General features: G+C 28.2%; 115 protein-coding genes, 1 tRNA gene and 2 pseudogenes (1 of these 118 running past the window's edge). 69 read left to right on the top strand and 49 right to left on the bottom strand.

All coding sequences use genetic code 11. From position 1 onward, the window contains the following. Window positions 1-272: 272 nt before the first annotated feature. From R3342_RS11370 to R3342_RS11400, 7 genes are all read right to left on the bottom strand, one after another. Window positions 273-740 (bottom strand): hypothetical protein, encoded by a 468-nt coding sequence (locus R3342_RS11370; protein ID WP_318940316.1) that lies wholly within the window; start codon window positions 738-740, stop codon window positions 273-275. A gap of 307 nt (window positions 741-1,047) precedes the next feature. Further along, the gene (locus tag R3342_RS11375) at window positions 1,048-1,488 is read right to left on the bottom strand and encodes a hypothetical protein (protein ID WP_318940318.1); all 441 of its coding nucleotides are present in this window, start codon (window positions 1,486-1,488) and stop codon (window positions 1,048-1,050) included. A 248-nt stretch (window positions 1,489-1,736) separates the two neighbouring features. Next, complete coding sequence (locus R3342_RS11380) at window positions 1,737-2,372, bottom strand: tetratricopeptide repeat protein (protein ID WP_318940319.1); 636 nt, start codon at window positions 2,370-2,372, stop codon at window positions 1,737-1,739. 154 nt (window positions 2,373-2,526) lie between these two features. Then, window positions 2,527-3,252 carry a hypothetical protein gene (locus tag R3342_RS11385; protein WP_318940321.1) on the bottom strand — a complete coding sequence of 242 codons (726 nt, stop codon included), beginning with the start codon at window positions 3,250-3,252 and terminating at the stop codon, window positions 2,527-2,529. A 142-nt stretch (window positions 3,253-3,394) separates the two neighbouring features. Further along, window positions 3,395-4,234 (bottom strand): hypothetical protein, encoded by an 840-nt coding sequence (locus R3342_RS11390; RefSeq protein ID WP_318940322.1) that lies wholly within the window; start codon window positions 4,232-4,234, stop codon window positions 3,395-3,397. A 174-nt stretch (window positions 4,235-4,408) separates the two neighbouring features. Continuing rightward, the gene (locus R3342_RS11395; RefSeq protein WP_318940323.1) at window positions 4,409-5,530 is read right to left on the bottom strand and encodes a protein kinase family protein; all 1,122 of its coding nucleotides are present in this window, start codon (window positions 5,528-5,530) and stop codon (window positions 4,409-4,411) included. Between the two features lie 185 nt (window positions 5,531-5,715). Beyond that, on the bottom strand, window positions 5,716-6,366 hold the full coding sequence (locus R3342_RS11400; RefSeq protein WP_318940325.1) for a hypothetical protein: 651 nt from the start codon (window positions 6,364-6,366) through the stop codon (window positions 5,716-5,718). A gap of 596 nt (window positions 6,367-6,962) precedes the next feature. Here R3342_RS11400 and R3342_RS11405 point away from each other — a divergent pair. Beyond that, window positions 6,963-7,364, top strand: coding sequence for an HU family DNA-binding protein (locus R3342_RS11405; RefSeq protein ID WP_318940327.1), 402 nt, complete (start codon window positions 6,963-6,965; stop codon window positions 7,362-7,364). A 319-nt stretch (window positions 7,365-7,683) separates the two neighbouring features. On the opposite strand, the gene R3342_RS11410 is transcribed toward R3342_RS11405, so the two are convergent. Next, window positions 7,684-8,871: a tyrosine-type recombinase/integrase gene (locus R3342_RS11410; protein WP_318940329.1), complete on the bottom strand. Its 1,188-nt coding sequence runs from the start codon at window positions 8,869-8,871 to the stop codon at window positions 7,684-7,686. Window positions 8,872-9,039: 168 nt separating this feature from the next. On the opposite strand from R3342_RS11410, the gene R3342_RS11415 reads away from it, so the two are divergent. The 3 genes and pseudogenes from R3342_RS11415 (at window position 9,040) to R3342_RS11425 (ending at window position 11,608) form a co-directional block, all read left to right on the top strand. Beyond that, window positions 9,040-9,441, top strand: a complete 402-nt coding sequence (locus R3342_RS11415) for a hypothetical protein (RefSeq protein WP_318940331.1) — start codon at window positions 9,040-9,042, stop codon at window positions 9,439-9,441. Window positions 9,442-9,588: 147 nt separating this feature from the next. Continuing rightward, window positions 9,589-10,896: pseudogene (gene clcA / locus R3342_RS11420) on the top strand (H(+)/Cl(-) exchange transporter ClcA); the annotation flags it as partial. A gap of 7 nt (window positions 10,897-10,903) precedes the next feature. Continuing rightward, complete coding sequence (locus R3342_RS11425; protein WP_318940332.1) at window positions 10,904-11,608, top strand: DUF1003 domain-containing protein; 705 nt, start codon at window positions 10,904-10,906, stop codon at window positions 11,606-11,608. A 19-nt stretch (window positions 11,609-11,627) separates the two neighbouring features. On the opposite strand, the gene R3342_RS11430 is transcribed toward R3342_RS11425, so the two are convergent. After that, entirely contained in the window at window positions 11,628-13,676 is a 2,049-nt protein-coding gene (locus tag R3342_RS11430) for a tetratricopeptide repeat-containing sensor histidine kinase (protein ID WP_318940333.1), read from the bottom strand. Window positions 13,677-13,795: 119 nt separating this feature from the next. Beyond that, window positions 13,796-14,521, bottom strand: a complete 726-nt coding sequence (locus tag R3342_RS11435) for a M15 family metallopeptidase (RefSeq protein WP_318940335.1) — start codon at window positions 14,519-14,521, stop codon at window positions 13,796-13,798. Window positions 14,522-14,740: 219 nt separating this feature from the next. Here R3342_RS11435 and R3342_RS11440 point away from each other — a divergent pair. Continuing rightward, window positions 14,741-14,813 (top strand) — tRNA-Gly (locus R3342_RS11440). A 33-nt stretch (window positions 14,814-14,846) separates the two neighbouring features. Here R3342_RS11440 and R3342_RS11445 read toward each other — a convergent pair. After that, a complete protein-coding gene (locus tag R3342_RS11445) occupies window positions 14,847-15,491 on the bottom strand; it encodes a rhomboid family intramembrane serine protease (protein WP_318940337.1) in 645 nt (214 codons plus the stop codon). A 104-nt stretch (window positions 15,492-15,595) separates the two neighbouring features. On the opposite strand from R3342_RS11445, the gene R3342_RS11450 reads away from it, so the two are divergent. After that, window positions 15,596-16,480, top strand: a complete 885-nt coding sequence (locus R3342_RS11450; RefSeq protein WP_318940339.1) for a lysophospholipid acyltransferase family protein — start codon at window positions 15,596-15,598, stop codon at window positions 16,478-16,480. A gap of 7 nt (window positions 16,481-16,487) precedes the next feature. Here the strand turns inward: R3342_RS11450 and R3342_RS11455 are convergent, their stop codons facing one another. From R3342_RS11455 to R3342_RS11495, 9 genes and pseudogenes are all read right to left on the bottom strand, one after another. Beyond that, window positions 16,488-17,336 (bottom strand): hypothetical protein, encoded by an 849-nt coding sequence (locus R3342_RS11455; RefSeq protein ID WP_318940340.1) that lies wholly within the window; start codon window positions 17,334-17,336, stop codon window positions 16,488-16,490. A gap of 1 nt (window position 17,337) precedes the next feature. Next, window positions 17,338-18,726, bottom strand: a complete 1,389-nt coding sequence (gene glmM / locus R3342_RS11460) for a phosphoglucosamine mutase (protein WP_318940342.1) — start codon at window positions 18,724-18,726, stop codon at window positions 17,338-17,340. Between the two features lie 95 nt (window positions 18,727-18,821). Then, a complete protein-coding gene (gene rpsA / locus R3342_RS11465; protein WP_318940536.1) occupies window positions 18,822-20,570 on the bottom strand; it encodes a 30S ribosomal protein S1 in 1,749 nt (582 codons plus the stop codon). A gap of 162 nt (window positions 20,571-20,732) precedes the next feature. Beyond that, a pseudogene (locus R3342_RS11470) lies at window positions 20,733-21,044 on the bottom strand (DUF2853 family protein); the annotation flags it as partial. 251 nt (window positions 21,045-21,295) lie between these two features. Further along, window positions 21,296-22,048 carry a LytTR family DNA-binding domain-containing protein gene (locus R3342_RS11475; protein ID WP_318940344.1) on the bottom strand — a complete coding sequence of 251 codons (753 nt, stop codon included), beginning with the start codon at window positions 22,046-22,048 and terminating at the stop codon, window positions 21,296-21,298. Between the two features lie 49 nt (window positions 22,049-22,097). Beyond that, complete coding sequence (locus tag R3342_RS11480) at window positions 22,098-22,412, bottom strand: 2TM domain-containing protein (RefSeq protein WP_318940345.1); 315 nt, start codon at window positions 22,410-22,412, stop codon at window positions 22,098-22,100. A gap of 26 nt (window positions 22,413-22,438) precedes the next feature. After that, window positions 22,439-22,615, bottom strand: a complete 177-nt coding sequence (locus tag R3342_RS11485; protein WP_318940347.1) for a hypothetical protein — start codon at window positions 22,613-22,615, stop codon at window positions 22,439-22,441. Window positions 22,616-22,668: 53 nt separating this feature from the next. Then, the gene (locus R3342_RS11490) at window positions 22,669-24,015 is read right to left on the bottom strand and encodes a histidine kinase (RefSeq protein ID WP_318940349.1); all 1,347 of its coding nucleotides are present in this window, start codon (window positions 24,013-24,015) and stop codon (window positions 22,669-22,671) included. Window positions 24,016-24,075: 60 nt separating this feature from the next. Further along, window positions 24,076-24,723, bottom strand: coding sequence for an isoprenylcysteine carboxylmethyltransferase family protein (locus R3342_RS11495; RefSeq protein ID WP_318940351.1), 648 nt, complete (start codon window positions 24,721-24,723; stop codon window positions 24,076-24,078). A 233-nt stretch (window positions 24,724-24,956) separates the two neighbouring features. Here R3342_RS11495 and R3342_RS11500 point away from each other — a divergent pair, with 233 nt between their 5' ends. The 6 genes from R3342_RS11500 (at window position 24,957) to lipA (ending at window position 31,386) form a co-directional block, all read left to right on the top strand. Continuing rightward, on the top strand, window positions 24,957-27,065 hold the full coding sequence (locus R3342_RS11500) for an elongation factor G (protein ID WP_318940353.1): 2,109 nt from the start codon (window positions 24,957-24,959) through the stop codon (window positions 27,063-27,065). A 333-nt stretch (window positions 27,066-27,398) separates the two neighbouring features. After that, on the top strand, window positions 27,399-27,587 hold the full coding sequence (locus R3342_RS11505) for a membrane or secreted protein (RefSeq protein ID WP_318940354.1): 189 nt from the start codon (window positions 27,399-27,401) through the stop codon (window positions 27,585-27,587). 3 nt (window positions 27,588-27,590) lie between these two features. Next, on the top strand, window positions 27,591-28,700 hold the full coding sequence (locus tag R3342_RS11510) for a glycosyltransferase (protein WP_318940356.1): 1,110 nt from the start codon (window positions 27,591-27,593) through the stop codon (window positions 28,698-28,700). Further along, window positions 28,694-29,260: an RNA polymerase sigma factor gene (locus R3342_RS11515; protein ID WP_413468713.1), complete on the top strand. Its 567-nt coding sequence runs from the start codon at window positions 28,694-28,696 to the stop codon at window positions 29,258-29,260. Before R3342_RS11510 ends, R3342_RS11515 begins: the two co-directional genes overlap by 7 nt. Window positions 29,261-29,262: 2 nt before the next feature. Then, window positions 29,263-30,483, top strand: coding sequence for an Nramp family divalent metal transporter (locus R3342_RS11520; protein ID WP_318940359.1), 1,221 nt, complete (start codon window positions 29,263-29,265; stop codon window positions 30,481-30,483). 33 nt (window positions 30,484-30,516) lie between these two features. Beyond that, window positions 30,517-31,386, top strand: coding sequence for a lipoyl synthase (gene lipA / locus R3342_RS11525; protein WP_318940361.1), 870 nt, complete (start codon window positions 30,517-30,519; stop codon window positions 31,384-31,386). A gap of 154 nt (window positions 31,387-31,540) precedes the next feature. Here lipA and R3342_RS11530 read toward each other — a convergent pair whose 3' ends face one another. Beyond that, complete coding sequence (locus tag R3342_RS11530; RefSeq protein WP_318940364.1) at window positions 31,541-32,266, bottom strand: hypothetical protein; 726 nt, start codon at window positions 32,264-32,266, stop codon at window positions 31,541-31,543. A gap of 67 nt (window positions 32,267-32,333) precedes the next feature. Continuing rightward, entirely contained in the window at window positions 32,334-32,999 is a 666-nt protein-coding gene (locus R3342_RS11535) for a uracil-DNA glycosylase (RefSeq protein ID WP_318940366.1), read from the bottom strand. Window positions 33,000-33,058: 59 nt separating this feature from the next. Here R3342_RS11535 and R3342_RS11540 point away from each other — a divergent pair, with 59 nt between their 5' ends. From R3342_RS11540 to R3342_RS11550, 3 genes are all read left to right on the top strand, one after another. Further along, window positions 33,059-35,263 (top strand): endonuclease MutS2, encoded by a 2,205-nt coding sequence (locus R3342_RS11540; RefSeq protein ID WP_318940368.1) that lies wholly within the window; start codon window positions 33,059-33,061, stop codon window positions 35,261-35,263. 82 nt (window positions 35,264-35,345) lie between these two features. Next, window positions 35,346-36,218, top strand: coding sequence for an OmpA family protein (locus tag R3342_RS11545; protein ID WP_318940370.1), 873 nt, complete (start codon window positions 35,346-35,348; stop codon window positions 36,216-36,218). A 5-nt stretch (window positions 36,219-36,223) separates the two neighbouring features. Then, window positions 36,224-36,739: a hypothetical protein gene (locus R3342_RS11550; RefSeq protein WP_318940372.1), complete on the top strand. Its 516-nt coding sequence runs from the start codon at window positions 36,224-36,226 to the stop codon at window positions 36,737-36,739. A gap of 1 nt (window position 36,740) precedes the next feature. Here R3342_RS11550 and R3342_RS11555 read toward each other — a convergent pair whose 3' ends face one another. After that, the gene (locus R3342_RS11555; RefSeq protein WP_318940374.1) at window positions 36,741-36,971 is read right to left on the bottom strand and encodes a hypothetical protein; all 231 of its coding nucleotides are present in this window, start codon (window positions 36,969-36,971) and stop codon (window positions 36,741-36,743) included. Further along, on the bottom strand, window positions 36,958-38,316 hold the full coding sequence (locus R3342_RS11560) for an MATE family efflux transporter (RefSeq protein WP_318940376.1): 1,359 nt from the start codon (window positions 38,314-38,316) through the stop codon (window positions 36,958-36,960). Before R3342_RS11560 ends, R3342_RS11555 begins: the two co-directional genes overlap by 14 nt. A gap of 184 nt (window positions 38,317-38,500) precedes the next feature. Here R3342_RS11560 and R3342_RS11565 point away from each other — a divergent pair, with 184 nt between their 5' ends. The 8 genes from R3342_RS11565 to R3342_RS11600 all read left to right on the top strand — a co-directional run bounded on the left by R3342_RS11565 (window position 38,501) and on the right by R3342_RS11600 (window position 46,480). Continuing rightward, window positions 38,501-39,133: a peroxiredoxin gene (locus tag R3342_RS11565; protein WP_318940378.1), complete on the top strand. Its 633-nt coding sequence runs from the start codon at window positions 38,501-38,503 to the stop codon at window positions 39,131-39,133. A 93-nt stretch (window positions 39,134-39,226) separates the two neighbouring features. Beyond that, a complete protein-coding gene (gene tpx, locus R3342_RS11570) occupies window positions 39,227-39,724 on the top strand; it encodes a thiol peroxidase (RefSeq protein WP_318940379.1) in 498 nt (165 codons plus the stop codon). Continuing rightward, on the top strand, window positions 39,725-40,093 hold the full coding sequence (locus R3342_RS11575) for a diacylglycerol kinase family protein (protein WP_318940381.1): 369 nt from the start codon (window positions 39,725-39,727) through the stop codon (window positions 40,091-40,093). 52 nt (window positions 40,094-40,145) lie between these two features. Beyond that, window positions 40,146-42,488, top strand: a complete 2,343-nt coding sequence (locus R3342_RS11580) for an FtsK/SpoIIIE family DNA translocase (RefSeq protein ID WP_318940383.1) — start codon at window positions 40,146-40,148, stop codon at window positions 42,486-42,488. A 19-nt stretch (window positions 42,489-42,507) separates the two neighbouring features. Further along, a complete protein-coding gene (locus R3342_RS11585) occupies window positions 42,508-43,164 on the top strand; it encodes an outer membrane lipoprotein carrier protein LolA (RefSeq protein ID WP_318940384.1) in 657 nt (218 codons plus the stop codon). A gap of 5 nt (window positions 43,165-43,169) precedes the next feature. Beyond that, the gene (locus R3342_RS11590; RefSeq protein ID WP_318940385.1) at window positions 43,170-44,603 is read left to right on the top strand and encodes an LptF/LptG family permease; all 1,434 of its coding nucleotides are present in this window, start codon (window positions 43,170-43,172) and stop codon (window positions 44,601-44,603) included. A 10-nt stretch (window positions 44,604-44,613) separates the two neighbouring features. Continuing rightward, window positions 44,614-45,756, top strand: a complete 1,143-nt coding sequence (gene ribB / locus R3342_RS11595; protein ID WP_318940387.1) for a 3,4-dihydroxy-2-butanone-4-phosphate synthase — start codon at window positions 44,614-44,616, stop codon at window positions 45,754-45,756. Between the two features lie 16 nt (window positions 45,757-45,772). Then, on the top strand, window positions 45,773-46,480 hold the full coding sequence (locus tag R3342_RS11600) for a DUF4369 domain-containing protein (protein WP_318940389.1): 708 nt from the start codon (window positions 45,773-45,775) through the stop codon (window positions 46,478-46,480). Here the strand turns inward: R3342_RS11600 and pepE are convergent. Further along, window positions 46,466-47,179, bottom strand: a complete 714-nt coding sequence (pepE, locus tag R3342_RS11605) for a dipeptidase PepE (protein ID WP_318940391.1) — start codon at window positions 47,177-47,179, stop codon at window positions 46,466-46,468. The two genes, R3342_RS11600 and pepE, sit on opposite strands and share 15 nt — an antisense overlap. A 115-nt stretch (window positions 47,180-47,294) precedes the next feature. Between pepE and R3342_RS11610 the strand changes: the two genes are divergently transcribed. The 3 genes from R3342_RS11610 to R3342_RS11620 all read left to right on the top strand — a co-directional run bounded on the left by R3342_RS11610 (window position 47,295) and on the right by R3342_RS11620 (window position 50,992). Continuing rightward, window positions 47,295-48,083 carry a hypothetical protein gene (locus R3342_RS11610; protein ID WP_318940394.1) on the top strand — a complete coding sequence of 263 codons (789 nt, stop codon included), beginning with the start codon at window positions 47,295-47,297 and terminating at the stop codon, window positions 48,081-48,083. Between the two features lie 60 nt (window positions 48,084-48,143). Then, window positions 48,144-48,644 (top strand): DUF6702 family protein, encoded by a 501-nt coding sequence (locus R3342_RS11615; RefSeq protein ID WP_318940396.1) that lies wholly within the window; start codon window positions 48,144-48,146, stop codon window positions 48,642-48,644. 77 nt (window positions 48,645-48,721) lie between these two features. Continuing rightward, the gene (locus R3342_RS11620; protein ID WP_318940399.1) at window positions 48,722-50,992 is read left to right on the top strand and encodes a M1 family metallopeptidase; all 2,271 of its coding nucleotides are present in this window, start codon (window positions 48,722-48,724) and stop codon (window positions 50,990-50,992) included. A gap of 49 nt (window positions 50,993-51,041) precedes the next feature. On the opposite strand, the gene R3342_RS11625 is transcribed toward R3342_RS11620, so the two are convergent. Genes R3342_RS11625 through cysS form a run of 4 tightly spaced genes read right to left on the bottom strand, consistent with a single transcriptional unit; the run spans window position 51,042 to window position 54,209 of the window. Further along, entirely contained in the window at window positions 51,042-51,617 is a 576-nt protein-coding gene (locus R3342_RS11625; protein ID WP_318940401.1) for a pentapeptide repeat-containing protein, read from the bottom strand. Window positions 51,618-51,626: 9 nt separating this feature from the next. After that, window positions 51,627-52,442 carry a prolipoprotein diacylglyceryl transferase gene (lgt, locus tag R3342_RS11630; protein ID WP_318940404.1) on the bottom strand — a complete coding sequence of 272 codons (816 nt, stop codon included), beginning with the start codon at window positions 52,440-52,442 and terminating at the stop codon, window positions 51,627-51,629. Between the two features lie 11 nt (window positions 52,443-52,453). After that, the gene (yidD, locus tag R3342_RS11635; protein ID WP_318940407.1) at window positions 52,454-52,729 is read right to left on the bottom strand and encodes a membrane protein insertion efficiency factor YidD; all 276 of its coding nucleotides are present in this window, start codon (window positions 52,727-52,729) and stop codon (window positions 52,454-52,456) included. Window position 52,730: 1 nt separating this feature from the next. Beyond that, on the bottom strand, window positions 52,731-54,209 hold the full coding sequence (gene cysS, locus R3342_RS11640) for a cysteine--tRNA ligase (RefSeq protein ID WP_318940409.1): 1,479 nt from the start codon (window positions 54,207-54,209) through the stop codon (window positions 52,731-52,733). Window positions 54,210-54,438: 229 nt separating this feature from the next. Between cysS and R3342_RS11645 the strand changes: the two genes are divergently transcribed. The 6 genes from R3342_RS11645 to R3342_RS11670 all read left to right on the top strand — a co-directional run bounded on the left by R3342_RS11645 (window position 54,439) and on the right by R3342_RS11670 (window position 60,403). After that, window positions 54,439-55,191, top strand: coding sequence for a glycosyltransferase (locus R3342_RS11645; protein ID WP_318940411.1), 753 nt, complete (start codon window positions 54,439-54,441; stop codon window positions 55,189-55,191). Window positions 55,192-55,202: 11 nt separating this feature from the next. Beyond that, window positions 55,203-56,624 carry a glycosyltransferase family 39 protein gene (locus R3342_RS11650; protein WP_318940412.1) on the top strand — a complete coding sequence of 474 codons (1,422 nt, stop codon included), beginning with the start codon at window positions 55,203-55,205 and terminating at the stop codon, window positions 56,622-56,624. 117 nt (window positions 56,625-56,741) lie between these two features. After that, complete coding sequence (locus R3342_RS11655; protein ID WP_318940414.1) at window positions 56,742-57,455, top strand: glycosyltransferase family 2 protein; 714 nt, start codon at window positions 56,742-56,744, stop codon at window positions 57,453-57,455. Next, window positions 57,455-58,075: a lipid-A-disaccharide synthase N-terminal domain-containing protein gene (locus tag R3342_RS11660; protein WP_318940416.1), complete on the top strand. Its 621-nt coding sequence runs from the start codon at window positions 57,455-57,457 to the stop codon at window positions 58,073-58,075. The genes R3342_RS11655 and R3342_RS11660 overlap by 1 nt, the downstream gene beginning before the upstream one ends. Window positions 58,076-58,084: 9 nt before the next feature. Next, complete coding sequence (locus tag R3342_RS11665) at window positions 58,085-59,710, top strand: phospholipid carrier-dependent glycosyltransferase (RefSeq protein ID WP_318940417.1); 1,626 nt, start codon at window positions 58,085-58,087, stop codon at window positions 59,708-59,710. Between the two features lie 12 nt (window positions 59,711-59,722). Then, complete coding sequence (locus tag R3342_RS11670; RefSeq protein ID WP_318940419.1) at window positions 59,723-60,403, top strand: hypothetical protein; 681 nt, start codon at window positions 59,723-59,725, stop codon at window positions 60,401-60,403. On the opposite strand, the gene R3342_RS11675 is transcribed toward R3342_RS11670, so the two are convergent. From R3342_RS11675 to R3342_RS11695, 5 genes are read right to left on the bottom strand one after another with little or no spacing between them, the layout of a single operon-like run. Next, a complete protein-coding gene (locus tag R3342_RS11675; RefSeq protein WP_318940421.1) occupies window positions 60,393-60,962 on the bottom strand; it encodes a phosphatase PAP2 family protein in 570 nt (189 codons plus the stop codon). The two genes, R3342_RS11670 and R3342_RS11675, sit on opposite strands and share 11 nt — an antisense overlap. 7 nt (window positions 60,963-60,969) lie before the next feature. Continuing rightward, window positions 60,970-62,091 (bottom strand): peptidylprolyl isomerase, encoded by a 1,122-nt coding sequence (locus R3342_RS11680; RefSeq protein WP_318940423.1) that lies wholly within the window; start codon window positions 62,089-62,091, stop codon window positions 60,970-60,972. Window positions 62,092-62,109: 18 nt separating this feature from the next. Next, window positions 62,110-62,844 carry an FKBP-type peptidyl-prolyl cis-trans isomerase gene (locus R3342_RS11685; protein ID WP_318940425.1) on the bottom strand — a complete coding sequence of 245 codons (735 nt, stop codon included), beginning with the start codon at window positions 62,842-62,844 and terminating at the stop codon, window positions 62,110-62,112. Continuing rightward, the gene (gene gldI / locus R3342_RS11690; RefSeq protein WP_318940427.1) at window positions 62,831-63,364 is read right to left on the bottom strand and encodes a gliding motility-associated peptidyl-prolyl isomerase GldI; all 534 of its coding nucleotides are present in this window, start codon (window positions 63,362-63,364) and stop codon (window positions 62,831-62,833) included. The genes R3342_RS11685 and gldI overlap by 14 nt, the downstream gene beginning before the upstream one ends. Further along, a complete protein-coding gene (locus tag R3342_RS11695; protein WP_318940428.1) occupies window positions 63,354-64,385 on the bottom strand; it encodes a bifunctional oligoribonuclease/PAP phosphatase NrnA in 1,032 nt (343 codons plus the stop codon). Before R3342_RS11695 ends, gldI begins: the two co-directional genes overlap by 11 nt. 82 nt (window positions 64,386-64,467) lie before the next feature. Between R3342_RS11695 and R3342_RS11700 the strand changes: the two genes are divergently transcribed. Both R3342_RS11700 and R3342_RS11705 read left to right on the top strand, forming a co-directional pair. Next, entirely contained in the window at window positions 64,468-65,502 is a 1,035-nt protein-coding gene (locus R3342_RS11700; protein WP_318940431.1) for an alkaline phosphatase D family protein, read from the top strand. A gap of 64 nt (window positions 65,503-65,566) precedes the next feature. Then, the gene (locus R3342_RS11705; protein WP_318940432.1) at window positions 65,567-65,986 is read left to right on the top strand and encodes a nucleoside-diphosphate kinase; all 420 of its coding nucleotides are present in this window, start codon (window positions 65,567-65,569) and stop codon (window positions 65,984-65,986) included. Between the two features lie 47 nt (window positions 65,987-66,033). On the opposite strand, the gene R3342_RS11710 is transcribed toward R3342_RS11705, so the two are convergent. Beyond that, window positions 66,034-66,330 (bottom strand): DUF721 domain-containing protein, encoded by a 297-nt coding sequence (locus tag R3342_RS11710; protein WP_318940433.1) that lies wholly within the window; start codon window positions 66,328-66,330, stop codon window positions 66,034-66,036. Continuing rightward, entirely contained in the window at window positions 66,330-67,409 is a 1,080-nt protein-coding gene (gene recF / locus R3342_RS11715) for a DNA replication/repair protein RecF (protein WP_318940435.1), read from the bottom strand. The genes R3342_RS11710 and recF overlap by 1 nt, the downstream gene beginning before the upstream one ends. 114 nt (window positions 67,410-67,523) lie before the next feature. Here recF and R3342_RS11720 point away from each other — a divergent pair, with 114 nt between their 5' ends. The 8 genes from R3342_RS11720 to R3342_RS11755 all read left to right on the top strand — a co-directional run bounded on the left by R3342_RS11720 (window position 67,524) and on the right by R3342_RS11755 (window position 75,769). After that, the gene (locus R3342_RS11720; RefSeq protein WP_318940437.1) at window positions 67,524-68,288 is read left to right on the top strand and encodes a tetratricopeptide repeat protein; all 765 of its coding nucleotides are present in this window, start codon (window positions 67,524-67,526) and stop codon (window positions 68,286-68,288) included. A gap of 6 nt (window positions 68,289-68,294) precedes the next feature. Next, window positions 68,295-68,768 carry a 6,7-dimethyl-8-ribityllumazine synthase gene (gene ribH, locus R3342_RS11725; RefSeq protein WP_318940439.1) on the top strand — a complete coding sequence of 158 codons (474 nt, stop codon included), beginning with the start codon at window positions 68,295-68,297 and terminating at the stop codon, window positions 68,766-68,768. An 83-nt stretch (window positions 68,769-68,851) separates the two neighbouring features. Then, the gene (locus R3342_RS11730; protein ID WP_318940441.1) at window positions 68,852-69,142 is read left to right on the top strand and encodes a hypothetical protein; all 291 of its coding nucleotides are present in this window, start codon (window positions 68,852-68,854) and stop codon (window positions 69,140-69,142) included. Beyond that, a complete protein-coding gene (mutL, locus tag R3342_RS11735) occupies window positions 69,142-70,959 on the top strand; it encodes a DNA mismatch repair endonuclease MutL (protein ID WP_318940443.1) in 1,818 nt (605 codons plus the stop codon). Before R3342_RS11730 ends, mutL begins: the two co-directional genes overlap by 1 nt. Before the next feature lie 13 nt (window positions 70,960-70,972). Next, on the top strand, window positions 70,973-71,719 hold the full coding sequence (locus tag R3342_RS11740) for a rhomboid family intramembrane serine protease (RefSeq protein WP_318940445.1): 747 nt from the start codon (window positions 70,973-70,975) through the stop codon (window positions 71,717-71,719). 2 nt (window positions 71,720-71,721) lie between these two features. Beyond that, window positions 71,722-72,555 (top strand): rhomboid family intramembrane serine protease, encoded by an 834-nt coding sequence (locus R3342_RS11745; protein ID WP_318940447.1) that lies wholly within the window; start codon window positions 71,722-71,724, stop codon window positions 72,553-72,555. 2 nt (window positions 72,556-72,557) lie between these two features. Then, window positions 72,558-73,577, top strand: coding sequence for an endonuclease/exonuclease/phosphatase family protein (locus R3342_RS11750; protein ID WP_318940449.1), 1,020 nt, complete (start codon window positions 72,558-72,560; stop codon window positions 73,575-73,577). Window positions 73,578-73,642: 65 nt separating this feature from the next. Then, window positions 73,643-75,769, top strand: coding sequence for a S9 family peptidase (locus R3342_RS11755; protein ID WP_318940450.1), 2,127 nt, complete (start codon window positions 73,643-73,645; stop codon window positions 75,767-75,769). A 69-nt stretch (window positions 75,770-75,838) separates the two neighbouring features. Here the strand turns inward: R3342_RS11755 and R3342_RS11760 are convergent, their stop codons facing one another. Both R3342_RS11760 and R3342_RS11765 read right to left on the bottom strand, forming a co-directional pair. Then, window positions 75,839-77,437: an ABC transporter substrate-binding protein gene (locus R3342_RS11760; RefSeq protein WP_318940452.1), complete on the bottom strand. Its 1,599-nt coding sequence runs from the start codon at window positions 77,435-77,437 to the stop codon at window positions 75,839-75,841. Next, window positions 77,421-77,738, bottom strand: a complete 318-nt coding sequence (locus R3342_RS11765) for an antibiotic biosynthesis monooxygenase (RefSeq protein ID WP_318940454.1) — start codon at window positions 77,736-77,738, stop codon at window positions 77,421-77,423. The genes R3342_RS11760 and R3342_RS11765 overlap by 17 nt, the downstream gene beginning before the upstream one ends. 48 nt (window positions 77,739-77,786) lie before the next feature. Here R3342_RS11765 and mtaB point away from each other — a divergent pair, with 48 nt between their 5' ends. The 7 genes from mtaB (at window position 77,787) to R3342_RS11800 (ending at window position 83,160) form a co-directional block, all read left to right on the top strand. After that, window positions 77,787-79,121: a tRNA (N(6)-L-threonylcarbamoyladenosine(37)-C(2))-methylthiotransferase MtaB gene (mtaB, locus tag R3342_RS11770; RefSeq protein WP_318940456.1), complete on the top strand. Its 1,335-nt coding sequence runs from the start codon at window positions 77,787-77,789 to the stop codon at window positions 79,119-79,121. Window positions 79,122-79,142: 21 nt separating this feature from the next. Continuing rightward, the gene (locus tag R3342_RS11775) at window positions 79,143-79,784 is read left to right on the top strand and encodes an NAAT family transporter (protein WP_318940458.1); all 642 of its coding nucleotides are present in this window, start codon (window positions 79,143-79,145) and stop codon (window positions 79,782-79,784) included. Continuing rightward, window positions 79,784-80,443 (top strand): alpha/beta hydrolase, encoded by a 660-nt coding sequence (locus R3342_RS11780; protein ID WP_318940460.1) that lies wholly within the window; start codon window positions 79,784-79,786, stop codon window positions 80,441-80,443. Before R3342_RS11775 ends, R3342_RS11780 begins: the two co-directional genes overlap by 1 nt. 73 nt (window positions 80,444-80,516) lie before the next feature. Beyond that, window positions 80,517-81,431, top strand: coding sequence for a lytic transglycosylase domain-containing protein (locus R3342_RS11785; protein WP_318940461.1), 915 nt, complete (start codon window positions 80,517-80,519; stop codon window positions 81,429-81,431). A 2-nt stretch (window positions 81,432-81,433) separates the two neighbouring features. Beyond that, entirely contained in the window at window positions 81,434-81,808 is a 375-nt protein-coding gene (locus R3342_RS11790; protein ID WP_318940463.1) for a sulfite exporter TauE/SafE family protein, read from the top strand. A 92-nt stretch (window positions 81,809-81,900) separates the two neighbouring features. Then, complete coding sequence (locus tag R3342_RS11795; protein ID WP_318940464.1) at window positions 81,901-82,815, top strand: sterol desaturase family protein; 915 nt, start codon at window positions 81,901-81,903, stop codon at window positions 82,813-82,815. A 90-nt stretch (window positions 82,816-82,905) separates the two neighbouring features. Beyond that, window positions 82,906-83,160 (top strand): DUF1456 family protein, encoded by a 255-nt coding sequence (locus tag R3342_RS11800; RefSeq protein ID WP_318940466.1) that lies wholly within the window; start codon window positions 82,906-82,908, stop codon window positions 83,158-83,160. 3 nt (window positions 83,161-83,163) lie between these two features. Here R3342_RS11800 and R3342_RS11805 read toward each other — a convergent pair whose 3' ends face one another. From R3342_RS11805 to R3342_RS11835, 7 genes are all read right to left on the bottom strand, one after another. Further along, complete coding sequence (locus tag R3342_RS11805; protein ID WP_318940467.1) at window positions 83,164-84,111, bottom strand: NAD(P)H-dependent flavin oxidoreductase; 948 nt, start codon at window positions 84,109-84,111, stop codon at window positions 83,164-83,166. After that, on the bottom strand, window positions 84,111-85,739 hold the full coding sequence (locus R3342_RS11810; RefSeq protein ID WP_318940469.1) for a S8 family serine peptidase: 1,629 nt from the start codon (window positions 85,737-85,739) through the stop codon (window positions 84,111-84,113). The genes R3342_RS11805 and R3342_RS11810 overlap by 1 nt, the downstream gene beginning before the upstream one ends. Window positions 85,740-85,811: 72 nt before the next feature. Beyond that, complete coding sequence (gene mnmA / locus R3342_RS11815) at window positions 85,812-86,999, bottom strand: tRNA 2-thiouridine(34) synthase MnmA (RefSeq protein WP_318940471.1); 1,188 nt, start codon at window positions 86,997-86,999, stop codon at window positions 85,812-85,814. Window positions 87,000-87,088: 89 nt separating this feature from the next. After that, window positions 87,089-87,604 carry a GNAT family N-acetyltransferase gene (locus R3342_RS11820; RefSeq protein ID WP_318940472.1) on the bottom strand — a complete coding sequence of 172 codons (516 nt, stop codon included), beginning with the start codon at window positions 87,602-87,604 and terminating at the stop codon, window positions 87,089-87,091. Then, window positions 87,604-88,284, bottom strand: a complete 681-nt coding sequence (locus R3342_RS11825; RefSeq protein ID WP_318940473.1) for a toxin-antitoxin system YwqK family antitoxin — start codon at window positions 88,282-88,284, stop codon at window positions 87,604-87,606. The genes R3342_RS11820 and R3342_RS11825 overlap by 1 nt, the downstream gene beginning before the upstream one ends. Window positions 88,285-88,302: 18 nt before the next feature. Further along, complete coding sequence (locus tag R3342_RS11830) at window positions 88,303-88,743, bottom strand: heme-binding domain-containing protein (RefSeq protein WP_318940475.1); 441 nt, start codon at window positions 88,741-88,743, stop codon at window positions 88,303-88,305. Window positions 88,744-88,745: 2 nt separating this feature from the next. Then, window positions 88,746-89,732, bottom strand: coding sequence for a DUF1028 domain-containing protein (locus R3342_RS11835; protein ID WP_318940477.1), 987 nt, complete (start codon window positions 89,730-89,732; stop codon window positions 88,746-88,748). Between the two features lie 66 nt (window positions 89,733-89,798). Between R3342_RS11835 and R3342_RS11840 the strand changes: the two genes are divergently transcribed. The 17 genes from R3342_RS11840 to R3342_RS11920 all read left to right on the top strand — a co-directional run bounded on the left by R3342_RS11840 (window position 89,799) and on the right by R3342_RS11920 (window position 108,855). After that, on the top strand, window positions 89,799-89,924 hold the full coding sequence (locus R3342_RS11840) for a hypothetical protein (protein ID WP_318940480.1): 126 nt from the start codon (window positions 89,799-89,801) through the stop codon (window positions 89,922-89,924). Beyond that, the gene (locus R3342_RS11845) at window positions 89,917-90,498 is read left to right on the top strand and encodes an adenylosuccinate lyase (RefSeq protein WP_318940482.1); all 582 of its coding nucleotides are present in this window, start codon (window positions 89,917-89,919) and stop codon (window positions 90,496-90,498) included. The genes R3342_RS11840 and R3342_RS11845 overlap by 8 nt, the downstream gene beginning before the upstream one ends. 38 nt (window positions 90,499-90,536) lie before the next feature. Continuing rightward, window positions 90,537-91,880, top strand: coding sequence for an adenylosuccinate lyase (gene purB / locus R3342_RS11850; protein ID WP_318940484.1), 1,344 nt, complete (start codon window positions 90,537-90,539; stop codon window positions 91,878-91,880). Next, window positions 91,880-92,248 (top strand): hypothetical protein, encoded by a 369-nt coding sequence (locus R3342_RS11855; protein WP_318940485.1) that lies wholly within the window; start codon window positions 91,880-91,882, stop codon window positions 92,246-92,248. Before purB ends, R3342_RS11855 begins: the two co-directional genes overlap by 1 nt. Window positions 92,249-92,251: 3 nt before the next feature. Then, window positions 92,252-93,064 carry a TerC family protein gene (locus R3342_RS11860; RefSeq protein ID WP_318940487.1) on the top strand — a complete coding sequence of 271 codons (813 nt, stop codon included), beginning with the start codon at window positions 92,252-92,254 and terminating at the stop codon, window positions 93,062-93,064. A gap of 129 nt (window positions 93,065-93,193) precedes the next feature. Further along, the gene (locus tag R3342_RS11865) at window positions 93,194-94,504 is read left to right on the top strand and encodes a TolC family protein (protein WP_318940489.1); all 1,311 of its coding nucleotides are present in this window, start codon (window positions 93,194-93,196) and stop codon (window positions 94,502-94,504) included. Between the two features lie 12 nt (window positions 94,505-94,516). Beyond that, window positions 94,517-95,590, top strand: a complete 1,074-nt coding sequence (locus R3342_RS11870; RefSeq protein WP_318940491.1) for an efflux RND transporter periplasmic adaptor subunit — start codon at window positions 94,517-94,519, stop codon at window positions 95,588-95,590. Between the two features lie 47 nt (window positions 95,591-95,637). Continuing rightward, window positions 95,638-98,826: an efflux RND transporter permease subunit gene (locus tag R3342_RS11875; RefSeq protein ID WP_318940493.1), complete on the top strand. Its 3,189-nt coding sequence runs from the start codon at window positions 95,638-95,640 to the stop codon at window positions 98,824-98,826. Between the two features lie 34 nt (window positions 98,827-98,860). Next, complete coding sequence (locus R3342_RS11880; protein ID WP_318940495.1) at window positions 98,861-99,175, top strand: hypothetical protein; 315 nt, start codon at window positions 98,861-98,863, stop codon at window positions 99,173-99,175. Window positions 99,176-99,177: 2 nt separating this feature from the next. Next, window positions 99,178-99,363: a DUF2892 domain-containing protein gene (locus tag R3342_RS11885; protein WP_318940498.1), complete on the top strand. Its 186-nt coding sequence runs from the start codon at window positions 99,178-99,180 to the stop codon at window positions 99,361-99,363. A gap of 74 nt (window positions 99,364-99,437) precedes the next feature. Next, complete coding sequence (locus R3342_RS11890) at window positions 99,438-99,719, top strand: hypothetical protein (RefSeq protein ID WP_318940500.1); 282 nt, start codon at window positions 99,438-99,440, stop codon at window positions 99,717-99,719. A gap of 41 nt (window positions 99,720-99,760) precedes the next feature. Next, window positions 99,761-101,977: a TonB-dependent receptor gene (locus R3342_RS11895; protein ID WP_318940501.1), complete on the top strand. Its 2,217-nt coding sequence runs from the start codon at window positions 99,761-99,763 to the stop codon at window positions 101,975-101,977. A 268-nt stretch (window positions 101,978-102,245) separates the two neighbouring features. Further along, on the top strand, window positions 102,246-103,970 hold the full coding sequence (locus tag R3342_RS11900; protein ID WP_318940502.1) for an NAD(P)H-dependent oxidoreductase subunit E: 1,725 nt from the start codon (window positions 102,246-102,248) through the stop codon (window positions 103,968-103,970). Between the two features lie 16 nt (window positions 103,971-103,986). Then, entirely contained in the window at window positions 103,987-105,249 is a 1,263-nt protein-coding gene (locus tag R3342_RS11905) for a 2Fe-2S iron-sulfur cluster-binding protein (protein WP_318940503.1), read from the top strand. Between the two features lie 17 nt (window positions 105,250-105,266). Next, entirely contained in the window at window positions 105,267-106,718 is a 1,452-nt protein-coding gene (locus R3342_RS11910; RefSeq protein WP_318940504.1) for a Ni/Fe hydrogenase subunit alpha, read from the top strand. Then, the gene (locus R3342_RS11915; RefSeq protein ID WP_318940506.1) at window positions 106,687-107,145 is read left to right on the top strand and encodes a hydrogenase maturation protease; all 459 of its coding nucleotides are present in this window, start codon (window positions 106,687-106,689) and stop codon (window positions 107,143-107,145) included. The genes R3342_RS11910 and R3342_RS11915 overlap by 32 nt, the downstream gene beginning before the upstream one ends. 78 nt (window positions 107,146-107,223) lie before the next feature. Further along, window positions 107,224-108,855 (top strand): M1 family metallopeptidase, encoded by a 1,632-nt coding sequence (locus R3342_RS11920; RefSeq protein WP_318940508.1) that lies wholly within the window; start codon window positions 107,224-107,226, stop codon window positions 108,853-108,855. Here R3342_RS11920 and R3342_RS11925 read toward each other — a convergent pair. The 4 genes from R3342_RS11925 to R3342_RS11940 all read right to left on the bottom strand — a co-directional run bounded on the left by R3342_RS11925 (window position 108,852) and on the right by R3342_RS11940 (window position 112,677). Next, complete coding sequence (locus tag R3342_RS11925) at window positions 108,852-109,274, bottom strand: secondary thiamine-phosphate synthase enzyme YjbQ (protein WP_318940509.1); 423 nt, start codon at window positions 109,272-109,274, stop codon at window positions 108,852-108,854. The genes R3342_RS11920 and R3342_RS11925 overlap by 4 nt on opposite strands. Window positions 109,275-109,276: 2 nt before the next feature. Then, entirely contained in the window at window positions 109,277-110,482 is a 1,206-nt protein-coding gene (lhgO, locus tag R3342_RS11930; protein ID WP_318940510.1) for an L-2-hydroxyglutarate oxidase, read from the bottom strand. Then, a complete protein-coding gene (locus tag R3342_RS11935; protein WP_318940511.1) occupies window positions 110,472-111,782 on the bottom strand; it encodes an MFS transporter in 1,311 nt (436 codons plus the stop codon). The genes lhgO and R3342_RS11935 overlap by 11 nt, the downstream gene beginning before the upstream one ends. Window positions 111,783-111,855: 73 nt before the next feature. Further along, on the bottom strand, window positions 111,856-112,677 hold the full coding sequence (locus R3342_RS11940) for a M48 family metallopeptidase (protein ID WP_318940512.1): 822 nt from the start codon (window positions 112,675-112,677) through the stop codon (window positions 111,856-111,858). 67 nt (window positions 112,678-112,744) lie between these two features. Between R3342_RS11940 and R3342_RS11945 the strand changes: the two genes are divergently transcribed. From R3342_RS11945 to ffh, 3 genes are all read left to right on the top strand, one after another. Continuing rightward, complete coding sequence (locus tag R3342_RS11945) at window positions 112,745-113,641, top strand: alpha/beta hydrolase (protein ID WP_318940513.1); 897 nt, start codon at window positions 112,745-112,747, stop codon at window positions 113,639-113,641. A gap of 67 nt (window positions 113,642-113,708) precedes the next feature. Then, window positions 113,709-114,107, top strand: coding sequence for a peptide-methionine (R)-S-oxide reductase MsrB (msrB, locus tag R3342_RS11950; RefSeq protein WP_318940515.1), 399 nt, complete (start codon window positions 113,709-113,711; stop codon window positions 114,105-114,107). 178 nt (window positions 114,108-114,285) lie between these two features. Beyond that, a protein-coding gene (gene ffh, locus R3342_RS11955; RefSeq protein ID WP_318940516.1) for a signal recognition particle protein crosses the window boundary here: on the top strand, window positions 114,286-115,343 show its 5' portion. It continues 274 nt past the right edge of the window; 1,058 of the gene's 1,332 nt are visible here — the first part of the coding sequence; the start codon lies at window positions 114,286-114,288; its stop codon lies beyond the right edge, outside the window.

Consider the following 115,343-nt stretch of genomic DNA (forward strand, 5'->3'; position numbering starts at 1 on the left):
ATTATTATTGAAATCATAAGTTTAATACCTGTAACTCCTCCAATAATTTCAAGAATCCCAACTGCTTTTAATATATTTTTTTTTGATTTAATCTTTTTATCAAAATCTTTCATAGTTGTTTTTTTCTGCTTGTTGCCAACGGTTGGTATATGGAAAGTTGCGTGTTTGTGTGCGAGGATTTTCCGAAGGAAAATCAGAAGCTAGCAAACGGGCAACTGACATTGGTTTAGCTAAAACTAGCAATTTTTTATATACTGTGTTGTGCGTAGTATTTATTTCATTATTATTTTCACTTTTTTCGGTTCAAGTTTTTTATCCGCTAAATATTTGTCAATACTATCATTATTTTCTAATCTTAAAAGTGATTGAGATATTTTAAAGTCAGAAATTGAATCGTTTGTTATTTTACATTCTGCATAAACATAATGTTCTCCAATTCCGCCTTGAACATATGTAATTCTCCAAAGACTGTTTTTTCTTGATAATAATCGAAGTTGTCTCCTAGGAGCTGAATCGTTAATTATAACGTCGGTTCGATTAAATTCCTCATTTGGATTTGCTATTTTAAAGTCATCATTCAGAACTTTTTTTAAAGTCAGAGTGAGTAATTCAGGAATTGAGTCTTTAGTGCTGAAATCAGTCCAATTTTTATCTAATTCAGTCGCAGTTTTTTTCGGTTCAGATTTTTTGTCCGAACAACTGATTAGTAGAATTAATATGGGAATCAGGATTTTTTTCATATTACGCACAACGGAATGTATATGAAAAGTGCAACTTTATAGAAGTAATTTTCATATCAATTTTAAGTAAAAATAGGAATAATAAATTAAATATTAACAAGAGAGAAAGCATTTTTTATATGCTAATAGTTGCCTAACGTTTTAGGAGGAATAATTTATAGTTAATAAAATAAGCGACTACATTTTTATTTTTTTTGAGCGTTGGCAAATTGCGAAAGCAAAAGAAAGCCTATAAAGTTGGCGTTTAAAAAATAGTAGCGTCGTTCTCTCACAAAAGAATTAGAAACGATGGAAAATAATAAAACAATTAAATATTTTGAATCAAAGAATAAGCAGAAACACTTATTAAAGAAACAAAAAACATTAGTAAAGATAAATTTCTTAAATAATAATAATATTTTGGAGCGTCTAAAACTTTTATTACGTCCTTTTCTACCTCGTCCATTAATTTGTGTATGTATTCCTTCTTACTCTTCAGATGAATTTTTAAAATCACAATTTCGCTATATAGATAAATTACGCCAAAAAGGATTCCGAGTGCGAGAGTACATATTGTAATTATAAAAAGTATTTTCTGATATTCAGTATCGTTTAAATTACTTTTTAAAGATACTAGAATACCAAACAAACCAACAGCAATAGTTAAAATGTTTCTAAACCAATTTATTTCTTTATCTAGTTTAGAGTTTAGCAATTCAGCGTATTCTTTTAGTATTTTTAATATTTTGTTTTTACGTTCTGTAATCATAATGTTAATTTTAATTACGTTTTTTAATACGTGTAGATTGCTAAGAAAAAAAATAAAAAGGAACATTACATATTATCGTTACGACAAAAGGCTCCGCCTAATATGTTTTGCAACGGTTTTTTATAAGATTATGCGTTTGGAAAATCGGAGATTTTTCGGACGTAGCAAATCGTTAGTTGAATGTTTGTCGGTTCGTTATTTTGTTTAAATGTAAGCATAAATTTTATGAGTTGTTGTACACTGTTTTTTTAATCGTAATAATGATTAATTCTTGTTTCTAAATCATTTAACTCAATTTCAAAATCTTGATAGTTCTTTAAAATAGACTTTGCATTCGAAAAACTCAATTTAGCTTTTTTAACTTCTCCATAGTCTAAATGTTTTCTAGTTAATTCGAAATAACAAATTCCTTTTAAGAAATCAATATTTGTCTTTGCAATTATAGCTTTAAAAAGTAACTCGCTTTTTTCCTTTTCTCCAATTAAAGAATAAGTTTTTCCTAAATTAATTCCAGCAGAAATGTATAAAGAATCAGATGAAATCAAGGATTTTTCAAAATATTCAATTGCTTTTTCAAATTTTTTCTCTTGGTATTCAATATTTCCTAGATTATTCAAGATAACTGGGTCATTAGGTTCAAGCGATAAAGATTGAATAAATTTTTCTCGGGCTTTATCAAACTTTTTTTTACGAGCAAAATCTATTCCTTGATTATTAAGTTCATTTCCTTTTCCAATGCTGAAATCGGAAATGTAAATTGAAATATTATATCCTTCTTTTGAATATTCTATATATGGATTATTAATAATCTTAATAAATTTCTTCTGTTTATTACAAGAAATCAGTAAAATTGATATTATAATTATTATTCTAGCAATTTTCATCTTAAATAGTGTACAACGGTCTCGTATAACCGTCAGTTACGGGTTAATATGCGTTAATTTTCGGTTTAGCACTGACTTTAGCAATTCCGAGTGGATTCGGACGAAGTCGAATCCGCCGTAATTGCGGTTATACATTGTTGTACATAGTGCTTTTTTAATAGTATTCAATTTTGTATTCAAACTGTTCTTGATTTTGGAATATATAATCCAATGATTTTTTGTCCGCTAACTTTTGTAATTTACTGTAATCAAAAGTTAGTATTGTATCGCGATAAGTTCCTTTCGTTTGATATGTATATGTTTTTTTCGAGTAATCATAAAGTTCAATTACTGGTTTTTTCTCACGACTGTTGTAACTCACACGCTTTATTTTACGATTCTTTTTGTCATAGAAAATTGTGTCTGTTAAAACCAAAGCCTTTTCATAATTCGGTTTTTCAACTGGCATAAATTCCCAAGAGTGGGTTTTCGATGTTTTTACTCGTTTTTGCTTTTTCGTTTGTTTTATAAAACGAATTAATGAGTCAGACTCATATTTTGTCTGCTTTTCAATTCCGCTGTTTTGGTCAAATTCAAATGTCGAGAACGAACGAAGCACACAAGTATCTTTGGCAACAAAATCTTCACAAAAGTATTCGGAAAACCTTTGTCCATTTTTATATTCAAAAGTTCGTATTTTGTTTCTAAACGTTTTTAATCTCGAATCATATCTGCCATAATTCACTTCTCTGATTAAGTTTCCAGATTTGTCAAATTCAGTCAGTCTGTTTTTGGTCAAGCTATCTCCAACTCTTCTAAATTCGGTTATAGACTTAATGTTTTGAGAATAACTCAAAATTGAAGTTAGAAATATCGATATGAAAATGGCGTTTTTCAGCATTATGTACAACGGTAAATTGTATGAGTAGTGGCAGATTGCGGGCTTCTTTCCTGTCATACCACTACGCTGTTTAAGCGGGCTACAAACCTTAATATTTAGCACTTTGCCTGCCATTACTTATACAAAATGTTGGCGGTAGTTTTTATTTGTTTAATGCTGTTTTCATTTGTTTTGCATATTGAGTCATTGCCGAATTATTTACTTTATATTTTTCAAATTTTTTAAACCAAATATCAAAATTGTCTTTATCATTCTTTGTATAATAGTATTGCATAATATTAAAACAATTTTCAGCATTGTATGTTTTATCTTTTACTGTTTTCAAGGATTTGTTATATTGAGTAATTGCTTTATCAATATTGTCCGTTTTTGAATAAGAGTAAATATATTCTTTATTTACATAAGCATCTGCCGGATTTTTTGTAATCTCTTCTTCAAGAATTTTTCCCGCATTTTCAAATTGATGTAAACAATTATATGAATACGCTATTTCAACGCTTAATCCCTTATAATTAGGGTCAATTGTTTTTGCTTTTTCTAAATAAGTGAGTGCTTTTGCACATTCATTCCAACCATTATACATATAACCCCATTTATATAATCTTTCAACGGAATTGATGTCTGTCTTATAGTATTTTAGCCATTCAGGTGTGGCTTTAATATCAAGTTCTTCAAATTTATTTTCAGGGATTAAAGCAACTAAAACATTATTAGGTTCTAATCTAACTTTCATACTGGTACTATCTAATTTCTGAGGAATAAATTCTCCTGATGCTAAAATTTTAAAAGTCCCTTCATAATTTAAGGTTAGTCCAGCTTGCTCATCAATATAGATAAACCCAAATGTGTATTGGTTGCCTTCATTTGGTGTAAATGCAACCCATTTATCTTCACACTGAACAAATCGTTTGTCAAATTGTAAATCATTTTGTGCACTTAAAGTTAATGTAAACAAACTGAAAATAATAAATAAGTATTTCATAATTGTATAAATTTGTTTGTTTCGTTAAATTACCGCCAACGTTCAGTATAAGAATAGTAGCCGATTGTGTGGCACTTTCCTGTCAAGTTACATAAAAATTGAAGCGGGCTACAACCCTTGATTTCACTACAAACTCGGCTATTATTTTTATACATTGTTGGGTGCAGTTTTTGTTTAAAATGGTAAATCAGCTTCTTCACTTGGGTCGTATCTATCTATTTTGTCAAGCCTTTGCCATAAATTATTTAAAATCACTTTTTGTCTTTCTTTTGATGAAGAACTTAAGAATTTAGAAAAATCGTAAACCGTATCAACTTTTATTTCTCTATTTTTCCAATACCGAAAATTTCCTTTGATAAAACATCTTGCAAGTCGGTTTTGATTTTGAATGTTGTCTTCTAAAATTGAATTCCTATGAACTTCTTCAATTTCTCTTATTATATTCGAAATATCTGTAATGTATTCAGCATCAATATCAATGTTACTAAAAATACTTTCTAAACCATCAGCGAAATTTTGGTATGTTGATTTCTCATCTTTTGAAAATGAGATTTCACTTGTCAATTCGGAAATCATTTTTCTGTTTAGGTCAAAAAATGATGAAATTCGATTGTCATAATCCATTACGACCATACTTTTCAAAAGGTCTTTATATCTAAAGTTTTGAAAATCATTTTCAATGATTACTTCTTCGAAGAGTTTTCCGATAAAATATAATTCCGTTTTAAAGTCATATTTTTTTTCTTCAAAGTCATTTGGTGGTGTGTATCTCCAATTTAAGGATATACTCTTGTCAAAGTCCGATTCAAAATCTATTTTTTTGCTAAAGCCAAAATCTATTATTTTAACTATTCCATCTTTAGAAATCAAAATGTTATCAGGTCGTATGTCTCTGTGCAGAATATTTGAGTATTCTAAATGAACAAAACCATTTATTGTTTGTCTAAAAATGTCATTTAGTTTGTCAGGATTTTCTTTTAAAAAGTCAGTTATGTTCTTCCCTTTTATGAATTCCATTAAAATATACCCTGTATATTCTTCTGGATATAAATAGTAATTGAAAACTCTAACAATATTTTTATGATTTAAAAGATGTAGTAATTTGATTTCATCTTTAAAGTTGTTGAAAAATATCTTTTTATGCTCTTCGTAATATGGTGAGTACTTTTTACAAACAAATCGTTCATTAATTATTTCATCCTCTAGAAGTACGGTTCTTCCAGTTCCGCCTTGACCTATTTCTTCTATGAATTTAAAGTCTTTACTTCTTATAAATTGAATAATCTTTCCTTTCATCGATTTTGTTTAAATTGCACCCAACGGATTTTTATAAGATTTGTGCGTTTGGAAAATCGGAGATTTTTCGGACGTAGCAAATCGGTTTGTTAGAATTATTGTCGTTTAGTACTAAATCAAATTTAAGCATAAATTTTATGAGGTGTTGTAATTAGTGGTTTTAGATTTGAAATTACTTATTATTCTTAATTATCCAAAATTGCTCCATGTCCATAACATTTGAAACAAATTCCATTTTCATAATAATGAAATTCTGGTAAAAATCCAGAACCATTACATTTATCACAAATTTTAGCATTGTATAGAAATCCTCCTAAACTGTCATAAACAGGAATAGTTTTATCTTCATGTTCTTTTTGGTGACATTTTTCACATAAAGTAATTAATGAGTCATTATCATATTCCCACGCTTTTTTCCCAATTATATAATATTTATGGTGAATGTTTAAATCTGTAAATCTGTCTTTTTCTGATATGTTTTCTGTAAAACAGATTAATTGATATTTGTTATTTTCATTGAAATTATCTTCTCTTTGTAATGCGAACTTTAAATTTTCTAAAATTATTAGTTCATTTTCACCAATAAAATTAGCGGAATTTACAAAGCCTGAATCACAGTCAAAATATATTACTTCCTTTTTGATATTATTTATTTCAAATGAAACACAACTATTTTTACTTAAATATTCATAAGTTTTTATCCCAAATTTATTTGATAATCTTAAGAATTTACTTCTTTTACATTTACAGTTTGTACAAGAAAAGTTATCTCTTTCTAGAATTTCTAGTCTTTTATTTTTCCATTCTGTAGTTTGAAGTTGTTCTTGATAATTCATTTTATAGTTTTAGAAAATAATTTAGAGATTTCTCCATTAATTACAACTTGTTATATCATTTAAAAACATACTGTTTATCAGTTTCAGTTTCCGGATAAACGTATGTTTTTGTTATTTTTATCGGAACAAAATGATTAATATCACAGTACAGCAAATGGATAAATTGCTCAATCATTTCTTCTAAATAGGTGTACGGTGTATTTCGCAATTTTTAATCTTTTTTCAAATTTAAAAAAAAATTTACTGAAAAAGAAAATTAAAATAGTATTTAATCTTTTAAAAATGGTAAATAGTAAAAGTAATTTTAAAACTATACTATAAATGTTGGTAAACTAACCGTATAAATTTTATCAAACAACCGTATAAATCTTGTCAAAGAAAAGGAAAGTTTTTGTAAAAATACTAGTATTTATTATATAATAATACTAGTATATATTTAAAAAAATACTACAATAATTTTTGAAAAATACTACAATTATTTGTAAGTTTGAGGTAAGTACAGTAACACTGCTTAGATGGTGTAAACATACAAAAAAAATTGCAAAAAAGCAGGATACTTATTAAAAAACAACCTTTAATTATTTAAATAGAAAACTATGCCTATACGTTATAGAATTACCAAAAGAAGCAATACAATTGCCAACAACAAAAAACCACAATACATTATGCAAGCCGTTAATACAGGTGTTGTAAATGTAAAACAGCTAAGTAAACAAATTAGTAATGAATGTTCTTTAAGCGAAATAGATGTTAAATTTGTACTCGAGGCTTTAGGTCAAAAATTAAAATTTTATTTAGAAGACGGTAAAATTGTAGATTTAGAAAACATAGGGAAATTTAGAATAGGTTTTAAATGCAAGGCAAATCCAGATCCAACCCAATTAACACCTAAAAGAAATATTGAAAAATACCATTTAAATTTTCAACCCGACGTAACCATAAAACGTTGGTTAAAAAATGGAATAAAAACGTATAAAGAAGGCAGTAGAAGTAAATAATTATTTTCCTACATCCTGAACTCGTTCTCGTCATGCTGAACTTGTTTCAGCATCTCACCCATCCAGTTCCTTTCATCCTTTCCGTCATTGCGAACGTAGCGTGGCAATCTCATGTTTAGTTGAAGATTACTTCGTCATTTTACTCCTCGTAATGACGTATCCTGTTTCCGTCATGCTGAACTCGTTACAGCATCTCACCCATCCAGTTCCTTTCATTCTTTCCGTCATTGCGAGCACAGCGTGGCAATCTCATGTTTAATTGAAGATTACTTCGTCCTTTTACTCCTCGTAATGACGTATTCTGTTCCCTCTTCATAAATCAATTATCCGAAAGCCTCAATGTATTCCGATTTTTATCAGATTCAACAAGCGATTTTAACGCCAAATCAAGCGGACTCTCAATTTTTAATAAGTCTTTTTTGCTTACATGCGTATAAATCATAGTAGTTTCGGGTTTGGCATGACCCAATAATTCCTGAATATAACGCAGGTCAATACCATTTTCCAATAAATGCGTGGCGTAACTGTGGCGCAACGTATGCGGCGTAACCCGCTTTTTAATATTTGCTTTTTTGGTAGCTTTATGTAAAAAAGCACGAATACTTTCAGCACTATAAGGTTGCGTAGGTTTTCCTTCTACAAAATAAACTTGCGGCTGATAGCTGGTTAGGTAATTATGCATAAGCGGAATAAAACTTTCGGCTAAAATAATATTACGGTCTTTGCGTCCTTTGCTGTTTTTTACTATAATTTGTCGGCGGTCAATATCAATATGTTTTAATTGCAAATGAAGCAATTCACTAATACGTAATCCGGCTGAATAAATCATTGCCAAAATAGCACGATGCTTTAAATTCCGAGTAAAACGCAACAAATCAATTATTTCTTCTTTCGACAAAACCGTTGGTAATAACTTGCTTTTTGCAGGTCGTTTTAATTGCAAATTTTCAATCTTACATTCCGGATAAAAATCTTTAAATAGTTTAATGGCACTAATAAGTTGCCGGTGAGTGCTAATGCTATAATTACGTGGTACAAAAACATCTTCAATAAACAGTTCAACGGTTCGGTTATTAATATCTTCAAGTGGAGTGTTTTGTATATAATCAAAAAAATCAGCTATAAAAGTAAAATACGTTTTAACAGTACTTTCGCTATATCTTTTTCCTTTTAAATATTTTACATAAGAACGAATAATTACTTTATTTTCTTCGGAAATTACTCTTGGTGGTCGCTTAAGTTTAACTTTTATGTTTTTATTATACATAGAAGCATCTAACTTAAAAACCACTTCATTTTTAAACGTTTCTTTAAGTAATTGAATGTTTTTTGTATTAAAATCGGTATACCAAGCTTTTAGGGTTTTACTCCAATTATAAGTATTCAGTTTTTTTATTTTAGAAATTAAATTTTGATTAAACTTAAATTTTAATAACAATCTAACTTGCTTTCTATGTATTACTTTTTTTAAAGTAATGGTTGGTATTTGTTCAGGAAGTTTTTTCATAGCAATACAAAAATACGTTTTTTTATCTAAAATTAAATAGAACGTTAAATTACTTCTACCCTATTTTAATTTAGCTATAAATACTATTGCTGTTAAAAAATATAAATTTAAAACTAGTCATCTACAAAATTATTTCCGAATTTAGCTTAAAATTAAAGTTTAATATACGTGAACCAAAAAGAAGAAAATAAAAGAAAGTTTGTATTTGATACTTCGGTTTTTGAAGATGCTAATAAAAAGGAATTTTCTCAATTAATATTAAAAAACAGAAACAAAGCAAGTAAAGCTTTAAATGAATTTTTAATTGGTTTAAAAAATGAAGCTACCGATTCAAAAGAAACTTCTCGAATTATTTACAAATTTGTATTAGAACAAAAAATTACTAAACATGAAGAAATACAGCTGAAAACTAAAATGGCCGATATGTTTAAAATTATTGGGGTTGGTGTTCCTTTTATGATTATTCCTGGTGCATCTATACTTATTCCATTTTTACTAAAAATTGCCGAAAAAAATGGTATAGATTTATATCCTTCAAATTTTAACGGAAAAAATAATTCTAAAAGTTAAGTTAAGATTAATGCTTTAATTAACTATTTGAAAAAGAATATTGTACTTTTGAGTTACTAAAAAAAAGCTTTGTTTATCTATAACCTTAAAACAGTTTCAAAAAAACGCTACAGTAATTGAACTGTTTTTAATTACAAAAAATCATACAAATTGAATAATAGATTAATTGAATTTGATACTAAAAATTTTAAGCTAATATATTTAGCCGTTATTGTAGGACTTGTAGTTGGTATTGTAAGTTCTATTTTTAGAATAATACTTAATTATATAGAAGTTTTTAGAACAAATTTATACGCAAATGCTGGAAATTCAGGAATTATGAGCTGGGTTTGGCCTATTTTATTTGCAGTTATTGGTATAAGTGTTTCCTTATATTTAGTTAAAAAATATGCTCCTGAAGCTTCAGGAAGCGGGGTTCAAGAAATTGAAGGAACTTTAGATGGCATCCGTCCAATACGATGGAAACGTGTTTTACCCATAAAATTTTTGGCTTCCTTATTATCGCTAGGAAGTGGGTTATTATTAGGTCGTGAAGGTCCTACTATTCAACTTGGTGGTAATATTGGTAAAATGATAAAAGATGTTTTTAAAGAGCCTGACAATGAAAATAATTCTTTAATTTCATCTGGAGCAGCAGCAGGTCTTGCAAGTGCTTTTAATGCGCCATTTGCAGGAATTGTTTTTGTTATTGAAGAAATGCATGAGCATTTTAAATTTAATTTTTATTCTGTTTCTGCAATTATAATTGCATCTGGTACGGCTGATTTTGTAGTTAAAGCCTTGGTAAATGATAATCCTGTAATACAAATGACTATTTTTCCAAGTCCAAAATTATCTAGCTTATGGATGTTTATTATTTTGGGCTTATTATTTAGCCTTATCGGTTATTTATATAACAAACTATTAATTATTTCCTTAGATGTTTTTAAAAAGCTATCTAAAACCCCAATAATAATATTAGGAAGTGCAATTGGGTTAATTATAGTTTTTATTGGAATTTTTTATCCAGATATGATAAGTGGAGGTTACAATACGTTTACTCAAGTACTTAATCAATCCTTTACCTTTTACGCTTTAATAATTTTATTTGTTATTAGAATGCTATTATCTGCTTTTAGCTATGGCACTGGAAGTCCTGGTGGTATTTTTGCTCCAATGCTTGTTTTAGGAATAATTTTAGGCATGTTATTTGGTAGCGCAATGCAACATTATTTTCCAACACTAGTTTTACATCCAGGTATTTTTGCAGTTGCAGGAATGGCTGGTATATTTGCTGCTACAGTTAGAGCTCCACTTACTGGTTTAATGCTTGCTGTTGAAATGACTTCCAATTTTGAGTTAATTTTACCTTTAATTATTACCACAGTTACCGCATCGGTTTTTACAGCATTACTTGGCAATCAGCCAATTTATACTACTTTATTAAAACGAACGTTAGCTAATCAAAATAAATGATATAGACATGAATGCAAAAACAGAAAAATGCTACATAGATAAAAAAGATTATCCTTTAGAAAACCTTGTAAAAGGGAGTTTTATTAGGACACAATTAGTAAAGCTTATTAAAAAAGATTATCCAGAATTTTCTACAGATAGTTACATTTCTATAGCTAATTTGAACGTTTACCGAAAAAAATATTTAAAAAAATTAATAAAAAAGGAATCTAAAGATTTAGGCGTTTTAGAAAATGAAATAATTGAAAAGGTCAATGGAAATAAAATTCTTAGTGAAAATATTGAACCTGAAATTGAGGATACACTAACTATTGGGCAAAAAATTGCCGATAAAGTTGCTGCTTTTGGCGGAAGCTGGGCTTTTATTATTTCTTTCTTTTTGTTTTTAATGTTATGGATGGGCATAAATATTTGGGTTTTATCTAGCAAACCTTTTGACCCTTATCCTTTTATTTTATTAAACCTAATTCTATCATCATTAGCTGCTATTCAAGCCCCTATTATTATGATGAGTCAAAACAGGCAAGAGCAAAAAGATAGAATTAGAGGAGAACACGATTTTAAAGTTAATTTAAAATCGGAGTTAGAAATTCAATTACTTCATGAAAAAATAGATCATTTAATAGCACATCAAAATAAACGGTTATTGGAAATACAAGAATTACAATTAGATTATTTGGTAGATATTACAAGTAAAATGGTTAAAAAATAAATTATTTTTCAAGTCTGTATTACAATTTAGGTAGCGTAAATTTAAAAATACTTCCTTTATTTATTTCGCTTGTAACTGTTAACTCTCCTTTATTCTTTTTAATAAACTCATTACATAACAATAATCCTAAACCTGTGCCCTGCTCATTTGCAGTTCCTACATGGGTTTGCTTAGAATCTAAACTAAATAGATTTTCTAATTCTTCTTTTGAAATACCTACTCCATTATCTTTAACTTCTACAGATATTTCATGCTCATTTTCTTTACTTGTAACTTCAATTAGTCCATTTTTATTAGTGAATTTAATTGCATTTGAAATTAAATTTCTTAATACGGTATTAATCATGTTTTTATCCGCAAAAACAAAAATATCTGATCCTAAGTTTGTTTTTATTTCTACTTCTTTACTTAAAGCTTGTGCGCCTAAAAAGGTGCATACATTTACTATTTGTTTATTTAAATCTAATTTCTCTGGATTAAACTGAATTTTACCCGATTGTGAATTAGCCCAAATTAATAAGTTATTTAATAATTCTGAAGCCTTAGTAGTAGAACTTGCAATAATTTTAAGAAACTTTTTCTTTCTTTCTTCGGTATAAGAATCGCCATTTTCGAGTAATAATTCCGTAAATCCTTTAATAGAATTAAATGGATTTTTTAAATCGTGCGCAATAATAGAGAAAAATTTATCTTTAGTATTATTTAGATTTTCTAAATAATTTTTTTGTTTTTCAATTTCATCATGCATTTCATTTATTTTAAAATTTTGATATTCTAATAAATTATATGCTTCTTGTTTTTTGGAATACTGCCCATTTATTAAAATAAGTAAAAATGCGAAAACTGCCATTGCTATAATTAAACCATAAATAAATTTCTTTTCATTTTTATTTTTGGCTTTTACACGAGTATTTTCTAGCGCTAATTTGTCAACTTTTAAATTTGTTTTTTCTAATTCACTTAAAGATTTAAATAATAACGCTGTTTTGTGTCTATCAAATTTATCAAGACTATCATTTAAGCTACTATATTTTTCATTATAATAGAAAGCTTTTTTTAAGTTTCCTATTGCTTTATATGCTTTGGATAATGTTTTATAATCTTCAACTAAAAATTTTAATGCTTTAATTTCATTAGCATACTTAATACTTATAAGTGCGTATTTTATAGCTAATTTTTTATGGTTTAAAATATTTTCAATAGCTGCTTTGTTTAAATATACAACAGACAATAATCGTTTATCCTTTTCTTTTTCAGCTAATGTTAAGGCTTTGCTTAAAAATGAATTAGCTTTTTTATAATCTTTCAATTCTTTATACGAATCGGAAATATTATTATAGTTTATTCCTAAACCAATATTATCATTTAATTTTTTTAATATTTCAATAGACTTTTCATAATATTCTAATCCTTTTTTAAGATTACCTGCTTCAGATAATGCATTGCCCAAATCAATATAATTGTTAGCTATCTTGGAAGAATCTTTTAATTCCAAATTAATAGCTAAAGCATCTTTAAAATACTTACTGGCGAATTCATAATTTTCTTGATCATAAAATAAGGTACCAATAGCTCTAAAATTATCTGCAATTCTACTTTTATTAGAAATGGCTTTTGATATACTTAATGATTTAATAAAATTTTCAAATGAATTATTTTCATCATATAAATACATATAACAATACCCCAAATAGTAATAAATTCTTGCTTCATTATCTTTATTGATATGCTTTTCACAAATCTTTAAAGATTCTTTAAAATGCGTAATTGAATTAACATACAATCTAGAATGAAATTCAAACAAACCTAAATTAATTAAGGCATCACATTCTAAATCTTTATTATTTTTTTCTATGGAAAAATTAAGTGCTTTTTGGAAATAAAACCTAGCAGAATCCTTATTTGTTTTTTCAAACAACTTTGCAATTTTAGTAGTAATTACAAATTTAGATGAATCTGAAATTTCAGAGTCATATATTTTTTTTAAAGTGGTAACAGCATCTTTTTTTTGGGAAAAGATTACTAAGGAATAACTTATACAAAGTATAAGAAATATTGTTTTTTTCATGTCTTTTTTTCTATGGAATAATAATGATTAATTCAAAATAATCATTTTATTGCTAGTTTTAAACCATTTATCACTTCAAAACTACCATTTATTTATTTAATAAAAAACTTTTTACTAAATTATTTTAATAAAAAATTGATTCCATTTACATTTTTATCAACATAATTATTAACAAAGTCAGAGGTTAAAAAAACATTACCTTTTAAACTATTATTACTAACGGCTTGTAATATACTTAATTTCATAAACTGATGTAGCATGGGCTTTGACAACTTTTTATAACTGTAATGCCAAGGTTCATATTTAAAACCTTTTCTATTATTACTATTAGTATAAACAAGGTAGAAACCAAATTTTTTGGCATTATTTTTCATCCAGTTATTTAATTTAGAATAAACTCCATTTCTAGAATAATTTTTTTCTACCAATAATTTAGATGGCATTTTAACTTTTGCATCAATCACATCTATTTCCGTTCCCCAATGATGTCTAGATGTTCCTGGAATTGTAGAATATTCAATAATTTTATGTACAGCTTCTTTAGGAGAAAAACCTTCTAAAATATATTTTTTATATTTTTTATTCCATATTTTCAACTGCCTTTGGTAACTTCTGTAACCCGATACTATTTGAATTTTAATACCACTTTTTAATGCAGCTTTTTGCATTTTTTTAAACTGCTTAAAAACTTCTGGTTGTAATTTAGTAGCATAACCAGCCAATTTTAAACCTCCCTTACCAGTTAATGCTTCCTTAGAATATTGCTGTTGCGCATTAATACTGTTATTATTTAAAATTATTAGTAATACCAAAATTTTAATTAAATATCTACCTTTTAAACTCATTGTAATTTTCTATAACATTTTAACTACTTTTCACTAAGAAATCTTCACATTATTATTAAAATAAATATTAAAAATACAATAATAATAAATAATGTTGTGGTTAAGTTTCTATCAAAGAATAACTTATAGTTCTAGGCTTTTATTATTTAAAAAAAAATCAATTTTCTTAAAAAAATACTTGCCAAAATATAAAAGGATTGTATATTTGCCAAACCAATTGCGAGAGTAGCTCAGTTGGTAGAGCTTCAGCCTTCCAAGCTGACTGTCGCCGGTTCGAGCCCGGTCTCTCGCTCAAAAAAAAAGCCAAACTAATGTTTGGCTTTTTTTATTTTAATTTATTTCCAAAAATTAGTAATAACACAATTGGAATTCCCAACAAAATAACCGTTATTTTACTTTGCTCAAATATTTGAGGATACACCAATAACATTAATCCATACCCGCCAATAGCGCCTCCTAAATGCGCTGCATGACCAACATTACCCAATTGTTTTTTCATCCCATACATGGAATATAATAAATAACCTATTCCAAAAATATAACCGGGAATTGGAATTGGTAATGGGAACATAAATAAACTCATATTGGGACTTAATAATATTGCAGCATAAATAATCCCTGCAACTGCTCCTGAAGCACCAACAGCACTATAATAATCTTCATTTTTATGATAGCTCATTGATAAAATACTCCCTGCAAATAAGCTTCCCAAGTATAAAATTATAAATTTAACCTCTCCTAAAGTACCTAATATCATTGGTGCAAATATGTATAACACATACATATTTAAAAGTAAATGTATATAATCCACATGTAAAAAAGCGGAGGAAAACATACGTATTTTTTCACCACGTTTTATAGGTCCAATTTGAAATTTATATTTTTCAAAAAAAGAACGATCACTAAATCCTTTAATTGAAGCTATTACATTTGCTAAAATGATAACTATTAGCACAATATTCATATCCATAACGTGTGTTTTTAAACCAAAAACGAAAGTATGAAAAATTGATCATAATAAAATCATAATTTAAAAGATGCTTTAAAAAAAATTAAATACGATATTTGCATCCTATGATAAATTTATTAGTCTACATTTTAGTATATCCATTTATTTGGTTTTTATCGATATTACCTTTTCGAATTTTATATACAATATCCGATGGGGTTTACTTTTTACTTTACTATATTATTGGTTACAGAAAAAAAGTGGTTTATGACAATCTTAAACTAGCATTACCTGAAAAATCGGAAGCAGAATTATTAGCGATTAGAAAGCAGTTCTACCATCATTTTGTAGATATATTTATTGAAATGATAAAATCATTCACTATTTCAGAAAAAGAAGTTAATAAGCGCTATACCTATACTAATATAGAATTACTATCCGATTTATATAAAGATGGAAAAAGTTTAATTCTTCTTGCATCACATTATGCAAATTGGGAATGGATGGTTTCTTTAAGTTCTAAAATAAATTATAAAAGTTATGCAGCATTTACAAAAATTAGCAATTCCTATTTTAATAATAAAATTAAAAAAACGCGAGCTCGTTTTGGATTGGAATTAAAAGAAACTTGGAAAGTAATTTTAGAAGTTAACAACAATCATGAAAATAATATTCAATCCATTTATGGTTTGTTAAGTGACCAATCTCCACAAGTTCAGAAAACGCATTATTGGAATAATTTTTTAGGAGTAAAGGTTCCTATTCATACAGGAACAGAAATGTTGGCTAAAAAATACGATTTAAATGTAGCCTACATTGCTACAAAAAAAATAAAACGTGGCTATTATGAAAGTACATTTAATTTAATAACCACAGAACCAAAAAAATATGCCGATTATGAAATAACCGACATGTATTTAAGGCAATTAGAAGCCCAAATTTATGAAGAACCTGCTTATTACTTTTGGACTCATAAGCGATTTAAACATAAAGACAAAGCTCCTAAATAAAAAATTGTTACTTAGTTAAGCTAAACCTAGCTCCAAAAACATACATATTTTCAATAAACGTAAAGTGTTGCGATGCGGAATCTGCTTTATCTTTTGTAGTTCTAATATTTTGCATATTTATGTAACCCGCTTTAAAATTAGACTGGATAAAAAAGTGTTTGAAAAAAGTAATGTTTAAACCCACATGAGCAGAAAGTCCATATCCTGAAACGTGAAATTCATCGTAACGTTCTTTTCCTAATAAAGTAGTATTTGTTCTTGGATACAACATGCCTACTCCAACTCCTTCTGTTAAATTAATATCTATGTTTTTTACGGAAAACTTCAACCAATTATCTAAATTATCAAATCTACTAACCTCAACATTTACATAGTTTAAACCATCGGTATGTTCAAATAATAAGAAATCGCTAGTTAAAACAATATCATTATTATTATAAACGCCATCAAAAGCTCCTCCAGTATTTATATTTCCATTAATTTTTACAGTTTGATCATTACGCATTACATATTTCATATGATCAAGACCTAAAGAAATGGTATAATTTTCTTTGAAAAAATAACCTACTCTAAAATTAGTTTGTGGAATTGTTAACTCATCTAGCTTTAAAAAATAAATTCCAAATGGTTTTGGTTTATCATCTGCTTTAACATTGTTTAATGTAAAATCATAATTAGATCCTTTAAACCTAATATCTGAAGTTGAATAATGGTCTCTGTTCCACCCCCAGTACACAAATATTTTTCCTTTATTTGGTCCTGCATCGTTATAATTTAGATCTTGAGATTTTACTACTTTTTGTGAAAAAGCTATAGTAGTGCTTAAAAAAAGTACGGTTAATATTAAATTTTTCATTTTAATTAATAATTATAGATTTTATTTCTTTTATAAATCGTTCTGCTAATTCATCCGCGTTATTTTGCGAAGTGCTTTCGGTGTAAATTCTAATTATAGGCTCAGTATTAGATTTACGTAAATGCACCCATTCTTTTTCAAAATTAATTTTAACTCCATCTATGGTAATAACGTCTTCATTTTTATATTTTAAAGTCATTTTTGCTAAAACGTCATCCACATTTACATCTGGTGTTAACTGAATTTTATTTTTACTCATAAAATAATCAGGATACGTGTTTCGCAATGCTTTACAAGAAATTTTAGATTGTGCCAAATGCGATAAAAATAAAGCAACTCCAACTAAAGAATCTCTTCCATAGTGGGATTCTGGATAAATTATTCCTCCATTACCCTCTCCTCCTATTACAGCTTTGGTTGCTTTCATTTGTTCTACCACATTAACTTCTCCAACAGCACTTGCCATGTAATTTCCTCCATGTTTTTCTGTAACATCTTTTAAAGCTCTAGAAGAAGACAAATTTGAAACTGTATTTCCTTTTGTTTTTCCCAACACATAATCAGCACAAGCAACTAAGGTATATTCTTCTCCAAACATAGTTCCGTCTTCACAAATTAAAGCCAATCTATCCACATCAGGATCTACCACAATACCTAAATCTGCCTTTTCTTTAACTACCAACTCAGAAATATCTGTTAAATGTTCTTTTAAAGGTTCTGGATTATGAGGAAACTCTCCATTTGGTTCACAATATAACTCTACACATTCTACTCCTAATTTTTCTAATAACGCAGGAATTGCAATTCCTCCTGTAGAATTAACTGCATCAACTACTACTTTAAATTTAGCACTTTTTATTGCTTCTACATCTACTAAATTTAATTTAAGAACTTCGGAAATATGCCTGTTTATATAATGTTGTTTTTTTCTAAAAACGCCTAAATCATCTACTTCTACAAATTCAAAAGATTCGTTTTCTGCAATTTTTAATACTTCTTCCCCGGCAGCTGCATTTAAAAATTCACCTTTATTATTTAACAACTTTAAAGCATTCCATTGTTTTGGATTATGACTTGCTGTGATAATTATTCCACCATCTGCTTCATCTAACTGAACTGCTACTTCAACAGTTGGAGTTGTTGACAAACCTATATCTATTACTTTTATTCCTAAACTTATTAATGTGTTTCCTACTAAACCACTCACTAATTTGCCAGATATTCTTGCATCTCTACCTAAAATAACAGAAACATCTTTTTTAGAGGTGTTATTTTTTAGCCACATACCATAAGCTGCAGCAAATTTTACTGCATCTAATGGTGTTAAGTTTTCGCCAACTTTCCCCCCTATAGTACCTCGTATTCCTGAGATTGATTTTATTAAAGTCATATTATTTTTTTATACAAAAGTATTGTTATTCCTTATAAAAAAGAAAAAAGCTGTATTAAAAAATACAGCTTTTAAATATATTATGTTAAAGGATTTTATTTTCCTTCCATTTTTTTCTTAAGAGCAGCTAAATCTCCACCTAAATCTCCAAGAGTTGTTTTTTCAGCAGTTTCAGATTTTTTCTGAGCAGCTTTAATATTTTTCTCTTCTTGAGCTTTATAAATGGATGAATGTGAAGCTACAATTCTTCTAAATTCTTTATTAAATTCAATAACTTTAAATTTATCTACATCTCCTTTAGATAATTTAGTTCCGTCTTCTTTTGTTGTAAATCTACTTGGAACAAATGCTTCAACACCATCTTCTAAAGTTACTAAAAGTCCTTTATCGTTAGATTCTTTTACTGTTCCTTCGTGTACTGAATTTATGGTAAATTTAGCTTCGTGAGCATCCCAAGGGTTTTCTGTAGTTTGTTTATGACCTAAATTTAATTTACGTCCTTCCACATCTAATTCTAATACTTGAACATCTAACTTATCTCCTACCGCAACAAAATCTGATGGGTGTTTGATTTTTTTAGTCCAAGATAAATCAGAAATATAAACTAATCCGTCAATTCCTTCTTCTAATTCTACAAAAACACCAAAGTTTGTATAGTTACGAACAGTACCTACGTGAGTAGAACCAACTGGGTATTTTTTAGCAATATTAGCCCAAGGATCTGGATATAATTGTTTAATACCTAATGACATTTTACGGTCCTCTCTATCTAAAGTTAAAATTTGAGCTTCCACTTCGTCTCCAACTTTTACAAAATCTTGTGCTGAACGTAAATGTGTTGACCAAGACATTTCAGAAACGTGAATTAAACCTTCAACTCCTTGCGCTACTTCAATAAACGCACCGTAATCTGCAATAACAACAACTTTACCTTTTACTTTATCTCCAACTTTTAAGTTTTCATCTAAAGCTTCCCAAGGATGTGCATTTAATTGTTTTAATCCTAATTGGATTCTTGTTTTTTCATCATCAAAATCAAGGATTACCACATTTAAAGTTTGATCTAATTCAACAACTTCACTTGGGTGATTAATTCTTGACCAAGATAAATCAGTAATATGAATTAATCCATCAACACCACCTAAATCTACAAATACTCCGTATGAAGTAATGTTTTTAACTACACCTTCTAAAACTTGACCTTTTTCTAATCGACCAATAATTTCTTTCTTTTGAATTTCAATATCAGCTTCAATAAGTGCTTTATGAGAAACTACTACGTTTTTGAATTCGTGGTTAACTTTTACTACTTTGAATTCCATAGTTTTTTCAACATATTGATCGTAATCTCTAATTGGTTTTACATCAATTTGAGAACCTGGTAAGAATGCTTCAATTCCAAAAACATCAACAATCATACCTCCACGAGTTCTACATTTTACAAAACCATTAACTACTTCTCCTGTTTCATGTGCATTATTAATACGATCCCAAGCTTTAATTACACGAGCTTTTTTATGTGACAATACTAATTGACCTGTACTATCTTCTCTTTTATCAACTAAAACTTCAACAATATCACCTACTGCTAAATTTGGATTGTAACGGAATTCATTTAGTGAAATTACACCTTCAGATTTTGAATTGATATCAATAATTGCTTCACGATCTGTTTTTCTAACAACAGTTCCTTCAATTACTTCACGTTCATTTACTAATCCTAAAGTACCTTCTAATGCTGCTTCAAAAGCTTTTATGTTTTCTTCATCCACTGCTTCAATACCTTCTTCGTATTTATGCCAGTCAAAATTTGCTAAAAACTCTTCTGGATTTACTTTTTCCACTTTTGGTGTTTCAGCAACTACTTCTTCTTTAACCTCTTCTACCACTTCTTTTTTAACTTTTTTAGTTGCTTTTTCTTTTTTAACAACTTCTTCTTTAACTTCTTCTTTTACCTCTTTTTCTTCTTCTGCAGGTGCTTCTGCATAAAAAGATTGCGCACCTAATTCTTCTACTAAAATGGTATAAAAAATAGCACGGTATTTGTTACGATTAGATTTTCCTATTTTTTCAATAGCAGCTTCAATAGCTTCATCTAACTTTTCGCTGTCTTCTAAACCTAATTTTTTAATTAAAAAGTTTTTCTTAACAGTTTCTAATTCTTTTTTATCAGAACTTGAAACCTTTTCAGCGTCTTCTTTGTAGATTGAAGGTCCTAATCCTTTAGTTACAGCTGCTAATAATTCAGCATTTAAACCTAAACCTAACTTTTCAGCTTCACTAGTGTAAAGCTCTATTTTTTCTTGTAATTTTGACATATTGTCAATTTTATTTTTTGTATCTTATTGTTAATCAGATTTTTAAACGATACCAACACTAAGAGATTGTTTATTTTATTTTATACTAAAATCCTTTTAAAATCCGTTCTCGTAAAAAGGAGTGCAAATTTAGTGAAAAGTATTTAAAATAACAACGGTAATTAACTGAAAATTTGATTGTTGAAGTTTTTAGAAGCTTATTTTGTTTCGTTATGCTGAATTTATTTCAGCATATTTTGCTTTTAAGCAAATTAACCTATCCAATTTTTAAAATCTTTAACTCGTTCTCGGCTAACAATTATTTCGGATTCACAGTAATTATTAAGCGTAATTTTTAAACGGCTATTGGTGTAAGAAATAATATCTTTTATTGCATTAATATTTACAAAATATTTTCGACTAACTCTAAAAAACAACTCGGGCGAAAGTTTAGTTTCTAATTCTTCTAAAGTATCATCTATCATATAATTTCTATTGGCATTTGTACAAAAATATGTTGCTTTATTTTCACTAAAAAAACACTCAATACTTGTAGTTGGAATTAATTTTAGATGTTGCCCAATTTTTACGGTAAAACGCTTTTTATACTTGTTGGTATTTGGAAAAATAATTTCTTTTAATTGTTGGTTGGTAATGGTATTTAGTTTTTTAGTAGTGTGTATTTCTTTAAATTTTTCTATTGCTGTTTGTAATTCATCACTATCAATAGGTTTTAACAAATAATCTACACTATTTAATTTAAATGCTTTAAGCGCATATTCATCATAAGCTGTGGTAAAAATTATTGCACTTTTAACATCTATTTCCTCAAAAATTTCAAACGATAGTCCATCCGATAATTGAATGTCTAAAAAAAGTAGATCGGGATGTTCATTATTATAAAACCAGTTTACCGATTCTTCTACAGAATGAAGCATTGCAATTGGTTCTATTTCTAAATCATTTAACATTCTGCTCAGCCTTCTCGCTGCAGGTTTTTCATCTTCAATTATTACTACATTCATGTAATTAGTATTTTACTGTTTTTAATTTTAGTGTCTTTTAAATTATTTACTATTCCCAAAATTCAGTTTTATCTTTATCCATGAATTCTTTTATTTTTCTATTTTCCCAATCTTTCCCTAAAAGAAAATCTATTCCAAAAACACCAAATGCATGAAAAGCCAAACCTATTCCCCAAAATATTGCTGTATAATACGATTGCCATTCCCAAAAAGCTTGCCATCCGCCATGAGATAACGCGTTTGACAATATAAGAAATAGATTTACCAATAAATAAACCATTAAATGCACGTAAAACCCTTTAACAGATTTAACCTTTTTTTTGGCTCTTAAATATTTTTGTTCCTCTGTATAATTTGTTTTCATTATTTAACTATTATAAATTATTAAACCTATTTATTTCTTGAAGACAATATAGAAGTTACCATTAGTCCTACTCCTAATCCTAGCATAATTGAACCTACAAAAAATAAAGCTGAAGTTTGTAAAAAGAAGAAACCCGCTCCAATACCTATAAGTACTCCACCTCCTATTGCCCAAGTGCTTTTATCATTATTATTATTTTCCATTTTGTTTTATTTTAAATTAATATATATGTTTCTTTATTTGAATTATTGAAATTTTATTCCCAATACTGTTTTTCATCCTCATTCATTATTTCCTGAATTTTTCTATCTTCCCAACCTTTTCCAAATATTAAATTATGATTAAAAGCTCTAAACCCTTGTATAACTAATCCTATTCCCCATCCCAAAGCTGGAAACCAAAACCATTGCATAGTATAAGGTGTGTATTTAAAATATATAAACACTAAAAAAGGAATTACAATAAAATAAGCTACTAAACTTGCATAAAATCCTTTTATTTCCTCTACACGCTCAACTGCTCTTAAATATTTATTATCTTGTTGTATATCAGATGTTTTCATAATTTTAATTTTTTGAATTAATAAAGGTAACTTTATAATAAAGTGTTGATTAGTTTTTTCTATAAAGACCTTTTTAAGAGTTATTAATTGATATCGATCTATAATATTTTTCAACCCTAATTTTGTACTTTTTTCTACAGTAGTTTTTGGGTTAAAATTATTTACAACTTTTAAATAGCCATTTTCTTCTGTTATAATTACATTTAATGGTTGTTCTTCAGAAACGACATTATGTTTAATTGTATTTTCGAGCAACAGTTGAAGCGATAATGGAATTATTTTTAAATCAGGGTTACTTGCTTTTTCAGGAATTTCAAAATTAACGGCATTTTCAAAACGCATTTTCAACAACTCCATATATGCTTTCGCAAATTGTAATTCTTCATCTAATTCAATTAAATCTTTATTTTTTTGTTCTAAAACATATCTGTATACTTTAGATAGTTTTGTTGTAAATTTTTCCGCTTGTTTTGGATTTTCACCAATTAATGATGTTAAAACGTTTAAACTATTAAATAAAAAATGTGGGTCTATCTGACTTTTTAGCGATTCAAATTTTGCTGTTTCCGTTTTTGCAACTATTTGCTGTTCTTCAACCTTTTTCTCATTTAATGCTTTGTAAAAAAAGATGGCATGAAAAATTAAACTTACAATAAAAGTTATTACTAATCCAAAAGCGTAATAGGTATAAGCATTTTTATCATTTATAAATTGCTCTACAGATTTTCCTAATATAACAACAAGGCTAACAAATCGTAAAACCACTAAACCTATCATAGTTATAATTATAGAACCTACTGCGCCATAAATTAAACGTTTTATAGAATATCCATTCCAATCTATCTTTTCACCCAAATAATAAAAAAAGTAAGCATTAATTAAGGTAAGCACAAATGCATACATAAAGTGAATAGAAAATACTTTAAGCAAATCGTAAAGTGGTATATTAAATCCGTTATTAAAAACTATTCGCTCAATAATAAAAACAAAAACTGCAATAATTATAGATACTTTAAAAATGTAGGATAACTTAAATTTCATATAGCTTAAGCATAAATTTATTACTAATATACTTTGTTTAATTATTATATTTTATGGAATTTAATAAATAAAAGGAATTATTTTTTTAGTGCTCTTTCTATAATTCAAATAATCTACTCCAAAATAATTGACTAAAACTTTTTCTTCGGTTTTAATTCTAATTAAAAATGCTGTCAAAATTATTATGAATATTATTAGTAATGAAAACCAATTATTAAGTGAAATTCCAAAACCTATAAATGACAATAATGATGCTGTATAAGATGGATGCCTTAAATACTTATAAAATCCATTAGTTTTAAGTCGGTGATCCTCTTTAATAGTAACATTTACTGTAAAAAACTTCCCTAAAGATAAGATAATAGTTAATCTTAAAATAACTCCAATACAAATAATTAAAAGTCCTAAATAACTAATAAATTCACCTTCAGCTATTCTAAAATTATAATTTGTTAAATAGATTGCTAAAAAATTTGCAATAAAAATTAACACCCAAATTAAATTTAAAGTGCCTTTATCTTTACTCTTTGAATCTTCTTTTTTGGATATAAAAATTCTGTTTAATACCACTTCAGACAAAAACCAAAAAACATAAACTCCAACAAATAAATAACTAGTATCTAGCAAATTAAAACTTAATTTATTAGCTAATTTTAAAATTGGTGATGAAGAAAATAAGATTACAATGGCTATTATTATATGTTGCATTTTTATGGTTCTTAAAATTAATTTAACACCACAAAACTCAATAAACTATAGTAATTAATAAATTTTTATTCTCTCAATTGTAAAAAAAACCTCCTGAATTGTAATTATTAAATTAATCCCCTTAAAACCGTTGTCACCAGATAATAAAAAAAGCTAAAAAAAGCCTAACATTAGTCATATAATTATATTAAAAAGTTTGTAACTTTAGAAAACTTTTACAAAATTTTTTGATTATGAAAATATACGATGATAAACACATTAAAAATGTTGCTTTTGTTGGAGCCAATAAAAGTGGTAAAACCACATTAGCAGAAACAATGCTTTTTGAAGCTGGACTCCTCAAACGTCGTGGTACTGTTGAAAACAAAAATACCGTTTCTGACTATCACGAAATTGAACAAGAAAGAGAAACTTCTATTTATTCAACGCCATTACATACCGAATGGCGCAACTACAAAATAAACATTATTGATACTCCAGGCTTAGACGATTTTATTGGTGAAATAGCTTCTACCATGAGAGTTGCCGATTCTGTAGTTATGGTTGTAAATGCACAACAAGGAGCCGAAGTTGGTACTGAAATTATATGGAATTATATCGATCGTTTTTCATTACCTACACTTTTTGCTATCAATCAAATTGATAGCCCAAATGCAGATTTTGATGAAAGCTTTAAAAGTATTGTAGAATTAGTTGGTAAAAATGCCATAAAAATTCAATACCCATTAATAGTTGATGGCGCACAATGCATTATTGATGTTTTAAAAATGAAGATGTATAAATTTGGTCCAAATGGTGGAAAACCTGAAAAACTTGAAATTCCTGAAGACCAAAAAGAATTAGCAAATCAATTACAAAACGAATTGGTAGAAAAAGCCGCTGAAAATGATGAAGATTTAATGGAAATGTATTTTGATAAAGGCACATTAAATGAAGACGAAATGCGTGAAGGAATAAAAAAAGGAATGCTAAATCATGAATTATTCCCTGTATTTTGCTTATCCGCTTTAAATGATATGGGAAGTGGTAGAATGATGGGCTTTATTGATAATGTTACTCCTTCTTCTGCAGATTTAAAACCAGAACAAACTGTTGAAGGAAATGAATTAGAATGCAAAGCAGATGCTCCTACATCCTTATTTATCTTTAAAACATTATATGAACCAAACTTAGGCCAAATTAGTTTTTTCAAAGTAAAATCAGGAGAAATTAAACAAAATGACAAGTTAGAAAATTCAAGAAATGAAGAAATTGAAGCCATCAATCAATTATTTATAATGGATGGCAAAAACCGTGAACCTGTTGAAAAATTAACTGCAGGTGATATAGGTGCAACGCTAAAATTAAAATATACCGAGACTAATGATACTTTAAGAACCAAAGGTTCAAATATCACCATTAAACCTATTAATTTTCCTTTACCAAGAATTCACAAATCTGTAAGTGCTCAAGATAAAAATGAGGAGGAAAAATTAAATGAAGCTTTAAAAAAGATAAAAAGTCAAGATCCAACCGTTCAAGTTAAATATTCTACAGAACTAAAACAATTAATACTTTCATGCCAAGGCGAACTTCATTTAGCAACTATTGATTGGATTTTAAAAAATGAATATGGTATAAAAGCTAATTTTGAACAACCAAGAATTGCTTATCGAGAAACTATTCAACGTTCTGCTACTACAAGTTACAAACACAAAAAACAATCTGGTGGATCAGGTCAGTTTGGAGAAGTTCACATAAAAATTGAACCTTATTTTGAAGGAATGCCAGAACCTGAAGGTTTTAATATTAGAGGAAAAGAAGAAATTAGTTTAGATTGGGGCGGAAAACTAGTATTTTATAATTGTATAGTTGGTGGTGTTATTGATGCTCGATATTTACCAGCCGTTTTAAAAGGGATTTTGGAAGTAATGGAAGAAGGTCCTTTAACTGGTTCTTATGCCCGCGATATTAGAGTAATGTTATTTGATGGTAAAATGCACTCGGTAGATTCTAATGATATATCCTTTAAAATTGCTGGTGCTCATGCGTTTAAAGATGCATTTTTAAATGCAAAACCTAAATTATTAGAGCCAATTCATGAATTAACAGTTAAGGTTCCTGAAGAAATGTTAGGTAATGTTATGACAGATTTACAAGGAAGAAGATCTATAATTTTAGGAATGGATAGCGATGGAAAATACCAAACTATAAAAGCAAAAACTCCATTAGCTGAAATGTATAAATATTCTACAACCTTACGTTCTATAACACAAGGTAGAGGAAGTTTTACCACTAAGTTTTCTAATTTTGAACTAGTTCCAAACAATGTTCAAGAAGAATTAACTAAAGCTTTAGCTTAAAAAGTAAATTAACATCTAAAATAAAGACTCGCTTGTTTAAACAAGCGAGTCTTTTTAGTTAGTAGCATAGGCTAATATTTATTAATTCCATGTTTTTTATAACAAACAAAGTTTTAGTATGGTTTAAAATTATAAAAGCACAAATATTAACCGATTGCCAATATATTAACTTTTATGTTAAATTAAAAAGAAACTTATTAACATTCAACCACTTAATAGATATATTATCATTTTTATAACATTTTTATTGCAAAATACCTATTTAAACAAAAAACTAAAAATTAAATATTATTTTGTAAGAAATAATTACCTTTGTAGTCTAATTTTAAGTATATGAAACTCGCATTAATTACTATAGGATTTTTAGCAATAGGCATTGCTGGTTTATCCATAAAATTATGGGCTAAAAAAAATGGAAGATTTGCAGGAACTTGTGCAAGTCAAAACCCTCATTTAAATAAAACTGGAGAAGCTTGTGGATATTGCGGAAAAATTCCTGATCACGAATGCACAAGAAAATAATAAATGACTGAGTACTTATTTATTACTTTTATAGTAATTATTGGTATTCAATTAATTTATTATCTGGTTATATTTGGCGCTTTTGCTTTTCCAAAAAACAACAAACCTAAAAACAACTTTAATCCGCCAATTTCTATTTTAATTTGCGCTAAAAATGAATCTCAAAATTTAGCGGAAAACATTCCTAGTATATTAAGTCAAAATTATCCAAATTTTGAAATTGTTTTAATTAATGACTCTTCTACAGATACTACTTTAGAAGTAATGAAAAATTTTAAAAAAGAATATCCTGATAAAATAAACTTGGTTAATGTTTTACCTAACGAACAATTTTGGGGAAGTAAAAAATATGCACTAACTTTAGGTATAAAAGCAGCTAAATACAACTATTTATTATTAACCGATGCAGACTGCAAACCAGTTTCTAAAAACTGGATAACTCTAATCGCTACTCATTTTTCGAATAATAAACAATTAATTTTAGGTTACGGAGCGTATAAAAAAATTAAAAAATCATTTTTAAATAAATTAATCCGATTTGAAACTTTACTCACTGCTATTCAATATTTTTCTTATCAAAAAATTGGTTTACCATATATGGGAGTTGGTAGAAATTTAGGGTATACCAAAGACTTGTTTTTTAGTGCAAATGGGTTCACCAATCACATAAAAGTTAAATCTGGTGATGATGATTTATTTGTAAACCAAGTTGCAACCAAACAAAACTCTACATACTGTATTGATCCAGAGAGTTTTACAGAATCCAACCCAAAAACTAGTTTCAAAGAATGGATACATCAAAAAAGAAGACATGTTTCTACTGCAAGACATTACAAACCTTTACATAAATTATTATTAGGATTATTTTATAGTTCCCAAATATTATTTTGGCTACTTGCAATTATATTAATCCTCCTAAATTTTGATTGGAAAATAATAGTTGGGTTTATAGTTTTTAGACTACTAATTCAATATATAATTATTGGCTTTTCAGCAAAAAAATTAAAGGAAACCGATTTAATTTTACTATTTCCTTTTATGGAAATATTTTTAATTACCACACAAATGTTTATCTTTATCAAAAATCTTATTGCAAAACCCACGCATTGGTGAAAAAAAACATTGATATCCCTGATTTAGTTAATAAAGCAAAAGAAAAAGATCAAAAAGCTTTTAATACTTTATTAAATACTTATTGGAGTGATGTTTATCGATTTCAACTTTCTAAAACTGAAAATGAAGATGAAGCTGAAGATATAACCATAAAAACATTTTCTAAAGCTTTTGATAAAATTCATTTATATAACGATCGGTACAACTTTAAAACATGGTTAATTTCTATTTCTAAAAATATTTTTTTAGATCATTTAAGAAAACAAACTACAGAAACTATTTCTATAAATAAAAAAGAATCAGAAGCTTATAAATTATTTGATGAAACCCCAACAGCAGAAGATCAGTTAATTATTGAACAAAATTTAGCACAACTTTTAAACTACATAAAAGAATTAAAGCCACATTATCAAGAAATTATAAATTTGCGATATTTTCAAGAAATGAGCTATAAAGAAATGTCTAAAGAACTTGGTGAGCCATTAAGCAATATAAAAGTAAAATTACTTCGTGCTAAAAATTTACTGGCTGAAACTATTAAAAAATCTCCAAAAAATTAAAAATGAATTCTAATTGGCTTAAAAAATTAGGTCCTGGTTTATTATTTGCTGGAGCTGCAATTGGAGTTTCTCATTTAGTTCAATCTACTCGTGCTGGTGCTGATTTTGGCTTTGGATTAATTTGGGCTTTAGTTGTAATTCATTTTGTAAAATACCCTTTTTTTCAATTTGGACCGAGATATGCAACTGCAACTGGAGAGAGTTTATTAGATGGTTATAAAAAACTCGGAAAACCTGTTTTAATTGCTTATTTTGTAGTAACCTTTGCTACAATGTTTACCATTCAGGCGGCTGTAACTATAGTAACTGCAGGTTTAGCAGCTAATTTATTTGGCATCACTACAAATCCAGTAATATGGAGTATTATTATTACGTTAATTTGCTTTTTATTGTTAATTATTGGTAAGTACAAACTATTAGATAACTTAATGAAATTAATCATAATTACACTCACATTAAGTACTATAATTGCAGTTTTAGTTGCTGTTTTTAAAAACCAAAATCCAATAAGTTTTGCTCAAATAATTCCAAAAGGAACGGTTAAAGTAGGATTTTTAATTGCTTTTTTAGGATGGATGCCAGCACCATTAGATGTTTCTATTTGGCAATCGCTTTGGGCAATAGAAAAGCAAAAAGAAACAGGAGCAAGTTTTAACACTAAACAATCTATTTTTGATTTTAATATTGGTTTTTTTACCACGCTATTTTTAGGTCTCTGTTTTGTAGCATTAGGAGCTTTAGTAATGTTTAATTCTGGAGAAACTTTTAGTGGAAGCGCAGTAGCTTTTTCGCAACAATTAATCAGCTTATACACAAATAATTTAGGTGAAAATATGTATATATTTATTGGTGTTGCAGCTTTTACAACTATGTTTAGCACTACTATTACCACTTTAGATGCATCGCCAAGAGCAATGACAAAAACAGTGGATTTACTTACCAAAAAGTCGTATAAAAAAACGTATTGGCTTTGGCTTAGTTTTTTAGCTATTGGAACTATCTTAATTTTATTGTTTTTTATGTCAGAAATGGGAACATTAATAAAAATTGCAACTATATTATCCTTTTTAACAGCTCCTTTTTTTGCAATTTTAAACTTCATTCTAATATCTAGCAAACACACTCCAAAAAAGTGGCGACCTTCTTTAGGCTTAAAGATTTTAAGTTGGGTTAGCATTTTATTTTTAATCGGATTTAGCATTTGGTATCTTTCCGTTTTATAAATTCTTTGTATTTTTGCAATCAATTTTAGAAAAATGTCAGAAGAAACTATAACATCCAACAAAGTAGCTAAACCAAAATGGTTACGAGTTAAATTACCTGTTGGTAAAAAATATACAGAATTAAGAGGCGTTGTAGACAAGTATAAACTTAATACTATTTGTACTAGTGGAAGCTGTCCTAATATGGGAGAATGCTGGACTGAAGGAACTGCTACATTTATGATTTTAGGAAATATTTGTACACGTTCTTGTGGATTTTGCGGTGTAAAAACTGGAAGACCTGAAACAGTTGATTGGGAAGAACCTGAAAAAGTAGCAAGGTCAATAAGCCTTATGAAAATTAAACATGCCGTTATTACTTCAGTAGATAGAGATGATTTAAAAGATGGCGGCTCTATTATTTGGGCAGAAACTGTTAACGCAATTAGAAGAGCAAATCCTACAACCACTTTAGAAACTTTAATTCCTGATTTTCAAGCAAATAAAACAAATATTGACAGAATATTAGCTGTTGCTCCTGAAGTAATTTCTCATAATTTAGAAACTGTTAGACGATTAACTCGTGAAGTTAGAATTCAAGCTAAATACGACAGAAGTTTAGAGGTTTTAAAATATATGAAAGATAAAGGGCAACGTAGAACAAAATCTGGAATTATGCTTGGTTTAGGAGAAACAGAAGCTGAAGTAATAGAAACTATGCAGGATTTAGCTAATGCCAAAGTTGATATTATTACTATTGGTCAATATCTACAACCAAGTAAAAAACATTTACCTGTTCAAGAATTTATAACTCCAGAACAATTTGCAAAATATAAAGAAATTGGTTTAAAAATGGGTTTTAGGCATGTAGAAAGTAATGCTTTAGTCCGTTCATCTTATAAAGCTCAAAAACATTTAGAATAATAACCAATACTATTGCTTTAACTTTTAATTAACAGCACTTTATATTAATTGGCATAAGTATTGCAAACATTAAAATAACAAAGAAGTTGTTAAACTTTGTTTTTAAAAAATAGATTTTGAGTTAGTTAAATAAAAAGCACTTTTTAAGTGCTTTTTATTTAATTAATGTTGCCTTCTCCATTAAAATAGGATAAATATATCCATAGCCAAAATCCTTATTTAATGCAATTTTCCCCTTAAAAGTAACAACATCTCCAACTTTAACAGTATCTAATGTCGTTATTCCTAAATCTATAATATCTTTAAACCCTGTTCCGTCAGCAATATGAACCCAATTTCTATCCATAATTGCATTATTTACCTTTAAAACTTTACCTTTAATTAGTATAGTTTTTCCAGCAAAGCTTTCTTTATTCGATAATAATTGTTCTAATGAAGTTCCTCCAACAGGTTGTTCTATCTTAGCAATTTTAATTTTATCTTTCTTTTTTGGTGAATTAGCATGAGGGCTTTCAACATTTTTAATTTGAGGCTCCATTGTAGTTCTTATTTTATCTAGAAAGATTATAGATTCAAATGTTTTATTTAAAGATTTACTTTTAAAATTTTTCATAACCATTCCATCATCATAATAATAAGTTTCTCCTTTTTTTACAGGCATCTTTGTTATTGCCATCCAATAAGTTTTCCCTTTTTCAGTAACTTTAATATAGGTATAGTCGTTAGCATCTATAAAATCATCAAGTACTATTTTATGGGTATTAGACACCTTTTGAACTTTAGATTTTTTTACTTTACTATACTTTTCTTTAGAATTATTACAGCTTAGTAAGGTAAAAACGCTTATAAACAGTACTAACAATTTAGTTATATTTTTCATTGTATCAGTTTTACTTTTTTTATTTCACAAATGTAACTATTGTAACATAATTTTTATATGATTTTAATCACCAATTTATTTCTTTTAACTTATTTTCTTTTAAATAATTATTAGCTTTACTAAAATGTTTATTTCCAAACCAATAACCTCTGTTTGCGCTTAAAGGTGAAGGATGTCCACTAGTTAAAATACAATGTTTTTTGCTGTCAATTAAAACAGACTTCTTTTTAGCAAACCCTCCCCAAAGTAAAAAAACTACATTTTCTTTATTTTTAGAAATAATAGAAATTACTTCATCTGTAAATTGTTCCCAACCTTTTCCTTGATGAGAACCTGCATTATGAGCTTTAACTGTTAACGTTGCATTTAAAAGTAAAACACCTTGTTTTGCCCATCGTTCTAAATTCCCGCTTTTGGGATAATCAATATGTAAATCCGATTCTATTTCTTTAAAAATATTAATTAAGGATGGAGGATGTGCTACTCCTTCAGGAACTGAAAAACATAATCCGTGTGCTTGACCTTCTCCGTGATATGGATCCTGTCCAATTATTACTACTTTTAAATGGTTAAAAGGGCATAAATTAAAGGCATTAAAAATCTGACTTCCTTTAGGATAACAAGTATTAGTTGTATACTCATTTTTAACAAAATTTGTTAAACTTTCAAAATAAGGCTTATTAAATTCTTTCTCAAGTAAAGGTTTCCAACTTTCAGCTATTTTAACATTCATTAGTGGTTAATTAAGTTAAATGTATATTTTTGTATAACTGTTCAAAAGTAGTATTTTTTATGAGTATCATTTCAGAAAAAACTTTAAATGATTTAGAATTTTATACCATTTTAACGCAAGTCAGTGAATTTTGTATTTCTGAACTTGGGAAATCTGCTACGCTTCAAATTAAGCCTTTTACTAGTGTTGACACTTTAAATATTGAACTACAACGCGTTAATGAATATCTTTCTAGTTTTGAAAATGATAATAGAATACCAAATCACTATTTTGAGGATATAAAAAAAGAAATACATTTATTAAAAATTGAAAATAGTTTTTTAGATGCTACTTCTTTTTTAAAAATATTAAATAATACAAATACCATTTACGAATTACTTCTTTTTTTTAAAAAGTTTAAAGTTTATTATCCTCAACTTTTTAATTTTTCTACTACCATTGAATATCAGCCTTTTATTTCTGAAGCTATAAAAAAAATAATAACTCCTTTTGGAGAAATAAATGCAAATGCATCTACACAATTAAAAAGTATTAGAGCAGATATTAATGTGGTTAGAGGCAAAATTGGAGTAAGTTTTAACAAAGCTCTTCATAAATACGCAAGTCTTGGTTATTTAGACGATATTAAAGAATCTGTTATTGACAACCAAAGGGTTTTAGCTGTACAAGCTATGTATCGTAAAAAAATAAAAGGTACTATTTTAGGAAGTTCAAAAACAGGAAGTATTGTTTATATAGCTCCGGAAGCAACGTTGCAATATAGTAATGAATTGCAGCATTTAATTTTTGAAGAAAAACAAGAAATAATAAAAATATTAAAAGAATTAACTAACGCTTTAAGAATTTATATTCCTGATTTAATTAGTTATCAAAAAATATTAATTGCCTTAGATGTTATTGGAGCAAAAGCAAAATATGCAAAAACAATAAATGCGTGTTTGCCCAAAATTACAAAGACCAAAAAAGTTTTCTTTAAAAACGCCTTCCACCCTATTTTACTTGAAAAGAATACTATACAAAATATTAAAACCGTTCCACAAACACTAGAACTTCATGAAAATCAGCAAATAATAGTAATTTCAGGTCCAAACGCTGGAGGGAAAAGCATTACTTTAAAAACCATTGGTTTACTACAAGTTATGCTTCAAAGTGGTTTTTTAATTCCTGTTCACGAACGTTCAAGCACCTATTTTTTCGAAAAAATACTTACAGATATTGGAGATAACCAATCTATTGAAAATCAATTAAGTACTTACAGTTATCGCTTAAAAAATATGCGTAAATTTTTACAAAAATGTAACGGTAATACGCTGTTTTTAATTGATGAATTTGGAACAGGAAGTGATCCAGAACTTGGTGGTGCTTTAGCGGAAATATTTTTAGAAGAATTTTATAATAAAAAAGCGTTTGGAGTTATTACCACTCACTATTCTAATTTAAAAGTTTTAGCCAATGAAATAGAGCATATTACAAATGCAAATATGCAATTTGATGAGAAAACATTAGAACCATTATTTAAACTTTTTGTTGGTCAGGCAGGTAGTTCTTTTACGTTTGAAGTTGCACAAAAAAACGGAATTCCTTTTAGCTTAATTAATAAAGCTAAAAAACGAGTAGAAAAAGGAAAAGTGCGTTTAGATAAAACCATTTCAAGTCTTCAAAAAGAACGTAATAAACTACAAAAAACTTCTGAAAATTTAGAACAAGTTAAATCTGAAGCACTTTTACACGCCGATAATTTGAGTCTAAAACACACTAAAGTTCAAGAAAAACTAGAAAATTTTTACGAATTATACACAAACAACCAAAAAATGTTAGTGTACGGAAGAAAAATAAATGAGTTAATTAATACCTATTTTCAAACAAATAATAAAAAACAATTCAATGCTAATTTTGCAAAATGGGTAGCAATGGAAAAAACAAAATATTTAAAAAAGAACCCTGTAAAACCTGTTACAAAAGCTGAAAAAAAGAAAATAAAAATTACAGCAAAAAAAACAGAAGAAAAATTAAAAATTGTTGAAAAAGAAGTACTTACTGAGGTTCAAAAAGTAAAAGAACAAAAAATAGTAACTGCAAAAAAAGTTGAAAAACAACGAACTAATTACGAATTTAAAATAAATGATAAAGTAAGAATTATAGATAGTACTGCTTGTGGTACAATTGATAAAATTGAGAAAAAACATGCTTTTATCAACTATGGAATTTTTACAACAAAAACTACTTTAGCTAAATTAGAACTAGTGGAAGCCTTTAAAAAATAATTTTTAAGCTTTTCATTTATAACCTTTTAGATTTGCAACCAATATAAATATTACTTAAATTTAGCTGGCTAAAAATAAAATCATGCTAAATTATTTAAAGGCATTTCTCGTATTCTTAATTTGGGCAATTATTGCATTAACCACACATTATTTTATTACTTCTAATTTTTCGGCAAATACAAATTCCAAAGAAAAGGTTTCAATAGCAAAAAATGTAACCAATAATTATGTTGTAACAAATTTTAATAAGGATCCTATTTTTAGTTACAATAAACCATTTATAATTCAAAAAAACACTCCTGAAATTATAAATATAAACGATTTTACTACTTTTTTTGATACTATAAAATCCTATCTAAAAAATCATTATAAAGACGAATTATTAATTAAAGGTTTATATTCTAAAGGAGAAAAAGATTCATCAAATTTCAAAAATTTAGGAATTTTAAGAGCTGATGCAATAAAAGTTTATTTGAAAAAATTGAACATTAACAACTATCAACTTAAGACTTTAAGTGAAATTAAAAATAATTTATTCGAAAAAAACGAAAATACTTCAGGTGTAATTTTAAAAATCAACAAGATTGAAAATAAAATAACAGATAGCATTGAGCAAGCAATTAGTAATAAACGAATTTATGTTGATTTTAAAGATAATATGCTAATTACTAATAAATCTATTGAGAGTTATACTGCATTATTAAAACAATATATTAAAGAATATCCAAACAAAACTATTTACATTACTGGGCATACAGATAATGATGGTTATTATCAAAAAAACTTAATTATTGGATTAAACAGAGCTAATTTGGTTAAAAACTACTTTAAACTAAATGGATTAGAAAATGCTAAAATGATAACATCATCTAAAGGAGAATCGGAACCTATTGCAGATAAAAATACTTTAAAAGGAAAAGCAGCAAACCGAAGAATAGAAATAAAAATTAACTAACAATTATGGAACTATCTATTTTTTTTAATACAACTTTTTGGCAATTATTGGAGCTTTTTATTTGGTTGCTAGGTGCATTTTTAATAGGTTTTTATTTTGGTAATATAAATTCCATAAAAAAGGAAGAACCAAAACCAAAAAATCAGCACATTCCTGAAGATGATCTAAAATTAACGGATACTACACCTAAAATTAGAGCAACAAAAACTTTTGAACGAGGTGGAAAGCAGTTAGTAAAAACAGTTCCAACAAAAGATCAGGATAAAGGTTTGAATTTTGACCGAATTGGAATTGCAGAAGAAAAAAACAAAAACAATTTAAAAAAAATTAAGGGGATTGGTTCTGCTATCGAATCTAAATTAAATGGTTTAGGAATTTACACTTACGAACAGATTAGTAATTTTAATAGTGCTGATATTAAAAAAGTTACAAAAATATTAAAGTTTTTCCCTGGCAGAATTGAAAGAGATGACTGGGTTGGGCAAGCTTTTCACCTAATAAACAACATAGATAAAAGGTAAATTAATTACCCTCGTATCGTTCCATTTCTCTATCATAAAACTTACTTGCTAATTCAATTAAAGTAGCTACTTCGCTAGAAAGTTCTTCTTCATCTGCATTATTAAATTCTTCAAGCCATTCAATTTCATCATCTTTTAAATTGATAATAAATCGAGGAAATTCAGTATGAATAATAAATATATCTTCCGTAAAATCTGTGTTATCTCCCAATAAAAATTTAGGTAAGTCCATGTTTTGTGCGTATTAATTTATTCGACAAATAATTAAATCTAAAAAACAACATTAATGCTGATGAAGTTAATGCAGATAATAATCCAATCCAGATTCCAAAAGTACCTAAATTTAATTCGGTTCCCAAAAAATAGCAAATAGGGAATCCAATTACCCAATAAGCAATAAATGTAATTAACGATGGAATATTAACATCTTGTAAACCTCGTAATCCTCCTAAAATTACCGCTTGTAATCCATCGGAAAGTTGAAAAAATCCTGCTACAACTATTAAACCAGAAGCAATTTTTATTACTTCTAAATCTTCTGTAAAAATCCAAGGTAATTCATCTTTTAACAATATAAAACTAACAGAAAAACCAAACATTATAAAAACTACTAATAAAAAATTGGAAAAAGCTATTCGTTTTAATTCCCTAAAATTTTGTAATCCTTTTTGGTTTCCAACTCTAATTGTTGATGCAACTCCTAATCCAACCGCTACCATAAAAGTTGTTGAAGATAATTTTAATGCTATTTGATTAGCTGCTTGTGGTAAAGCGCCAAATGTACCTGCCAATAATACAGATGAAGTAAACAAACCAACTTCAAACAACATTTGCAATGCTGTTGGAAAACCTAAACTTATAATTTTATTAAATACTTTACGTTTAATTTCGTTTAGTTTTAAAATATGCATATAAGGAGCAAATTTTGGTTTATATTTTAATACTAAATAAAGAAATATTACCATTACTATTCGCGAAACTAAAGTTCCTATGGCTGCTCCAACAAGTTCTAATCTTGGAAAAATCCAAAAGCCATAAATTAAAGCAAAATTCAAACTAATATTAACTATATTGGTTATAATAGTTGCATACATAGAGTATTTAGTTTGGGATAATCCATCTGCAAATTGTTTTAATCCTTGAAAAATCATTAATGGAATCATCGAAACAGCAACAATTTCAAAATATGGAACCGCCAAAACAACTACTTCTTCAGGTTGATCTAAATGATATAAAATGGGTTTAATTAGTAATAATAATAAAAACATCACTATTCCAATTATAGTCATTAAAATAATTCCATGCTGAAAAATACTTCGTCCTTTTTCTGTGTTCTTTTCGCCGTCTGATTCTGCAATTAAAGGAGTAATTGCAAACGAAAAACCAATTCCGATAGATAATGCAATAAAAACCAAACTATTACCTAACGATGTTGCTGCTAATTGTACTGGCCCTAACCTACCAACCATAATATCATCCATTAAACCAACTAATAAATGGCCTAAAGAACCCATCATTATTGGAGTGGCTAATTTCAGGTTATTTTTAAATTCAGATGTGTAATTTCTAAGCTTCAATAATTGTGTATTTTTCTGTTTGCGAATATACAAGATTAAATATTGATTTTTTCACTAAAAAAACACGTCATAAAAAATATTTATAATTACATAAAATTAATGAATAAGAGAACTTTAATAAAAGAGTGATAATTGATTACTTTTGTGTATCAAAAAATTAGTAATCAATTAAAATATATAAAAAATGGCAGTATTAGTAGGTAAAAAAGCTCCTAAATTTAATGCTCAAGCAGTAGTTAATGGAAATGAATTTGTTGAAAATTATTCATTAGATCAATTTGAAGGTAAAAAATATGTTGTTCTTTTCTTTTATCCAAAAGATTTCACATTTGTTTGTCCAACTGAATTATTTGCTTTTCAAGAAAAATTAGCAGAATTCGAAAAAAGAAATGTACAAATAGTTGCTGCATCAACAGATACTGAGCAATCGCACTGGGGATGGTTACAAATGCCAAAAAATCAAGGTGGTATTCAAGGAGTTACTTATCCAATTATTGCAGATACCAACAAAACAATTTCTAAAAATTATGATGTATTAGCTGGAGATTATTATTACGATGATAATGATCAATTACAAGCTGAAGGTGAATTAATTGCTTATCGTGGTTTATTTTTAATAGATAAAGATGGTATTGTTCGTCATCAAATTGTAAACGACTTACCTTTAGGAAGAAATGTAGACGAAGCTATTAGAATGGTAGATGCATTACAATTTACTGAAGAACATGGCGAAGCTTGTCCTGCAAACTGGAACTCTGAAAAAGAAGGTTTAAAAGCAACTCACGAAGGTGTTGCAGACTATTTAGCAAAACACTAATTAAATCAAAAATAAAAACAATAAAAACTCTCGAATTTATTCGGGAGTTTTTACTTTTTAAACTAACTTTGATTTTTAATTAAAAAAACTATTATGGCTAAAATAACCTTAAAAGGAAATCCAATTGAAACTATTGGAAAATTACCAAAAGTAGGAAGTAAAGCTCCTAAATTCAGTTTAATAAAAGCTGATTTATCTAAAGCAAAATTAAAAGATTTTAGAGGATCTAAATTAATATTAAATATTTTTCCAAGTCTAGATACTGGCACATGTGCAGCATCTGTTAGACGTTTTAATAAAGAAGCAGGAGAATTAGAAAACACAAAAGTTTTATGTATTTCTAGAGATTTACCATTTGCTCAAGCTCGTTTTTGTGGTGCTGAAGGATTAGATAATGTTATCACTCTATCTGATTTTGCTAAAGGAAAATTTGGAAAATCATATGGTGCTACTATCAAAACAGGACCACTTGCTAACCTACTTTCTCGCGCTATCGTAATTGTTGATGAAGAAGGTAAAGTTACCTATACACAACAAGTTCCTGAAATTGTAGATGAGCCAAATTATGAAGAAGCTTTAAAAGCGCTTTAAATGATTAAAGTGCGTAATTTTATAATTAACCGATTAAAAGCATTTAAATATGCTGCTAAGGGTTTCTGGATTTTAATTACCACTGAAAATAGCATTATAGCTCAAATAATTATTGCATTAATTATGACAATTATTGGGTTTATAATGCATCTTTCTGCTACCGAATGGATGTTCCAAACATTAGCTATTGGACTTATTTTGGTAGCAGAATCCTTAAATACCGGAATCGAAAAAATGGCTGATTTTGTTCATCCAGATTATCATGAAAAAATTGGTTTTATTAAAGATATTTCTGCAGGAGCAGCTTTTTTTGCTGCAATAATTGCCATAATTATTGGTTTATTTATATACATTCCTAAATTTATATAGTAATTTAATTATTATCTCTTTTATTTTATATTTTTGTGTGATACTTATATAAATGGCAAAAAAGAAAAAAACAGTTAAAAAAACTCCATCAAAACCACGATTCCAAAAAACAAAGAAATTTTTTGGGAGTAGACAAACCCATACTGTATTTGGGTTATTTGTCGTAATTTTTGCTGTGTTTTTATTTTTTTCCATAATTTCCTACTTTTTTAATTGGCAGCAAGATCAAAGTCAACTTGCCTTTTTTACCGACAAAAACATTACAGTTAAAAACCTATTAGGAAAAATTGGAGCTACTTTAAGTCATTTATTAATATATAAAGGGTTTGGAATTTCAGCTATATATATACCTATTCTACTTTTATTAACAGGTATTACTATTTTAATAAAAGGAAATTTTAAAAAAATAGCAAATCTCTGGGGTTGGGGAATTTTAGGAATAATATGGATTTCTATTTCCTTTGGATTTTTAGCAAATAAAAATGCTTTGTTTGCAGGAGTTATAGGTTATCAAACAAACAGTTATTTACAACAGTTCTTAGGAAAAACAGGCTTAATCTTATCTCTTATATTTTTATTTTTAACATATTTAGTTATTCGTTTTAAAATTACACCCGAAAAACTAAAAAGAAAACACATTGTTTTAAATGAAAATTCTATTGATGAAGAAAAAATTAGTTCACCAACAGATGAAATAGAACCAATTTTAGATAATAGTGGTGAGATTCCATCAACTATAACAGAAGAAGTCGAATTTTCCTTAGAAAAAAACACCAATAAGCCTCTTGAAAACATTGAATCTAAAGAGGGTGTTGAAATTGATGTAGATAAAATTGTTGATGAAGATCATGTTGCAGAAAATTTATCGGATAAATTAGTAAAAGACTTTGGTGAGTTTGATCCAACTTTAGAACTAAGCGATTACAAATTTCCAACTTTAAATCTGTTAAGGTCATACAACGAAAGTATTTCTGTTAATCAGGAAGAATTAGAAATCAATAAAAATAAAATTGTTGAAACATTAAACAATTATAAAATTGGTATTGATAGAATTAAAGCAACCGTTGGGCCAACAGTAACTTTATATGAAATTGTTCCAGAAGCTGGTATTAGAATTTCAAAAATTAAAAATTTAGAGGATGATATTGCATTATCCTTATCTGCATTAGGAATACGAATTATCGCTCCAATTCCAGGTAAAGGAACTATTGGTATTGAGGTTCCTAATAAAAAACCAACTATGGTTTCTATGAAATCGGTAATATCCTCTACAAAATTTCAAAATTCTGAAATGGAGTTGCCAATTGCGTTAGGAAAAACCATTTCTAATGAAACCTTTGTAGTTGATTTAGCTAAAATGCCACATTTATTAATGGCAGGTGCTACCGGACAAGGAAAATCTGTTGGATTAAATGCTGTTTTAACTTCATTATTGTATAAAAAACATCCTGCTGAAGTTAAATTTGTTTTAGTAGATCCTAAAAAAGTTGAATTAACTTTGTTCAATAAAATTGAACGTCATTATTTGGCTAAATTACCAGATACAGATGAAGCTATTATTACTGATACTACTAAAGTAATTAATACGTTAAATTCACTTTGTATTGAAATGGATAATCGTTACGATTTACTTAAAACAGCTATGGTTCGTAACATAAAAGAATACAATGTTAAGTTTAAATCTCGCAAATTAAATCCTGAAAATGGACATCGATTTTTACCATATATTGTCTTAATAATTGATGAGTTTGCCGATTTAATTATGACAGCTGGAAAAGAAATTGAAACTCCAATTGCACGTTTAGCACAATTAGCCAGAGCTATTGGAATCCATTTAATTGTGGCAACTCAACGTCCTTCGGTAAATGTTATTACAGGTATTATTAAAGCAAATTTCCCTTCTAGAGCAGCATTTAGAGTAACCTCAAAAATTGATTCAAGAACAATTTTGGATTCGCAAGGTGCAGACCAATTAATAGGAAAAGGAGATTTATTATACGCTGGTAGCAACGATTTAATTCGTTTACAATGTGCTTTTGTAGATACTCCTGAAATTGATAAAATAACAGACTTTATTGGTTCGCAAAGAGCTTATGCAAATGCTTATTTATTACCTGAATACAGTGGCGAAGAAACTGGCACAAGTCTTGATATTGATATCAGCGAACGAGATAAATTATTTAGAGATGCAGCTCTAGTTATTGTGCATGCACAACAAGGTTCAGCATCCTTATTACAACGTAAATTAAAACTAGGTTACAATAGAGCTGGTAGAATTATTGACCAGCTAGAAGCAGCAGGAATTGTTGGGCCATTTGAAGGAAGTAAAGCACGCCAAGTGTTGGTACCTGATGAAATGGCTTTAAATAAATTATTAGATTATGGTGAAAAATAAAAACAACAACTTTATTAAAATGAAAAAATTACTAACTATAGTTATTATTAGTATCCTTAGTATCACTACAGGATTTAGCCAAAATTCAAATCCGGCTAAAACTTTATTAGATGAAGTAGCAAAAAAAGTAGAAAGCTATAAAAACATTGAAATTGAATTTACACATAATTTAGATAATACTGAAGCTGATGTACATCAGGAAACAAGAGGAAAAGTTACCGTAAAAGGTGATTTATACCATTTAAATTACATGGGAACAGAACAAATTTTTGATGGAAAAAAGATTTATTTAATTATTCATGAAGATGAAGAAGTTGTTATTCAAAAACCTGATGAAAATGACGAAAAACAGCTAACTCCATCAAAAATGTTTACATTTTATAAAAGTGGTTACACCTACAGTATGGGTGATTTGAAAACCATAGACGGAATAAAAATACAATACGTAAACCTTACTCCTATTGATACAAACTCTGATATAAAAAATATCTTAATTGGTGTAGATGTAAAAACAAAACACATTTTTAATATAATTGAAATTGGTAAAAACAAGACTACAACTACTTTAGCTATTAGGTCCTTTAAAACTAATCAAACTTTACCAGATAGCCTTTTCAAATTTGATATAAAAAAATATAGAGATCAAAAGAATTATACTATTTCTGAGCCAAAATAAAAGCATTGAAAGTACTTGACAAATACATTTTAAAAAGTTTTTTACAACCTTTTTTAGCAACATTTTTTGTAGTACTATTTGTTTTAGTAATGCAAGCGCTTTGGTTAGCTTTTGATCAAATTGCAGGCAAAGGAATAGACCTTTTTTTTATTCTTAAATTCTTAGGATATTTAGGATTAATCCTTACTCCAACAGCATTACCCATAGGAATTCTTTTATCTTCTATAATGGCTCTTGGAAATTTATCTGAGAACTACGAAATGGCAGCTATAAAATCAGCTGGTGTATCTTTAAAAAGAGTAATAAAGCCTCTTATATTTTTAACATTAATGTTAAGTGCTTTAAACTTTGTTTTTCTTAATAATATTTATCCTTGGGCTACTCTAAAACAAAAAAATTTATACTTAAACATGAAAAAGAAGAAACCAGCATTAGCTCTTGTTGCTGGATCTTTTAATACTGAAATTCCTGGGTATAGTATAAAATTTGATGAAAAATATGGGGAAGAAAAAAATCTTCTTAAAAATGTCCAAATTGCAGATTTAACTAAAGGAAGAGGAAAAATTAAGGTAATTACAGCTAAAAAAGGTATCATTTCAACTGAGCCTGGCAGCAAATACTTGACGCTAACTCTTGAAAATGGTAAATACTATGAAGATGATATAAAAAGAGCTGCAACACCTAAAGATAGAGCAAAAATGCCTTTTTCTAACGCTAGTTTTGATAAATATACTATTAATATTGATATATCTTCTTTTAATGATACTAGCTTAAATGATGAAAAAGTAAAACAACATCATGGTATGCTAAGCATTAAGCAATTAGATTCTATTTCAAAACAACAAAAAAAGGCTTATGATATATATATTGAAAATAGAACTAACATTTTTAATAAAACTATAGAAACAAAAAAATTACATAAATACCCTGATTCACTTATAAACAACAAAATTATTTCGCCAGTACTTGATAATTTTGTTGTAAAAAACAAAAGTATTGTTTTAGATGAAGCTATTAGAAAAGTAAATAGAGTTATAGAAAGAAATAACGTTAGAAAAAAAAGTTTTAAAGACAAAAGAAAAATGTTAAACTTGTACGATTACGAGTTTGGATATAGAATTTCATTTTCTCTTGCCTGTTTAGTCCTCTTTTTTATTGGAGCTCCTTTAGGTTCTATTATAAGAAAAGGCGGTTTTGGTGTACCAATGTTATTTGCAATTATTATATTCGTTACGTATTTTTTTATAACACAATTAGGTAAAAATTTAGCAGAAGAAAGCGCAATTTCAGCTCAAATAGGTAGTTGGTTGGCTACTTTTATAATGCTTCCTTTAGGTATTTTATTAACTAGGAGAGCAACCAAAGGAATGGGTATATTTAATATAGATGCAGTGTTTGATAAAATTAAAACGCTATTTAAAAAAATCAAAAGAACTTAAAATAAGTGTCATGAATACGGTAGAAAACAGCTTCAAATTAAATACAATTAAAGAAGCAATTGAAGATATTAAAAGTGGAAAAATTGTAATTGTTGTTGATGATGAAAATAGAGAAAATGAAGGTGATTTTATTGCTGCTGCTGAGTTAGTTACTCCAGAAATGATAAACTTTATGGCTACACACGGAAGAGGATTAATTTGTGCGCCAATTACAGAAAGTCGTTCAAAAGAACTTCAATTAGATTTAATGGTTGGCTTAAATACAGATCCTTTGGGTACCGCTTTTACAGTTTCTATTGATTATCATGGTAAAGGTGTTACCACTGGTATTTCTGCTAAAGACAGAGCCACTACTGTAAAATCGTTAACCGACCCAAATACAAAACCTCACGATTTGAGCCGTCCTGGTCATATATTTCCACTAAAATCTAGAGATGGTGGTGTTTTAAGAAGAACAGGACATACTGAGGCTGCAACTGATTTAGCAAAATTAGCGGGTTTACACCCTGCAGGAGTAATTGTTGAAATAATGAATGTGGATGGCACCATGGCTCGATTACCTCAACTCATAAAAATTGCTAAAGAATTTGATCTTAAAATTGTTTCTATTGAAGATTTGGTAGAATACAGAATGCAAAACGATTCATTAATAGAACTTTGTGAAGATTTTGATTTGAATACTCGTTTTGGTGAGTACCGATTAAGAGCATATAAACAAACTACAAATAATCAAGTTCATTTAGTTTTAAGCAAAGGAAATATTAATAAAGGAGAAGAAATTTTAGTTAAAGTAAACTCTGCTTTAGTTAATAATGATATTTTAGGAACCCTTACTAAAAACCCAGATCATAAATTAAGACGCGTTTTTGAAGCAATAAATAAAGAAGGAAAAGGTGCTGTTGTGTTTATCAATCAAGAAAATCAATCTTATGATTTATTGAATAGATTAAAAATAGTTAAACAAAGTCAGAAAGATAATACACCTTATACTCCAAATATTAAAATGGATGAAAAAGATTTTGGTATTGGCGCTCAAATATTAAGAGATATTAATATTACAAAATTACGTGTTTTATCTAACGCAAAAACTTTTAGAAAAAGAGTTGGAATGACAGGTTACGGACTTGAAATTTTAGAATATGTAACCTATTAATTTTATAAATATTTTTATGAAAAAATGGTTGCTTCTTTTTGTTTCATTAAGCATAATTAGTTGTAATAACTATACTCCTAAAAAAGCCAGTAACAAAAATCATATTTCAACAACAAATTACACCTTAAATGGCACTATAGATTTTGATTCTAAAACTGCTTATTTGAACAAAATAAGAAATGACTCTCTTTTTAGAATAGATTCAACATCTATATTTAACCATACTTTTATTTTTAAAGGAAATATTATAACTCCCGAACGTTTTGCGCTTACTTTTAATGACCTTTCTGCTGTAGTAATTGTAATTTTAGAGCCTAAAGATTTTTCTGTTTCTATAAAAAACCACTTTTTTAACGACCCAAAAATAACAGGTTCTCCTTTAAATAGCCTTTTATTAAGTTATAAAAACACATCAAAAAGTATTTTTAAAAAAATAAATTATTTATATCCTCAATTTCAAAAAGCGAGGTTAGAAAATGATGCACAAAAACTTCAAGAAATTAAACAAAAAATGGAAACTATAGAAAATGAATTTACTGACTATAGTTATCACTTTATTGAAAATCATAAAAATTCGTATATAGCAGCAATGCTTTTATCTGATCATTTAAAATCAACTAAAAAAGATCCTCTAAAAATTAGAAAATCTTTTAATTTACTGCCATTAAAAATTCAGAATTCAATAGATGGTAAAATTGTGGCTAAATGGTTACAAACCCATTAAAAAACTTAAATTAGTTTCTGGAGGAGTTTCTTGTGGAGATTTATTTACTTGAAATAATCTGGCATGTAAATCCCCTTTTAAAACTACTTGATTTCCTTCAACTTGCAACCAGCTTCCTTCTCTTAAACCAAGAACTGGAATAGTATTAAAGTTATGAAATTCATTTATACGAGTTTCTCTAGTTTCCCCCATATGTTTTGAATCTGGATCAGGATCTAAATAATGTGGATTAAGGTTAAAATTTAAGAATCCAAATGCCTGAAAAGTTGGTGGATAAACTATTGGCATATCATTAGTATTTTGAATTGTAAGCCCTGTAACATTACTTCCCGCACTTGTTCCAAAATATGGAACTCCATTTTCAACTACATTTTTAATTGCTGGCATTATTTTTTTCTCATACATAGTTTTCAGCAATAAAAAAGTATTTCCACCACCTATAAAAATTCCTTTTGCATTAATAACTGCATCCACAGCGTTTGTATACTCATGAATTCCAACTACATTAATATTAATTTTTTGGAAAGCAATTTTTGCTTTTTCAGTGTATTCATCAAAAGTTAATCCGCTAGGACGAGCATACGGAATAAATAAAATTTCCTTAACTCCTTTAAAGTGATTGGATAATACTGGTAAAATATATTCCAAATAATCCTTTCCATGAACAGTTGATGTACTTGCAATAATTAATTTTTTCATGTGTTACTAATATTTTTATAAATGTACAATTTAACCTTCTTTAACAAAAATTTATAGGCTTATTAATACAATTTTAAGATTTCAATGTTTTTATTTGTTATAAAAATATTGCGAAATGAAAGTAAAACTTACCGAAAAATTAAAAACTAATAAATATTTATATATAATATCTATTTTATTTTTTGTGATTAATATTACAAATGCACAAACACAACTAATTAAACTTAATGGGACTGTAAAAAATGATTCTATTAAATTACAAGATATAAACATAAAAAATATAACCTCTAATTTAGGAACTACTAGCGATAAAAATGGTCACTTTACTATTTATGCAAAAAAAGGAGATTCCATTCTATTCTCCTCTATTGTTTATGAAAACAGAATCATAAAAATTTCAGACACACACATAAATTCCAAAACCATAATTGTTTACTTAGAACCAGATTTTTATCAACTTGATGAAGTGATGTTAGATAATTCCTTTAAGCTAGATGTTACAAATGTACCTGTCACCCGAGGAACCATTTTTAATAACGACGAAGTTTCTCACAGAAAGCCTCCAAATGCACGCAAGTTATCCGATCCTAATGCAAATGCAGGTGGCTTAAATCCTATTGCATTATTTATGGCTATCACCAAAAAATCACGTTTAAGAAGAAAGGCTAAAAAATTAAAAGAACAGAAAATTAAATTATTAAAACAAGAATTTCCAACCACTATCCGAAATCAGTATGGAGATGAGTTTTATACAAAATGGCTTTCTATACCCAAAGATAAAATAAATTTATTTTTAGATTATTGCCAAGCAAATGGTTTAGATAATTTCTATTTCAGTAATGAATTTGTTATTAAAGATTTTCTAATTAAACAAGCTGTAAAATTTAATTCCCTAAAAAATTAATTTTTTAAAATCTTTATTATTAAATTTTCTTTTTGTTTATTAGCAACCAAAACACATTAAATGAAACAATCAAAATACGTATTCTTATTTTTCTTAATAATTCCACTATTTGCATTTACGCTTCATAAATATTATGTTAGTTTAACAGAAATTGAATATGTAGAAAAACAAAAATCTGTACAAATAATCACAAGTATTTTTATAGACGATTTAGAAGTTGATATGCGCAAACAATCTAATAAAGTTTTTAATATAGATACCAAGCAAGAAATAGATAGTATAGATTATTATTTTAAAAATTACTTACACCAGCACTTTCAAATAACAATTAACGACAGCATAAACAAATACAATTATATAGGTAAAGAATACGAGGATAATATTGTTCATTTCTACTTAGAAGTACCTAATATAGAACGCCTTAACAGTATTCAGATTATAAACACATCTTTATTTGAAAGTTTTGAAAATCAACAAAATATTGTGAAAATTAATGTGAAAGATTTTAATAAAACCTTCTACTTAACTAAGAATAATGATAAAGGTTTGTTAAATTTTTAATAAATATTTAACATTTAATACAAAAATAATTACTTTCGGATTTTATTACTTTTTTATCACCCAAACTATAATCAAATATGTTAAAAAAAACTTTATCTTTCATTGTTGTTTCTCTAATTTCAACAATGATATTTGCTCAAAATTCTGAGCAACAAAATCCTGTTCAAAAAGGACATTACAACATCAGCAAGTTCAGACAATTAAAACAAGAACTTCCCACCCCAAACAATCAGCATACTGCTTCTGGAGCTCCAGGTTTTGAATACACTCAACAAAAAGTGGATTATAAAATGAATATTATTTTAGATGATGACAATCAAAAAATATTTGGGGAAGAAACCATTACATATCATAATAATTCAAAAGATAATCTTGAATATTTATGGGTGCAATTAGACCAAAATATGCGTGCGCCAAATTCTAAAACTCCAGATATTAATGGCAGTGGACCAGGTGTATTATATTCTCCTTCAAAATTTACAAAATCCTTCATGGGTAAACCTTTCCAAGGTGGTTTTAACATAGAATCTATTACAAATATGGAAAATAAACCATTAGATTATATGATTAACCAAACCATGATGCGAATTGACTTATCCGAACCTTTAGCATCAGGAGCTACTTATAACTTTAAAATTAAGTGGTGGTATAATATTAACGATTATATAGCTTTACAAGGTAGATCAGGTTATGAACCTTTTCCTGATGGAAACAAAATTTATATAATTGCACAGTTTTTTCCTCGTTTAGCAGTATATAATAATGTAGAAGGTTGGCAAAATATGCAATTTTTTGGAAGAAGTGAATTTGCACTTGAATTTGGAGATTATGATGTATCTATTACTACTCCAAAAGACCATATTTTAAATGGTACAGGAGTTCTTCAAAATCCAAAAGAAGTTTTTACAAAGAAGCAATATAAAAGATATGAAGAAGCTAAAAAATCTTTTGACAAACCACTAGTAATTGTTACTCAAGATGAAGCGATAGAAGCTGAAAAAGGACATGCAACAAAAACAAAAACTTGGAAATTTAAAGCAAAGAATGTTCGTGATTTTGCTTTTGCTTCTTCTCGTAAATTTATTTGGGATGGTATGGCTGTGGACATGCATGGTAGAACCGTAATGGCATACTCATTATATCCAAAGGAAGGAAATCCGCTTTGGGGAGAACACTCAACTAAAGTTGTTGCCAATACACTTAAAGTTTATTCTGAACATACTATTGATTACCCGTATCCACAAGCTACATCCGTAAATGCTAAACGTCAAGGAATGGAATATCCTATGATTTGTTGGAACTATGGAAGACCAAATCCTGACGGAACTTATACAGATAGAACAAAATATGGAATGATTGGTGTTGTTACTCACGAAGTAGGTCATAACTTTTTTCCTATGATTATTAATTCAGATGAACGTCAATGGACTTGGATGGATGAAGGCATTAATTCGTTTGTACAAATTTTAGCAGAAAGAAATTACGATAAAGATTTTCCTATTTCCCGAGGAATTCCTAAAGGAATTACAGGATATATGAAAGGAGATCAATCTAGAATAGCTCCAATTATGTCACAAGGAGATAATGTTTTTAATTTTGGCGCTAACGGCTATTCAAAACCTGCTGCTGGATTATATATGTTACGACAAACCATTATGGGACCAAAATTATTTGATAAAGCTTTTAAAACTTATGCTAAACGTTGGGCTTTTAAACATCCTACACCTGCAGACTTTTTTAGAACTATGGAAGATGCTTCCGCTATGGATTTAGATTGGTTTTGGAGAGGATGGTTTTACACTACTGGAAGTAATGATATAGGTATTAAATCGGTTAAAAAATATTACATTACTGACAAGCCAACTAAAAGAGCTCAAAATATGGCTAAAAGATATGGTATAACTGTTGATCAGTTACCACCATCCTTATATTTAGTATCTGAAGATAGTGATGAATTCACTAACGATATGAAAAATAAAAAGCCTACAGATTTTCCTAATTTAAAAAACTATATTGATAAAAACTTTTCTGCACAAGAACAAAAAACATTAAAAACTCCAAAGTATTTTTATGAATTAACTTTTGAAAAACCTGGAGATTTGGTAATGCCAATTATTGTTGAGCTTCAATATGAAGATGGCACCAAAGAACGCAAACAATATCCAGCTCAAATATGGAGACTTAATGATAAAGAAGTAACTAAAGTTTTTCCATCTACTAAGGCAATTAAAAAGATTGTTATTGATCCTGATCAAGAAACAGCAGATGTTAATTTAAAAAATAATAGCTGGCCTAAAAATACCGAATCTAAATTCGATAAATTTAAAAAGCAGCATATTAAGAGTTAACAACTAATAAAAAATAGGAAAAAGGTCATTTTAATAGAATGACCTTTTTTTATGGGATTATTTCTATATTATAATCTTGTAGAAGCCCTGAAAGTCCTTGTTGAGAAAATTTAGCTCCTTTAATATTATTCAATTCAGGATTAATTTTAAAATTAACTGCAGTACTAAAGTCGGCTAAGGACAAATTAGTTGAATTAAAAATAGTTCCAGATAAATCTCCATTTTCAAAAACAGCTCCTGTCAAATTAGCTTCCGTAAAATCAGCTTCAATTAACTTACAATCTTTAAATAAAATTTGTTTAAGGTTTAATTTATAAAAAGAAGTTATGTTTATATAACAACCTATAAATTTTAGAGAAAGTAAAAAAGTATTACATTCATTAAATAGTATACCTACTAATTTACAACCATTAAAAATAGCGTTTTTAAAAGAAGTATTTTTTAAGTTAGTATTACTAAAATTGCATGAAATAAATTCACATTCTATAAAGGAGCTATTTGACAAATCGATAGCTACAAAAGAACAGTTTATAAAAGTACAAGTATCGTATTCCGCTTTTTCAAATTTTTGAACAGAAAAATCTACTTTTTCATAGGTTATCTCGTCAAAAAATAAACTCTGCATTTTAAAAATTTATACTTTCGGTTTTTTATACATTAAATAAAAGCCAACAATTATTAAAGGAATACTAAGAATTTGACCTGTGTTTAAAAACCATTGTGCTCTATCATCAACTTGTGCTTCTTTGAAGAATTCAACAAAAAATCTAACCGTCCAAAGTAATACAAAAAACAGTCCAAAAATATAACCTAGTTTCTCTTTCTTATCTGTTTTCCAGTATACAAACCATAAAATTAAAAAGATAATTAAGTAACTTACCGATTCATAAATTTGCGTAGGATGTCTTGGAAAATCTTCTCCTAATTTTCTAAAAATAAATCCATAATTAGAATGTGTTGGTTTTCCAATAATTTCAGAATTCATCAAATTTCCTATTCTAACAAAAATTGCACCTGCTGCAACTGGAATTGAAATTCTATCTAAAATATATAAAATAGGTTTTTTAAGTACTTTTTTACTATATAAATACATAGCAATTATTAGCCCTATTGCAGCTCCATGACTTGCCAATCCTGCATAACCTGTAAATTCAAATTTTGGACTGAACTTAAAAGGTAAAATTACTTCTAACGGATGGTGAATTAAAAACTGAGGATCATAAAACAAAAAATGTCCTAACCTTGCTCCTGCCAATGTTGCAATAACTGCATACATAAATAAGGAATCCAATTTTTCTAACGGAATTTTATCATTAATAAAAATCTTTTTCATTAAATATAAACCTAGCATAAATGCTATAACAAACATTAAACTGTAATAACGAATAGCAAGTGGGCCTATTTTAAATAATATTGGTGACGGATCCCAGTTAATGGATAATAAAATCATATTTTAAATATTTATTTTTTATGTTTATGATGTTTTTGTTGTAGTAATTCTTCTTTTGAAGGAACTGGATCGTAACCACTTCCCCCCCAAGGATGACAACTTCCTATTCTTTTTATAGCTAACCAACCACCAGTAAAAATACCATGTTTTTTTAAAGCTTCAATAGTATAATGAGAACAAGTTGGAGAATATCGACAACTCGATGGTGTATATGGCGAAATTGCAGCTTGATAAAACCTAACCAAGCCAATAAAAGGTAACGCTAATATTTTTGTAAAACCTTTCAATTTAATTTACAGTAAATGATGTGCCATCTTTACCATCTTTTAATTGAATTCCTAAAGCTAAAAGTTCATCTCTAATTTTATCGGATAAAGCCCAATCCTTATTAGCGCGAGCTTCATTACGCATAGAAATGAGTAATTCTACTACTCCTGATATTTTAGAAGAACTATCCTTACTAACCTCATTTTGCAATCCTAAAATATCAAACACAAATACATTTATTAGTGCTTTAAATTCTTCTAAATCAGCCTTACTTAATGTTTCTTTTCCTAATTGAAGTAAATTAATATACTTAACCGCTTCAAAAAGTTGAGCAATTAAAACAGGGCTGTTAAAATCATCATTCATAGCATCGTAGCATTTTTGTTTCCAGCTATTTATATCTATGCTTGATGTTTTATTTTCTTTTATATTTTCTATTTGATCTACTGCTTCCATTAATTTTAAAAATCCTTTTTCAGAAGCTTCTAAAGCATCATTTGAAAAATCTAAAATACTTCTATAATGCGCTTGCATCATAAAAAATCGAAGTGCACTTGGCGAAAATGCTTTTTTTAGTAATTTATTTTCACCTGTAAATATTTCATTAGGTAAAATATAATTTCCTGTTGATTTTGCCATTTTTTGACCGTTTAAAATCAACATATTAGCATGCATCCAATAATGAACTGGATTAACATTATTACTTGCTTTAGATTGTGCAATTTCACATTCGTGATGCGGAAATTTTAAATCCATTCCGCCTCCGTGAATATCAAAAGTTTTACCTAAATATTTAGTACTCATTGCGCTACATTCTAAATGCCAACCCGGAAAACCATCGCTCCAAGGTGAAGGCCAACGCATAATATGTCGTTCATCTGCTTTTTTCCAAAGAGCAAAATCCTGTGGATTTTTCTTTTCAGTTTGGCCGTCTAATTCTCTGGTATTATGAATTGAATCTTCTATTTTTCTTCCTGATAAAATTCCATAATCTTCTGTTTCATTATATTTTAATACATCAAAATAAACCGATCCATTAACAATATATGCCAATCCTTTATCTAAAATAGTTTTAATTATTTCTATTTGATCTACAATATGACCAGTAGCTGTTGGTTCAATACTTGGTGGAATATTATTTACTTTTTGCAATATATTATGAAAATCTATAGAATAGCGTTGTACCACTTCCATTGGTTCAATTTCCTCTAAACGTGCTTTTTTAGATATCCTGTCTTCCCCTTCATCTGCATCATTTTCTAAATGACCTGCATCTGTAATATTACGCACATATCTAACCTTATAACCTAAATGTTTTAAATAACGAAACACCAAATCAAAACTCATAAAAGTTCTAACATTTCCTAAATGAACATTACTATAAACCGTAGGTCCACAAACGTACATACCTACATGACCTTCTAAAATTGGTTTAAAGATTTCTTTGGTTTTGCTTAATGAATTGTATATTTTTAATTGGTTGGTTTTGTATAATTCCATTAAAATTAAATTGAAATTTAGGCTGTAAAGATACTAAAATTATGGTACGTTAAATATGGATTGATTTACTAAATATATGTTAACAAAAATAAAATTTACTTACTAAATAATTGCTGTGTTTTATTATTAAAACATTATTTTAGAAGTAATCCATAAAATTGAAATAAAAAATTAATTTTACAAAAAATAATAATCGTAAATTCATTGCTTTTATTTATAGATATTTTAAATGCAAAAAACCGTAAAAGCCAAAACAAATACTTGTATTATAATTCCTTGTTATAATGAAGAAAAAGGATTGCCATTAACAGAATACGAAAACTTTTTACATGAAAATTTTGATGTAATTTTAAATTTTGTAAATGATGGTTCTTCCGACAATACATTATTAGTGCTTGAAAATTTAAAAAACAAGTACCCAAATAATGTAAATGTAATTAGCTATGAAAAAAATAAAGGAAAAGCAGAAGCTGTTAGGTTTGGCATGCAATATTCTTTAGAACATTTCGACTTTAATTATATTGCCTATTTAGATGCTGATTTAGCTACTTCATTAGAAGAATGTAATGAAATGACTCAAAATTTCAAGAATGGAATTACCTTTGTTTTTGGTTCTAGAATTAAAAGAGTTGGCGCAAATATTGAAAGAAAACGATCTCGCTTTTTAATTGGAAGAGTTATTGCGACTGCTATTTCAACCATTTTAAAATTACCTGTTTATGATACACAATGCGGTTGTAAAGTTTTTACTAAAGAGTTAGCAAAAGAAGTATTTACTAAACCTTTTATTTCAAAATGGCTATTTGATGTAGAAATATTTCAAAGAATTATGGAAATATATGGAAGAGAAAAATCTTTGGAAAAAATGATTGAAATTCCATTAAAATCTTGGATTGAAAAAGGGGATTCTAAAGTAAAAGCTACTTACTTTTTTAAACTATGGATAGATTTATTTAGAATTAGCCAACTATCAAAAGTATAATAACATTTAATATGTCATCAAAGAACATTAAAAACACTCGCTTATATTTAATAATTTCTGTAATCACAATTATTGTATTCAAATTTATATTAACAGCCGCAATTCCGCTACTTGACAAAACAGAATCTAGATATGCTGAAATTGCACGGATTATGGCAGAAACTAAAGAATGGGTAGTCCTTCAAATTGATTATGGAGTTCCTTTTTGGGCTAAGCCACCTTTATCTACTTGGCTTTCTGCGATAAGTTTTGATATTTTTGGAGTAAATGAGCTAACCGCAAGGCTTCCTTCTTTTTTAATTAGTTTACTTATTATTTATATTGTTGGTAAAAGCATAAAAAAAACAAATATCACTTTTTATCTGATTGCTTTCATTTTATTAACTATGCCTGAATTTTTAATTCATACTGGTGTAGTTTCTACCGACACAGCTTTAAACTTTTGTGTAGTTATTATAATGCTTTCCTTTTGGAAATCTATGGAAAATGAAAATAAATTCTTTTGGAATTATTTATTTTTTATAGGTATTGGTTTAGGATTTTTAGCCAAAGGTCCGCTAATTTTGGTATTAACTGGACCTCCAATTTTAGCATGGATATTGGTTCAAAAAATAAAATTAAAAACTGTTTTTACAAAATTACCTTGGGTTTTAGGTATTTTATTAGTGTTAGTGATTGCAGTTCCTTGGTATATTTTAACAGAAGAAAGATCACCAGGATTTTTAGATTATTTTATTGTTGGAGAACATTTTAAACGCTTTTTAGTTCCAGGTTGGAAAGGAGATTTATATGGTAGTGGGCACTCTCAACCTAAAGGTATGATTTGGGTGTTCTTATTTATTTTTACTTTTCCTTGGTTGCAAATAGTGCTTATTAAATTATGGAAAAATCGTAAATCTATTTTAAAGAGTAAGTGGGTTTCGTACTTGGTGTTTTGGCTAGCGTGGACTCCTTTATTTTTTACCATGTCTACTAATATTTTACATACTTATATTCTACCAGTAACTGTTCCTATTGCTTTATTGACAGTTTATTATTGGGATAATTATACTAATAAAAAAGTAATTTTAGGCTTAGGTTCTATATTTCCAATATTGGCAATTATAGCTTTTATTGGAATTTCATTTACAAGTAAGACAGAAAATTATATGAATTCAGATAAGTATTTATTACAACATCAATTTGTTAATAGCACAAATAAATCTATTCCAATATTTTATTGGAAACAGAAATCATATTCTGGTCAGTTTTATTCAAAAGGTAAAGCTAAAGTGGTGAAAAATGAAAAAGAGTTAGATTCTGTTGTTAATACCTATCCTAAAGTATATTTTTTAGTAACTAATAAACTTAAGAAAGATATTTCAAAAGAAACTTTATCAAAAATGACTTTATTAGAATCTAATTACAAAACATCTATTTATAAAACAGAATAATAATATTTATACTTAATAAATAGAAATTTTATGAAGTATTAATAATACAAATAAATAGGTTAAATTTGCCAAAATTCTAATTAAAAAAGAGTTTAATATTTAAATTATTAAATAATAATGCATTACGAGTTCACTATAATAGTTCCTGTTTTTAACGAAGAAGACAATTTAAAACGTGTTGAAACAGAACTTTCTAAATATCTTAAAATAGCTACCAAAAAAACAAAAGTGTTATTTGTTAACGATGGAAGTAAAGATAAAAGTCAACTATTAATTGAAGAAATTTGTAATTCAAATCCCGATTTTTCTTTTATTGAATTCAAAGAAAACAGGGGGTTAAGCGCTGCAATTACTGCTGGATTTAAAAATGTGGATACTGAATTAGTTGGATATATTGATTCTGATTTGCAAACTACTCCTGAAGATTTCAATTTATTATTAAATGAAATTGTAAACTACGATTTAGTTACTGGAGTTAGAGCAAATCGAAAGGACTCATTTGTTAAAAATATGTCGTCTACTATTGCTAACGGAATTAGACGTTCTTTTACGCATGACGGCATGGATGATACAGGTTGTCCTTTAAAAGTTATAAAAACGGAATACGCAAAAAAAATTCCAATGTTTAAAGGATTACACCGTTTTTTACCTGCAATGATTTTATTACAAGATGGCAAAATAAAACAAATACCTGTACAACATTTTCCAAGAATTGCTGGAGAAGCAAAATATGGTTTGTGGAACAGATTATTAGGCCCGCTTATGGATTGTTTTGCCTACCTATGGATGAAGAAAAAATACATTAATTACGAAATTGCTAAAAAAGGTTAATGAGCAACTGGTTAATTTATAGCATAGGTTTTTTTGCTCAAATTCTATTTTCTGGTAGGCTAATTTTACAATGGATTTTATCTGAAAAAAGCAAAAAAGTTTTAACTCCTTCTATATTTTGGAAACTAAGTTTATTTGCATCCTTTTTATTATTTGTTTATGGTTATTTACGTAATGATTTCGCCATAATGCTTGGTCAGGCACTTACCTATTTTATATATATTAGAAATTTACAATTACAAGGAGAATGGCAAAAAGCGCCTAAATTTTTAAGAATATTTTTATGGATTTTCCCTTTATTAATTGTTATTTATTCATTTAATAACAACACTTACGATTTAGTTAAACTATTTAAAAACAAAGATATACCTTTTGCACTTTTACTTTGGGGAAGCATTGCTCAAGTAATTTTTACATTGCGTTTTGTATATCAATGGATTTATTCAGAAAAAAATAAAGAATCTTCTTTACCTTTCGGGTTTTGGCTATTAAGTTTAATTGGATCGTTAATGATATTAGTTTATGCTATTTTACGTAAAGATCCAGTATTATTTGTTGGTCATATAATGGGTTCTATTATTTATTCGAGAAATATAATATTATCAAAAAGACATTCTTAATTTTATATTATGATTAAAGTTTTTGAAAAATATCCTATTGCAAGTTTATCTATCTTAGTTTTACTAATGTTGCTTGTGCATTTAAACGTTCCAAATGTTACAATTATGGAAGCCAGAAACTTTATTTCTGCACGAGAAATGATTCAAGATAATCATTGGATTTTAACAACAATGAATGGTGAACCTCGTTATCAGAAGCCTCCATTACCTACTTGGCTAACAGCAATATCTGGGTTAATTTTTGGAGTAAATAGTTTATTTGCTTTACGATTACCAGCAGCTTTAATGGTTTTATTTTTAGGAATTTTTGTTTACTTATTATCTATAAAATTATTCCTTCCTAAACTTCAAAGTTTTAACAATAGTTTAATTGTAGTAACTTCTTTTTATGTTATCGGAATTTTAAATGAAGCGCCTTGGGATATATTTGCTCACGGTTTTATGACTGCTGGAATTTATTTTTTGTTTCAGTTTTTTCAAAACTCAAATAAACTATGGGTTAATGCCTTGTTAGCTTCCTTTTTTGTTGGATTATCTTTTTTAAGTAAAGGACCTGTTTCATTATATGCATTGTTTTTACCTTTTATTATTTCTTACGGAATAGTTTATAAATTCAAAAATTTTAAAAGCAAAACCATTTCTTTTATAAGTTTTATAGCATTGTTTATAATTATTGGTGGATGGTGGTTTGTTTATGTTAGAGTGGCAGATGCAGATGCATTTCTAAAAATTGCTACTAAAGAAACTGGTAATTGGAATAGCTACAATGTAAAACCTTTTTATTATTATTGGAGCTTTTTTACACAATCTGGTATTTGGACTATCCCAGCTTTTATAAGCTTATTATATCCTTATTTAAAAAAACGAGTACAAAACAAAAAAGCTTATCAATTTACGTTTTGGTGGACAATAATTGCAGTAATTTTATTATCCTTAATTCCAGAAAAAAAACCTCGCTACTTAATGCCAGTTTTAATTCCATTAGCATTAAACACTGGATTTTATATACAATATTTAACACGAAATTTTGCTAAACTAAAAAGTAAAAAAGAAACTATTCCTGTCTATTTTAATTTTGGATTGATAGCAACAATTGGTTTATTATTCCCTATTATTATTTATTTTTTGTTAAAAAATGAAATTCCTAATTTTCTAGTAAGTTATATTTTAACTACTATAAGTTTGGTTTTAATAGGTTTTTATATCATCAAAAATATATTAAAAAAGAATATTCAAAATGTATTTTATTTAACTGTTCTTTTTATTGCTGCTGTACTTATTTTTGGTTTACCAATTTCAACTAGTTTAAATAAAAACAATGCTTTTAATGAAATTAATTCACTACATCAAATTGAAAAAACTAATAACATTACTACCTATTCAATAGGAGAAGTAACCCCAGAATTATTGTGGAATTACAATGGAAAAATAAAAGATATTTATAAAAACAACGAATTAAAATTGCCTAAAGAAAATAACTTCGGACTTCTTTTATTAAATGAAGATGTTTCTAATATAACAAAAAAATTATCTAAAAATTACCAATTAAATTTAAAAGAAACTTTCAATTTAAATAAAGGCTCAAAAAATAAAGAAAGATTAATTAGACAGCTTTATTTAGTTTCAAAAAAATAGTACTTTTGATATATGAAAACTAAAACACTTACAAAAACAGACATCCTTGGCTATGTATTTTTAATAATATCTTTTGCTTTTGGACTTTATTATGCAAACACAGATTTAAATTATTTTGATACTGTTTATGCAGTTGAAGATGGCTTTGTTGAAAATAGTCAGTTTGTACTACTTTTATGCTCTAGCATATTATTATTTTTCTATTTTTTTAAATTCTTTAAACATAAAAATGTCTATTGGAAAATAGGTGTTTTGGTTATGGCTATCGCATTCTTTTTCGCTTCTGGCGAAGAAATTTCATGGGGACAACGTATATTCCATATTCAGTCTTCTGAATACTTTATAGAAAACAATGCCCAACACGAAACCAATTTACACAATATGGTTGTTGATGGAGAAAAAATTAATAAACTTATTTTCAGTCAATTGTTAACTGTAATGTTAGTTATTTATCTATTAATACTTCCTGTTGTATACAGAAAAGTAGCTTCTATAAAAAAATTAGCAGATTTATTTGCTGTGCCAATCGTAAAATGGCATCATACTATAGCATTTTTAATTGCTACAGGATTAATTGTTTTTGTTCATTCGGAAAGGAAATGGGAACTATATGAATTAGCATTTGCAGTTATTTTCTTTTTAATCTTTTTAAATCCGTTTAATAAAAAAGAAATTTTTACGGCTAAATCTTAATTTTTGCTAAAAAATAGATTAGTAATTTATTAAATAGTGTTCCGTATAAAACACCAAATAGCATCCCTGTAATTACGTCTAAAGGATAATGAACACCCACATATATTCTACTATATGCAATTACTAATGCCCAAAAAATTAGAATAGAAAATAAATATTTATAGCTATTTTTTAATAACAAACCAAAAAATACAGCTATTCCCATAGAATTAATAGCGTGTCCTGAAAAATAACCATATAAACCTCCACAACCTTCTTTAACGATTCTTATTATAGAAGAAATATCATTATTATGGCAAGGTCTTAATCGCTTAAAACTATATTTAAATAAATTACTAGTTTGATCAGAAGCTAGAACTAATAGTACTCCAAACAATAGTACAATAAGCGTTTTTTTTAAACCAAGTTTTTTATAAGTAAAATATAAAAGGATAGCATACAATGGGATAGAACTGAATTTATTGGTTACAAATAACCAAAATCCATCCCATTGTGTACTACCTAAATTATTAAGGTAGATAAATAATTCAATATCTTTATGAATTAAAAAATCTAACACTTAGTATCTAATTTTTATCTGAATTATTGGCTAAACCTACTAATTCCAATTCAAAAACTAGGTCGGTATTTGGAGGTATAACTGTTCCTGCTCCTTGTTCGCCATATCCTAAATAAGATGGAATAAAAAGCATAGCCTTATCTCCTATCCGCATATGTTGCAAACCTTCTTTAAAACCTGCAATTAAACGAGCATCTGGACCATAAACTGTTGTAAATGGAGCATAACCATGCTGCTTATCTTTTGCCTCATTATATACCTGATAAGCTTTCGCAACGTTTTTGAAACTTGTATCAAATAATTTTCCGTTGGTAAAGTAACCTGCGTAATTTACTTTAACTTTTACGCCTTTTTTTGGAAAATCACCATTTTTAGTTTCTGTAATGGCTATTTTTAATCCAGAAGGTAATAATTCAGCTTTTCCTAAATTTTGATTTATTTTAGCTACAGTATTATCCATTGCTTGCTGAATTTTTTCTTGCTTTATTTTTAACTCTTCAGCATATTTTTTATAAAAATCAGAAAATTGTTTTTTTGCTTTAAATTTCTTAGCCGCAGATCCAATCTTTATAATCTCTACAGATTTTATTGTATCGTTTTTAGCGATAGAATCTACTACATTTTGTCCTTTAACAACATATCCAAAAACAGAGTGTTTGCCATCTAACCAAGGTGTTGCTTTATGTGTAATAAAAAACTGACTTCCGTTAGTATTAGGTCCGGCATTTGCCATAGATAAAGTACCTGCTTTATCATGCTTTAAAAGTAGATTTCCATTTGCATCTTTTGGAAATTCATCTTTAAAACTATAACCTGGGCCACCCTCACCTGTTCCAGTTGGATCTCCTCCTTGAATCATAAAATCTTTAATAACTCTATGAAATAACAATCCATTATAAAATGGTTTTCCTTTTAAAGAATCTATAACTTCTTGATTTGTACCTTTTGCTAAAGAAACAAAATTTGCGACGGTTATAGGTGTTTTATCGTAAGTTAATTTTAGTAAAATTGCTCCTTTATTAGTTTTCATATTTGCATATAAACCATCATCTAAATTTGCATATTTTGTTGGCTTACAAGAAATAATTGTTAAAACGGATAGAATTATTAAAAATTTTATGTTTTTCATTTCAATATTTTTTTAAATTTATTTTTTAGGAATAGCTACTAATTCCACGTCAAAAATTAATGTTGAGAATGGTTTTATAACTCCACCTTTACGAGGAAAAGCTCCATATGCAAGATCCTGAGGAATAAAAAACCTGTATTTTGCCCCAACTTTCATTAATTGTAAACCTTCTTTCCATCCTTTAATAACTCTGTTAACATAAAATTCAACAGGTTTTTTATTTTTTGCTGAACTATCAAACTCAGTTCCATCAATTAAAGTTCCTTTATAGTTAACTTTAACTTTAGATGTTGCTTTTGGAGAATCTCCTTTTCCTTCTTTTAAAACCATGTATTGCAATCCACTTTTAGTAACTTTTACTCCCTTTTTGGTTTTATTTTCTTCTAAAAACTTTTCATTTTCTTTTTTAACATCTCCATATTTCTCTTCGACTTTTTTTATAGCAGCTTCACGTTGTTTTTCTCTCATTTCAGCTTGACGTTTTTGAAAAAACGCACTTAAAATCCCATTAACTTTTTTGGAATCAATTAAAATATTAGTTGAATCAAGTCCATCATTTACTCCTTGTAAAAATAATTCTTTATCCACATCTTCAAAATTCATCTTTAACTTATTCGCAATATCTAAACCTATTGCATAACTGACTGTGTCTATTTTAGTATTTAATGTTTTTTTACTAGAAAATCCTTGTTTATTACAAGAACTTAATGATACTACAACAACCATAATGATTGCTAATTTAATTACTTTCATTTTTGTTTATTTGATTTAATTTAACTTTAAAAATTAGTGGCTGATTAACAGCTATTTTATTTTGATCACCAGAATAACCATAAGCAACATTTGATGGAAATAAAAAAGTAATTTCATCTCCTTGTTTCATTAATTTTAAACCGATTTCTAACCCATCAATAATATCTTGCTTATCTACCCAATAATGTGCTTCTTTTTCCTTATAAATTAATTTATCATTCACATTGTACACACTAAAGGTGTATAGTAACTCATCTCCTTTTTTTGGGAAATAATTTCCATTTCCCTTAGAGTCATATTTATACCAAAAACCATATTTAGAAGCGTAATAAGTGCTTAAAGAATCTTTCTTTATTACTTTCTTTAATATAAGTTCTTCTGCAGTTTTAAGTTTATTATTTAATTCTATTGAAGTTTCTACTTCTGAAACTGATTTTCTAACAACAGGGAATCTTGGTTTTGGTTTTTGACAAGATACAACCAATAAAACTGTCATTACAAATAAAAAACTACTCTTCATATGAATTTAAAAGTTCTTTTTGATATTTAGGAATTATTCTCAAAAAATCTGATATTGTAGCATCTAAAGAAATATATGATTTTCCTCCAGCTGCATTATCATGACCTCCTCCATTAAAATGAGCTCGTGCAAACTTATTTACTGAAAATTTACCCTTTGATCTAAAAGAAATTTTTATAATCTCTTGATCTGTATCTTCAATAAAAATGGTCGCAAAAATTATTCCTTTTAAAGACAATGCATAGTTAACAACTCCTTCTGTATCTCCTTTTTGAAAATTAAACTCATCTAAATCTGACTGACTTAAAGGAATATATGCAGTTTTTAATTTATCAATTACCACCAAATTACTTAACGCTCTACCTAATAATTGTAATCTTCCATAAGAGTTTGTATCGTAAACATTATTATATATTTTGGCGTTATTTGCTCCTTTATCAATTAAATTAGCAATAATTCTGTGTGTAGTACTTGTAGTAGATGGAAACCTGAATGAGCCTGTATCTGTCATAATTCCTGTATATAAACAAGTAGCAATAGTATTATCCAACAAATCTAAATCCTCTAATTTTTCCATAAATTGATATACCATCTGACAAGTAGAACAAATAGAGGTATCTGAATATAAATACTTAGCAAAATCATCTGGTTGTTGATGATGATCAATCATAAAAACAGTACCAGTAAAAGTCTCCAATTTTTTCTGCATATCATCACCTACTCTACTCAACGTATTAAAATCTAGCAAAAATAATATAGACGCCTCATCAATAGCACTTTGAGATTGCCTGTTTTGCATATCATATTTAAAAACATCTTTAGAATTTGGCAACCAATGTAAAAATTCTGGATAATCATTTGGAGAAACTACCGTTGTATTATGTCCTTTATTTTTTAAGTATTGATATACTGCTAAGCTAGCTCCTATAGCATCTCCATCTGGGTTTCTATGTGGAACAACAACTATGTTTTTAGGACTTGAAAGCAATTCCTTAATCTCCTTTATTTCGTCTTCATTCATATGAAGCAAATATACAATATATTGATAAACGTTACTTTGAATAAATAATTACATTTGTTAAAATTTACTTAATAAAATAACAATGACTCAAATTAAACAATTATTCCTGATTTTTTTACTTCTGGCATCTTGTAAAAACAATAAAAAAACAGATGCTACTTCGGCTTCAAATATACATAGTGATTTTACCATTGCTTTTGGTTCTTGTAACAACCAAAACTTACCAAATTTATTGTGGAAAGAAATTGCTAAAAACAACCCTTCAATATTTATTTTTGAAGGAGATATGATTTACAGTGATACAGAAAATATGGAGTATCTTAAAAAAAACTATGATCAACAAAAAAATAACCCTGATTATAAAAAATTCGTTAAAAAAATACCTGTATTAGCTACTTGGGACGACCATGATTATGGTGAAAATGATGGCGGAGCTGATTATCCTAAAAAAGTAACATCACAAAAACTTTATTTAGACTTTTATAATGTTCCTTCTGATGATGTTAGAAGGAAACGGGAAGGTGTATATTATTCAAAAAACTTTAAAATAGACACTACTAACATAAAAATTATTTTATTAGATACACGCTATTTTAGAACTCACTTAACTCCGGATACTACCTCAAAAAAAAGATATAAACCAAATAAATATGGACAAGGTACTATGTTAGGTGATGCACAATGGAAATGGTTACAAAATGAATTAGAAAACTCAAAAGCATCTTATACCATAATAGCTAGTAGTATTCAGTTTTTATCGGATCAACACGGATTTGAATGTTGGGGAAATATGCCTCACGAATACGATAAACTTATTAAGTTACTTGCAAGTACTAAAACTAAAAATGCCATTATACTTTCTGGAGACAGGCATATATCTGAAATATCAAAAAAAGAGTTTAAAAATTTAAATTATCCATTAATAGATTTTACTTCTAGTGGTTTAACACATTCATATACTAATTTTAAAAGTGAAATAAATCCATACAGAATAGGTAAAGTTATTCCTTATAAAAATTTCGGATTATTAAAATTCGATTTTAAAAACAAAAAAGTGATTATGGAAACCAGAGGAGAAAAAAATATACTTTATGCTACTTATACTCAAAAATATTAAAAAATATTACTTTAAAGTATAAAATAGTATATTTGCCCCGATTTTATTAATTAGAACACTTAAAATGATTACAAACAGAACTTTTACAATGCTTAAACCTGATTCTGTAGAAAAAGGGTTTATTGGAGCAATTTTAGAAAAAATAAACGCAGCTGGTTTTAGAATTGTTGCCATGAAAATGACTCAAATGACGGTGGATGATGCTAAAGAATTTTATGCAATTCATAAAGAAAGACCATTTTTTGGAGAATTAGTAGAGTTTATGACTCGCGGACCTATTGTTGCTGCAATTTTAGAAAAAGAAAATGCAGTTGAAGATTTTAGAGCTTTAATTGGCGCTACAAATCCTGAAGAAGCTGCAGAAGGAACTATTAGAAAATTATATGCTTCTTCTATGGGAGAAAATGCTGTTCATGGTTCTGATAGTGACGAAAATGCTGCTATTGAAGGTGCTTTTCACTTTTCTGGCAGAGAATTATTTTAAAAAAAATTAAAATAACATAAAAAAAGCTCGATTTTTATCGAGCTTTTTTAGTTTAATACTATTTTAGAAATAAGTTTTTCCCCTAATTCTTCATTCAACATTTTTATAATTTTTTCTTTACCATAACTCAACTCTTCACGCAAAACAGAAGAATTTAGTTTTACATATAATGTTTTACCATTTAATGTTACACTTTGTGTATAAGAAACAACACCTTTACCCATAATACTTCCCCATTTTTCTTCCACTAATAATTGCTGCATGCCTTTGGTAAGTTTATTTTCTTTATAAACATCCTGTAATAAATCTTTTAATTTAAAAAATTCGTTTTGACGTTTTGCCATTATAGTTCAAATATTTTATAGGTTTGGTTAGATTGTTTTACAACTTCTTCGGTTCGTTCTTTATGGGTGTCACTAATAAATAATTGACCAAATTCATCACTATTTACTAGATTAATAATTTGAGCCACTCTATTTTCATCTAATTTGTCAAAAATATCGTCTAACAATAAAATTGGTTTTATTTTCGATTGCTTTTTAATAAAATCAAACTGTGCTAATTTTAAAGCTATTAAGTACGATTTTTGCTGTCCTTGCGAACCAAACTTTTTAATAGGATATCCATCAATTTCAAAGCTTAAATCATCTTTATGAATACCCACACTAGTAAACTGAAGTACTCTATCTCGCTCAATGTTTTGCTCAAGTAAAGTTAGCAAATCATTTTCATTTAATTGTGTTTTATAAACTAAATCTACTTGTTCTTTACTATTAGAAATAGCTTGGTAGCGTTTTGTAAAAATCGGAATAAATTCTTTTAAAAAAGCTTCTCTTTCTTTATAAATTATATTTCCATAGTGCTGTAATTGCTCGTTATAAACGTTTAAATTTACAGAATCGAAAGTCCTATTTAAAGCAAAATATTTTAATAACGAATTTCGTTGAGCTAATACTTTATTATATTTTATAACATTTTGTAAATAGTTCTTATTCGATTGAGAAATTACATTATCTACAAATTTTCTTCTGGTATCACTACCTTCTGTAATTAAATCTCTATCTGCTGGAGATATTATTACTAATGGCAAATAACCAATATGGTCTGAAAATTTTTCATAAACCTTTCCATTCCTCTTTATATTTTTTTTATTTCCTCGTTTCAAACTGCAAACAATGGTATCAATTCTATCTTTCATTTGATATTCTCCTTCAATAACAAAAAAATCTTTTGTGTGATTTATGTTTTGAACAGCTACTGGATTAAAATAACTTTTTGCGAATGAAAGGTAATAAATAGCATCTAAAACGTTGGTTTTCCCAACTCCATTATCGCCTACAAAACAATTTATTTTATCCTCAAAATCAAAAGATTGCGTCTCAAAATTCTTAAAATTGATTAGGTTTATTCTTTTTAAATTCATTTTACCATTTTAGCCGGATAAAATTATTGAAAATAAATGAAAAATTAGCTTGAAATGGATTTTTACTTTTCAATTAAATATTCTATTTTTGCGCCTACAAATTATACAAGTTAAATGGCAACATATAAAAAAACAGGTAGTAAATCAAAAAAAGGAAATAATTCGGTTGGTAATAAATCTACAACTGCTGAAGTATTTAACACCTTAGATGAAACAGCAACTAAATCTGAAAAATGGGTTAAAAAAAATGAGAAAATGCTATTTATTTTATTAGCACTTGTTGTTGTTTTTATTTTAGGAACAATTGGTTACCAAAAATATATTAAAGGACCTCAAGAAAAAGAAGCTGCAGATGAGTTAGCTTTTCCAAAAGCATATTTTCAAAAAGCAATTACAAATGATGTTGCCGCAGATAGTTTATACACTTTAGGTTTAAATGGTGCTGATGGTAAATATGGTTTTATTGATGTTGCAAAAAAATATAGCGGTACTAAAGCTGGAAATTTAGCAGATTATTATGCTGGAATTTCATACTATAAATTAAAAAAATATGATAAAGCTATCGATTATTTAGAAAAATTCACTTCTGATGATGAAGTTTTAGGTCCAATAGCAAAAGGCGCTATGGGAGATATCTTTTCTGATATCAACCAACCTGAAGATGCTTTAACCTATTATTTAAAAGCAGCCAATTTAAAAGATAATAATTTTTCTACGCCATTATATTTATTTAAAGCTGGTAACACAGCTATGGATTTACATAAATATAGTAAAGCATTAGACGCATTTAACAGAATTAAAAAAGACTATCCTAATTCTGATGAAGCAAGAAATATTGATATTTATATAAGTAAAGCAACCTACGCATCTAAAAAATAAGATGTAATGGCTACAACTAACTTATCAAACTACAACAAAACTAACATCCCAAACGCGAATAAATTTCGGTTTGGGATTGTTGTTTCTGAATGGAATCCTGAAATAACAGAAAACTTGTTTAAAGGAGCTAAAGAAACTTTAGAATTACACGGTGTTGCTTCCTCAAATATAAAACGTGTAAATGTACCTGGTAGTTTTGAGCTTATTTATGGATGTAAACAGTTAGTTAAAACTAAATATTTTGATGCCGTAATTGCTATTGGAAATGTTATTCAAGGAGAAACAAAACATTTTGACTTTGTTTGTAGTGGTGTTACTCAAGGCATAAAAGATTTAAATGTTTTGTACGATACTCCAACTATTTTTTGCGTATTAACAGATAACACTAAACAACAATCTATAGACCGTTCTGGCGGAAAACATGGAAATAAAGGTGTTGAATGCGCAATTGCAGCTATTAAAATGGCAGCTTTAAGATAGATTTAACATCGTACTTATTCACAAAACTTGACCATAATATCAGAATTGAGTAATTTTGATTTTTACCTAATTAATATAAATTTATGTTTGGCAAATTATTTAAGCCACGTGCACATTACGTTTTTGACTATAAACCTCGTTATTATGACGAGAGAAAGGAACGTATTAAGCAATTAGAAAAAAAATACAGTAAATCAAATGCTTCTGATGAAGAAGTTAATGGGATTAAATTGACTAAAAATAATTTAAAAAACGATTGGGTAAAACATAAACAAACCTCTGCAGATAGAGCTACCGTTTTAAGATTGGCTATAATAATTGCCATTTTAGTTGGTATTGTCGCTTACCTTTTTGATTTACATACTTTATTCTAATGTCTGATATAATTCAACTACTCCCCGATCATGTAGCTAATCAAATAGCTGCAGGTGAAGTTGTACAACGCCCTGCATCCGTTGTAAAAGAATTATTGGAAAATGCTATTGATGCAAATGCAACTTCTATTAAATTAATTATTAAAGAAGCTGGTAAAATACTAATTCAGGTAATTGATGATGGTTGTGGAATGAGCGTAACAGATGCTCGACTATGTTTTGAGCGACATGCAACTTCTAAAATAAAAAAAGCAGAAGACTTATTTAATTTACACACCAAAGGTTTTAGAGGCGAAGCATTAGCATCTATAGCAGCCGTTTCTCAAGTGGAATTAAAAACGAATCTATCAGAAGAACAAACAGGAACAAATATTAGGGTTGAAGGAAATAAAGTTATTCATCAAGAGCCAATAGCATATCAAAAAGGATCTTCTATTTCTGTAAAAAATTTATTTTATAATATTCCTGCCAGAAGAAATTTTTTAAAATCTAATAGTATTGAAACCAGACATATTATAAATGAATTTCAAAGAGTTGCGTTGGCACATCCATCTGTTGCATTTTCTTTTTATCATAATGATAGTGAAATATATGTTTTAAACTCTGGGAATTTAAGGCAGCGAATTGTTGCAATTTTAGGTAAAAAAACCAACGAAAAATTAGTTCCAATATTTGAAAAAACAGAAGTAGTAGAAATAGAAGGCTTTGTAACTAAACCTGAATTTGCTAAAAAGAAAAGGGATGAGCAATTCTTTTTTGTAAATAATCGTTTTATAAAAAGTCCTTATTTAAACCATGCCGTTCAAAGTGCTTTCGAAAATTTAATAGCTCCAGGATTATATCCTACCTATTTTTTGTACTTAAAAGTTCCTACTAAAAGTATTGATATTAATATTCATCCAACAAAAACGGAAATAAAATTTGAAGATGAAAAGACTATTTATGCAATAATTAGAGCTACTATAAAACATAGTTTAGGACAATACAACATTGCTCCTGTGCTTGATTTTAACAGAGATGCTTCTTTAGATACTCCGTATACATTTAAAAACAAAGTTACTTCTACTCCAAAAATAGATGTAAATCCTGATTTTAACCCGTTTAAAACCGATAATCAAAAAGCAACTAAATTTCATAAAACCAATAATAATTCCCAATGGGAAAGTTTGTATAATAGTTTGCCAAAAGAAGAAACAGATAGCATTAACCACGATGTTAATTCAAAAACAACATTGTTTAATAATGAAAATGCTACCAATCAAACTTTTCAAATTCATCATAAATATATAATTTGTGCTATAAAATCAGGAATAGTTTATGTGCATCAAAATTTAGCACATCAACGGATTTTATATGAAGAATTTTTAGAAAAAATAACAATTGAAGGAGCTTTAAGTCAGCAATTATTATTCCCTTTAGAAATTTCTTTTAGTAAATCTGAAATAAAATTAGTTAAAGAAATTAAAGAAGATTTAGAAAATTGTGGGTTTGTTTTTGATAAAATTTTAGATGAAACTATTATAGTTAAAGGTATTCCTACAAGTATTACGGAAAGTCAAATTAGTATTATTTTAGAGCAGTTACTAGAAGATATAAAAAATGATGTGCCAGACACTAGTTTTAGCCAATTAGACATTATGGCAAAAAGCCTTGCAAAAAGTTTAGCTGTTAAAACCGGACAATATTTAGCGCCAATAGAACAACAAGAACTAATAGATAAACTATTTTTATGCAAACAACCAGATATTTCACCTTATGGTAAAAAAACGTTTGTAACTATAAAATTAGATGAAATTGATAAAATTTTTAACCTTTAGTATTTTTTAAAACATGGGAAGAATTACCGAAGCTGTAAAGCATCTTATTATATTAAATATTGTATTATACATTGCACCAAAATTAGTAGGTTTTGACTTGCAAAATATGTTTGCATTGCATTTTCCACTAAACCCTCAGTTTAGGTTTTGGCAGATTTTAACGCATATGTTTATGCATAGCCAACACACATTTTTACATATTTTATTTAACATGTATGCATTATGGGCTTTTGGTACACCTTTAGAACAAATGTGGGGTAGAAATAAATTTTTATTTTTCTATTTTTCAGCTGGATTAGGCGCTGCTGCTATATATACATTTGCAAATTATTATCAATATCATAGTATATATGAAGACTTAACTAGTATAGGTTTATCCTCTTCTGACATACATAATTTATTAACTAACGGTCAATATGATTCTAGAATTTTAGAGCATATTTCACAAGGGGAATTAACAAAAATTTACAGCGCATATAATTCATCAGCCGTTGGAGCATCTGGTGCTATTTATGGTGTTTTAGTAGCTTTTGGTTTTGCATTTCCAAATGCAAAATTGGCGCTTATCTTTTTCCCTGTCCCTATTGCAGCAAAATATTTTATTCCTTTAATTATTTTAGGAGATTTATTTTTTGGATTAACAGGTTATTCTATTGGCTCTGGTCCAAATGTTGCACATTGGGCGCATATTGGTGGCGCTTTAATTGGATTTTTAATTGTTTGGTATTGGAAACAACATCAATTTAAACGGTGGGATTAATTTTGAATATTTTAGATGACATAAAACTGGCTTATAATAAAGCAAATATTGTAGAAAAAATAATTTACATTAATGTTTTATTCTTTTTAATTACAGTATTATTAACCTCATTTACAATAAATTGGTTAGCATTACCAACTTCATTAAATAGCTTTTTATACAAACCTTGGACACTAATAACTTACGCATTTATACACCAACGTTTGTTTCATATTTTATCTAACTTATTGGTATTATATTATATAGGTAACTTATTCTTAGATTTTTACAATAAAAAACAGTTTGTCAACTTTTACTTTTTAGGAATTATTGTTGGCGGAATTGCATTTTTAGCAAAATATTATTTTTCTAACAAAATTGGTGCTCCTTTAGGAGGTGCTTCCGCTGCGGTTTCTACAATTTTTGTAGCGATTGCAACTAAAATTCCTAGATATGCTTTACGGTTACGATTTATTGGTAGTGTAGAATTATGGGTGTTAGCTGCTATTTGGGTTGGATTAAGTATTTTACAATTAGGTAATCCTGATAATGGACCAGCTTTTGCTCATTTAGCTGGTGCTGGTTTTGGATTTTTATATGCAAAACAATTAGAAAACGGTAATGATATTGGAAATTGGTTTGAGAAATTATTAAATTTTTTATTTAATATATTTAAATTTAAGAAAAGACAACCTTTAAAAACGGTTTATAAATCTTCAAAAAGAAAAAAAGCTAATGAAGTTACAAAAACAAAACAACGTAAAATTGATGATATTTTAGATAAAATTAGTAAATCAGGATATGAAAGTTTATCTAAAGAAGAAAAAGAATTTTTGTTTAGATCAGGTAAAAAATAACTATGAAAAACCTATCATTATTAGATAAGTTAATTGCTGCTGTAAATTCTATTTTTGCAGTAATATTGTTATTATCATATTCCTGCTATTTTATATCTCCAAATAGCATCTCATTAATATCATTCCTAAGTTTATCCATTCCATTTTTAATACTTATCAACTTTGTATTTATATTGTATTGGTTAATAAAATTAAAAAAACAAATTCTAATTTCCTTAGTAATACTTTTAATAGGATTCCCTCTACTTTCTAAATTTTACAGTTTTAATAACAAAAAAACATTTTTAAGTTCAGATATTAAAATAATGAGTTATAACGTACGCATGTTTAACTTATATAAATGGATGGCTAAAGAAAATCATATTGATAAAAAAATTTACCGTTTTATAAAAGATAAAAATCCAGATATTTTATGCGTACAAGAATATCATCATAATAAGGATTTAGTTGATCTATTTCCTTATCATTACATTAAATCAAGTGATAAGAAAAATAATTTTGGAGATGCTATTTTTTCTAAATATGAAATTTTAAACTCAGGTTCACTTAATTTCACCAATACAAGTAATAATGTAATTTTTGCAGATATTATAAAAAAGAAAGATACTTTTAGGGTTTACAATGTTCATTTAGAATCATATAGAATCAATCCTAAAAAAGAAACTATCACACAAAAAAATGTAGAAAGTTTTAAAATTAGAGTCGAAAAAGCTTTTAAAAAACAAGCTAATCAAGTTACTTTACTTTTAAACCACCAAAAAGAAACGCATTACAAATCTATAATTTGTGGCGATTTCAATAATACTGCTTTTTCATGGGTTTACCATCAACTAAATCATCATAGAAAAGATGCTTTTGAAATTGCTGGTAACGGGTTTGGAAGTACCTACAACTTTGCCTTTCCAATGCGAATTGATTTTATTTTAGCCGATGAAAATATGGCGGTAAATAATTTTAAAACTTATACCGTAAAATACTCTGATCATTATCCAATTATGGCTCGTTTAAATTTAAAACCTTAAAATGATTAACATCACAAAACACTTTAAAATATTAAATAACTTTATATCATAAAACCAATATAATCATGAAAAAAATATTTTTATTTTTATTTATTAGCACCTTTTTCTTAGGATTTTCTCAAGAAAAAACTTTAACCTTAAACGATGCTGTTTTGGGTTATTATAAAGGATTATATCCAAAACGATTAGCACAGTTACAATGGATTAAAAATTCTGATAATTATGTATATCAAAAAGATAATCAGTTAGTAATTAGCAATGCAAAATTACTTAAACAAACTAATTCTATAACTCTAGAATCACTACAAAAAACATATCCAAACTTAACTCGTTTACCAAGAGTTTTAAGTATTACAAATACCGAAATCACCTTTAAAACTAAAAACACATTTGAAGTATATAATTACATAACTCATAAAAAAGTATTTAGTGTTACCAATGATGAAAATGGTCAGAATATTGAATTTAACAATAAAGCAAAAGCTTCTGCATATACAATAGATAATAATTTATACGTTGCCAATACTTCCAATCCTAAAATTGCTGTAACTAATTTTACAGATAAAAATATAGTTGCTGGGCAATCTATACATAGAAATGAATTTGGAATTAAAAAAGGAACATTTTGGAGTCCAAAAGGTGATTTTTTAGCATTTTATCAAAAAGATGAAAGCAACGTAACTAACTATCCTTTAGTTAATATTAATACATATCCAGCTACATTAATGAATATAAAATATCCAATGGCTGGTCAAGGAAGCGAAAAAGCAAAAATTGGTGTATTTAATATGCAAACTAAAAAAACTTCCTATTTAAATATTGATACTTCCGATGAGCATTATTTAACAAATTTAACTTGGTCACCAGACGAAAGATATATTTTAGTTGCTGAAATAAACAGAGATCAAAATCATATTTGGTACAATAAATACAATGCTAATACAGGCGAAAAAGTAACCACAATTTTTGAAGAAACTAATGATAAATGGACAGAGCCAGAGTTTGATGCTGTGTTTTTACCAAATAGTACTACCAACTTTTTATATTTAAGTGAACGAGATGGTTTTATGAATATTTATGAATATTCAACCAACGGAAAATTAATAAAACAACTTACAGATTTTAAATGGGTAGTAACAGGTATTTTAGGCTTTGATGCAAATGTAAAAAATGTGTTTATTTCTGGAACCGGAACTGATCCAAGAGAAATGCACATTTTTAAAGTTAATTTAAAATCTGGAAAAACCACACAACTTACCACTCAAAAAGGAAGTCACTATGGAAGTGTAAATAGTAATGGAAATTATTTATTAGATTCTTATAGCAGTATTTCTGTTCCTAGAATTTCTCAAATAATTAACACAAAAAATTTAAAACCAAAAACTATTTTTACTGCAGAGAATCCATTAAAAGATTACAAAATAGGAACTACGGAATTTGTAAATTTAAAAGCAAATGACGGAACCACTTTATATGGAAAAATTACAAAACCAGCTAATTTTGATCCTTCAAAAAAATATCCAGTTTTAGTTTACGTTTATGGAGGACCACATGTACAACTTGTAACCAATTCTTGGTTAGCAGGTTCTCGATTATGGGCAACTGCATTTTCAACTTTAGATAATTATATTGTATTTACTTTAGATAATAGAGGTACTGAAAATAGAGGGTTTGCATTTGAAAGTGTAATTCACCGTCATTTAGGTGATATTGAAATGGAAGACCAGATGACTGGAATTGATTACCTAAAATCTTTACCTTATGTAAATAGTAAAAGAATTGCAATTAATGGCTGGAGTTTTGGTGGATTTATGACTTTAAGCCTAATGCTACGTCATCCAGGAGTGTTTACAACTGCAGTTGCTGGCGGACCAGTAACTGACTGGAAATACTATGAAGTAATGTATGGAGAGCGTTATATGGATACGCCTCAAGAAAATCCTAAAGGTTATAAAACTGCCCGTATTCATAATTATATTAAAAACTTAAAAGGGAAATTATTAATTATTAACGGAAGTGTAGATCCAACAGTAGTACCACAAAATAGTTTAACATTATTACAAGAAGCTGTTAAACAAGGTGTGCAATTAGATTATTTTACATATCCAATGCATGAACATAATGTAAGAGGTGTAGATAGAGTTCATTTACTAGTTAAAATGATGAATTATATTGTAGATAATAATAAGTAAAAAAGATTTATTTAGTTAAAAAAGCCTCCAAATTTGGAGGCTTTTTTTATGAAAATTATCAATATTGTTTTACTTTTTCCTTACTCTTTTTAAATTCAATAAATTAATAGGATTAATTCCTAATCCCTTTACATTTTTTTGAGTAAAACGAATTACTTCATCATAATAAAGAGGCACAACTGGAGCTTTTGCAATAACCAAACTATCCATTTTTTGATATAAATTATACCTTTTTAATTTATTCGTAATTTTAAATGATTCTTCATACCAGGTATCAAATTGAGAATTACTAAAATGAGTATAATTAGGTCCGTTTGGAGCAAAGTTTTTACTGTAAAAAAGAGATAAATAATTTTCAGCATCCGGATAATCTGCAATCCAGCTTGCTCTAAATACAGTTAATTTCCCATTAGCTTTACTTTGCCTTAATGTTGATGGAGGAACTACATCAATTGCTGTTTCTAAACCTATATTTTGCAATTCTTTTTGAATATATTCACACAAATCAACATACTGACTATTCGTAGTTATCGTAATTTTTGGGTTATTATTTCCAGATACTTTTTTGTATTCCTCAATCAGATGCTTTGCCTTTTCAGGTTGATATGTATACCCTTTTGCATTATTAAAAGATGGTAGACCTTTAGGAATAAACCCATTAATTGCTGGAGTTCCAATACCATTTCTTAAAAATTTTATCATTTTCTTTCTATCAAACCCATAATTAATAGCTTTTCTAATCAAAATAGAGTTAGTTACCAGATTATTTTCATCTGCTAAAATCCCTAAATATTCCGTATTTAGATAAGCGCCTTTAACTATATTTACAGTACTAGCATATTTTTGTTTTAACGTTCCATTATCCGTTAAAATATCATCTTTGTAAGAAGGATCAATACTATTAAGTAAATCTAAATTTCCTTGTATAAATTGTAAAAATTCACTTTGTTTGTCTGGCAAAAAAGTAATTGCAACAGCTTCTAAATAAGGCAACTGAACATCATTCTCTTTTTCATAATAACTATTATTTTTACGAAATACTAATTTAGTATTTTCTACCCATAATTTAAATTTAAAAGGCCCTGTTCCAATAGGATGTGAACGAAAATCCGTCCCATAATATTCTACAATTTCTTTTGGTACAACGGAGCAATATTTCATGGTTAACAAACCTAAAAAAGGGGGAAATTCTTTTTTTAATTGAATACTAAATGTAGAGTCATTTTCCGCTTTAAAACTTTCTACATTTTTCAAAACCCATTTTCCTGGCGATGCCACTTTTGCATCTAATAATCTATTAAAACTGTATTCAAAATCTTGAGCTTTTACAAAGCGCGTGCTATCTTTTCCAAATAAAAAGTGCTTATGAAATTGAACATCTTTTCTTAAATTAAATTTGTACGTTTTACCATCTTTTGAAATAGTCCAATTTTTAGCTATATCCGGTTTTACTTGTAAGCTATCATCCAACTGAACCAATCCGCTAAACAACTGATTTACCGCCCAAATATTAGCTTGATTTTTTGCAAAAGCAGGATCTAAAGACGAAATATTTGCATGTTCATTATATCTGAAAACTAAATTATCAGCATATTTTTTTTGCTTTGAGTTACACGAAATCAAAAGTAAAATAATTATAAAAAAAGTACTGCTATTTTTCAAACTCATAATCATTTTCAACTTTACAAATTCTAACTTTAAATGTTTTATACCAAGTACTTCTCCCCTTTTCTCTTGCTTCAGTATGATCTACATGCTGCTTCCATTTTTTTATAGATTCTAAACTATCCCAGTAACTCACCGTTATTCCCAACTCATTTCTAGCAGATTCTATTCCTAAAAAACCTTTTTGTTTATTCGCTAAAGCAACCATTTTATCGGACATTATATCATAATTATTATCTTCAAAATTTTTAACTGATGTAAAAATAACTGCATAGTATGGTGTTTTTGGTGTTTTAGCAATCATATTATAAAAATAAAATTCTGTACTTTTGCATCCGATAAATGTACAAGAATGAGCGCACAAAAAAAAGTAGCATTTTATACTTTAGGATGTAAATTAAATTTCTCCGAAACCTCAACCATTGCTAGAAATTTTCAAAGTGAAGGCTTTGAACGTGTGGATTTTAGCGAAAAAGCAGATATTTATGTAATTAATACTTGTTCTGTTACCGATAATGCAGATAAACGTTTTAAAACCATTGTTAAATCGGCTTTAAAGCAAAATGAAAATGCTTTTTTAATTGCTATTGGTTGTTATGCACAATTAAAACCTGAAGAATTAGCTGCTGTAGATGGCGTAGATTTAGTTTTAGGCGCTACTGAAAAATTTAAAGTTACCAATTACATTAACGATTTATCTAAAAATGAAATGGGTGAAGTTCACTCTTGTGAAATTGAAGAAGCTGATTTTTACGAAAGCTCTTATTCCTTTGGAGATAGAACCCGAGCTTTTTTAAAAGTGCAAGATGGCTGCGATTATAAATGTACTTATTGTACTATTCCGTTAGCTCGTGGAATTTCTAGAAGTGACACTTTAAAAAACGTACTAAAAAACGCAAAAGAAATATCTGAAAAAGGAATTAAAGAAATTGTGTTAACAGGAGTTAATATTGGCGATTATGGTAAAGGAGAATTTGGTAATAAAAAACACGAACATACTTTTTTTGAACTAGTTCAAACTTTAGATAAAGTAGAGGGAATTCATCGATTACGAATTTCATCAATTGAACCTAATTTATTAACTAATGAAACTATTGAATTTGTTGCTCAATCAAATAGTTTTGTTCCTCATTTTCACATTCCTTTACAAAGCGGAAGTAATACTCTGCTAAAACTAATGAAACGTCGGTATTTACGTGAAACCTATACTAACAGAGTACAAACTATTAAAAAACTACTTCCAAATGCATGTATTGGAGTTGATGTTATAGTTGGTTTCCCAGGAGAAACAGATGAACTCTTTTTAGAAACATATAACTATTTAAATGAACTAGATATTTCTTATTTACACGTATTCACTTATTCAGAAAGACCAAATACAGAAGCAGTTGAAATGGATGGTGTAGTTCCACAAAAAGTTAGAACAAAGAGAAGTAAAATGTTACGAGGATTATCTGTAAAAAAACGTAGAGCTTTTTACGAAAGTCAATTAAATAATGAAGTAACCGTTCTGTTTGAGAGCGAAAATAAAGAAGGATATATTCAAGGATTTACAGAAAATTACGTTAAAGTAAAAACACCTTGGAATCCTAATTTAGTAAATACTCTACATAAAATTAAGTTAACTGAAATTGATGATGATGGCATAGTTAGATTTGATTGGGTTAAAACTCCATCTGTTGTTTAAAAATTTTAAAAATATATCACTTTGGCTGAATTATACACTTTTGCATTATTAGTTTTTACATCATTTTTTACCTTAATAAATCCGTTAGGTACTATGCCTATTTTTATGACCATGACGGCTACATTAAGTAAACAACGAAGGAAACAAACAGCTAAAAAGGCAACTATAATTGCTTTTCTAACTATTGTAGCTTTCGCTTTTTCAGGACATATTTTATTTGATTTTTTTGGAATATCTGTTAATAGTTTTAGAATTGTTGGAGGTGTTATTTTCTTTACAATGGGATGGGATATGCTTCAAGCTCGTTTAGGACATATAAAACATACAGATGATGAAGAAAAAATTGATGCTTACGTAGATGATGTTTCAGTTACTCCACTTGCTATACCAATGATATGTGGACCTGGAGCAATAACCAACGCCATCATTTTAATGCAAGATGCAGATAAATACCCACAAAAAATAACTTTAATTGCAGTAATAGCTTTAGTACTTTTTATTACCTATTTAATATTAATAGGCGCTAGTAAAATTACAGATAAACTTGGCGTAACTGGTAATAAAGTAATGATGCGTTTAATGGGATTAATTGTAATGGTAATTGCAGTAGAATTTTTCTTTAGTGGGTTAAAACCTATTGTTTTAAGTATGTTACACCCATAATGGATACTAATAAAACACATATTTATTTTGTACCTGGATTAGGAGCTAGTTCAAAAATATTTGAATTTATTAAACTTCCAGAAGCAAAATTTGAATGTCATTATTTAGAATGGCTAATACCTTTATCCGATGAAGAATCTTTAGAAAATTATGCTAAAAGAATGGCAGATTTAATATCTGAAGAAAATGTAGTTTTAATAGGAGTTTCTTTTGGAGGTATTATGGTTCAAGAAATGAGTAAATTTATTTCTACTAAAAAAATAATTATAATCTCGAGTATTAAAAATACTAACGAGTTTCCAAAACGTTTAAAATTTTTACAAAAAACTAAAGCATACACTCTATTTCCTCTTAAATTATTAAATAATTTAGAAGAATTTTCTGCTTATGCATTTGGTGATTTTGCTAAAAAAAGAATTGAATTATATAAAAAGTATTTATCTGTAAGAGATACAAGTTATTTAAATTGGGCTTTATACAATGTCCTTAATTGGAAGCCTAATAAAGTATCTGAAAACCTTATCCATATCCATGGAACTGAAGATAAAATATTTCCTATAAAGGCTATTAAAAATTGTATTCCTGTCAAAAACGGAACCCACGCTATGATTATTTATAAAGCCAAAACTATTTCTAAAATTATATTAGAGAATATTTAATTGTAAAAATTAGTACTATTCCTTAAAATTTTCAATTTAATTTGTATTTTAAGGCTATAAAATGTTTAGAATTATGAAAAATGCGGTAAAAATTTTAAGTTTAGTAGCAATTATATTAGTAAGTTCTTTACTAATTTTTGCGGTAAAAGAAAATAAAACAGATGCTAATAGTGATATAAGCACTAGCGAATTTTATAAAATTAAAGCACTAAAAATTCCTAAAAATTTATCTTTTGCAGGAGAACGAGTTCCTTTAGAAAAACAAGATATAAAAGAACGTATTGATAGGGAATTATTAGTAAATACCTATTGGCAATCTAATGGCTTACTATTTTTTAAAAGAACTCACAAATACTTTCCTATAATTGAACCAATTTTAAAAAAGAATGGCATACCTGACGATTTTAAATATTTAGCAGTAATTGAAAGTGGACTATTAAATGTCACCTCTCCAGCTGGAGCAAGAGGCTTTTGGCAGCTATTACCAAATACCGCAAGAGAAAACGGATTAGAAGTAAATGATAATGTTGATGAACGATATAATTTAGAATTAGCAACACAAGCCGCTTGTAATTATTTAAAAGAAGCTCGTGAAAAATTTGGAACTTGGACTTTAGCAGCTGCTGCTTATAACGCAGGTATTAAAGGGATTTCAAAAAAAATGGAAACACAACAAGTAAAATCTTATTACGATTTATTAGTAGGCGATGAAACAAAAAGATACATACCTAGAATTATAGCAGTTAAAGAGATATTAACACATCCAAAAAAATATGGTTTCATTTTTGAAAAATCCGATTTATATAAGTTAAAACCAACTAAACAAATAAAAGTAGATACAGTAATCACAAATATTGCTCGCTTTTCAAAAAACTTAGGGATTAACTATAAAACTTTAAAACTTTACAATCCTTGGTTACGTGAAAACAAATTAAATAATAAAAGTAGAAAAGAATACAGTATTAAAATACCAATTGAAAAACCATGAAAATGACAGTATCAACCATCATTATTCTAATTTTAATAGGATTATTAGCAGGAATTTTAAGTGGCTTAGTTGGAGTTGGAGGAGGAATTATTATGGTTCCAATGTTTATATTATTTTTAGGATTAAACCAATATAATGCACAAGGATTAAGTTTGGCAGTAATGTTACCTCCCGTAACTTTTTTAGCTGTTTATAATTACCACAAAGCTGGAGGTGGAAGTATTGATTGGAAAGTTGCTTTAATAGTTTCATTACTTTTTGTAATTGGTGGTTTTATTGGTTCAAAAATTGCTTTACAAATAAATCAACGCACTTTAAAACGGATATTTGGAGTTCTTATGTTAATTGTTGCTATAAAATTAATTTTTACTAAATAGCTTTTTAAGTTAACCGTTTAAAAAAAATAAAGTTTAAATCAGAAAAGTTCAAAAAAAAAGCTTATACTCCATTTAAAATTAAAAACTAATAAATGGATTTCACCAACCCATTAGTGTATGGAGTACCTTGCTTCTTAGCACTAATTCTACTTGAACTTACTTATAGCAAAAGTCACAATAAAAAAAAATTATACGAATGGAAAGATTTAGGAGCCAGCTTATTTATGGGAATTGGTTCTGCTATAATTGCTCCTTTAATAAAAGTTATTTCTACAATTGTAATTTTCAATTTTATTTTTGAATTATTTAACCCAGAAATTAATGGTATACAAACTAATATAATGGGCTGGGAATCTTTTGGATATGCTTGGTACGTCTGGATTGCTTGTCAATTATTAGATGATTTAACATACTATTGGTTTCATAGAAAAAATCACACAATACGCTTTTTATGGGCGGCACATATAGTACATCATTCTTCAGAAAATTTTAATTTAGGTACTGCTGTTCGTAACGGGTGGTTTACTATTTTGTACAAACCTTTATTTTATATGTGGTTACCAGCAATAGGGTTTAGACCTGAAATGGTAGTAGTTTGTTTAGGTATTGAAGCACTTTGGCAATTTCAGTTGCATTCCGTTTATGTTCCAAAATTGGGATTTCTAGAAAAAATATTCAATACACATACAATGCACCAAGTACATCACTCAAGAAATTTAGAATATATGGATAAAAATCACGGTGGTTTTTTAAATATTTTTGATAAAATTTTTGGAACGTGGAAAGAACTGGACACTAATATTAAAATTAAATATGGAGTTACTCATTCACCAAAATCGTATAATCCCTATATAATTCTAACACATGAATATAAAGATATATGGAATGATACTAAAAAATCTAAGAATTGGTATCATAAGTTTATGTACATTTTTGGCCCACCTGGTTGGAGTCATGATAATAGTACAGAAACAGTAAAACAAATGCAATTAGAACTTAAACAATAGTAATTTTAATTAATAAGAAAATATTTATTTACTTTTGACATCACAATTTAATACTGCATATCAACTAGATTAAACACACAAATATATATTATGGGATTATCAAACAATGACATTTTTAAAAAGCTTAGAGTTGCACTGAAATTAAGAGATGACGATATTATAAAAATCTGCAAATTAGTAGATTTTAATATATCAAAAAGTGAATTAGGAGCGCTTTTTAGAAATGAAGATCATCCAAAATATATGGAATGTGGCGACCAAATTTTACGTAACTTTTTAAATGGATTAGTTATTCACTTACGCGGACCAATGCCTAAAAAATCAACTGAACAAAAAAAGAAATAGTTTTTAAAACAGAGGTTTATTAAATGTTCCTCTAACTTCTTCTAATTCTGCAATTATTTCATTAACAATTTCTGCTGCAGGTTTTATTTCATGAATTAAACCTGCAACTTGACCAATTTCTAATTCTCCATTTTCTAAATCGCCTTCAAACATACCTTTTTTAGCTCTTGCTCTGCCTAATTTTTCTTTAAGTTGTTCTATAGTTGGCTTTTGCTGGTATAAATTTTGTAAGTCATTATAAAACTTATTTTTAATCAATCGTACCGGAGCTAATTCTTTTAAAGTTAAATGCGTGTCACCATCTTCCGTATTAACAACTTCATTTTTAAAATTAATATGTGAAGATGCTTCATTACTTGCTACAAATCTACTTCCAATTTGCACAGCATCAGCACCTAAAATCATTGCTGCCAACATACCTCTACCAGTAGCTATTCCTCCTGCAGCAATTACTGGAACATTAACTTTTTCTTTTACCATTGGAATTAACGTAAATGTGGTAGTTTCTTCTCTTCCATTATGACCTCCTGCTTCAAATCCCTCAGCAACTACTACATCAACACCTGCTTGTTCTGCTTTCACTGCAAATTTTACACTACTAACTACATGAGCAACTGTAATCCCTTTTTCTTTTAAAATAGACGTCCATGTTTTAGGATTTCCAGCCGAAGTAAAAACGACTTTAACTCCTTCATCTACTATTATTTGCATTATTTCTTCAATGTTTGGATATAACATAGGAACATTTATTCCAAACGGAAATTTAGTAGCTTTTTTACATTTTTGAATATGCTCTTTTAAGACCTCAGGATACATAGATCCTGCTCCTATTAAACCTAAACCTCCAGCATTACTAACTGCAGATGCTAATTTCCAACCACTATTCCAAATCATTCCTGCCTGAATCAAGGGATATTTAATTTGAAATAAATTCGTAATTCTATTTTTCATTAATTTTTCAACATTTTTATAGTAGAAACCTTATTATTATAAGCTAATTGCATCATATATAATCCATTTGGCAAATAAGAAATATCAATATTTGGTTTATCTTTAAAAACAGATTGATGTACCATATTTTTCCCTAACAAATTTAAAATAGTAATTTCAATCTCATTCGTATTTTTTGGAAATTTAAAATTAATTTTATCTTTAATTGGGTTTGGAAATATTGAAGCTTGTACTAAATCACTCTCCTGATTTTCAACATTTAATAAATTATAAACAGACTCAAAATTAGGAATTCCATAACCCTCTTGCGCTGTTGGGTTTGAATATAAACTTCCTGACTCTTTAACCATTTGTATAATTTCTGCATTCGTTTTATTAGGATAAGCTTCCCATAAACAAGCAATTACTCCTGTCATAATTGGAGATGAAAATGAAGTTCCGTTAGATGTTGCAATGTCACCTGTGCTATTAATAATATAAACATTTGCTCCTTGAGCATCGACATCTGGTTTAATTCTACCATCCGAAGTTGGTCCGTACGAACTAAAACTTGCAATAGTTCCAGTAGCATCAACAGCGCCAATACTTAAAACGGAAGAAGCATCTGCAGGTGCACTAATGTAATGCCAACTGCGACTTCCTTCATTTCCAGCCGAATTTACTAAAATCATTCCTCTAGAAAAAGCTATTTCTGCGCCACGACTAATAAATGTAGTTTTACCATCCATATCGTTATACGAATAATTGTAATTTGGATTATCAAAAGTAGTATACCCTAAAGAAGTATTTATAACATCAACTCCTAAACTATCTGCTTTTTCAGCAGCTTCTACCCATAAACTTTCTTCTAAAGGAGATTCATGAGAGTCATCTTCTGTTATAAATAGATAAAATTTTGCATCAGGTGCGGTTCCAACAAATTGATTTTCAACATAACCAGCAATAGTAGATAAAACAGCCATTCCGTGATAAAAACCTGTATAAAAATTACTATTTCTATTCACAAAATCGTAACCTCCTAAAATTTGATTATTATCTCTAATTCTTTTAAAAGCATCAAAATTATCTACATTAGGAAAACCTGCATCAAGAATTGCGATTTCCATGCCTTGACCTGTAAAATTATTCTGATGTAAAACATCCCCTTTAATCATTTGGACTTGATTAGCGGCATTTCCATAATTAAAACCTGTTGTAAAATCTAGCTTATTATTTTTTTGTGCTATTTCATTTTTAAGAATTGTTTTTTCGCCTGTATTTAAAGATTTATTTGCATACTCTATGGAAGCAACAAAATTTAGGTTCAACAGATTATTAATATCCGTTTGTGTCCCTTGAATATGCAAGGCGTTTAGCCATTTTGATTTTGCTAAAATCGTAATACCACTTTGGCTTTTAATTTGATTAATATAAGATAATTCAACAGGAACATCTTTGCTGTCTAATGCAATATTGTAGCGGGTTCTTCTTTCAATTGCTCTTTGTGACAACATAGAAGTTGGGTTTCCCAAAAAAGTACTTTCACTTGGTTTATCTTTAAAATAAACCCAGGCATCTTCTATATTAACTTGAGAAAAAAGAGTGCTACTTACTATTAGAAATAAAAAGGATAGTAATTTTATTTTCATAGTATTAACATTAAGGGGTTTGGCTTACTAAATTACAAAATTTTATATAAATGCCTTTTTGAGTTTTAATACTTATGAAATTACTCCTGATCCCAACAGTTCATTATTTTGATACCAAGCTACAAATTGACCTTCTGTTATTGCAGATTGTGGATTTTCAAACTCCACAAATAAACCATCTTTTACTTTGTAAATAATAGCTTTTTCTAACTTTTGGCGATATCTAATGCGCGACATTACTTCCATAGATTCTCCATTTTTTAAAGTCAAATCGGTTCGTATCCAATGAATTTCTTCATTTTTAACAAATAACGTATTTCTATATAAACCTTGATGCTGTTTTCCTTCTCCGCAATAAATTACATTTTCAACTACATCCGTATCAATTACAAACAAAGGTTCTTTTGTTCCTCCAACTGCCAGACCTTTACGTTGACCTTTCGTAAAATAATGTGCACCTTGATGCTTGCCTACAATTTTTCCATCGGAAATATTATAAGCATATTTAGTTGCATTAAACACCAACTCTTCCTCTTTAGAATTAAAAACAGGAATTTCTCTATCGTAAATTTTTGAATCTGAAGGAATTTGAACAATTACACCTTCTTTAGGTTTTAACTTTTGTTGTAAAAATTCTGGCAATCTAACTTTTCCGACAAAACATAAACCCTGAGAATCTTTTTTGGAAGCCGTAACTAAATTTTGCTCTGTTGCAATTTTACGAACTTCTGGTTTTGTTAATTCGCCTATTGGGAATAATGCTTTTGCAAGTTGTTGTTGCGATACTTGGCATAAAAAATACGATTGATCTTTATTAGTATCTGTTCCGCCAATTAATTTATATACCGTTTCTCCATTAATTTCTTCGGAAGACTTGCGACAATAATGTCCAGTTGCCACATAATCTGCTCCCAACTCTAAAGCCACTTTTAAAAAAGCATCAAACTTAATTTCTCTATTACATAAAACGTCTGGATTTGGCGTTCTTCCTTTTTCATATTCGCTAAACATATAATCTACAATCCGATCTTTGTACTCTACGCTTAAATCTACAACTTGAAAAGGAATTCCTAATTTTTCAGCTACTAGCATAGCATCATTACTATCTTCTAACCAAGGACATTCGTTAGAAATTGTTACGGAGTCATCGTGCCAATTCTTCATAAAAAGGCCAATAACTTCGTATCCTTGTTCTTTTAATAAATATGCAGCAACACTACTATCTACACCTCCGGATAATCCAACTATAACTCGTTTCATCTTATTCTTTAAAAATGCAAAGTTACATATAACTTTTAGTTAGGAAAAGTTAATTTTAAAACCTCTTAAAAGGAAATATTTAGCTTTTTTCAAGGATAAGATTCTATCTCTAAACCATAAATGAAATGGCCGCAAACCACATCATTTAAATAAATCATATTTGGTAAGTGACCTAGTTTTTTAAATTTAAACTTTTCTAAAAGTTTAACAGTTGAAGTATTTATATCTAAAACAAAAGCAAGTAAACTTTTTATATTTATTCTTTTACAATCCTGCAAAACATAATTTAACAAAGCAGTTCCAATTCCTTTTTTATGAAAAGTATAATCTAAATAATAACTAATTTCAGCAATAGTTGACATAGCTTTTCTACCAGATCTATAAGGCGACAGTGAACAATAGCCAACTACTTTATTTTTATGGGTTACCACATATAAAGGATAGGTATCTTTATCAAATTTTTGAAACCAATTTAATCTATCTGCCACTTCAAATTCGATGGTATCTCCAGTAGCATTTTTAGATTTAATTGCTTGGTTGTAAATGGAAACTAAAATTGGTAAGTCGTTAAGTTCTGCAAACCTAAATTTTAAATCTTTTACCATTATTCCTTAAACTTATCTACACTTACTGATTTTCCATTTTCAAAGTATTGCCATTTACCAACCTTTACATCATTTTCATAATCACCAGTGTAAATTAATTTGCCTTCAATATTGTAATATTTTGCCAGTCCGTTTAATTTACCTTCTTTATAGTTTAAATCGTCTAATAAAATTCCACTTTCGGCATATCGTTTGGTGTTTCCATCTAATTTATCATTTTTGTAAAATACCATTTCAGCTACTTTTCCTGATTTATAATACGTAACCGATTTTCCTTCTAAAACACCATTTTTATAATTTTCTTCTGAAAGTAATTTTTTCCCATCTTCCTGAAAGTATTTCCAAAGTCCTATTCTTTTTTTACCATCCATTAAACCTTCGCTTTGTAAAACACCTTTTACTGTATAAAAAGAAACTTTAGCTAAATTACTATTATTCTCAAAAGTTTTTATGGCTACTGGATGTTCGGAACTTAAAGCGCTATAAAATTTAAAAACGCCTATTTCCTTACCGTTTTTAAACTGCCCTACATACCTTATTTTGCCATTATTGTAGTTTTTTTTCCAAACTCCAGTTCTTTTGCCTTTTGCATTTAACTGATTAATTTTTTCTTGAGACAAACTCGTCTGAAAACTAAACAGTAAAAAACATACAATACCAATTAAATGAAGTTTCTTCACAATTTAAACCAAATTATATTAATATTTTTTTATACTATTTAACCAATCTAATAGAGCTGTATTTTGTTGTTCTGTTAAAATAGCATCTTTATGAATTAGCGTATAGCTTGTTAAAGGCATTTCTTTTTCTTTAATAACCTCTTTTAATTCTTTTATAATATGATTTTTTTGTCTTGTATTATAGGTAGTCCATTCTGAGAAATTTAAATGTTCTTTACCTTCATTTACATGATTTGCTAAAAACCATGAAACTGGTGCAATGTTATTATACCAAGGATAAACCGTATAATTTGAATGGCAATCGGCACAAGAGGTTTTAATTATTTGTTGCACATTTTGTGGAATATTAATCTCCGTGCTTATATCATTTGTATAATCTTTTGATTGATTTTTTTCGGGTTGGATAAATTGAATTAAAACCAACAGAATAATAATTATTCCTATTATCTTTTTTTTCATTGTTATAATTTTAATATTTTTTCTAAATCTTTTGGTGATACAGTTAATAATTTTGATTTTATTAACCTTGGAGTTAACGTTTTCCAGTTACTATTTATTTTAAAAATAGCTTTAAATATTTTAGAAGCTTCATCCATTTCTCCATTATTAGCTAAAGTTACCGCATACCAATATTTCATTTCTAAATTATCTGGATTTAGCTCTTGGGCTTTCATATAATATTCTTTAGCTAGCTTATTATCGTTCTTTTCAACTGCCACATCGCCTTTATTCATAAATTCATATGCTTCATGAACAGTAAGTAATCGCCTCATTTCTTTAATAGGATTTTTACTGTCTTCAACTCTTAAATCAACTACATTATCTTCCCAACTATTTCCTGTACTTTTAGCTCTTACAACTAAAATTGCAGCAGATTGTTTTCCTCTAATATCACCACCTTCACTTTGTGCAGCTTCTAATGCTGCTAATAATCTTTCTGCTAAACTTCCTTTTGTAGTTTTAAATGCTTTTGCCATAGCAGGCCAAACTGTGTTTTTCTCCATTAAATTTGCTTGAACTGAAAAATTACTTCCAACAATATGTCCTGCAGCTTGTATACAATTTTTACCAGTATATGCAAATACATTTCCTTTTGCATCTAGTATTGCTAATTGTCTAACATCTCTACCGTCATCTAATTTAAGCAACGATTTTACTGCCATTTCTGGAGTTAACCCATTTTCTAATAAACTTAACCCTCGTGGTCCAAAGGATGGATTAACAAATGCTTGCGTTGCTACAACTCCCACTCCTGCTTTGCCCCAAACTACATCATTACCTACTGAAAACCAATGCGATTGAACTGCAACTCCCATTTCGCCAGTAACAGTATCACGGGCAACAATAGAAAAAGTATGCGCAAAAGGTTCTTTTTTTGAATAAACTTGTTGAGCATTTATTTGAACGCCAAATAAAATAACAGCTAAAAAGAATATTTTATATTTCATTTTTTATAATTTTAATTTTTTAAAGATATTATATTTTTTTAATTTATAAACTTATATCAGAAAATTATGAGAGAAACAAATTTATGGATTTACATTATTATTGCAATTGTTCTACTACATATATTAGTTGGGTTTGGTTACTTAGTTTATAAATTAATGCCTAAAAAAAAGGATAAAGAAAAAAATGAATAAAGAATATCTAATTCTAAAGCTTAACAATATTGAAAATGCAAAACGCATAAACAGATTACAAGTAGCTAATTTAGTTTTAAAAAATAAAATACTTTTTAAATATTTACTTGAAATTGCTTTTGAATTTGACAATAAACTATCTATTAAAGCTGCTTGGGTTTTAGAATTTGTTTGCGAAAAAAAATTACATTGGTTGTCTCCTCACCTCTCTTATTTTACCAAAAACATTAATAAAATTAAGTTTGAAAGTGCATTAAGACCTATCGCTAAAATTTGTGGTTTTATGGCAGAACACTATGCAGGAAAACATAAAAGTAAAATACCTATAACTAACACTCATATTGAAAGGCTTATAGAAGCTGGTTTTGATTGGTTAATTGACAAACATAAAGTTGCGGTAAAAGTTTATACTATGGAAATGCTTTTTTTGTTTGGTAAAAACTATAATTGGGTACATAAAGAGTTACAATTAATCCTGCAAAAAAATATAGTAAATGAAAGTCCTGCTTATCAAGCACGTGGAAAGAAAATATTACGCTGGATAAACCAAAATAAAGTTAAAAATTTGGGTTAATTTCCTTAATTTTGCATTTATAACATCAAACTAAAAAAATGTCTTTAACCAACTTAAATGCAATTTCTCCTATCGACGGAAGATATAGATCAAAAGTAGAAAATTTAGCTCCTTTTTTTTCAGAAGAAGCGTTAATTAAATATCGTGTAAAAGTAGAAGTCGAATATTTTATTGCGCTTGTTGAATTACCTCTTCCTCAACTTAAAGATTTTGATACTACTCTTTTTAAAAAACTAAGAGATATTTATCTTCTTTTTTCTACTGAAGATGCTCAAAAAATTAAAGACATTGAAAAAATTACAAATCACGATGTAAAAGCTGTTGAGTATTTTATCAAAGAAAAGTTCGATCAACTTCAACTTCAAAAATATAAAGAGTTTATTCATTTTGGATTGACCTCACAAGACATTAACAACACCGCCGTTCCTTTATCAATACACGATGCTTTTGATGCTGTCTATTATCCTGAATTGGCTAATTTATTAGTAAAATTAAAAGAATTGGCTTTAGAATGGAAAGATGTTTCTATGTTAGCTAGAACCCATGGACAACCAGCTTCACCAACCCGTTTAGGTAAAGAAATTGAAGTTTTTGTAGAACGAATTGAACAACAGATTACGCAACTTCAAAATATACCTTATGCTGCAAAATTTGGTGGTGCAACTGGTAATTTTAACGCACATAAAGTTGCGTATCCAAACATTGATTGGAAAGATTTTGGAACTAAATTTGTTGAAAATGTTTTAGGATTACACCATTCTTTTCCAACTACACAAATTGAACATTACGACCATTTAGCTGGTATTTTTGATGCTTTAAAACGTATAAATACTATTCTAATAGATTTTGATAGAGACATTTGGACTTATGTTTCTATGGACTATTTTAAGCAAAAAATTAAAAAAGGAGAAATAGGTTCTTCTGCAATGCCACATAAAGTAAACCCAATTGATTTTGAAAATTCAGAAGGTAATTTAGGAATTGCAAATGCACTTTTTGAACATTTATCTGCAAAATTACCTATTTCAAGGTTGCAACGAGATCTAACCGATTCTACTGTGTTAAGAAATATTGGAGTTCCTTTTGGGCATACAATTATTGCATTCAATTCAACGTTAAAAGGATTAAATAAATTAATTATTAATAAAGAAAAATTTGAAGCAGATTTAGATAACAATTGGGCTGTTGTAGCAGAAGCTATTCAAACTATTTTAAGAAGAGAAGCGTATCCAAATCCATACGAAGCTTTAAAAAATTTAACCAGAACTAATACAAAAATCACTCAAAAATCTATTGCCGATTTTATAGCCGAACTAAATATTTCAAATGAAATTAAAGAAGAATTAAAAAACATAACTCCTGAAAACTATACCGGAATCTAATGAAAAAAATAGCAATTCTACTTATTATTTTTATAGCAATTACTGCTTGTAATACAGAGCCTTTAAATCCTGATAGATTTAAACATGGTAATTTTGAAATCCCTGAAGGAAAAGGATTTAGCACCACGTATATTACTAGAACAGACTCTCTACAAATTGAAAAATACGATGATAGAATTGATACGCTAACAATAAATTGGGAAAGTAATTTTAAGTACACCCTAAAAATGGTGCATCCTAAAAATGCTATTGATGAAGAAACAATTCATGTGAAAATTACAAACCTCCATAAAGACTCGTACGATTTTGAAGCCGTTATTGGTCATTCAAATTATATCCAAAAAGGAACTATTTTTCTTAAAAAGTAAATTATGGAAATTTTCTTACAGGCAAATACTTGGATTGCATTATTAACATTAACATTCTTAGAAATTGTTTTAGGAATTGATAATATTATTTTTATATCTATTGCCGCAAGTAAACTTCCTAAAAATCAAGTAAACAAAGCTTCAAAAATTGGTCTTTTTTTAGCAATGATATTTAGAATTATAATGCTGTTAGGTATTTCATATTTAATATCATTAAAACATCCTTTTTATACTATTAACTTGTCGTGGTTAAAAATTGGAATAACCGGTCAAAGTATAATTTTATTCCTTGGAGGAATATTTCTACTATATAAAAGTACAAGTGAGATTAGAGAAAAAGTTGAAGGAATTGAACACGAACAAAGTTCGGACAAAAAAAAATTTTCAGCTAGCCTAAAAATGACAATAATTCAAATAGTAATGATAGACATTGTTTTTTCATTCGATTCAGTTTTAACGGCAGTTGGAATGACCAATGGTATAAAAGGCGCTTTATTAATTATGATAACAGCAGTTGTTGTTTCTATGATTATAATGATGCTTTTTGTTACTCCAGTTGGTCAATTTGTCAGTAAGCATCCAACTATACAAATGTTAGCACTTTCCTTTTTAATACTTATAGGATTTATGCTAATTACTGAAGGAGCACATTTATCGAATGCAGAAATATTTAATCAAAAAGTAGGTGCAATACCTAAAGGTTATTTATATTTTGCTATTTCTTTTTCGCTATTTGTAGAATTCTTAAATTTAAAGATGAGAAAAAATAAAAAACCAGTTCAAATAGACAAAACTAATCTGCATGAAAATGAGTAAGAAATAATCTAATTACTAAAAATTAAAGTTTTTATCCTTACGTAACAATAGTTACCAAAGTGTGTAATTTTTATTACTGCTTGCATCTTTTCTGTAACTTAGTTTTGCCGAAACTAAAAAACGAAAACTATGCGAAGTAAAGACGTGATATTATTTACATTTTTCCTATTTAATTTTGTAGTTATTATCGCTCAAAAAAAGGCAAACATTTCTTTAGAAGATGTGCTAGCAAAAGTGGAAAGCGATAATTATACAATTAAAATTTCTGAGGAAGATTTCAAAGCTGCAAAAGCAGATTTTAATCAATCTAATGCTGTATTACTACCAAGTATATCTATTTCCCATACTGGTATAACTACTACAAATCCGTTAATGGCTTTCGGTTCAAAATTAAATCAGGAAATTTTAACTCCTGCAGATTTTGATCCTACTTTGCTAAACGATCCAAAAGAGACTAAAAGTTATGCTACAAAAATAGAAGTAAAACAGCCAATTCTAAATTTTGATGGTATTTTAATGCGTAAAGCAGCAAAAGCAAAAATGAATGCTTTAGAATTAAGTGCATCTCGCACCAAAAATTACATAAAATTAGAAGTTACCAAAGCATATATGCAATTACAAGTTGCATATAAAGCTGTTGAAGTTTTAAATAAAGCCAAAGAAGCTGCTATTGCAAACAAAAAAATGGCTGAAAATAATTTCAAACAAGGCTATTTACAAAAAGCAGATATGCTATCTGTAGATGTCCATGTTACCGAAGTTGAAAATCAATTATTAAGCGCAAAAAGTGCTGTAAAAAACGCTTCAGATTATTTACAATTTTTAATGGGAGAAAATAATTCTACCATTTTAAAACCAACAGATAATTTAAAAGCAATAATAGATACTGATATTTACAATCAAACTTTATCAACTAATAGAGACGATATTCAAGCAATGCAAAAAAGTACAGAAGCTTATAATTACATGTATAAAGCTTCTAAAAACACCTATTTACCAACATTAAATGCTTTTGGAAGTTATGAAATGTACGACAATCAATTATTTGGAACAAAAGCAAAAGGATATTTGGTTGGTGCCCAACTTTCGTGGAATATTTTTGAAGGATTTAAACGAATTGGTAAAGTTCAAAAAGGAAAAGCTGAATACGATAAGGCACTTCTTAACTTTGATCAATATAAAAGTAAAAGCTTTTTAGAATTTAATAAAGCCAAACGAATGCTAAAAGATTCTGAAAACAAATTAAAACTAACTTCTTTGGCTGAAGAACAATCTAAAGAAGAGCTTCGAATTAGAACAAATCGTTTTAAACAAGGACTTGAAAAAACCTCTGATTTATTAATTTCTGAAACAAAATATTTACAAAAACAATTAGAAAATTTACAAACAGTTTTTAGCTATAACTATGCTAAAGCTTACGTTGAATTTTTACTTAACTAATAAACAAAAATCATGAAAAATATAACTTTAATTTTATTAACATTATTATTTATTACAAGTTGTGGAGAAACTCCGAAAAAATTAGCTAGCACCTCAACTGTAAATGTAACCGTAAGTACTCCTATATCTGGAAAAAGTAAATATATAACTGCCAGCGGAAAAATTGAAGCCGTTCAAAATGCAGATTTAAGTACCCGAATGATGGGTTACGTAAATAATGTTTACGTAAAAGTGGGACAAAAAGTTAATAAAGGTCAATTATTACTTAGTATTAACAGTACAGATATTACTGCTAAAAAAGCACAAGTAACAGCTTCTATAACTGAAGCTACAGTTGCGTATAATAACGCTAAAAAAGATTTTGATAGATATACTTCTTTATACAAAGAGAAAAGTGTTTCTCAAAAAGAAATGGATGATATAACAGCAAATTATCAAATGGCAAAAGCAAGATTAGATGCTGCAACTCAAATGAAAAACCAAGTAAATTCACAGTTGTCTTATGCAAATATTACTGCGCCTTTTTCTGGAGTTATTACTGCAAAATATATTAATAAAGGCGATATGGCAAATCCAGGAATGCCTCTTATAAGTATAGAAACTCCTGGAAAATACCAAGTAATTGCTTTAATTCCTGAATCTGAAATTACAGCTATTCATACAAAAGAAAAAGTTACTGTTCTTATAAAATCAACCAATGAAATTATTAATGGTACTGTTGCAGAAGTTAGTTCTTCAGCAAATAATACTGGAGGTCAATATATGGTTAAAGTATTATTAGATAAAAGTGCAACTAAAATTTTATCAGGAATGTACACATCAGTTCAATTTCCTATAGAAGCTGATAAAACAACAAATGCTCCTAGTTCTATATTAATTTCAAAAAAAGCATTAGTACACAAAGGACAATTAACTGGTGTTTATACGGTTAGTGATACCAATGTGGCAATTTTAAGATGGCTTAGACTTGGAAAAACTTACGGAGAGAATGTGGAAGTTTTATCAGGATTAAATGCAGAAGAAAATTATATTGTAACCGCCGATGGTAAATTATTTAATGGAGAACAAGTAAATGTTCAGAAATAATTTCAAGTGAAATTAAAAAATTAAACTAATTACAAAAAATTATTAGTATGCAAGAAGGAATTTCAGGTAAAATAGCAAACATATTCATCAATTCTAAATTAACTATTTTATTGATGATTGCTCTAATGGCTATAGGAATTTATAGCTCATTTTTAATACCTCGCGAAGAAGAGCCGCAAATTATTGTGCCAATGGCTGACGTATTGGTTGGATATCCAGGTGCAAGTCCAAAAGAACTAGAAAGTAAAGTGGTTATGCCACTTGAAAAAGTAATTTCAAACATAAAAGGTGTTGAACATATTCATAGCATTGTTATGAATGGAAAGGCAATGATGGTTGTACAATTTTATGTTGGTGAAAATACGGAAGACTCCTACCTAAAATTATACGATGAGTTAATGCACAATCAAGGTATGTTACCAAAAAAAGCAACACAGCCTTTAGTAAAAACACGTGCCATTGATGATGTTCCAATGTTAGGTTTAACTTTATGGAGCGATAGTTATAATGACTTTGATATCAGAAAAATAGCGGAAGAAGTATCTTCAGAAATTAAAAAGGTAAAAGACGTTTCTATAACTAAAGTTATTGGCGGCAGAAATCGTGTGCTTAAAATTATTTTGGATAAGGATAAAATGGCTGAACAAGATATTGATCCTCTATCTATAATGCAAATGATTAAAGCTAATAACAGTAGTTCTCAATCAGGAAGTTTTGATGAAAATGATACTGAATTTTTAATTACTACTGGGAGATTTTTAAGTACTGCTGATGATGTAAAAAATTTAGTGGTAGGTGTTTCTAAAAATATGCCTGTTTATTTAAAACAAGTAGCAACTGTAGTAGACGGCCCAGAAACTCCTAAAAGTTACGTTTCTTTTGGTTATGGAAGAAGTAATGAAAATTTCAAAAATACTCCAAGTGAATATCCCGCAGTAACTATATCTGTTGCAAAGGTAAAAGGTGCTGATGCAATGAAAATTGCTGAGAAAATATTAAAGAAAATAAAGCATTTAAAGCAAAATTTAATCCCAGATAATGTCCATATAGATGTTACTAGAAATTATGGGGAAACGGCATCGCATAAAGTTGGTGAATTATTACTTCATTTAGGAGTTGCTATTATAGCTGTAACAATATTAGTAATGCTGGCAATGGGTTGGCGTGGTGGTTTAGTAGTTTTCTTTTCAGTTCCATTAACATTTGCATTAACCTTATTTAGTTATTATTTATTAGGTTATACACTTAATAGAATTACTTTATTTGCATTAGTTTTTGTTGTTGGAATTGTTGTTGATGATAGTATAATTATTGCTGAAAATATGCACCGACATTTTAAAATGAAAAGGCTGCCTTTTAAACAAGCTGCTATATATGCTATTAATGAAGTTGGTAACCCAACTATATTGGCAACCTTTACAGTTATTGCCGCTATTTTACCTATGGCATTTGTATCTGGAATGATGGGACCATATATGAGTCCAATGCCAATTGGTGCATCTATTGCAATGATTTTATCTTTATTTGTAGCTCTAACTATAACTCCATATTTAGGTTATCACTTATTGCAAGAAAAAGATAAACAAGAAAAGAAAAAAGAAGAAGGAATTGAAACCAATTGGATTTATAAAATTTACGAAAAAACTGAACGACCTTTATTAGATAATAAAACTCGTCGTTGGGCAATGCTTGGTACTATCTTTATATTACTTATAGGTTCTGTTGTAATGTTTTTTACAAAATCTGTAGCAGTAAAAATGTTACCGTTTGATAATAAAAATGAATTTCAAGTAATTATAGATATGCCTGAAGGAACCACTTTAGAAAGAACTGCTGTGGTAACCAAAGAAATTGCACAATATGTTAATCAAATACCTGAAGTTGTTGATTACCAATCTTATATAGGAACCTCATCTCCTATTACGTTTAACGGTTTAGTACGCCATTATGATGTTAGAGGTGGAAGTAATATGGCCGATATTCAAGTCAATTTATTACATAAATCAGAGCGAAAACTTCAAAGTCACGACATTGCTAAAATTGTTCGAAAAAAAATTCAGGGAGTAGCAAAAAAATACAATGCAAATGTTAAAGTAGTTGAAGTTCCGCCAGGACCTCCTGTATTATCCACTTTAGTTGCAGAAGTATATGGACCGAATTATAAAGATCAAATAAAAGTAGCTAAGCAAGTAAAAAACATCTTAAATAATACTAAAGATGTAGTTGATGTAGATTGGATGGTTGAAGCGCCTCAAACAGAATATAAATTAGATGTTGATAATGAAAAAGCAATGCTAAACGGAATTGCTCCTCAACAAATTGTTGGTAATCTTACTTATCTATTAAGCGAATATCCAATTTCTGATTTATATGATGAAAATTCATTTGATCAAGTTCCAATGGTTATGGCTTTATCTGATAAAGACAAATCTAATTTACAAAGCATATTAAATCTTAAAATAAAAGGTAAACAAGGAAATGTAGTTCCTGTTAGCGATCTAGTAAAAATTGAAAAGGATACTTTACCAAAAACTATTTTTAGAAAAGATCAAAAACGTGTAGTTTATGTTACTGCTGATATGGCTGGAGGATTAGAAAGTCCTGTTTACGCTATTTTAGGAATGACAGATAAACTTCAAAAAATAAAATTACCAAAAGGTTATAAGCTTAATGAATTATATGCTAAACAACCTACCAATGAAGATAACTTTACAGTTAAATGGGATGGAGAATGGCAAATAACATTAGAAGTTTTTAGAGATTTAGGTACCGCTTTTTTAATAGTAATAATTATTATTTATATGCTAATAGTTGGCTGGTTCCAAAACTTTAAAACACCATTGGTTATGATGGTTGCCATACCATTATCATTAGTTGGTATTGTATTAGGCCACTGGATTTTAGGAGCCTTTTTTACTGCAACATCATTTATTGGAATGATCGCTTTAGCAGGTGTAATGGTTAGAAATTCCGTTTTATTAATTGATTTTATTGAAATTAGATTAAATGATGGGGTTCCTTTAAAACAAGCAATTATTGATGCTGGGGCAGTTAGAACAACTCCAATTTTATTAACTACAGGAGCTGTAGTAATAGGTGCTTCCATAATTTTATTTGACCCAATATTTCAAGGATTAGCAATTTCATTAGTAGCTGGAGCAATTGTTTCTACACTATTAACTTTAATTGTAGTTCCTATAATTTATTATATGTCAGAAAAAAATAAATGGAAATAAAATTAATATTGGTTTTAACTTAAAATCTATCTATATGAAATTAATAATAATAACTGCAGTAAAAGAATTTGAAAAAGATATTAAACAGATATTAAAAAGATCAAATATCTTCATATTTTCATACCAAGAAATTATTGGTTATAGAAATACTACACGTGAAGCAAATTTAGACAACTGGTTTCCTGGAGAAAGACATGAAAATGAATCTATTATGCTTTATGCCTTTGTAAAAAGTGAAGATACAGTTACGCTTTTTGAACAGATAAATGAATTTAATGATAAGCAAGAATCCTTATCAAAAGTGCATCTTGCAATACTAAAAGTTGAAAAATCAAACTATAATTTATAATAATGAAACAAAGAATAATACGAGCAATAGCAGGAACTTTTATTTTAATTAGCCTTTTATTAGCAATTAAAGTAAATATTAATTGGCTTTGGTTTACTGCATTTGTAGGAGCCAATTTATTACAATCTTCTATTACTAAATGGTGCTTAATGGAAGTTATTTTAGAAAAATTAGGCGTTAAAGACTAGTTTTATATACATTTGCAAACTCAAAATAAAATTATATCAAACAAGTAACTAAAAATATAATTTCACTTTTATTTGTGATAACTGTATTGTTTCCATTAACAGTACAGTTTTCACATGGTTTGCAAAAACATCATCACGCTCAAAACAACGATAATCATCAAATACAGTTGAATGATTATAGTACTAATTGTGCTATTTATCACTATCAATTTAATTACAATACCATTGATTTTTCTTCAGATTTTTCTTTTTTAGAAAAAAATTACATTGAAGAAAAAAATTACGTTTACAAACCAATTAGAAGTATATTTCACTTCCAATACAAATCTTCCAGAGCTCCTCCATATTATTGTTAATAACAGATTTTACATTAAAAATTAACAATAAATTAAATTACATGAAATATTATTTTTTAATCCTTTTTACAGGATTAAGTATGCTTACCCAAGCACAAAACAAATTAACTGGTAAAATTATCGATGTTAATAATCAACCATTAAGTGGTGTTGACGTTTATATTACAGAACTACACAAAGGAACCTCTACAGATAATAATGGTAATTATACTATTACTAATTTACCAACAGCTAATTTTGCGGTTACAACCGCTTTTATTGGCTACCAATCACAAACTAAAAATATTCTAATTTCAACAGGAAATAATACGCTTAATTTTACTTTAAAAGAGGCTGTATTTAAAATGGATGAAGTAATTATATCTACTCCATTTAATAAATTACAATCACAAAATGTAATGAAAGTTGAAAGAGCTAGTATTCAGCAATTAAAAAATAAAGGAGCTGCAACTTTAGTAGAAGGTATAACTTCATTACCAGGAGTTTCACAAGTTTCTACAGGTGTTGCTATCGGAAAACCAGTAATTAGAGGTTTAAGGGGCAATAGAGTTTTAGTATATTCACAAGGTTTACGCCTTGAAAATCAACAATTTGGAGCGGAACACGGATTAGGAGTTGATGAATCAAGTGTTGAAAGTGTTGAAGTAATAAAAGGACCTGCTTCGCTATTATATGGTTCTGATGCAATGGGAGGTGTTTTGTTTTTCAACCCTTTAAAATTTGCAGAAGATGATACCTTTAAACTAAATATAAATCAAAAATATTTTTCAAACACCCAAGGTTCTAACACTTCTTTTGGTTTTAGAAAATCCTATAAATCATGGAAATTTTTAACCAATGGAACGCATAGATTTCAAAGCGATTATAAAATTCCAAATGGGTCAAGAGTTACAAACTCTCGCTTTGATGAAACTATTTTTAATTCGGCAGTAAATTTCAATAATAAATTTATTTCTAGTACGGTACGTTTTAATTTTGATCATACTTTAGTTGGAATTCCAGAAGAAATTGGATTACAAACTACGAACAAATCACATACTTATCCTTACCAAAATTTAACGAATAAAATGGTAAGTTTAAATAACATAATTTTTCTGCCAAATTCTAAAATAACTTCCACTTTTGGATATACTTTTAATGATAGAAAAGAAATTGAAGGACCTTATTCTACTGAAAATCCATTGCCTGCTTTACATTTAAAACTTAAAACGTATAGTTATGATGTAAAATGGCATTTACCTAAACTTAAAAACTTTGAATCTATTTTAGGAATTCAAGGCATGCATCAAAAAAATAGTACTTTGGGTGTAGATGTACTAATACCAAATGCTCAAACTAATGATTTTGGGGTATTTTTAACTGGAAATTACAAAATAAATGAAAACAGTTTTCAAGGAGGAGTTAGATTTGATAACAGAAATTTATCTACTCAAAAAAGTATTGATGCCGAACAACACGTTTTTAATGCAATTGATAGATCTTTTAAAAATGTAACTGCTTCTTTCGGATACAAAACTACCTTATTTGGTGCGGTAACAAGTAGATTTAATTTTGCCGCAGGCTTTAGAGCTCCTAACTTAGCCGAGTTAACTTCTAACGGAGTTCATGAAGGTTCCAATAGGTATGAAATTGGTAATAATGATTTACAAAGCGAACACAATTTTCAATCGGATATTGCTTTAGAATACAAAACTTTACACTTTGAAGTTTTTGCAAACGGATTTTATAATAGCATTAATAAATATATATACATTGCTCCTACTGGACAAATGCTCGATAATAATTATGTTTATAATTATGTACAAAATAATGCTGAATTATATGGTGGTGAATTTGGATTCCATATTCATCCACACCCTGTAGATTGGCTACATTTCAATACTAGTTATGAAATGGTAATAGGAAAACAAAGTAATGGAGCTTATTTACCATTAATTCCTGCAAATAAACTAACTAACACTTTGCGCATAGAATTTAATGAAAAAAATTGGTTTCAAAACGGATTTGCCGCAATAACCTTAGAAAGTCATTTTAAACAAAATAAAGTAGGAAATTTTGAAACACCAACAAACCAATATAACTTAATAAACATTGGAGTTGGAGGGATTGTTAAACTTAAAAAGATAGATTTCAGTATTAATTTTAACGTAAACAATTTAGCTAACACTTCTTATATTTCACACTTATCAAGATTAAAAGTAGATGGTATTCCAAATATTGGAAGAAATTTTATTACAAGTGTAAAATTTAGTTTGTAATTATCATAATTAAAGGAGACTTATTTAAGATAATTTCAAATAATTAACTCTAAATTTGTTTTATACATAAAAAACAAGTGAAATATTCCTAAAATATTAAAGAATAAATAATTAATTCAATAATATTTTAGGAGTATTCATTTCTTATTTTAAGTAATTTTAAAAAAGCTTTAAAATTTCTGTAAATCGTCACAGTTAAAAAAAATAAATAGTTTTATACTTGTTTATTTAGTAACTTTAGTTATAGTAATTTAAAAGTTTTTTTCCTATGAAAAGAACACGTCTTCTTAACTTGTTATGGGAACAACAAAACTCACAAGGTTACATTCCCCAAAGTGCTATAGATGAGATAGCTAAATTATTAAAAATATCAACTATTGAAATTGAAGGGGTTATTTCCTTTTATCATTTCTTTCATCAAAAACCAACCGGAAAATATATTATTTATTTAAATAATAGTATTATTTCAAAATTTAAGGGTTTTGAAAATATTAAAACAACTTTTGAAAAAGAAACTGGAGTTGTATTTGGCAAATACGACAATAATTCTTTGTTCTCATTATTTGAAACTTCTTGTATTGGTTTAAGTGATCAAGAACCTGCAGCATTAATAAATTTTTATCCTTTTACCAATCTAACTCCAGAAAAAGTAATTTCCATAATTGAGGATTTAAAAAATAACATCCCAGTAGAAAAAATTTCTGATAATCCTATAAGTAAAATTCAATATATCCCAGAAGAAGATAAATCTGTTTTTTTTAGAGAATATATTGCAGGAAATTCCATAAACAAATTAAAAAAGGAAACTGCTGAATCTATTTTAAAAAGTATTGCAGATGTTAATTTAAAAGGGCGAGGTGGAGCTTTTTTCCCTACTGCATTGAAATGGAAGTCCTGTAAAAATAATGTTGCTACTGAAAAATATATTATTTGCAATGCCGATGAAGGTGAACCTGGCACTTTTAAAGATAAAGCATTACTTATGGAATATCCTGGACTTGTTATAGAAGGAATGATTATCTCTGCTTTTGTAGTAGGTGCTAAGGAAGGAATTATTTATTTAAGAGGCGAATACAAATATTTACTTTCAAAAATTGAAGAAACTATAAATCAATTTTATAAAAATAATTTCTTAGGAGAGCAAATTTTGGGAATTTCAGAATTTAATTTCGATTTAACGGTTCAACTTGGTGCTGGAGCTTATGTCTGTGGAGAAGAAACCGCTTTAATTGAATCTCTTGAAGGTAAACGTGGAGAACCAAGAATTAGAAAATATTTCCCTACAGATGTTGGTTATCTTGGAAAACCTACTATTGTTAACAATGTGGAAACATTTGCCAATGCTTCAAGAATTATTGAATTAGGAACTGATTATTTTGAAAATATTGGAACCGAAAAAAGTAAAGGAACTAAACTATTGAGCATTTCTGGAGATGTTGCAAAACCAGGAATTTATGAAATTGAATGGGGAATAACAGTTAAAGAATTGTTACACTTATCTCAAGCTACTTCCCCTAATTATGTTCAAATTACAGGACCTTCTGGAGAATGTATAAATGAAACCGAATTTAATCGAAAAATTTGCAATGAGGATTTAACGTGTGGTGGAGCAATTATGGTTTTTAATAAATTTAGAAGCATTACAAAAATACTTGAAAACTTCATTGAATTTTTCAGATCCGAATCTTGTGGAATATGCACTCCTTGTAGAGCCGGAAACCAAATCTTATACGAAAAAATTCAAAAACTAAAAAAAGGATTATGCACCTCAACCGATTTACAAGAAATAAAAGACTGGGGAAATATTATGAAATTAACTAGCCGTTGTGGCTTAGGTAAAACTTCTTCAAACACATTTGCTATGGCAACCTCAAAATTTAGTGATTATTTCAATCTTAAAATTCTAAAAGATAATGATAATCCAAATGTAGAATTTGATATGGAAAATGCTATTCAAGATTTTGATAATATTATTAAAAACAATCATCATTAATTAAAACTTAACAATTATGGAAACCGTAACTTTTAAAATTGATGGTAGAGATTGCATAGCTGAAAAAGGTAAAAACTTAATTGAAGCCGCAAAACAAAATGGTGTATTTATTCCAACTTTATGCCATTTCAAAAATATAGATCCTCTTGGAACTTGTAGAATTTGTTCTATAAAATTAAATGGCAGAAGTCTTGCTGGTTGCACTATTCAAGTAGATGAAGGCATGGATATTGAAGTAAACTCAGCCGAAATGTTAGATGCCCGTAAAGCAATATTAGAAATGATGTTTGTAGAAGGTAATCATTTTTGTCCTTCTTGTGAAAAAAGTGGCGATTGTGCTATGCAAAATTTGGGATATGAAATGGGAATTAGATATACTCGCTTTCCTCATTTATTTGTAGATAGAATAGTTGATGCTAGACCCGAAAGAATTGTAGTTAATCAAAATCGTTGTATCCGTTGTAAACGTTGTGTTGAAGAAGTAAAAACCAATGACGGCTATTCCGTTTTTAATTCTACAAATAAAGGAAATGAAACACTTATTGGTATAGATTATAAACAAGAAGCAAAATTAACCGATAGAGAAGCTATACGAGCAATGGAAATATGTCCTACAGGCTCTATTTTGGTTAAAGGAAAATCTATTGCAAAACCTTTTGGACATAGAAAATATGATTACGGACAAATAGGTAAAATAATTCCATTTGATAAAACTAAAATAAATCATACAAATGGAAATAAAAAAATAGTTGCTACCACTTCCCTAGCTGGTTGCTTTGGTTGCCACATGTCTATGCTAGATGTAGATTTAGGACTGCTTGATTTATTAGAAGTTGTAGAATTTAACAAATCTCCAATTACCGATATAAAAAAATTTAGCAAACATTGCGATATTGGTTTAGTTGAAGGAGGTTGTTGTAATACTGCAAACATTGAAGTATTACGTGCTTTTCGTGAAAATTGTGATATTTTAGTTTCTGTTGGCGAATGTGCTATTTGGGGCGGTTTGCCAGCAAATAGAAATACCATTCCTTTAAAAGAATGTTTAGACGAAGCATATTTAAATTCTATGACTAGTGAGGACAACGAAACTTGTATTCCTAATCATGAGGATATTCCTAAAATTTTAAATAAAGTATATCCAAATCACGAAGTAGTAAAAATTGATTATCATATTCCAGGTTGTCCACCCAATGCAAACCATATTTGGAGTGTTGTTAAAAACATTCTGTTTAATGAAGAATTTTCCATTGCGTATCCTGAATTTAAATACGATTAATGCTAAAATCATCTAAAATGAAAACAAAAAAAATAATTATAGAACCTGTTACACGAGTTGAAGGACACGGAAAAGTTACCATAAAAATAGATGAAAATGGCAAGGTAAGTAATGCTTATTTACATATTGTTGAGTTTAGAGGATTTGAAAAATTTATTCAAGGTCATCCATATTGGGAAGCTCCTGTTTTAGTACAACGATTATGTGGAATATGCCCAGTAAGTCACCATTTAGCAGCAGCAAAAGCTATTGACCAATTAGTAGGTGTTGATCCTGAAAACTTATCTCCAACAGCTACTAAATTAAGAAGATTGTTACACTACGGACAAGTTTTTCAATCTCATGCATTACATTTCTTTTATTTAGCTTCACCCGATTTATTATTTGGAATTGATGCTCCTGCAGAAAAAAGAAATATTGTTGCAGTAGCTGAAGCCAATAAAGAACTTGCAAAAAAAGGAATTTTAATGCGGAAATTTGGACAAGAAATAATTAAAGCTTTAGCAGGTAAAAAAATTCACGGAATTATTGCTACTCCTGGTGGAGTACACAAAACATTTACCAAAGAAGAGCGAGCTTATTTTTTAGATGGAGCCCAAATTCCGAATATTGACACTATGATTGAGTGGTCTAAAGAAATTATTGATTTTATGAAATCATATCACGCTCAAAATAGTAATTGGATTAATAATTTTGCAGCCTATCCATCTAACCACTTAAGTTTGGTTAATAAAGAAAACGGCGCTATGGAATTATATGATGGAAGACTACGTTCTATAGACTTTGCTGGAAATGAATTATTAAATATTGAAGATATTGAATATAAGTATCATTTTAAAGAAGCTGTTGAGCCTTGGTCTTTTTTAAAATTTCCATATATGTCTAAATACGGTAGAAAAGATGGCTGGAATCGTGTTGGGCCTTTGGCTAGATTAAATACTTGTTCTTTTATACCAACTCCTTTAGCAGAAGCAGAACGACTTATATTTAAGCAACAAAATAATAATTCAGTTAATAATATGACAATGCACACGCATTGGGCTCGTTTAATTGAAATGCTACACTGCGCAGAACTTATAAAAGAATTATTGTTAGATGATGAATTACTTTCTGACGATTTAATTAGAGAAGGTATTCCTAGAACTAAAGGAATTGGAATTATTGAAGCTCCTAGAGGAACTCTTATTCACGAATATCATACAGATAATAAAGGAATTATTACTAAATGTAATTTAATAGTTTCTACCACGCATAACAACGAAGCTATGAACAAAGCAGTTAAACAAGTTGCTGAAGATGTTTTAACAGATGTCCCTGAAATTACAGAACCAATGTTAAATCAGATTGAAATAGCAATTAGAGCTTATGATCCTTGTTTAAGTTGTGCAACACATGCTTTAGGCGAAATGCCTTTAATTGTTGAATTAGAAGATAACAATGGAAACATTATTGACAAAAAAATTAGATAATACACTTATAATTGGTATTGGAAATAACACCAGACAAGACGATGGTCTTGGTTGGTGTTTTTTGGACGCTTTAGAAAAAGAAGAATTTAACACTCATAACTTGCTATATAAATATCAATTAATGGTGGAAGATGCTGAAATAATTTCAAATTATGATACTGTTATTTTTGTTGATGCTTATAAAAAACATCTTAAAAATGGATTTTCATTAGAAATTTTAAAGCCATCTTCAAAATTTGAATTTACAACACATTCCGTTCCGCCAAGCCAACTTTTAAGTTTGTGTAATGATATTTATCAAAAACAACCAAAATCTTATATTTTAAAAATTGAAGGGTTTGAATGGGATTATGAAATTAATTTAAGTAATAAAGCAAAACAAAATTTAAAAAATGCCATTTCTCATTTTTTAAACCTCCAATTTTAGAAAAACAAATACTTGAGTAGTAATTTTCCTGTTTTAAATTTATTAGTATCTTCACGCTATCAATTAATAGCTTTTTTTATGAAAAAATATTTAGTGAGTTTATTTTTATTATTCATTAGTATATCTGCTTTTTCTCAGAAAAAAATTTTCACACATCAAGATACTCTTAGAGGTTCAATTACAAAAGAGCGCATTTGGTGGGATTTAAAACATTACGACTTAAATATAAAAGTAAATCCTAAAACAAAATCTATCTCTGGAAAAAATATCATAAAATATAAAGTTCTTAAGAGCTATCAAATCATGCAAATTGAATTGCAAGCTCCAATGAAAATAATCAAGGTAACTCAAAATAATAGTGTTCTTGATTTTAAAAAAGATGGTTATTCTTATTTTATTCAACTAAAAAATAAACAACAAATAGGGGATAAAAACGAAATAACTATTTTTTTTGAAGGAAAACCTAGAATTGCTGTACGACCTCCTTGGGATGGCGGTTTAACATGGAAAAAAGATAGTAATGGAAAAAATTTTATAGCAACATCGTGCCAAGGTATTGGCGCTAGTATTTGGTGGCCATGTAAAGATCATATGTATGATGAGCCAGATAGTATGGTAATTAATATAACTACACCTAATAATTTAATGGATGTTTCAAATGGGAGATTAAAAGATGTAACCATAAATAAAGATAGTACAAAAACATTTCATTGGGTTGTAAGAAATCCTATCAATAATTACGGTGTAAATATGAACATTGCCGATTATGCTCATTTTTCTGAAAAATACAAAGGAGAAAAAGGCGTTTTAGATTGTGATTATTATGTGCTGAAGGAAAATTTGGACAAGGCTAAAAAACAGTTTAAACAAGTTCCTAAAATGTTAAAAGCATTTGAATATTGGTTTGGTCCTTACCCCTTTTATGAAGATAGCTATAAATTAGTAGAAGTACCTTATTTAGGCATGGAACATCAGAGCTCTGTTACGTATGGAAACCATTATGAAAATGGAATTTTAGGAGAGGACTTAAGTGGAACAGGCTGGGGATTGAAATTTGATTTTATTATTATCCATGAATCTGGACATGAGTGGTTTGCAAATAATATAACCTATAAAGACATTGCTGATATGTGGATCCACGAAGGCTTTACAGCATATGCTGAGAACTTATATCTAGATTATTACTATGGAAAAAAAGCAAGTAGCGAATATGTTATTGGAACACGAAAAAGAATTAAAAATGACAAGCCAATAATTGGCTGTTATAATGTTAACAATGAAGGTTCTGAGGATATGTATTATAAGGGAGCTAATATGTTACATACTTTAAGGCAATTAGTTGGAAACGATACTAAATGGCGCGAAATTCTTAGAGGTTTAAATAAAGAATTTTATCATCAAACTGTTACCACTAAACAAATAGAGGATTATTTAAGTCAGCATACTAAAATTAATTTATCTGCTTTTTTTAATCAATATCTGCGAGATATTAGAATTCCTACATTAGCTTACAAAATTTCTAATAACACTTTGACTTATAGATGGATTAACATTGTTGATAATTTTGACATGCCTATAAAAGTAACGATGAATAATTCTAAAAAATGGATATTTCCAACTAATAATTGGAAAGAACTAAAATTAGATTCAGAATTATCGAAGTTTAAGATTGATAAAAATTTTTATGTAAAATCTAAAAGAATAGATTAATTTCCAAAAGCAGTTAACACTAATTTACGAGAACCTCCATTATTTCTGTGTTCACACAAAAATATACCTTGCCAAGTACCTAAATTTAATTTTCCATTGGTAATAGGTATTTGTATGGAACTGCTTAAAATGGAAGTTTTAATATGTGCTGGCATATCATCTGTGCCTTCCATAGTATGTGTAAAATAATTATTGTTTTCTGGAACTAAATTATTAAAGTAATTTTCAAAATCATTTCTAACCGAAGGATCAGCGTTTTCATTAATAGTTAAACTTGCTGAAGTATGTTTTATAAAAACTTGTAATTGACCTGTTTTTATATTTTTAATAGCCTCAAATTCATTTATAATATTATCTGTGATTAAATGAAATCCTCTTGAAAAAGGTTTTAATACTATTTCTATTTGATAAAATTTCATAACTATTCATTTAAAGTTACGTTTACAATTTCATCAGCAATTGCCAAACATGAAGTTGCTGCTGGAGAAGGAGCATTTAGAACGTGAATGTTTCCGTTATGTTTCATAATTTTAAAATCATCTACCATATTTCCATCATAATCAATTGCCTGAGCTCTAACTCCTGCTCTTGAAGGTTGCACATCATTTGGCGTAATACTCGGCATCATATGTTTTAAAGCATTTACAAATAAACGTTTAGAAAATGCTCTTTTATATTCATCTATTCCCTTACGCCAGTTTTTACCAAATAGTTTCCATGTTCCACTAAATGTTAACGCTTCAAAAGTATCTTTTAAATTAAAACTTGTTCTTTTATATCCTTCGCGCTTAAAAGTAAAAACAGCATTTGGACCACATTCAATTCCTCCATTTATCATTCTGGTAAAATGAACTCCTAAAAATGGATATTTTGGATCAGGAACCGGATATACTAAATTGTTAATTTTATTGGAAGCTTCTTTAGTTAATTCATAATAATCTCCTCTAAAACCAACTATATGCATATCTAATTTTAAATTATCTTTTTCAGCACTTCTGTCCGATTGCAAACCTGTACAAAAAATAACTTTTTCAGCAATAAACTTACCTAAAGATGTTTTTAATTCCGTGCTATTATTTATTGATGAAATAGCTACTACTTTACAGTTTGAAATTAATTTACTTTCTGGATTTATGCTTTCAACCAATTCTACCAATTTATTGGATACTGCAACGTAATCAATGATACCAGCTGTTGGCACCCAAATAGCTTTAATAGCTTCAATAAAAGGTTCTTTTTCTTTTATTTCTTCAGAATTTAAAAAGCGTATACCTTCAGTCTCATTTTCTAACCCTTTTTTATAAATATCTTCTAAAATAGGAATATCACTTGGCTTTGTAGCGACAATTACTTTTCCACAAACATCGTGTTTGATATTATTTTCTTTAGCAAACTCAACTAGCTGTGTTCTACCATTTTTACAATTTTTTGCTTTATAAGAACCTGGTTTATAATAAATTCCGGAATGAATTACTCCAGAATTTCTTCCTGTTTGATGCAATCCAACATTAGGTTCTTTTTCTAATATTGCTATTTTTTTTTGAGGAAATTTTAATTGCAATTTATAGGCTGTAGCTAAACCAACAATTCCAGCTCCAACAACGATAAAATCATATTTATTGGACATACTTTGTTTTTCTAACAAAGGTCAGCAATACAAAAGATAAAACAAAGAAAATTGCTAAAAACAATACGCTATATTGCATAGATCCTGTTAAAGAAACAAGCAAGCCAAAAACAAACATCCCAAATACAATAGCTATTTTTTCAGTAACATCATAAAAGCTAAAGAATGTTGCATGATCTTCAGTTTTTGGTAATAATTTTGAATACGTAGAACGTGCTAACGATTGAATTGCACCCATTACCAAACCAATTAGAGCTCCTAATCCATAAAAATAATAAACCACATTTGCTTGATTTTTATCTAGCATAAAAGCCGAAACACATACTAATGCCCAAATAGTAATGGTAATTTTTAAGGCACTTAAATTCCCTATTTTATCTGATAATCGTGAAAATAGAAAAGCACCAACTATTGCAACTATTTGCACTACTAAAATTACTATTATTAAGTTTAATGTTGGTAATCCTAGTTCTTTACTGCCAAAAATTCCAGCCATTAAAATAATAGTTTGTACACCAACACTAAATAAAAAAAATGAGATCAAAAAAAACTTTAACTCGTTATGTTTTAAAACTTCTTTAGCTACTACTTTTAATTCTTTCAATCCTTTCCAAATAAAATCTTTTTTTGGTTTTCTATTATAAACATTATTAGGTAATCTTCTATAAGTAATTTGAGCAAATCCTAACCACCAAATACCTACTAACAAAAATGTGATACGAGAAGCAATTCCTGCATCTGCCAAACCAAATAATTCGGGCTTATTAATCATTACCAGACTAAATAGCAACAAAAATACAGAGCCTGTGTATCCTAAAATAAAACCTTTTGCACTAACATCATCTTGTTGTTCTGGATGTGCTACTTCTGGTAAATAAGCGTTGTAAAAAACAATACTTCCCCAAAAACCAATACTTGCAAAAATGGTGAAAACAATACCAACCCAAAGCGTTTGTTCTCCTTTAAAAAAGAATAAACCCATAACGGATAATGATCCTATCAAACAAAATACTTTTAAAAATTTTAATTTATTTCCTGTATAATCTGCAATACCAGATAAAATTGGAGATATAAATGCTACAATTAAAAATGAAAATGCAAGCGTATAATCATACAAAGTTGTTGGTGTCCATTGAGTTCCTAAAAACGTAATTTTTCCATCTATATTTTCAAAAGAAGCTGTTAAATTACTATAATAAATAGGAAATACAGCTGTGCTAATAACTAATGAATAAACTGAATTTGCCCAATCGTAAAATGCCCATGCATTGATTAGTTTTTTATCGCCTTTTTGTAACATAATTATATAAAAATAAAAACCATTCTAAGATTTTAGAATGGTTTACAATATACTATAAAAAAATTATATCTGCTTATTGACCAGATTTCATTTCTTGCGCATTATATTTTTTAGCTAAAGCAATAGCTGTTGGCAAATACGCGGTTAAATTTTTAATACGTGTTTCGTCTGAAGGGTGTGTGCTTAAAAATTCTGGTGGTTTATTTCCTTTGGATTGTTGGCTCATTCTAATCCATAAATTAATAGATTCTTTTGGATTATATCCTGCCATTATCATAAAAACCATTCCTAGTTTATCTGCTTCTGTTTCATGAGTTCTACTAAAAGCTAATAAGCCAATTCCTGTACTAACTCCAAAAGCGGTATTCCATATTTGTCGTGTTTTTGGGTTTTTATTAGAAGTGCTTAAACCAACAGCAATTCCACCTGCCTGTTGTAAAATTCCTGAAGTCATACGTTCTTGTCCATGCTTTGCAAATGCATGAGCAATTTCGTGTCCCATAACTGCAGCAATGCCATCCTTATTTTTGCAAATTGGCAAAATTCCTGTATAAAAAACTACTTTACCACCTGGCATACACCAAGCATTAACAGTTTTATCCTCTATTAAATTAAATTCCCATTTATAGCTGTTGGCTTCTTTTACCATGCCATTAGCTCTCATGAATCTATCAACAGCTTCGGATATGTTTTTGCCTACTTCTCTAATTTCATTCGTTTCTTTAACGTTTTTTGAAATTTTATTTTCTTTTAAAAAACCTTGGTATTGAGCAAAACTGGCAGGAAGTACTTGTTCATCACCAACAAAATTTAATCTTTTTCTTCCACTTATTGGAACCGTACTACAACTTATTAGAAATAATACTACAACTAACCATAAAATATTTTTTTCCATTTTTATAGATTTTTTTTGATTGTTCTAAAAATACATATTCTATATTTACATTCAAAATTATTTTTTTATGAGTCACCAAAAACCCGAAGAATTTAAACCTCAAATTAATTACACTAAAATACCCAATTCTATTTTATATACTGGTAAATTTTTACAAGCAATATCTACAAATTTAGCAACTAAATTTGCTATAAAAATATTTAGAACTCCTATAAAATTTAAAACTCCTGAACGAGAAAAAATGATGGAGAGAAGTGCTCAAAAAGAATTGGTTTTAATTCCTGAGTTACAAAAAAAAGTTATGGTTTATTCTTACGGATATTCAAAAAGAAAAGTATTATTAGTACATGGATGGTCTGGAAGAGGAACTCAATTATATAAAATTGCAGATAAGTTATTAGAAAATGGATTTATGACTATTAGTTTTGACGGACCTGCTCATGGACATTCAACTGGTAAAACTACTATGATGAATGAATTTGTGTCTACCATTATGTATTTAGAAAAAAAACACGGTCCTTTTGAATTTGCTATTGGACACTCTTTAGGTGGAATGGCAGTTTTAAACAGTATAAAACAAGGCTTACAAGTAAAAAAAGCAATTAGTATTAGTGCAGGCTGTGTAATTACAGATATTATTAAAGATTTTGTTAATAAACTTGAGTTAAAACCTGTTTTAGTTTCTAAAATAAAAAATAATTTTCATCGTAAATTTGGAGAAGATATAGATAATTATTCGGCAAACGTGGCCGCACAAAAAGTTACAATTCCAACATTTGTTATCCATGATTCTAATGATAAAGATGTTCATGTAAGTTGTGCACATAATATTCGTCAAAATTTACAGCAAGGTGAACTTTTAGTTACCAATGGCTTAGGACATAGACGTATCTTAAAAGATGACTTTGTTATTAAACGAATTATGGATTTTATTAAAAGAGAAGAAAACAATGAAAAAATTTAATTTATTATTTATAGTTGTCCTTATTTTTAGCCTATCAAACTATAGCCAACAAAAAAATACTACTAAAATGAATAAAAAAATAGAAAAAACAGAAGCAGAATGGAAATCTATTTTATCGCCACAACAATTTTATGTGCTTAGACAAAAAGGAACAGATGCTCCAAGTGAAGGAGGTTATACTTCATTCTTTGAAAAAGGAACTTATGTTTGTGCAGCTTGCGGAACGCAATTATTTAAATCGAATTCTAAATTTGAATCGCATTGCGGATGGCCGTCTTTTGATGATGCTATTGAAGGAACTGTAAAATATGTTTTAGACAAAAGTCATGGTATGATTAGAACTGAAATTATCTGCGCTACTTGTGGCGGACATTTAGGTCATGTTTTTGATGATGGCCCCAAAGAAACAACTGGAAAACGATTTTGTGTAAATACTACTTCCATTAAATTTATTAAGCAAGAATAATTAATAACTCTTTAACCATTGAAAAAAGAGGCTTAAAATTCACAAAAAACACAACTATTAGTTTTTTAAATTGTAATTTTTATTCATAGAATTAATATACTTTTCAATTAAAAAACGCTTTTACTTTTTAATAGCATTTTTAGTATATTTGCAATTCTAAAAAACGAAGTAAAATTTTATGTTTAATAATTTAAGTGATAAACTAGATAAAGCCTTTCATGTACTAAAAGGTCACGGAAAAATTACAGAAGTTAATGTTGCTGAAACTTTAAAAGAAGTTAGACGCGCATTACTAGATGCCGATGTTAATTTTAAAATAGCTAAGAATTTCACCAAAACTGTAAAAGAAAAAGCATTAGGACAAAATGTATTAACTACGTTAAATCCTGGTCAATTAATGGTTAAAATCGTTAAAGATGAATTAACCGAGTTAATGGGTGGCGAAACTGTTGGAATTAATTTATCTGGAACACCAACCGTTATTTTAATGTCGGGATTACAAGGTTCCGGTAAAACAACTTTCTCAGGTAAATTAGCTAATTACTTAAAAACAAAAAAAACAAAACAAGTATTATTAGTTGGTTGTGATGTTTATCGTCCTGCCGCTATTAATCAATTAAAAGTAGTAGGTGAACAAATTGGTGTTGAAGTTTACGCTGAAGAGGAAAATAAAAACCCTGTTGAAATTTCTAAAAATGCTATTAAACACGCCAAAGAAACTGGTAAAAATGTAGTAATTATAGATACCGCTGGTCGTTTAGCTGTAGATGAAGAAATGATGACCGAAATATCTAACATTCATAAAGCTGTAAATCCGCAAGAAACCTTATTTGTGGTAGATTCTATGACCGGTCAGGATGCCGTAAATACTGCTAAAGCTTTTAATGATATTTTAAATTTTGAAGGAGTTGTATTAACAAAATTAGATGGTGATACTCGTGGTGGTGCAGCTTTATCTATAAAATCCGTTGTAGATAAACCAATTAAATTTATTGGTACTGGAGAAAAAATGGAAGCTATTGATGTTTTCCATCCAGATCGAATGGCGGAACGTATCTTGGGAATGGGTGATGTTGTATCTTTAGTAGAAAGAGCTCAAGAACAATATGACGAAGAAGAAGCCAGAAAAATTCAAAAGAAAATTGCAAAAAACCAATTTGGTTTTGATGATTTCTTAAAACAAATTCATCAAATCAAAAAAATGGGAAATATGAAGGATTTAGTTGGTATGATTCC

Source organism: Lutibacter sp., assembly GCF_033723435.1.
In the GTDB taxonomy this organism is placed as follows: Bacteria; Bacteroidota; Bacteroidia; order Flavobacteriales; family Flavobacteriaceae; genus Lutibacter.

Bases quoted from the DNA above. Each gene is read 5' to 3' on its own strand.
- R3342_RS11370 (WP_318940316.1), bottom strand. From the start codon at position 740: ATGAAAAAAATCCTGATTCCCATATTAATTCTACTAATCAGTTGTTCG.
- R3342_RS11375 (WP_318940318.1), bottom strand. From the start codon at position 1,488: ATGATTACAGAACGTAAAAACAAAATATTAAAAATACTAAAAGAATAC.
- R3342_RS11380 (WP_318940319.1), bottom strand. From the start codon at position 2,372: ATGAAAATTGCTAGAATAATAATTATAATATCAATTTTACTGATTTCT.
- R3342_RS11385 (WP_318940321.1), bottom strand. From the start codon at position 3,252: ATGCTGAAAAACGCCATTTTCATATCGATATTTCTAACTTCAATTTTG.
- R3342_RS11390 (WP_318940322.1), bottom strand. From the start codon at position 4,234: ATGAAATACTTATTTATTATTTTCAGTTTGTTTACATTAACTTTAAGT.
- R3342_RS11395 (WP_318940323.1), bottom strand. From the start codon at position 5,530: ATGAAAGGAAAGATTATTCAATTTATAAGAAGTAAAGACTTTAAATTC.
- R3342_RS11400 (WP_318940325.1), bottom strand. From the start codon at position 6,366: ATGAATTATCAAGAACAACTTCAAACTACAGAATGGAAAAATAAAAGA.
- R3342_RS11405 (WP_318940327.1), top strand. From the start codon at position 6,963: ATGCCTATACGTTATAGAATTACCAAAAGAAGCAATACAATTGCCAAC.
- R3342_RS11410 (WP_318940329.1), bottom strand. From the start codon at position 8,871: ATGAAAAAACTTCCTGAACAAATACCAACCATTACTTTAAAAAAAGTA.
- R3342_RS11425 (WP_318940332.1), top strand. From the start codon at position 10,904: ATGAATGCAAAAACAGAAAAATGCTACATAGATAAAAAAGATTATCCT.
- R3342_RS11430 (WP_318940333.1), bottom strand. From the start codon at position 13,676: ATGAAAAAAACAATATTTCTTATACTTTGTATAAGTTATTCCTTAGTA.
- R3342_RS11435 (WP_318940335.1), bottom strand. From the start codon at position 14,521: ATGAGTTTAAAAGGTAGATATTTAATTAAAATTTTGGTATTACTAATA.
- R3342_RS11445 (WP_318940337.1), bottom strand. From the start codon at position 15,491: ATGGATATGAATATTGTGCTAATAGTTATCATTTTAGCAAATGTAATA.
- R3342_RS11450 (WP_318940339.1), top strand. From the start codon at position 15,596: ATGATAAATTTATTAGTCTACATTTTAGTATATCCATTTATTTGGTTT.
- R3342_RS11455 (WP_318940340.1), bottom strand. From the start codon at position 17,336: ATGAAAAATTTAATATTAACCGTACTTTTTTTAAGCACTACTATAGCT.
- glmM (WP_318940342.1), bottom strand. From the start codon at position 18,726: ATGACTTTAATAAAATCAATCTCAGGAATACGAGGTACTATAGGGGGG.
- R3342_RS11475 (WP_318940344.1), bottom strand. From the start codon at position 22,048: ATGAATGTAGTAATAATTGAAGATGAAAAACCTGCAGCGAGAAGGCTG.
- R3342_RS11480 (WP_318940345.1), bottom strand. From the start codon at position 22,412: ATGAAAACAAATTATACAGAGGAACAAAAATATTTAAGAGCCAAAAAA.
- R3342_RS11485 (WP_318940347.1), bottom strand. From the start codon at position 22,615: ATGGAAAATAATAATAATGATAAAAGCACTTGGGCAATAGGAGGTGGA.
- R3342_RS11490 (WP_318940349.1), bottom strand. From the start codon at position 24,015: ATGAAATTTAAGTTATCCTACATTTTTAAAGTATCTATAATTATTGCA.
- R3342_RS11495 (WP_318940351.1), bottom strand. From the start codon at position 24,723: ATGCAACATATAATAATAGCCATTGTAATCTTATTTTCTTCATCACCA.
- R3342_RS11500 (WP_318940353.1), top strand. From the start codon at position 24,957: ATGAAAATATACGATGATAAACACATTAAAAATGTTGCTTTTGTTGGA.
- R3342_RS11505 (WP_318940354.1), top strand. From the start codon at position 27,399: ATGAAACTCGCATTAATTACTATAGGATTTTTAGCAATAGGCATTGCT.
- R3342_RS11510 (WP_318940356.1), top strand. From the start codon at position 27,591: ATGACTGAGTACTTATTTATTACTTTTATAGTAATTATTGGTATTCAA.
- R3342_RS11520 (WP_318940359.1), top strand. From the start codon at position 29,263: ATGAATTCTAATTGGCTTAAAAAATTAGGTCCTGGTTTATTATTTGCT.
- lipA (WP_318940361.1), top strand. From the start codon at position 30,517: ATGTCAGAAGAAACTATAACATCCAACAAAGTAGCTAAACCAAAATGG.
- R3342_RS11530 (WP_318940364.1), bottom strand. From the start codon at position 32,266: ATGAAAAATATAACTAAATTGTTAGTACTGTTTATAAGCGTTTTTACC.
- R3342_RS11535 (WP_318940366.1), bottom strand. From the start codon at position 32,999: ATGAATGTTAAAATAGCTGAAAGTTGGAAACCTTTACTTGAGAAAGAA.
- R3342_RS11540 (WP_318940368.1), top strand. From the start codon at position 33,059: ATGAGTATCATTTCAGAAAAAACTTTAAATGATTTAGAATTTTATACC.
- R3342_RS11545 (WP_318940370.1), top strand. From the start codon at position 35,346: ATGCTAAATTATTTAAAGGCATTTCTCGTATTCTTAATTTGGGCAATT.
- R3342_RS11550 (WP_318940372.1), top strand. From the start codon at position 36,224: ATGGAACTATCTATTTTTTTTAATACAACTTTTTGGCAATTATTGGAG.
- R3342_RS11555 (WP_318940374.1), bottom strand. From the start codon at position 36,971: ATGGACTTACCTAAATTTTTATTGGGAGATAACACAGATTTTACGGAA.
- R3342_RS11565 (WP_318940378.1), top strand. From the start codon at position 38,501: ATGGCAGTATTAGTAGGTAAAAAAGCTCCTAAATTTAATGCTCAAGCA.
- tpx (WP_318940379.1), top strand. From the start codon at position 39,227: ATGGCTAAAATAACCTTAAAAGGAAATCCAATTGAAACTATTGGAAAA.
- R3342_RS11575 (WP_318940381.1), top strand. From the start codon at position 39,725: ATGATTAAAGTGCGTAATTTTATAATTAACCGATTAAAAGCATTTAAA.
- R3342_RS11580 (WP_318940383.1), top strand. From the start codon at position 40,146: ATGGCAAAAAAGAAAAAAACAGTTAAAAAAACTCCATCAAAACCACGA.
- R3342_RS11585 (WP_318940384.1), top strand. From the start codon at position 42,508: ATGAAAAAATTACTAACTATAGTTATTATTAGTATCCTTAGTATCACT.
- ribB (WP_318940387.1), top strand. From the start codon at position 44,614: ATGAATACGGTAGAAAACAGCTTCAAATTAAATACAATTAAAGAAGCA.
- R3342_RS11600 (WP_318940389.1), top strand. From the start codon at position 45,773: ATGAAAAAATGGTTGCTTCTTTTTGTTTCATTAAGCATAATTAGTTGT.
- pepE (WP_318940391.1), bottom strand. From the start codon at position 47,179: ATGAAAAAATTAATTATTGCAAGTACATCAACTGTTCATGGAAAGGAT.
- R3342_RS11610 (WP_318940394.1), top strand. From the start codon at position 47,295: ATGAAAGTAAAACTTACCGAAAAATTAAAAACTAATAAATATTTATAT.
- R3342_RS11615 (WP_318940396.1), top strand. From the start codon at position 48,144: ATGAAACAATCAAAATACGTATTCTTATTTTTCTTAATAATTCCACTA.
- R3342_RS11620 (WP_318940399.1), top strand. From the start codon at position 48,722: ATGTTAAAAAAAACTTTATCTTTCATTGTTGTTTCTCTAATTTCAACA.
- R3342_RS11625 (WP_318940401.1), bottom strand. From the start codon at position 51,617: ATGCAGAGTTTATTTTTTGACGAGATAACCTATGAAAAAGTAGATTTT.
- lgt (WP_318940404.1), bottom strand. From the start codon at position 52,442: ATGATTTTATTATCCATTAACTGGGATCCGTCACCAATATTATTTAAA.
- cysS (WP_318940409.1), bottom strand. From the start codon at position 54,209: ATGGAATTATACAAAACCAACCAATTAAAAATATACAATTCATTAAGC.
- R3342_RS11645 (WP_318940411.1), top strand. From the start codon at position 54,439: ATGCAAAAAACCGTAAAAGCCAAAACAAATACTTGTATTATAATTCCT.
- R3342_RS11650 (WP_318940412.1), top strand. From the start codon at position 55,203: ATGTCATCAAAGAACATTAAAAACACTCGCTTATATTTAATAATTTCT.
- R3342_RS11655 (WP_318940414.1), top strand. From the start codon at position 56,742: ATGCATTACGAGTTCACTATAATAGTTCCTGTTTTTAACGAAGAAGAC.
- R3342_RS11660 (WP_318940416.1), top strand. From the start codon at position 57,455: ATGAGCAACTGGTTAATTTATAGCATAGGTTTTTTTGCTCAAATTCTA.
- R3342_RS11665 (WP_318940417.1), top strand. From the start codon at position 58,085: ATGATTAAAGTTTTTGAAAAATATCCTATTGCAAGTTTATCTATCTTA.
- R3342_RS11670 (WP_318940419.1), top strand. From the start codon at position 59,723: ATGAAAACTAAAACACTTACAAAAACAGACATCCTTGGCTATGTATTT.
- R3342_RS11680 (WP_318940423.1), bottom strand. From the start codon at position 62,091: ATGAAAAACATAAAATTTTTAATAATTCTATCCGTTTTAACAATTATT.
- R3342_RS11685 (WP_318940425.1), bottom strand. From the start codon at position 62,844: ATGAAAGTAATTAAATTAGCAATCATTATGGTTGTTGTAGTATCATTA.
- gldI (WP_318940427.1), bottom strand. From the start codon at position 63,364: ATGAAGAGTAGTTTTTTATTTGTAATGACAGTTTTATTGGTTGTATCT.
- R3342_RS11695 (WP_318940428.1), bottom strand. From the start codon at position 64,385: ATGAATGAAGACGAAATAAAGGAGATTAAGGAATTGCTTTCAAGTCCT.
- R3342_RS11700 (WP_318940431.1), top strand. From the start codon at position 64,468: ATGACTCAAATTAAACAATTATTCCTGATTTTTTTACTTCTGGCATCT.
- R3342_RS11705 (WP_318940432.1), top strand. From the start codon at position 65,567: ATGATTACAAACAGAACTTTTACAATGCTTAAACCTGATTCTGTAGAA.
- R3342_RS11710 (WP_318940433.1), bottom strand. From the start codon at position 66,330: ATGGCAAAACGTCAAAACGAATTTTTTAAATTAAAAGATTTATTACAG.
- recF (WP_318940435.1), bottom strand. From the start codon at position 67,409: ATGAATTTAAAAAGAATAAACCTAATCAATTTTAAGAATTTTGAGACG.
- R3342_RS11720 (WP_318940437.1), top strand. From the start codon at position 67,524: ATGGCAACATATAAAAAAACAGGTAGTAAATCAAAAAAAGGAAATAAT.
- ribH (WP_318940439.1), top strand. From the start codon at position 68,295: ATGGCTACAACTAACTTATCAAACTACAACAAAACTAACATCCCAAAC.
- R3342_RS11730 (WP_318940441.1), top strand. From the start codon at position 68,852: ATGTTTGGCAAATTATTTAAGCCACGTGCACATTACGTTTTTGACTAT.
- mutL (WP_318940443.1), top strand. From the start codon at position 69,142: ATGTCTGATATAATTCAACTACTCCCCGATCATGTAGCTAATCAAATA.
- R3342_RS11740 (WP_318940445.1), top strand. From the start codon at position 70,973: ATGGGAAGAATTACCGAAGCTGTAAAGCATCTTATTATATTAAATATT.
- R3342_RS11750 (WP_318940449.1), top strand. From the start codon at position 72,558: ATGAAAAACCTATCATTATTAGATAAGTTAATTGCTGCTGTAAATTCT.
- R3342_RS11755 (WP_318940450.1), top strand. From the start codon at position 73,643: ATGAAAAAAATATTTTTATTTTTATTTATTAGCACCTTTTTCTTAGGA.
- R3342_RS11760 (WP_318940452.1), bottom strand. From the start codon at position 77,437: ATGAGTTTGAAAAATAGCAGTACTTTTTTTATAATTATTTTACTTTTG.
- R3342_RS11765 (WP_318940454.1), bottom strand. From the start codon at position 77,738: ATGATTGCTAAAACACCAAAAACACCATACTATGCAGTTATTTTTACA.
- mtaB (WP_318940456.1), top strand. From the start codon at position 77,787: ATGAGCGCACAAAAAAAAGTAGCATTTTATACTTTAGGATGTAAATTA.
- R3342_RS11780 (WP_318940460.1), top strand. From the start codon at position 79,784: ATGGATACTAATAAAACACATATTTATTTTGTACCTGGATTAGGAGCT.
- R3342_RS11785 (WP_318940461.1), top strand. From the start codon at position 80,517: ATGAAAAATGCGGTAAAAATTTTAAGTTTAGTAGCAATTATATTAGTA.
- R3342_RS11790 (WP_318940463.1), top strand. From the start codon at position 81,434: ATGACAGTATCAACCATCATTATTCTAATTTTAATAGGATTATTAGCA.
- R3342_RS11795 (WP_318940464.1), top strand. From the start codon at position 81,901: ATGGATTTCACCAACCCATTAGTGTATGGAGTACCTTGCTTCTTAGCA.
- R3342_RS11800 (WP_318940466.1), top strand. From the start codon at position 82,906: ATGGGATTATCAAACAATGACATTTTTAAAAAGCTTAGAGTTGCACTG.
- R3342_RS11805 (WP_318940467.1), bottom strand. From the start codon at position 84,111: ATGAAAAATAGAATTACGAATTTATTTCAAATTAAATATCCCTTGATT.
- R3342_RS11810 (WP_318940469.1), bottom strand. From the start codon at position 85,739: ATGAAAATAAAATTACTATCCTTTTTATTTCTAATAGTAAGTAGCACT.
- mnmA (WP_318940471.1), bottom strand. From the start codon at position 86,999: ATGAAACGAGTTATAGTTGGATTATCCGGAGGTGTAGATAGTAGTGTT.
- R3342_RS11820 (WP_318940472.1), bottom strand. From the start codon at position 87,604: ATGGTAAAAGATTTAAAATTTAGGTTTGCAGAACTTAACGACTTACCA.
- R3342_RS11830 (WP_318940475.1), bottom strand. From the start codon at position 88,743: ATGAAAAAAAAGATAATAGGAATAATTATTATTCTGTTGGTTTTAATT.
- R3342_RS11835 (WP_318940477.1), bottom strand. From the start codon at position 89,732: ATGAAATATAAAATATTCTTTTTAGCTGTTATTTTATTTGGCGTTCAA.
- R3342_RS11840 (WP_318940480.1), top strand. From the start codon at position 89,799: ATGAGAGAAACAAATTTATGGATTTACATTATTATTGCAATTGTTCTA.
- R3342_RS11845 (WP_318940482.1), top strand. From the start codon at position 89,917: ATGAATAAAGAATATCTAATTCTAAAGCTTAACAATATTGAAAATGCA.
- purB (WP_318940484.1), top strand. From the start codon at position 90,537: ATGTCTTTAACCAACTTAAATGCAATTTCTCCTATCGACGGAAGATAT.
- R3342_RS11855 (WP_318940485.1), top strand. From the start codon at position 91,880: ATGAAAAAAATAGCAATTCTACTTATTATTTTTATAGCAATTACTGCT.
- R3342_RS11860 (WP_318940487.1), top strand. From the start codon at position 92,252: ATGGAAATTTTCTTACAGGCAAATACTTGGATTGCATTATTAACATTA.
- R3342_RS11865 (WP_318940489.1), top strand. From the start codon at position 93,194: ATGCGAAGTAAAGACGTGATATTATTTACATTTTTCCTATTTAATTTT.
- R3342_RS11870 (WP_318940491.1), top strand. From the start codon at position 94,517: ATGAAAAATATAACTTTAATTTTATTAACATTATTATTTATTACAAGT.
- R3342_RS11875 (WP_318940493.1), top strand. From the start codon at position 95,638: ATGCAAGAAGGAATTTCAGGTAAAATAGCAAACATATTCATCAATTCT.
- R3342_RS11880 (WP_318940495.1), top strand. From the start codon at position 98,861: ATGAAATTAATAATAATAACTGCAGTAAAAGAATTTGAAAAAGATATT.
- R3342_RS11885 (WP_318940498.1), top strand. From the start codon at position 99,178: ATGAAACAAAGAATAATACGAGCAATAGCAGGAACTTTTATTTTAATT.
- R3342_RS11895 (WP_318940501.1), top strand. From the start codon at position 99,761: ATGAAATATTATTTTTTAATCCTTTTTACAGGATTAAGTATGCTTACC.
- R3342_RS11900 (WP_318940502.1), top strand. From the start codon at position 102,246: ATGAAAAGAACACGTCTTCTTAACTTGTTATGGGAACAACAAAACTCA.
- R3342_RS11905 (WP_318940503.1), top strand. From the start codon at position 103,987: ATGGAAACCGTAACTTTTAAAATTGATGGTAGAGATTGCATAGCTGAA.
- R3342_RS11910 (WP_318940504.1), top strand. From the start codon at position 105,267: ATGAAAACAAAAAAAATAATTATAGAACCTGTTACACGAGTTGAAGGA.
- R3342_RS11915 (WP_318940506.1), top strand. From the start codon at position 106,687: ATGGAAACATTATTGACAAAAAAATTAGATAATACACTTATAATTGGT.
- R3342_RS11920 (WP_318940508.1), top strand. From the start codon at position 107,224: ATGAAAAAATATTTAGTGAGTTTATTTTTATTATTCATTAGTATATCT.
- R3342_RS11925 (WP_318940509.1), bottom strand. From the start codon at position 109,274: ATGAAATTTTATCAAATAGAAATAGTATTAAAACCTTTTTCAAGAGGA.
- lhgO (WP_318940510.1), bottom strand. From the start codon at position 110,482: ATGTCCAATAAATATGATTTTATCGTTGTTGGAGCTGGAATTGTTGGT.
- R3342_RS11935 (WP_318940511.1), bottom strand. From the start codon at position 111,782: ATGTTACAAAAAGGCGATAAAAAACTAATCAATGCATGGGCATTTTAC.
- R3342_RS11940 (WP_318940512.1), bottom strand. From the start codon at position 112,677: ATGGAAAAAAATATTTTATGGTTAGTTGTAGTATTATTTCTAATAAGT.
- R3342_RS11945 (WP_318940513.1), top strand. From the start codon at position 112,745: ATGAGTCACCAAAAACCCGAAGAATTTAAACCTCAAATTAATTACACT.
- msrB (WP_318940515.1), top strand. From the start codon at position 113,709: ATGAATAAAAAAATAGAAAAAACAGAAGCAGAATGGAAATCTATTTTA.